The sequence below is a fragment of the Janthinobacterium sp. HH102 genome (assembly GCF_001758625.2).
GTDB lineage: Bacteria > Pseudomonadota > Gammaproteobacteria > Burkholderiales > Burkholderiaceae_D > Janthinobacterium.
The window spans coordinates 2,114,524-2,229,221 of sequence record NZ_CP062062.1; the positions used below are offsets into that span (position 1 = coordinate 2,114,524).

101 protein-coding genes, 5 tRNA genes, 1 other RNA gene and 1 riboswitch (2 of these 108 only partly in view) are annotated in these 114,698 nt (G+C 62.6%); of the genes, 58 read left to right on the forward strand and 49 right to left on the reverse strand.

From position 1 onward, the window contains the following. The 4 genes from JAB4_RS09630 to JAB4_RS09645 all read left to right on the forward strand — a co-directional run. Positions 1-2,946 carry the 3' portion of an efflux RND transporter permease subunit gene (locus JAB4_RS09630; RefSeq protein WP_070224700.1) on the forward strand. Its footprint begins 276 nt before the window's first position, so the window shows 2,946 of its 3,222 coding nt (coding positions 277-3,222); its start codon lies off the left edge, out of view; the stop codon is at positions 2,944-2,946. Positions 2,947-3,128: 182 nt separating this feature from the next. Further along, positions 3,129-4,607 carry an efflux transporter outer membrane subunit gene (locus JAB4_RS09635; protein WP_070224699.1) on the forward strand — a complete coding sequence of 493 codons (1,479 nt, stop codon included), beginning with the start codon at positions 3,129-3,131 and terminating at the stop codon, positions 4,605-4,607. A gap of 73 nt (positions 4,608-4,680) precedes the next feature. Next, positions 4,681-5,856 (forward strand): efflux RND transporter periplasmic adaptor subunit, encoded by a 1,176-nt coding sequence (locus tag JAB4_RS09640; RefSeq protein WP_070224698.1) that lies wholly within the window; start codon positions 4,681-4,683, stop codon positions 5,854-5,856. Between the two features lie 9 nt (positions 5,857-5,865). Then, positions 5,866-8,925 (forward strand): efflux RND transporter permease subunit, encoded by a 3,060-nt coding sequence (locus JAB4_RS09645; RefSeq protein ID WP_070224697.1) that lies wholly within the window; start codon positions 5,866-5,868, stop codon positions 8,923-8,925. 125 nt (positions 8,926-9,050) lie between these two features. Here JAB4_RS09645 and JAB4_RS09650 read toward each other — a convergent pair whose 3' ends face one another. From JAB4_RS09650 to JAB4_RS09675, 6 genes are all read right to left on the reverse strand, one after another. After that, positions 9,051-9,425, reverse strand: coding sequence for a hypothetical protein (locus JAB4_RS09650; RefSeq protein WP_175444823.1), 375 nt, complete (start codon positions 9,423-9,425; stop codon positions 9,051-9,053). 260 nt (positions 9,426-9,685) lie between these two features. Further along, on the reverse strand, positions 9,686-10,609 hold the full coding sequence (locus JAB4_RS09655; protein ID WP_139143833.1) for an S-adenosyl-l-methionine hydroxide adenosyltransferase family protein: 924 nt from the start codon (positions 10,607-10,609) through the stop codon (positions 9,686-9,688). A gap of 18 nt (positions 10,610-10,627) precedes the next feature. Then, positions 10,628-13,132: a TonB-dependent receptor gene (locus JAB4_RS09660; RefSeq protein ID WP_227742131.1), complete on the reverse strand. Its 2,505-nt coding sequence runs from the start codon at positions 13,130-13,132 to the stop codon at positions 10,628-10,630. A 104-nt stretch (positions 13,133-13,236) separates the two neighbouring features. Further along, complete coding sequence (locus JAB4_RS09665) at positions 13,237-14,115, reverse strand: NAD(P)H-hydrate dehydratase (RefSeq protein WP_070224695.1); 879 nt, start codon at positions 14,113-14,115, stop codon at positions 13,237-13,239. Between the two features lie 17 nt (positions 14,116-14,132). Then, a complete protein-coding gene (locus JAB4_RS09670) occupies positions 14,133-14,897 on the reverse strand; it encodes a histidine phosphatase family protein (RefSeq protein WP_070224694.1) in 765 nt (254 codons plus the stop codon). Positions 14,898-14,977: 80 nt separating this feature from the next. Beyond that, a complete protein-coding gene (locus JAB4_RS09675; protein WP_070224693.1) occupies positions 14,978-16,378 on the reverse strand; it encodes a cation:dicarboxylase symporter family transporter in 1,401 nt (466 codons plus the stop codon). A gap of 257 nt (positions 16,379-16,635) precedes the next feature. Between JAB4_RS09675 and JAB4_RS09680 the strand changes: the two genes are divergently transcribed. Beyond that, positions 16,636-17,013 (forward strand): nuclear transport factor 2 family protein, encoded by a 378-nt coding sequence (locus JAB4_RS09680; protein WP_070224692.1) that lies wholly within the window; start codon positions 16,636-16,638, stop codon positions 17,011-17,013. Positions 17,014-17,026: 13 nt separating this feature from the next. After that, complete coding sequence (locus JAB4_RS09685; RefSeq protein WP_070224691.1) at positions 17,027-17,416, forward strand: hypothetical protein; 390 nt, start codon at positions 17,027-17,029, stop codon at positions 17,414-17,416. 3 nt (positions 17,417-17,419) lie between these two features. Here the strand turns inward: JAB4_RS09685 and JAB4_RS09690 are convergent, their stop codons facing one another. Both JAB4_RS09690 and JAB4_RS09695 read right to left on the reverse strand, forming a co-directional pair. Continuing rightward, on the reverse strand, positions 17,420-18,025 hold the full coding sequence (locus JAB4_RS09690) for a YigZ family protein (protein WP_070224690.1): 606 nt from the start codon (positions 18,023-18,025) through the stop codon (positions 17,420-17,422). Positions 18,026-18,093: 68 nt separating this feature from the next. After that, positions 18,094-18,351, reverse strand: a complete 258-nt coding sequence (locus JAB4_RS09695) for a hypothetical protein (protein ID WP_070224689.1) — start codon at positions 18,349-18,351, stop codon at positions 18,094-18,096. A gap of 123 nt (positions 18,352-18,474) precedes the next feature. On the opposite strand from JAB4_RS09695, the gene JAB4_RS09700 reads away from it, so the two are divergent. Next, positions 18,475-19,218 carry a helix-turn-helix transcriptional regulator gene (locus JAB4_RS09700; protein ID WP_227742168.1) on the forward strand — a complete coding sequence of 248 codons (744 nt, stop codon included), beginning with the start codon at positions 18,475-18,477 and terminating at the stop codon, positions 19,216-19,218. A 151-nt stretch (positions 19,219-19,369) separates the two neighbouring features. Here JAB4_RS09700 and JAB4_RS09705 read toward each other — a convergent pair whose 3' ends face one another. From JAB4_RS09705 to JAB4_RS09720, 4 genes are all read right to left on the reverse strand, one after another. Further along, entirely contained in the window at positions 19,370-19,873 is a 504-nt protein-coding gene (locus tag JAB4_RS09705) for a hypothetical protein (RefSeq protein ID WP_070308536.1), read from the reverse strand. 144 nt (positions 19,874-20,017) lie between these two features. Next, positions 20,018-20,983, reverse strand: coding sequence for a restriction endonuclease (locus JAB4_RS09710; protein WP_227742132.1), 966 nt, complete (start codon positions 20,981-20,983; stop codon positions 20,018-20,020). Between the two features lie 374 nt (positions 20,984-21,357). Beyond that, a tRNA-Lys gene (locus tag JAB4_RS09715) sits at positions 21,358-21,433 on the reverse strand. A 72-nt stretch (positions 21,434-21,505) separates the two neighbouring features. Next, positions 21,506-21,581: transfer RNA gene (locus tag JAB4_RS09720), tRNA-Lys, on the reverse strand. 120 nt (positions 21,582-21,701) lie between these two features. On the opposite strand from JAB4_RS09720, the gene JAB4_RS09725 reads away from it, so the two are divergent. Further along, positions 21,702-22,160, forward strand: coding sequence for a MarR family transcriptional regulator (locus tag JAB4_RS09725; RefSeq protein WP_070224687.1), 459 nt, complete (start codon positions 21,702-21,704; stop codon positions 22,158-22,160). Continuing rightward, positions 22,157-23,659: an MDR family MFS transporter gene (locus tag JAB4_RS09730; RefSeq protein WP_227742133.1), complete on the forward strand. Its 1,503-nt coding sequence runs from the start codon at positions 22,157-22,159 to the stop codon at positions 23,657-23,659. Before JAB4_RS09725 ends, JAB4_RS09730 begins: the two co-directional genes overlap by 4 nt. Here the strand turns inward: JAB4_RS09730 and JAB4_RS09735 are convergent. Next, entirely contained in the window at positions 23,653-24,741 is a 1,089-nt protein-coding gene (locus tag JAB4_RS09735) for an NADH:flavin oxidoreductase/NADH oxidase (protein WP_070224686.1), read from the reverse strand. The two genes, JAB4_RS09730 and JAB4_RS09735, sit on opposite strands and share 7 nt — an antisense overlap. A 105-nt stretch (positions 24,742-24,846) precedes the next feature. Here JAB4_RS09735 and JAB4_RS09740 point away from each other — a divergent pair, with 105 nt between their 5' ends. From JAB4_RS09740 to JAB4_RS09750, 3 genes are all read left to right on the forward strand, one after another. Then, on the forward strand, positions 24,847-25,164 hold the full coding sequence (locus JAB4_RS09740; protein WP_070224713.1) for a helix-turn-helix domain-containing protein: 318 nt from the start codon (positions 24,847-24,849) through the stop codon (positions 25,162-25,164). An 88-nt stretch (positions 25,165-25,252) separates the two neighbouring features. Next, positions 25,253-26,641, forward strand: a complete 1,389-nt coding sequence (locus tag JAB4_RS09745; RefSeq protein WP_070224685.1) for a hypothetical protein — start codon at positions 25,253-25,255, stop codon at positions 26,639-26,641. A 129-nt stretch (positions 26,642-26,770) separates the two neighbouring features. Further along, positions 26,771-27,901 carry an acyltransferase gene (locus JAB4_RS09750; RefSeq protein WP_070224684.1) on the forward strand — a complete coding sequence of 377 codons (1,131 nt, stop codon included), beginning with the start codon at positions 26,771-26,773 and terminating at the stop codon, positions 27,899-27,901. 116 nt (positions 27,902-28,017) lie between these two features. Here JAB4_RS09750 and JAB4_RS09755 read toward each other — a convergent pair. The 9 genes from JAB4_RS09755 to ybgC form a co-directional block, all read right to left on the reverse strand. Continuing rightward, a tRNA-Lys gene (locus JAB4_RS09755) sits at positions 28,018-28,093 on the reverse strand. Positions 28,094-28,182: 89 nt separating this feature from the next. Then, positions 28,183-28,258, reverse strand: a tRNA-Lys gene (locus JAB4_RS09760). Positions 28,259-28,325: 67 nt separating this feature from the next. Continuing rightward, on the reverse strand, positions 28,326-29,084 hold the full coding sequence (ybgF, locus tag JAB4_RS09765; protein WP_070219558.1) for a tol-pal system protein YbgF: 759 nt from the start codon (positions 29,082-29,084) through the stop codon (positions 28,326-28,328). Positions 29,085-29,219: 135 nt separating this feature from the next. Continuing rightward, positions 29,220-29,741 carry a peptidoglycan-associated lipoprotein Pal gene (gene pal / locus JAB4_RS09770; RefSeq protein WP_034759187.1) on the reverse strand — a complete coding sequence of 174 codons (522 nt, stop codon included), beginning with the start codon at positions 29,739-29,741 and terminating at the stop codon, positions 29,220-29,222. Positions 29,742-29,784: 43 nt separating this feature from the next. After that, the gene (gene tolB / locus JAB4_RS09775) at positions 29,785-31,062 is read right to left on the reverse strand and encodes a Tol-Pal system beta propeller repeat protein TolB (RefSeq protein WP_083287380.1); all 1,278 of its coding nucleotides are present in this window, start codon (positions 31,060-31,062) and stop codon (positions 29,785-29,787) included. Continuing rightward, positions 31,059-32,078 carry a cell envelope integrity protein TolA gene (gene tolA, locus JAB4_RS09780; RefSeq protein ID WP_083287381.1) on the reverse strand — a complete coding sequence of 340 codons (1,020 nt, stop codon included), beginning with the start codon at positions 32,076-32,078 and terminating at the stop codon, positions 31,059-31,061. Before tolA ends, tolB begins: the two co-directional genes overlap by 4 nt. A 48-nt stretch (positions 32,079-32,126) precedes the next feature. After that, complete coding sequence (locus JAB4_RS09785; RefSeq protein ID WP_223278896.1) at positions 32,127-32,567, reverse strand: ExbD/TolR family protein; 441 nt, start codon at positions 32,565-32,567, stop codon at positions 32,127-32,129. Between the two features lie 15 nt (positions 32,568-32,582). Continuing rightward, on the reverse strand, positions 32,583-33,272 hold the full coding sequence (gene tolQ / locus JAB4_RS09790) for a protein TolQ (RefSeq protein WP_046682323.1): 690 nt from the start codon (positions 33,270-33,272) through the stop codon (positions 32,583-32,585). Positions 33,273-33,318: 46 nt separating this feature from the next. Further along, on the reverse strand, positions 33,319-33,720 hold the full coding sequence (gene ybgC / locus JAB4_RS09795) for a tol-pal system-associated acyl-CoA thioesterase (RefSeq protein ID WP_070219560.1): 402 nt from the start codon (positions 33,718-33,720) through the stop codon (positions 33,319-33,321). A 315-nt stretch (positions 33,721-34,035) separates the two neighbouring features. Continuing rightward, a riboswitch (ZMP/ZTP riboswitch) is annotated at positions 34,036-34,160 on the forward strand. Positions 34,161-34,271: 111 nt separating this feature from the next. Between ybgC and glyA the strand changes: the two genes are divergently transcribed. The 11 genes from glyA to JAB4_RS09850 all read left to right on the forward strand — a co-directional run bounded on the left by glyA (position 34,272) and on the right by JAB4_RS09850 (position 47,148). Next, entirely contained in the window at positions 34,272-35,519 is a 1,248-nt protein-coding gene (gene glyA / locus JAB4_RS09800) for a serine hydroxymethyltransferase (protein WP_070219562.1), read from the forward strand. Positions 35,520-35,662: 143 nt separating this feature from the next. Further along, entirely contained in the window at positions 35,663-36,124 is a 462-nt protein-coding gene (gene nrdR / locus JAB4_RS09805; RefSeq protein WP_034759169.1) for a transcriptional regulator NrdR, read from the forward strand. Positions 36,125-36,361: 237 nt separating this feature from the next. Then, complete coding sequence (gene pilV, locus JAB4_RS09810) at positions 36,362-36,946, forward strand: type IV pilus modification protein PilV (RefSeq protein ID WP_227742134.1); 585 nt, start codon at positions 36,362-36,364, stop codon at positions 36,944-36,946. After that, positions 36,943-37,920, forward strand: a complete 978-nt coding sequence (locus JAB4_RS09815; protein WP_083287382.1) for a PilW family protein — start codon at positions 36,943-36,945, stop codon at positions 37,918-37,920. Before pilV ends, JAB4_RS09815 begins: the two co-directional genes overlap by 4 nt. Before the next feature lie 51 nt (positions 37,921-37,971). Next, positions 37,972-38,598, forward strand: coding sequence for a PilX N-terminal domain-containing pilus assembly protein (locus JAB4_RS09820; RefSeq protein WP_070219567.1), 627 nt, complete (start codon positions 37,972-37,974; stop codon positions 38,596-38,598). Next, on the forward strand, positions 38,595-42,491 hold the full coding sequence (locus JAB4_RS09825) for a PilC/PilY family type IV pilus protein (protein ID WP_083287384.1): 3,897 nt from the start codon (positions 38,595-38,597) through the stop codon (positions 42,489-42,491). The genes JAB4_RS09820 and JAB4_RS09825 overlap by 4 nt, the downstream gene beginning before the upstream one ends. 9 nt (positions 42,492-42,500) lie before the next feature. Next, positions 42,501-43,082 (forward strand): type IV pilin protein, encoded by a 582-nt coding sequence (locus JAB4_RS09830; protein ID WP_343216310.1) that lies wholly within the window; start codon positions 42,501-42,503, stop codon positions 43,080-43,082. Positions 43,083-43,308: 226 nt separating this feature from the next. Beyond that, the gene (locus tag JAB4_RS09835) at positions 43,309-43,839 is read left to right on the forward strand and encodes a GspH/FimT family pseudopilin (protein WP_070219597.1); all 531 of its coding nucleotides are present in this window, start codon (positions 43,309-43,311) and stop codon (positions 43,837-43,839) included. Between the two features lie 35 nt (positions 43,840-43,874). Next, entirely contained in the window at positions 43,875-44,978 is a 1,104-nt protein-coding gene (ribD, locus tag JAB4_RS09840) for a bifunctional diaminohydroxyphosphoribosylaminopyrimidine deaminase/5-amino-6-(5-phosphoribosylamino)uracil reductase RibD (RefSeq protein ID WP_070219571.1), read from the forward strand. A gap of 25 nt (positions 44,979-45,003) precedes the next feature. After that, on the forward strand, positions 45,004-45,639 hold the full coding sequence (locus JAB4_RS09845) for a riboflavin synthase (RefSeq protein ID WP_070219574.1): 636 nt from the start codon (positions 45,004-45,006) through the stop codon (positions 45,637-45,639). A gap of 96 nt (positions 45,640-45,735) precedes the next feature. Continuing rightward, positions 45,736-47,148 (forward strand): hypothetical protein, encoded by a 1,413-nt coding sequence (locus JAB4_RS09850; protein WP_070219575.1) that lies wholly within the window; start codon positions 45,736-45,738, stop codon positions 47,146-47,148. Here the strand turns inward: JAB4_RS09850 and JAB4_RS09855 are convergent. Then, on the reverse strand, positions 47,145-47,570 hold the full coding sequence (locus tag JAB4_RS09855) for an OsmC family protein (protein WP_034759136.1): 426 nt from the start codon (positions 47,568-47,570) through the stop codon (positions 47,145-47,147). The genes JAB4_RS09850 and JAB4_RS09855 overlap by 4 nt on opposite strands. 355 nt (positions 47,571-47,925) lie before the next feature. Between JAB4_RS09855 and ribBA the strand changes: the two genes are divergently transcribed. The 3 genes from ribBA to nusB all read left to right on the forward strand — a co-directional run bounded on the left by ribBA (position 47,926) and on the right by nusB (position 50,262). Beyond that, the gene (gene ribBA, locus JAB4_RS09860; RefSeq protein ID WP_070219577.1) at positions 47,926-49,047 is read left to right on the forward strand and encodes a bifunctional 3,4-dihydroxy-2-butanone-4-phosphate synthase/GTP cyclohydrolase II; all 1,122 of its coding nucleotides are present in this window, start codon (positions 47,926-47,928) and stop codon (positions 49,045-49,047) included. 59 nt (positions 49,048-49,106) lie between these two features. Continuing rightward, positions 49,107-49,589 (forward strand): 6,7-dimethyl-8-ribityllumazine synthase, encoded by a 483-nt coding sequence (ribH, locus tag JAB4_RS09865; RefSeq protein ID WP_070219579.1) that lies wholly within the window; start codon positions 49,107-49,109, stop codon positions 49,587-49,589. 202 nt (positions 49,590-49,791) lie between these two features. After that, the gene (gene nusB / locus JAB4_RS09870) at positions 49,792-50,262 is read left to right on the forward strand and encodes a transcription antitermination factor NusB (protein WP_070219581.1); all 471 of its coding nucleotides are present in this window, start codon (positions 49,792-49,794) and stop codon (positions 50,260-50,262) included. A 120-nt stretch (positions 50,263-50,382) separates the two neighbouring features. On the opposite strand, the gene JAB4_RS09875 is transcribed toward nusB, so the two are convergent. After that, complete coding sequence (locus JAB4_RS09875) at positions 50,383-51,195, reverse strand: lytic transglycosylase domain-containing protein (RefSeq protein ID WP_070219583.1); 813 nt, start codon at positions 51,193-51,195, stop codon at positions 50,383-50,385. 586 nt (positions 51,196-51,781) lie between these two features. Between JAB4_RS09875 and ubiD the strand changes: the two genes are divergently transcribed. The 7 genes from ubiD to JAB4_RS09910 all read left to right on the forward strand — a co-directional run bounded on the left by ubiD (position 51,782) and on the right by JAB4_RS09910 (position 59,732). Further along, complete coding sequence (gene ubiD / locus JAB4_RS09880) at positions 51,782-53,266, forward strand: 4-hydroxy-3-polyprenylbenzoate decarboxylase (RefSeq protein WP_071650179.1); 1,485 nt, start codon at positions 51,782-51,784, stop codon at positions 53,264-53,266. 207 nt (positions 53,267-53,473) lie between these two features. Beyond that, positions 53,474-53,572, forward strand: an RNA gene (gene ffs / locus JAB4_RS09885) — signal recognition particle sRNA small type. A gap of 238 nt (positions 53,573-53,810) precedes the next feature. Beyond that, entirely contained in the window at positions 53,811-56,126 is a 2,316-nt protein-coding gene (dnaX, locus tag JAB4_RS09890; protein ID WP_070308516.1) for a DNA polymerase III subunit gamma/tau, read from the forward strand. A 40-nt stretch (positions 56,127-56,166) separates the two neighbouring features. Then, entirely contained in the window at positions 56,167-56,493 is a 327-nt protein-coding gene (locus JAB4_RS09895) for a YbaB/EbfC family nucleoid-associated protein (RefSeq protein WP_034759121.1), read from the forward strand. Between the two features lie 47 nt (positions 56,494-56,540). Further along, a complete protein-coding gene (gene recR / locus JAB4_RS09900) occupies positions 56,541-57,131 on the forward strand; it encodes a recombination mediator RecR (RefSeq protein ID WP_070224846.1) in 591 nt (196 codons plus the stop codon). Positions 57,132-57,138: 7 nt separating this feature from the next. After that, a complete protein-coding gene (locus JAB4_RS09905) occupies positions 57,139-58,359 on the forward strand; it encodes a CaiB/BaiF CoA-transferase family protein (protein ID WP_070224847.1) in 1,221 nt (406 codons plus the stop codon). A 239-nt stretch (positions 58,360-58,598) separates the two neighbouring features. Next, positions 58,599-59,732, forward strand: coding sequence for an esterase-like activity of phytase family protein (locus JAB4_RS09910; protein WP_070224848.1), 1,134 nt, complete (start codon positions 58,599-58,601; stop codon positions 59,730-59,732). Here the strand turns inward: JAB4_RS09910 and JAB4_RS09915 are convergent. The 4 genes from JAB4_RS09915 to JAB4_RS09930 all read right to left on the reverse strand — a co-directional run bounded on the left by JAB4_RS09915 (position 59,701) and on the right by JAB4_RS09930 (position 67,380). Further along, the gene (locus JAB4_RS09915; RefSeq protein WP_070224849.1) at positions 59,701-61,860 is read right to left on the reverse strand and encodes an EAL domain-containing protein; all 2,160 of its coding nucleotides are present in this window, start codon (positions 61,858-61,860) and stop codon (positions 59,701-59,703) included. The genes JAB4_RS09910 and JAB4_RS09915 overlap by 32 nt on opposite strands. Position 61,861: 1 nt before the next feature. Further along, a complete protein-coding gene (locus tag JAB4_RS09920; RefSeq protein ID WP_070224850.1) occupies positions 61,862-64,744 on the reverse strand; it encodes a response regulator in 2,883 nt (960 codons plus the stop codon). A gap of 375 nt (positions 64,745-65,119) precedes the next feature. Beyond that, complete coding sequence (locus tag JAB4_RS09925; protein ID WP_010396213.1) at positions 65,120-65,320, reverse strand: YbdD/YjiX family protein; 201 nt, start codon at positions 65,318-65,320, stop codon at positions 65,120-65,122. Continuing rightward, on the reverse strand, positions 65,320-67,380 hold the full coding sequence (locus JAB4_RS09930; RefSeq protein WP_070224851.1) for a carbon starvation CstA family protein: 2,061 nt from the start codon (positions 67,378-67,380) through the stop codon (positions 65,320-65,322). Before JAB4_RS09930 ends, JAB4_RS09925 begins: the two co-directional genes overlap by 1 nt. 246 nt (positions 67,381-67,626) lie before the next feature. Between JAB4_RS09930 and JAB4_RS09935 the strand changes: the two genes are divergently transcribed. The 5 genes from JAB4_RS09935 (at position 67,627) to JAB4_RS09955 (ending at position 73,251) form a co-directional block, all read left to right on the forward strand. Beyond that, entirely contained in the window at positions 67,627-68,997 is a 1,371-nt protein-coding gene (locus JAB4_RS09935) for a cache domain-containing protein (RefSeq protein WP_070224852.1), read from the forward strand. A gap of 16 nt (positions 68,998-69,013) precedes the next feature. After that, positions 69,014-69,643 (forward strand): response regulator transcription factor, encoded by a 630-nt coding sequence (locus tag JAB4_RS09940; RefSeq protein ID WP_070224853.1) that lies wholly within the window; start codon positions 69,014-69,016, stop codon positions 69,641-69,643. A gap of 205 nt (positions 69,644-69,848) precedes the next feature. Further along, the gene (locus tag JAB4_RS09945) at positions 69,849-71,021 is read left to right on the forward strand and encodes an HDOD domain-containing protein (protein WP_070224854.1); all 1,173 of its coding nucleotides are present in this window, start codon (positions 69,849-69,851) and stop codon (positions 71,019-71,021) included. Between the two features lies 1 nt (position 71,022). After that, positions 71,023-73,068 (forward strand): EAL domain-containing protein, encoded by a 2,046-nt coding sequence (locus JAB4_RS09950; RefSeq protein ID WP_070224855.1) that lies wholly within the window; start codon positions 71,023-71,025, stop codon positions 73,066-73,068. Between the two features lie 93 nt (positions 73,069-73,161). Beyond that, a tRNA-Ser gene (locus tag JAB4_RS09955) sits at positions 73,162-73,251 on the forward strand. A gap of 704 nt (positions 73,252-73,955) precedes the next feature. On the opposite strand, the gene JAB4_RS09960 is transcribed toward JAB4_RS09955, so the two are convergent. The 3 genes from JAB4_RS09960 to JAB4_RS09970 form a co-directional block, all read right to left on the reverse strand. Then, the gene (locus tag JAB4_RS09960) at positions 73,956-74,525 is read right to left on the reverse strand and encodes a hypothetical protein (protein WP_175444810.1); all 570 of its coding nucleotides are present in this window, start codon (positions 74,523-74,525) and stop codon (positions 73,956-73,958) included. A gap of 226 nt (positions 74,526-74,751) precedes the next feature. Next, positions 74,752-75,033, reverse strand: coding sequence for a hypothetical protein (locus JAB4_RS09965; RefSeq protein WP_139143786.1), 282 nt, complete (start codon positions 75,031-75,033; stop codon positions 74,752-74,754). Between the two features lie 499 nt (positions 75,034-75,532). Further along, positions 75,533-76,282 (reverse strand): hypothetical protein, encoded by a 750-nt coding sequence (locus JAB4_RS09970; protein ID WP_070224857.1) that lies wholly within the window; start codon positions 76,280-76,282, stop codon positions 75,533-75,535. A gap of 475 nt (positions 76,283-76,757) precedes the next feature. Here JAB4_RS09970 and JAB4_RS09975 point away from each other — a divergent pair, with 475 nt between their 5' ends. After that, the gene (locus JAB4_RS09975) at positions 76,758-77,030 is read left to right on the forward strand and encodes a DUF4242 domain-containing protein (protein ID WP_070224858.1); all 273 of its coding nucleotides are present in this window, start codon (positions 76,758-76,760) and stop codon (positions 77,028-77,030) included. A 263-nt stretch (positions 77,031-77,293) separates the two neighbouring features. Here the strand turns inward: JAB4_RS09975 and JAB4_RS09980 are convergent, their stop codons facing one another. Together JAB4_RS09980 and JAB4_RS09985 are read right to left on the reverse strand one after the other, a co-directional pair. Then, positions 77,294-77,677: a hypothetical protein gene (locus tag JAB4_RS09980; protein WP_070224859.1), complete on the reverse strand. Its 384-nt coding sequence runs from the start codon at positions 77,675-77,677 to the stop codon at positions 77,294-77,296. Between the two features lie 78 nt (positions 77,678-77,755). After that, positions 77,756-78,502: a hypothetical protein gene (locus tag JAB4_RS09985; RefSeq protein ID WP_070308517.1), complete on the reverse strand. Its 747-nt coding sequence runs from the start codon at positions 78,500-78,502 to the stop codon at positions 77,756-77,758. A gap of 263 nt (positions 78,503-78,765) precedes the next feature. On the opposite strand from JAB4_RS09985, the gene JAB4_RS09990 reads away from it, so the two are divergent. From JAB4_RS09990 to JAB4_RS10010, 5 genes are all read left to right on the forward strand, one after another. Then, complete coding sequence (locus JAB4_RS09990; protein ID WP_070224861.1) at positions 78,766-79,173, forward strand: GNAT family N-acetyltransferase; 408 nt, start codon at positions 78,766-78,768, stop codon at positions 79,171-79,173. Positions 79,174-79,203: 30 nt separating this feature from the next. After that, the gene (locus JAB4_RS09995; RefSeq protein ID WP_070224862.1) at positions 79,204-79,647 is read left to right on the forward strand and encodes a hypothetical protein; all 444 of its coding nucleotides are present in this window, start codon (positions 79,204-79,206) and stop codon (positions 79,645-79,647) included. A 108-nt stretch (positions 79,648-79,755) separates the two neighbouring features. After that, positions 79,756-80,319, forward strand: a complete 564-nt coding sequence (locus JAB4_RS10000; RefSeq protein WP_070224863.1) for a hypothetical protein — start codon at positions 79,756-79,758, stop codon at positions 80,317-80,319. 9 nt (positions 80,320-80,328) lie between these two features. Then, positions 80,329-80,637 carry a hypothetical protein gene (locus JAB4_RS10005; protein WP_071650301.1) on the forward strand — a complete coding sequence of 103 codons (309 nt, stop codon included), beginning with the start codon at positions 80,329-80,331 and terminating at the stop codon, positions 80,635-80,637. Between the two features lie 157 nt (positions 80,638-80,794). Next, on the forward strand, positions 80,795-80,992 hold the full coding sequence (locus JAB4_RS10010) for a DUF3079 domain-containing protein (RefSeq protein ID WP_070224865.1): 198 nt from the start codon (positions 80,795-80,797) through the stop codon (positions 80,990-80,992). 185 nt (positions 80,993-81,177) lie between these two features. On the opposite strand, the gene JAB4_RS10015 is transcribed toward JAB4_RS10010, so the two are convergent. The 3 genes from JAB4_RS10015 to JAB4_RS10025 all read right to left on the reverse strand — a co-directional run bounded on the left by JAB4_RS10015 (position 81,178) and on the right by JAB4_RS10025 (position 85,873). After that, positions 81,178-83,982 (reverse strand): TonB-dependent receptor, encoded by a 2,805-nt coding sequence (locus tag JAB4_RS10015; RefSeq protein WP_139143787.1) that lies wholly within the window; start codon positions 83,980-83,982, stop codon positions 81,178-81,180. A gap of 607 nt (positions 83,983-84,589) precedes the next feature. Further along, positions 84,590-85,057 carry a GNAT family N-acetyltransferase gene (locus JAB4_RS10020; RefSeq protein WP_070224867.1) on the reverse strand — a complete coding sequence of 156 codons (468 nt, stop codon included), beginning with the start codon at positions 85,055-85,057 and terminating at the stop codon, positions 84,590-84,592. A 33-nt stretch (positions 85,058-85,090) separates the two neighbouring features. Beyond that, positions 85,091-85,873: a hypothetical protein gene (locus JAB4_RS10025; protein WP_175444811.1), complete on the reverse strand. Its 783-nt coding sequence runs from the start codon at positions 85,871-85,873 to the stop codon at positions 85,091-85,093. A gap of 29 nt (positions 85,874-85,902) precedes the next feature. Here JAB4_RS10025 and JAB4_RS10030 point away from each other — a divergent pair, with 29 nt between their 5' ends. Next, positions 85,903-86,559, forward strand: a complete 657-nt coding sequence (locus tag JAB4_RS10030) for a tetratricopeptide repeat protein (RefSeq protein WP_175444812.1) — start codon at positions 85,903-85,905, stop codon at positions 86,557-86,559. Here the strand turns inward: JAB4_RS10030 and JAB4_RS10035 are convergent. The 7 genes from JAB4_RS10035 to JAB4_RS10065 form a co-directional block, all read right to left on the reverse strand. Further along, positions 86,546-87,526, reverse strand: a complete 981-nt coding sequence (locus JAB4_RS10035) for a ribonuclease Z (protein ID WP_070224870.1) — start codon at positions 87,524-87,526, stop codon at positions 86,546-86,548. The two genes, JAB4_RS10030 and JAB4_RS10035, sit on opposite strands and share 14 nt — an antisense overlap. 46 nt (positions 87,527-87,572) lie before the next feature. Then, positions 87,573-89,072, reverse strand: a complete 1,500-nt coding sequence (locus tag JAB4_RS10040; RefSeq protein WP_070224871.1) for an amidohydrolase family protein — start codon at positions 89,070-89,072, stop codon at positions 87,573-87,575. A 142-nt stretch (positions 89,073-89,214) separates the two neighbouring features. Continuing rightward, positions 89,215-90,009, reverse strand: coding sequence for a formate dehydrogenase accessory sulfurtransferase FdhD (gene fdhD, locus JAB4_RS10045; RefSeq protein WP_139143794.1), 795 nt, complete (start codon positions 90,007-90,009; stop codon positions 89,215-89,217). Between the two features lie 67 nt (positions 90,010-90,076). Continuing rightward, entirely contained in the window at positions 90,077-90,997 is a 921-nt protein-coding gene (locus JAB4_RS10050) for a bestrophin family ion channel (RefSeq protein WP_070224873.1), read from the reverse strand. Positions 90,998-91,010: 13 nt separating this feature from the next. After that, positions 91,011-91,991, reverse strand: a complete 981-nt coding sequence (locus tag JAB4_RS10055; protein WP_070224874.1) for a cytochrome d ubiquinol oxidase subunit II — start codon at positions 91,989-91,991, stop codon at positions 91,011-91,013. Positions 91,992-92,021: 30 nt separating this feature from the next. Then, a complete protein-coding gene (locus tag JAB4_RS10060; protein ID WP_070224875.1) occupies positions 92,022-93,401 on the reverse strand; it encodes a cytochrome ubiquinol oxidase subunit I in 1,380 nt (459 codons plus the stop codon). Between the two features lie 13 nt (positions 93,402-93,414). Then, positions 93,415-95,727, reverse strand: coding sequence for an FdhF/YdeP family oxidoreductase (locus tag JAB4_RS10065; protein ID WP_070224876.1), 2,313 nt, complete (start codon positions 95,725-95,727; stop codon positions 93,415-93,417). 197 nt (positions 95,728-95,924) lie between these two features. Between JAB4_RS10065 and JAB4_RS10070 the strand changes: the two genes are divergently transcribed. Both JAB4_RS10070 and moaA read left to right on the forward strand, forming a co-directional pair. Next, positions 95,925-96,200, forward strand: coding sequence for a helix-turn-helix domain-containing protein (locus JAB4_RS10070; RefSeq protein ID WP_070224877.1), 276 nt, complete (start codon positions 95,925-95,927; stop codon positions 96,198-96,200). 104 nt (positions 96,201-96,304) lie between these two features. Next, complete coding sequence (gene moaA, locus JAB4_RS10075) at positions 96,305-97,387, forward strand: GTP 3',8-cyclase MoaA (RefSeq protein WP_070224878.1); 1,083 nt, start codon at positions 96,305-96,307, stop codon at positions 97,385-97,387. Positions 97,388-97,517: 130 nt separating this feature from the next. On the opposite strand, the gene JAB4_RS10080 is transcribed toward moaA, so the two are convergent. Further along, complete coding sequence (locus tag JAB4_RS10080) at positions 97,518-98,942, reverse strand: PLP-dependent aminotransferase family protein (protein ID WP_070224879.1); 1,425 nt, start codon at positions 98,940-98,942, stop codon at positions 97,518-97,520. Positions 98,943-99,097: 155 nt separating this feature from the next. On the opposite strand from JAB4_RS10080, the gene JAB4_RS10085 reads away from it, so the two are divergent. From JAB4_RS10085 to JAB4_RS10110, 6 genes are all read left to right on the forward strand, one after another. Continuing rightward, positions 99,098-100,060: a Dyp-type peroxidase gene (locus JAB4_RS10085; protein ID WP_175444813.1), complete on the forward strand. Its 963-nt coding sequence runs from the start codon at positions 99,098-99,100 to the stop codon at positions 100,058-100,060. A gap of 45 nt (positions 100,061-100,105) precedes the next feature. Further along, positions 100,106-100,489 (forward strand): hypothetical protein, encoded by a 384-nt coding sequence (locus JAB4_RS10090; protein WP_070224881.1) that lies wholly within the window; start codon positions 100,106-100,108, stop codon positions 100,487-100,489. Between the two features lie 107 nt (positions 100,490-100,596). Then, positions 100,597-102,432, forward strand: a complete 1,836-nt coding sequence (gene msbA, locus JAB4_RS10095) for a lipid A export permease/ATP-binding protein MsbA (protein ID WP_070224882.1) — start codon at positions 100,597-100,599, stop codon at positions 102,430-102,432. Between the two features lie 159 nt (positions 102,433-102,591). After that, positions 102,592-103,719, forward strand: coding sequence for a toxin-antitoxin system YwqK family antitoxin (locus tag JAB4_RS10100; RefSeq protein WP_070224883.1), 1,128 nt, complete (start codon positions 102,592-102,594; stop codon positions 103,717-103,719). Positions 103,720-103,728: 9 nt separating this feature from the next. Continuing rightward, positions 103,729-104,547, forward strand: a complete 819-nt coding sequence (locus JAB4_RS10105; RefSeq protein ID WP_139143789.1) for a toxin-antitoxin system YwqK family antitoxin — start codon at positions 103,729-103,731, stop codon at positions 104,545-104,547. Positions 104,548-104,626: 79 nt separating this feature from the next. Continuing rightward, positions 104,627-105,121, forward strand: coding sequence for a MarR family winged helix-turn-helix transcriptional regulator (locus tag JAB4_RS10110; RefSeq protein ID WP_070224885.1), 495 nt, complete (start codon positions 104,627-104,629; stop codon positions 105,119-105,121). Here the strand turns inward: JAB4_RS10110 and JAB4_RS10115 are convergent. Together JAB4_RS10115 and nhaR are read right to left on the reverse strand one after the other, a co-directional pair. Then, positions 105,111-106,445, reverse strand: coding sequence for a chloride channel protein (locus JAB4_RS10115; protein ID WP_070224886.1), 1,335 nt, complete (start codon positions 106,443-106,445; stop codon positions 105,111-105,113). The two genes, JAB4_RS10110 and JAB4_RS10115, sit on opposite strands and share 11 nt — an antisense overlap. Positions 106,446-106,560: 115 nt before the next feature. Beyond that, entirely contained in the window at positions 106,561-107,460 is a 900-nt protein-coding gene (gene nhaR / locus JAB4_RS10120) for a transcriptional activator NhaR (RefSeq protein ID WP_070224887.1), read from the reverse strand. 160 nt (positions 107,461-107,620) lie between these two features. Between nhaR and JAB4_RS10125 the strand changes: the two genes are divergently transcribed. Together JAB4_RS10125 and JAB4_RS10130 are read left to right on the forward strand one after the other, a co-directional pair. Continuing rightward, positions 107,621-108,583, forward strand: a complete 963-nt coding sequence (locus JAB4_RS10125; protein ID WP_070224888.1) for a TerC family protein — start codon at positions 107,621-107,623, stop codon at positions 108,581-108,583. Between the two features lie 70 nt (positions 108,584-108,653). After that, positions 108,654-109,055, forward strand: a complete 402-nt coding sequence (locus tag JAB4_RS10130; RefSeq protein WP_070224889.1) for a TerB family tellurite resistance protein — start codon at positions 108,654-108,656, stop codon at positions 109,053-109,055. On the opposite strand, the gene JAB4_RS10135 is transcribed toward JAB4_RS10130, so the two are convergent. Next, positions 109,056-109,409 (reverse strand): YnfA family protein, encoded by a 354-nt coding sequence (locus JAB4_RS10135; protein WP_070224890.1) that lies wholly within the window; start codon positions 109,407-109,409, stop codon positions 109,056-109,058. It lies immediately after the preceding gene. Between the two features lie 90 nt (positions 109,410-109,499). On the opposite strand from JAB4_RS10135, the gene JAB4_RS10140 reads away from it, so the two are divergent. Further along, positions 109,500-110,768, forward strand: a complete 1,269-nt coding sequence (locus JAB4_RS10140) for a glycerate kinase (protein ID WP_070224891.1) — start codon at positions 109,500-109,502, stop codon at positions 110,766-110,768. Positions 110,769-110,770: 2 nt separating this feature from the next. Here JAB4_RS10140 and JAB4_RS10145 read toward each other — a convergent pair whose 3' ends face one another. After that, positions 110,771-111,784, reverse strand: coding sequence for a zinc-binding alcohol dehydrogenase family protein (locus JAB4_RS10145; protein WP_070224892.1), 1,014 nt, complete (start codon positions 111,782-111,784; stop codon positions 110,771-110,773). A 226-nt stretch (positions 111,785-112,010) separates the two neighbouring features. Here JAB4_RS10145 and JAB4_RS10150 point away from each other — a divergent pair, with 226 nt between their 5' ends. Then, the gene (locus JAB4_RS10150; protein ID WP_070224893.1) at positions 112,011-112,925 is read left to right on the forward strand and encodes a LysR family transcriptional regulator; all 915 of its coding nucleotides are present in this window, start codon (positions 112,011-112,013) and stop codon (positions 112,923-112,925) included. Between the two features lie 44 nt (positions 112,926-112,969). On the opposite strand, the gene JAB4_RS10155 is transcribed toward JAB4_RS10150, so the two are convergent. Beyond that, positions 112,970-113,347 (reverse strand): cytochrome c, encoded by a 378-nt coding sequence (locus JAB4_RS10155; RefSeq protein ID WP_070300305.1) that lies wholly within the window; start codon positions 113,345-113,347, stop codon positions 112,970-112,972. 250 nt (positions 113,348-113,597) lie between these two features. Between JAB4_RS10155 and JAB4_RS10160 the strand changes: the two genes are divergently transcribed. Next, positions 113,598-114,698 carry the 5' portion of a DUF1800 domain-containing protein gene (locus JAB4_RS10160; protein ID WP_070224894.1) on the forward strand. The gene runs 447 nt beyond the window's last position, so the window shows 1,101 of its 1,548 coding nt (coding positions 1-1,101); its start codon is at positions 113,598-113,600; its stop codon lies beyond the right edge, outside the window.

Genomic DNA, 114,698 nt, shown 5'->3' on the forward strand with positions numbered 1-114,698 from the left:
CTGAAGTTTTCCTTCAATACCAATTTGATCGAAGCGTCCGACAATATCCGCAATGCGATTGCCGCCGTGCGCTACAAGTTGCCGACGGAAATGCGCGAGCCTATCCTGCAGCGCATCGACCCGGCTGCCGAGCCGATCATGCAGCTGGCGCTGTCGTCGAACTCGCAAAGCCATGCGGAAATTTCGCGCCTGGCCGAGGACGTGCTGTCGGACCGCTTCCGCACCGTCGATGGCGTGGCGCTGGTCAACGTGGGTGGCTCGCTCAAGCGCGAACTGTCCGTGCTGTTGCGGGCGGAAAAATTGCGTGAATACAATGTGTCCGTCAGCGACGTCGTCACCGCCCTGCGCAACCAGAACACGAATGCCCCCGTCGGCAAGGTGCGCGGCACCCTGGACGAGAAAAGCATCCGCCTCGTGGGCCGCATCGAGTCGCCAAGCGACTTCGAGAAAGTGGTGATCAAGCGCCGCGGCGAGGAAATCGTGCGCCTGGCCCAAGTGGCCACCATCGAGGACGGCTTTGCCGAAGTCAACAGCCTGAGCATGCGCAGCGGCAAGCCCAACGTGGGCATTTCGATCACCCGCGTGCGCGACGCGTCCACCGTCAGCGTGGCCAACAAGATCCGCGACATGGTGGCGGACATCAACAAGACTTTGCCGAAAGGCACCTTGTTGCAAGTGACGCGCGATGGCGGCGAAAACGCCCAGCATAGCTTGAACAATGTGATCGAATCGCTGGTCCTGGGCGCCGTGCTGACGATTTTCGTCGTCTACGCCTTCCTGAACTCGTGGCGTTCGACCCTGATCACGGCGCTGAGCCTGCCCACGTCCGTGATTGCCGCCTTCATCGCCGTGTGGCTGTGCGGCTTTACCCTGAACTTCATGACCCTGCTGGGCCTGTCGCTGGCCATCGGCGTGCTGATCGATGACGCCATCGTCGTGCGTGAAAACATCGTGCGCCACATGCAGATGGGCAAGGACCGCCGCACGGCCGCGCTGGAAGGTACGGCCGAGATCGGCATGGCAGTGGCCGCCACGACCTTCTCGATCATTGCCGTCTTCATTCCCGTGGCCTTCATGCCGGGGATCTCGGGCGAATGGTTCCGTCCGTTTGCCTTGACGGTGACGTGCTCGGTGCTGGTCAGCCTGGGCATTTCGTTTACGCTCGACCCGATGCTGTCGGCCTACTGGGGCGATCCGGTCGAGGAACACTCGGCGCCGAAAAAAGGCATCGGCCGTGTGCTCGATAAATTCAACCACTGGTTCGACCATCAGGCCGACCGCTATGGCCGCGTGATCGCCTGGGCCCTGCACCACCGCCGCTGGATGGCCTTCATCGCCGTCATCAGCCTGGCGGGCGCCATCGCCCTGCACATCACGCACGGCGGCACGAGTTTCTTGCCTGCATCCGATTCGGGCAATCTGATGATCAATGTGCGCACGCCATCGTCGAGCAGCATCGAGTATTCGCGTCTGAAACTGGAAGCGGCGGCCGTGCTGGCGCGCACCTTGCCTGAAACCAAGGATACCAACAGCTCCATCAATGCGGGCGGCGGCCGTGTGTATGTCGATATCGGCAAGCGCAACACGCGCAAGCGTTCGGCCAAGGAAATCGCCGTCGAGCTGCGCGAGAAGATGTCGCGCCTGGTGGGCGCCGAATACGTGGTGCAGGACGACTTGAGCAACGGTTCGCAAAAGCCGATCCAGGTGGAATTCACCGGTCCCGATTCGCGTAAACTGATGGAAATTACCAACGCCTACATGGACAAGCTGCGCGCCATTCCCGGCGCCGTCGACGTGGGCTTGTCCGAGCAGGACCCGAAGAACGAGCTGCAGATCGAGCTCAACCGCGGTCTGGCCAACTCGATGGGCATTTCCGTCAATGATGCGGCGCAATCGTTGCGCGTGGCCTTTGCCGGCGTGGAAGTGGGCGACTGGGTCGATCCGACGGGCGAAACGCGCGACGTGGCCGTGCGCCTGCATCCCGACGACCGCGTGGCATCGGAAAACATCGAGCGCCTGCCGATCAGCGTGACGGGCACCTCGCAAATGGTGCCGCTCGACCAGATCGCCACCATTACCATGGGCAAGGGCCCGTCCGGTATCGAGCACAAGAATGGCAAGCGCACGATCACCGTGTCGGCCAATGCGCAGGGCCGTTCGAATGGCGAAGTGACGAGCGACGCCATGAAGCTGGCCAACTCCATCGACTTCCCGCCCGGCTACGGCCTGGCGCTGGGCGGCGCCGGCCAGGACCAGCAGGAGCTGTTCACGGAAATGCTGATCGCGCTGGTGATGGGTATCGGCCTGATGTATTTGATCCTGGTGATGCAGTTCGGTTCCTTCACGGCGCCGGTGGCCGTGATGATGTCCTTGCCGCTCAGTCTGATCGGCGTGGTGGTGGCGCTGGTGATCACGAACAACACCCTCAACCTGATGAGCTTTATCGGCATCATCATGCTGATGGGCCTGGTCGCCAAGAACGCCATCCTGCTGCTCGACGCGGCGCGCAAGCGCGAGGAAGAAGGCCATGGCCGCGAAGATGCGCTCATGTATGCGGGCCGCATGCGTCTGCGCCCCATCCTGATGACGACGTTCGCGCTGATCGCCGGCATGTTCCCCGTGGCGCTGGGCCTGGGCGAGGGTGGCGAGTTCTACCGTCCATTGGCGATCGCCATCATCGGCGGCACCATCACCTCGACGATTCTGACCCTGCTGGTCGTGCCGACCTTCTATGACAGCATCGAAATCGCCCGCGATGGCGCCGTGGCCAAGTTCCACCGCCGCGCCGCGCGCATGCCCGTGGTCGTGGCCATGATATTGACCCTGATCGAATGCGTGCTGACCCTGCTGATGGTGCGCTTCGTCTACCGCATGCTGAAGAAGGCCGTGCTGTTCCTGATGGGACGCCGCGCGCCGAAAGCGGCGTCGGTCAGCCTGCAAAAGTAAGTTAGGCAGCCTCGGCTGCGCAATCCTTGTGCCAGGTCAAAGAGCCTTCTTCGGAAGGCTCTTTTTACGTCCGGTGCTCTACAATCGTAGGACGGGTGGGCAGGATCGCCAGCCTGGTATCGCGATACTTTTGCGATATTTTTCAACGGCAATGTGGCACGGCAACGTAACGGACCAGCACCATGTTCTTCAGCATCCGGCAGCCCATACTCGGCATCCTCATGGCATGCCTGCTGGCCGCTTGCGCCGTCGGGCCGGACTTCCGGCCTCCCGCCGCCCCCGGCGGCGACCGCTACACGCCGGCACCGTTGCCGGCGCACACCGTGGCCGCCCCTGGTCCCGCCGGCCAGGCGCAGCGCTTCGTGCCGGGCCAGGATATTCCCGCGCAATGGTGGTCGCTGTTCCAGTCGCCGGCGCTGGACCAGCTCGTGCGCGGCGCCCTCGCGCGCAGTCCGGGCCTGGCGTCGGCCCAGGCGGCCCTGCGCCAGGCCGATGAAAACTACCGCACCCTGTCCGGCCGCCTGCTGTATCCCGAAGTGGGCGCCCGGCTGGGCGTCAGCCGCGAAAAAAACAGCAGCCTGGAAGGGGCAGGCGGCGTCCTCAATTTGTACAATGCCTCGGTGAATGTGTCGTATGCGCTGGATGTATTCGGCGGCAACAAGCGCCAGCTGGAGGGCTTGCGAGCGCTGGTCGACTATCGGCAGTATCAGCTCGAAGCCGTGTACCTGGCCCTGACGGCCAACCTGGTGACGGCGGCCATCCGCGAAGCGTCGTTGCGCGCCCAGCTGCAGGCCACCGGCGAAATACTCGACGCGCAGCAAAAGCAGCTGGACCTGATCGAGCAGCAATTGCGCTTCGGCGCCATCGGCCGCGCTACGGTGCTGGTCCAGCGCAACACGGTGGCGCAGACGCGGGCCAGCGTGCCGCCGCTGGAAAAGGCGCTGGCCCTGACGCGCCACCAGCTGTCCGTGTATGCGGGCCGCTTGCCCAGCGAGCCCGGCATGCCTGAATTCGATCTGGCGTCGCTGCGCCTGCCGCAGGACTTGCCCGTCTCCCTGCCGTCGGCCCTGGTGCGCCAGCGTCCCGACATCCGCGCCAGCGAAGCGCTGCTGCAGCAAGCCAGCGCGCAGATCGGCGTCGCCACGGCAGCCATGTATCCCCAGTTCACCCTGACGGGCAATGCCGGCGCGCTGGCCACCAGCGTTCCCGCGCTGCTGCACGCCAGTTCTGCCGTGTGGGGCGTGGCGGCCGGGCTGGCACAGCCTATTTTCAATGGGGGCGCATTGCGCGCCCAGCGGCGTGCCGCCATCGCCGCCTACGAGGGCGCGGCGGCCGATTACCGCGCCACCGTGCTGGCCGCCTTCCAGAATGTGGCGGACAGCTTGCGCGCCCTCGAGGCCGATGCCGCCGCCTTGCAGCAGCAAGCCGAGGTGGAGGCGCTGGCCAGCGAATCGCTGGCGCTGAGTACGCAGCAATTCAAGCTGGGCGCCATCAGCTACCTGAGCCTGCTGGACGCCCAGCGCACCTACCAGCAGGCCAGGGTGGGGCTGGTACAGGCGCAGGCGGCCCGCTATGCCGATAGCGCAGCGCTGTTCCAGGCGCTGGGCGGCGGCTGGTGGAACCGTCCTGCGTTGCAGGCCGTTTCCATGGCGGCAGACTGACGGGCTGGCAAGGCAAGGTCTTGCAACACGACACGCGCAATGGCAGCCGCAAGCAACAACAAGGAGCGTATCCATGACGAAACGCACGAAACGCATGCTCATCATGCTGGGGGCGGTGGTGCTGTTGATTGCCCTGCTGGCGCTGGGATTTTTCCTGCACATCCGCCAGCTCATGGCCAGTTCGCCCAAGCCCGCGCCGGAAACGGTGTCGGCGACCGTCATCCGCAAGGTCGAGTGGCAGCCGCACCTGGCGTCCGTGGGCACCCTGGTGGCCGTGCGCGGCGTCGACGTGACGAGCGAAATCGCCGGCCTCGTCAGATCCATCCATTTCAAGTCCGGCCAGGAAGTGAAGGCGGGGCAAGTGCTGCTGCAGCTGAATGCCGATGCCGACCTGGCGCAGCTGCGCGCCCTGGAGGCGGCGGCCGAACTGGCCGCGTCCGTGCTGGCGCGCGACCGCCAGCAATTTGCCGTGCAGGCGATCAGCCAGGCGCAGGTCGACAACGACGTGGCCGACCTGAAAAGCAAGCAGGCACTGGCGGCCCAGCAGGCGGCGCTGGTGGAGAAGAAGACCATCCGCGCGCCGTTCGCGGGCAAGCTCGGCATCACCACGGTCAACCCGGGCCAGTATTTGAATCCCGGCGACAAAATCGTCACCTTGCAAACCATCGATCCCATCTATGTGGACTTTTATATTCCGCAAAAGCAGCTGGGCGGGCTGCAGGTGGGACAGGTGCTGAACCTGTCCAGCGATGCGCATGCGAACACGGCGTTTGCGGGCAAGGTCAGCGCCATCAGTTCCAAGGTCGACCCGGCCACGCGCAATGTGCAGGTGGAGGCCACGGTGGCCAATCCCCAGCGGCAGTTGTTGCCGGGCATGTTTGCCAACGTCAAGGTGGAGGTGGGAGAAAAGAAACAGTACCTGACTTTGCCGCAGACGGCGATCACCTACAACCCGTATGGTTCCACCGTCTTCGTCGTGCAGCCGGCGCAGCAGGCGCCCAAGGCCGCCGCGCCGGGCGGCGCCGCTCCCGCCGCCTCACCGCCGAAGGCGGGCGAGCTGGTGGTGCGGCAAGTGTTCGTCACGACGGGCGAAACGCGCGGCGACCAGGTGGCCGTGCTGACGGGGCTCACCGAGGGGCAGCAAGTCGTCACCAGCGGGCAGATCAAGCTCAAGAACGGTAGTCCCGTGGTGATCAGCAACGTCGTCGAGCCGCGCAACAATCCGCAGCCCACGCCGCAAGAACATTGAGGCGCCGCCATGAACTTCACCGATCTCTTTATCCGCCGGCCCGTGCTGGCGATGGTGGTGAGCCTGCTGCTGGTGGTGCTGGGCTTGCGCTCCCTGTTCAGCCTGCCCATCAACCAGTATCCGAAGACGCAGAACGCCGTCGTGACGATCTCGACCACCTATTACGGCGCCGACGCGCAGACGGTGGCCGGTTTCATTACGCAGCCGCTGGAATCGGCCATCGCCCAGGCGCAGGGCATCGATTACCTGTCTTCGTCGAGCAGCAGCGGCGTGTCCACCATCACGGCCACCCTGCGCCTCAATTACGACGCGAACCGGGCTTTGACGGAAATTAACACCCAGGTCAGTTCCGTGAAGAACCAGCTGCCCGCCCAGGCGCAGACGCCCGTGCTGACGGTGCAGATGGGGCAGACGACGGACGCGATGTACCTGGGCTTTTACAGCAAGACCTTGCCGACGAATAATGTGACGGATTACCTGAGCCGCGTGGTCAAGCCCAAGCTCGATTCCATCAGCGGCGTGCAGACGGCGGAACTGCTGGGCGCGCGCCTGTTCGCGCTGCGCGCTTGGCTCGATGCGGACAAGATGGCCGCGTTCGGCGTGACGGCGGCCGAGGTCAGCACTGCCCTGGGCAATAACAATTATCTGGCCGCGCTGGGGTCCAGCAAGGGGCAGATGGTGACCGTTCCCCTGACGGCGGGCACGGACCTGCATTCGGTCGAGGAATTCAGGAAGCTTGTCGTCAAGCGCAGCGGCGACTCCATCGTGCGGCTGGAAGACTTGGCCACCGTCGTGCTGGGCTCGGAAAACTATGATTTCAACGTGGCCTTCAGCGGCGTGCGCTCCGTCTTCATCGGCATCAAGGTGGCGCCGGAAGCCAATATCCTCGACGTGGCCAAGCGCGTGCGCGCCAGCTTTCCCGATATCCAGTCCCAGCTGCCGGCCGGGCTGACGGGGGAGATCGTGTACGACTCGACGTTCTTCATCAATACCTCCATCAGGGAGGTCATCAAGACCCTGGTCGAGGCGCTGCTGATCGTCACCATCGTCATCTATCTGTTCCTGGGCAGCCTGCGGGCCGTGATCGTGCCCGTGATCGCCATGCCGCTATCGCTGATCGGCACGTTTACGGCCATGCTGGCGCTCGGCTATTCCATTAACTTGCTGACCTTGCTGGCCATCGTGCTGGCCATCGGCCTGGTGGTCGACGACGCCATCATCGTGGTGGAAAACGTGGACCGCCACATGAAGCAGGGCCAGCCGCCGCTGGAAGCGAGCCTGCTGGCGGCGCGCGAACTGGGCAGTCCGATTCTGGCCATGACGGTGGTGCTCATCGCCGTGTACGTGCCCATCGGATTCCAGGGCGGCCTGACGGGTGCGCTGTTCACGGAATTCGCCTTCACCCTGGCCGGCGCCGTGGCCGTGTCGGGCATCGTGGCCCTGACCCTGTCGCCCATGATGTGTTCGCGCTTTTTCCGTCCGGAACAGGATAGCGGCCGCTTCGTGCAAGCCATCGACCGCGTCTTCGGCAAGGTGCACGACACGTACCAGCGCCTGCTGCATGCGCTGCTCGACACCTGGGTGGTGCTCATCGTCATGGCGGCGCTATTGATGGTGGTGCTGGGGCTGATGTTCAAGATGTCGCAGTCCGAGCTGGCTCCCGAGGAAGACCAGGGCGTCGTGCTGTCGCAGGTGGTGGGCGACCCGACGGCCACGTCGGACCAGATGCAAGTGTATGCGGAGCAAATCTACCAGGTGGCCAAGGCCATGCCCGAATACAGCCAGATGTTCCAGATCACGGGCGTGCCGACGGTCAACTCGGGTTTTGGCGGCATGCTGATGACGCCGTGGAACGAGCGCACGCGCAGCGCCAAGGAAGTGCAGCAAGACTTGCAGGCGGGCTGGAACAAGATCGCCGGCGCCCGCGTGGCCGCCTTCCAGTTTCCCGCCTTGCCGGGCTCTTCGGGCTTGCCCGTGCAGTTCGTTATCTCTACCACGGAGCCGTTTGAAAATCTCGATGCCATTGCGCAGCAGGTGCTGGAGAAGGCGCGCTCATCGGGCAAGTTCTATTTCATCGATACGGACTTGAAAATCGACAAGCCGCAAGCGACAGTCGTGATCGACCGCGACAGTGTCGCCGCGCTCGGCATGACGCAGCAGGATGTGGGGCAGGCACTGGGCGCTGCTCTTGGCGGCAACTACGTCAATTACTTTTCCATCGCCGGGCGTTCGTATAAAGTGATCCCGCAGGTGCTGCAGGTGGACCGCCTGAACCCGTCGGCCGTGCTGGATTTCCACATCAAGACGCCCAGCGGCACGATGATACCGGCCAGTACCGTCGCGCATATCCAGTACGACGTCGTGCCCGAGTCGATCAACCGCTTCCAGCAACTCAATTCCGTGACGCTTTCCGGCGTGTCCGGCGCCTCGCAGGGCGAGGTGCTGGGCTTCATGCGCGACACACTGGCCCAGGTGGCGCCCAGCGGCTACACGGCTGATTATGCGGGCCAGTCGCGCCAGTTCGTGCAGGAATCGGGCGGCTTCATCGTCACCATGCTGTTTGCCGTGGTGATCGTCTTCCTGGCGCTGGCGGCGCAGTTCGAGAGTTTCCGCGACCCCGTCGTGATCCTCGTTTCCGTGCCGCTGGCCCTGTTTGGCGCCACCATGTTCATCTTCCTCGGCTTTGCGTCGATCAATATCTACACGGAGGTGGGCCTGGTGACCCTGATGGGCCTGATCAGCAAGCATGGCATCCTGATCGTGGAAGTGGCCAATCAGCTGCAAAAGACAGGCAAGAGCAAGCGCGAGGCCGTCGAGGAGGCGGCCGCCGTGCGCCTGCGCCCCATCCTGATGACGACGGCCGCCATGGTGTTTGGCGTGCTGCCCCTGGTGATCGCCTCGGGCGCGGGCGCGGCCGGGCGCCACGCGATGGGGCTGGTGATTTTCACGGGCCTGTCCATTGGCACCTTGTTTACCCTGTTCGTGGTGCCCGCCATGTATCTGTTCCTGGCGGCGGACCACCAGGCGCTGAGCGCACGGGGGGCTGGCAAGGCGGTTCCGGCCCACTGAGGCGCGGTGGCTGCGAGATTGTTGCGCTCTGCAATAAAAAGAGCCTTCATCGGAAGGCTCTTTGTTGCGTATTCTGCTACGGGCTTGCAGCCCGGCCGGCCGTCGGGGCGGAGCGCAGGCGGTATTTAGCTGCCGCGTGGTGGGGTGGTGCCGGTCCCTGTGCCCGTCCCGCCCCCTGTGCCAGTTCCTGTCCCTGTCCCGTTACCGGTGCCGGTACCCGGCGTCGTGTTGGGCGTGGTGGTCGGCGGCGTGGTCGTGCCGTCGGGATTGGTGGTCGTGCCCGGTGCAACGGATGGGGTAGCGGGCGTGGTGGTGTCCGGCGTGGTGGTGCCGCTGGTACCCGAGGTGCCGCTGCCGCCCGTGCCGGGCGTGGTGGCGGGCGTAGCTGGCGTGGCCGGGGCGGTGGTGGTTTCGTTATGCTTGTTGCAGCCGCCCAGCAGCGCGCAGACGATGGCGGTGCCGAGGACAAGCTTGCTGGTGCTAGGGAGTGGGGCCGTCATGATTGTTCCTTTCTCGTTGGAAAGCTGTCGTGGGTAGTCATACCTTGCCAACTGCCTGCCACGGTGCGGGCAGGCCGTCGTAGCAAGGCTGGCATCGCTTGCAAAAAATTAGAGTGGGCAGGTGCGCACAGGTTCACCGGATTTACAAATCAACGGCTATCGGCAGTAGGAGCGGCGATCCGTTTTGATATGGCGCAAACGCGCCACGTGAACGAGAAAGAAAGGGCCAGGACAGGACGTCCCGGCCGCGGGCGAGGGCTTTATTTGACGGCAGGGGCCTTGCTCACTTCCACTTCCCAATCTACGCCTGACTCGACGTGGTGTTTGGCGGCGAAGTCGCCCTGGCTGATGGCCACGGCCACGTCGAGCAGGCTGTTCAGGTAAACCAGCGGCTTGCCTTTGGCGACGCCGCCAAACGTGTGCTCGAACGGCGCCGTGACCTTGGCCACTTGCTTGCCCTTGTGCAGGATGCGTACTTGCAGCGGATCGTGCAGCTTCACCTGCAATTCGTCGAGCAGCGATTTCGGGATATTCGTCCAGACATTGCCATATTTCACATCGAGCACGGGCACGATGCCGCGGATGGTATTGCCGTCGCGTACGGGTTTTTGGTACGCGATCTTGACCACGGATGCGCTAGGCAATGACGGGCCCACCTGTTCGTAGGTGATGGCGCCCGAGGCCAGGCGCGCGCCCACGTACGCGTACACGTCGCGGCCATGGAAAGTGTAGGACTCGGCGGAGCCCGCCAGGCGGTTGACTTTTTCATCGATTTCACGCAGTTCGGCCACGCCGTCGCGCTCGGCGATCAACGTGAACAGGCCGTTGTCCGGCCCCACGAAGTAGCGGCCACCCTTGGTTTTCAGCACCACCGACTTGCGCGCCGTGCCCACGCCCGGGTCGATGACGGAAACAAACACCGTGCCTTGCGGCCAGTAATTGGCCGTCTGGTACAAACGGTAGGCGCCCAGCCAGATGTCGTAGTCGGGAATCTGGTGCGTCAGGTCCGAAATGGTGAGCTGGGGATCGACGCCATAGGCGACGCCATGCATGGCGGACACGGCGCCGTCGGCCGTGCCGAAGTCCGTCATCAGCACCAGCGGCGCGGCAGCCTGGGCACTGGACAGCAGGAGGGCGCTCAGGCAGGCACCGGCGACGAGATGGGAGATTCGTTTGATGATCATGATTTATCCTTGTCCGTGTCAGAACGTGTAGCTTAATTTAGCGTAAAAGTAGGCGCCATTGACGCCGATGGGGTTGATGAAATTGTAGGGCAGGGCGCCGCCATACGTGGCGTTGTTCGTTTCCCGCACGCGCTGCGGATAGCGGTCGAGGATATTGTTGCCGCCCACGCTCACCGTCAGTTGCTTGCTCAGTTTCAATTGCCCTTCCAGGTCCAGCGACCAGACGGCGCCGAAGCGCTGCGCGGGAATGCCGTCGATCAGGGGCGCATCGCTGTCGTACGAAAAATCTTTCAGTTCGCCAAAGCGCGTGGCGCGCGCCTGTACGCCCCAGCCTGCCGCCTGCCAGTCGGCACCGAGGATCACTTTGCTGGTGGGCGACGCATGTTTGATACGGAACAAACTCGTCTCCGTCAGCAGGGTCAGACTCGGATCGATGCTGCTCAATGCAGCGGAACTTTGGCGCACCTTGTCGAGACTGGTCTTGTTCAGGTTCAGGGCCGCATTCAGGTTCAGCTTGCCTGACGTGAAGGCCAGGTCGTGGTTCAGTACCACGTCCAGGCCTTTGGTACGCGTGTCGAGCAAGTTGGCCAGGTAGGCCACGGACTGGATATCGTCGCGGCCATTCGCGGCCAGGTAGGCCGTGACGGCGTCGCTTTGCAAGTCGCTCGAACGCGTGATGCGGTCGCGGATGCGGATCACGTAGGCATCCACCGTCACGCTGGTGGCGGTCGCCGGTTTCCAGGCCAGGCCCAGCGAGACGTTGGTCGATTTTTCCGGTTTCAGCTGTTGTGCGCCGAAGCTGCGCGCCAGCGGGTCGCTGGCCGGCAGCAGGGCCGCTGTTTGCAGGGCCGTGCCATCGGCGTTGAAGTTCAAGGTGGCGAAGCGGAAACCCGTCTGCACAAGGGCCGGTGCGCGGAAGCTGTTCGACAGCGAGCCGCGCACAAGAAAATTGTCCGCGACTTTATAGCGCGTGGACAACTTGCCCGTGCTGGCGCTGCCGAAGTCGCTGTAGTCGGAATAGCGGGCGGCGGCGCCCACCAGCAGGCGCGGCGTGAGGTCGCTTTCCACATCCGCATACACGGAGCGGATTTGCCGGCTGCCGTCGTAGGCGTCCGATGGACGCAGGCCCGGTCCCGCCTGCGCGCCCGGTGGCGCATCGGTGAAGCTGCCGGCCGCATACGAGGCAGCATCGCCGGCCGAGCTGGTGTAGGTTTCGCGCATCCACTCGGCGCCCACGGCCACGTTCAAGGGGGCGGGCAAGCCGATATCGATAGTCCGCGTGGCGTCCAGGTTCAGGGCATTCTGGCGGAAGTCGAAACCGGCCAGATTGAAACGCGTGGGGCTGGCCGCGCCCAGCGAAGCATTGACGGAGTGGCTCACGCCGTAGTCAAAGCGGTCGCTGCCGTGGCGCGCGCTGGCGTCCCAGTTCCACGCGCCCGCGCTGCCGCGCACGCCGGCAACGATGCTGAGGTCGCGCTTGTCGCCGTTGGTGACGGGGCGGTAGCCGTGCGGATACAGGGCCGGCACGTTCGACGGGTCGCCCGGATAGCGGAAGTAGGCGCTGCCGTCCGATGTGCGTTCGTTGAGGGTGGCAAACGAGTACAGGTCGAGGCCGCTGGCCAGGGTGAGCTGGGTGTTGTAGAACAAATAGTTGTTGCGCTGGCGCGAGTCGCCCGACTTGAACACCACCTTGCCGTCGAGCGCCTGGTCGGCCGGCGTGAAGTTGTAGGACGTCCAGCCCGCGTCGCTGGGGCCGGCCCGTTCCGTGGGCGAGCGGCGCCGCGTTTCCGCGCCGAAGCGGAAATAGCCCGTATCGCCCAGCGGCACGCCATAGTCGGCGTTGACGATGACGGTCTGGCCATCCGTCAGGGTTTGATCGGTGGGCTCGAAATGCGTGTGGTTGGCGCCGTAGCTGACGGAGGCGGCGCCGCCCGTGCGCGCCTTTTTCAGCACGATGTTGATGACGCCCGCCACGGCGTCGCTGCCGTACTGGGCGCCGGCGCCGTCGCGCAGGATTTCGATGTGGTCGATGGCGTTCGGTGGAATGGCGTTGATGTCGACCGGCACGGTGCCGGCAAAGCTGCTTTCCGTGTCCAGCACGGCGCTCGTGTGGCGGCGCTTGCCGTTGATCAGCACCAGCACCTGGTCGGGCGCGAGTCCCCGCAACTGGATGCCGCGCACGGAGTCCGACGCGCCGCTCGATTCAATGCGTGGGAAGTTGATCGACGGCGACAGGTTTTGCAGGGCCGCGCCCACGTCGCCCGAGGCCAGCGCATTGCTCACTTCACGCGCGCCGAAGCGGTCGATGGGCACGCTGCTGTCGAATACGGTGCGGTTGCGCGCGCGCGAACCGACGACGGTGACCTGGTCGATGCTGGCGCCGGCTGGCGTGGCGGCACCGGTGGCGGTGTCATCAGCCTGGGCCCAGGCGGGTGCGGCGCCCAGCATGGCGCAGGCCAGCACGATGGCGCGCAACTGCGTGGCGGGAATGGATGGGGAGGCGTATGAATGGCGCGGATGCAAGGCGGTGTCCTTTAAACTTAGTCATCTGGAAACAGTTGAATGAGCTTAAGGGAGACCGTTGCCCAGGCTAACGATTCTTTCTGGATATGCTTATGCTGTTGTTTTTATGCCGCCAGATTGCGCAGCAGGGCGGGAATCTCGGCCGGGATTTCGCGCGCCAGGTAGCCGAGGATGCCGAAGCGCAAGGCCAGTTGCTCGCCCGCCAGCGCATGCAGGGCGATGCCCCAGGCGCACGCTTGCTCCAACGGTGCGCCGCGCGCGGCCAGGCCCGTGATGATGCCGGCCAGGGTGTCGCCGGAACCGGAAATGGCCAGGCCGATATTGCCGCCCGCATGCGTCCAGGTGCTGCCATCGGGCATGGCGATGACGGTCAGCGCGCCTTTCAGCGCGACGATGGCATGCCAGCGCCGCGCCGCGTCCACGGCGCAGGCATGCGGGTCGGCCAGCACGGCATCCTTCGACAGGCCCATCAGCTGGGCCAGCTCGCCTGCGTGCGGCGTCAGCAGCACGGGCTGCTCAAAATGGAACTGCGGCGGCTGGCGCACGACCTGCATGGCGCAGGCGTCGAGGATCAGCCGGCTGCCGGAAAACAGGGGCAGCAGGTGGCGCATCAGCTCGCAGCTGGCGGCTGTGTCGCACATGCCGGGCCCGACGAGCACGGCATCGACCTTGCCGGCCAGCGGCGCCAGCTGGTGGCGCGCCTCGTGGCGGAAGCCGCCCTGCGCCGTTTCGTCCAGGCCGATGACCCGCGCTTCGGGCATGGCGACGGCCACTTGCGCCGCCACCGACGCGCCCGTCGCCAGGGTCAGTTTGCCCGCGCCCGCGCGCAGGGCGGCCGTGGCTGCCAGCACAATGGCGCCCGGCATTTCTTCCGAGCCGGCGACGATCAGCAGATGGCCGCGCACTTCCTTGTCGCCATCGGGCTGGGGCATGGGCAGGGGCCAGGAGCGCAGCAGGGAGGGCGTGATGTCGATGGCGTCCATGGATGAGCTCCGAAGGATCAGGATTTCGGCGCAGCCGGCATGTCGGGCTGCGCCGTGACGGGTGTGCCGGCCGCTTCCAGCGGCGCGACGAAGTTGCACAGGTCCAGCTGCAGCTTGCCGTGTCTGCCCAGGGCGGGATTGAAGGCATACGAGGTGACGCCGCAATTGGGCACGTCGGCCGCCTTGTCGATGGCCAGGATGGCGTGCTCGTCGCAGCGCTCGAGCAGGTAGCGGAAGCAATTGACGATGACCTGGTGGCCGACGATCAGCACCCGTTCGCCCCGGTATTCGCGGGTGATGGTGTCGAGCACGCTGCGCAGGCGCAGGATGACGTCGCACCAGCTTTCGCCGCCCGGCGGGCGGAAATAAAACTTGCCGACGTGCTGGCGCTGTTCGTGCAATTCCGGGTACTTGCTGGCGATGCCGTGCACGGTCAGGCGGTCGAGGATGCCGAATTCCTTTTCGCGCAGGCGCTCGTCGGCCACCACGGCGCCCAAGCTGTCGGCATCGATGCGCGCCAGCACGGCTTGCGCCGTCTGCTGGGCCCGCACGTAGGGCGAATACAGCACGACGGTCGGTTGTTGTTCAGGGGGGAGGGTGGCGAACCAGTCGCCGAGGGCTTGCGCCTGGCGCGCGCCAAGCTCGGAGAGGGGGACGTCGACATCGCGCTCGGCGATGGCGATTAATAACTGTTTTTCCGCTTCGGCGGCATCGCGCGCCACGTTGCCGGCACTTTGGCCGTGACGCACGATCCAGATTTGTTGCGGCCATTTCTGTTCCATCGCCTTGCGCCTTCCTCCGTATTGATTGCGATCCAATATAGACGAAAGCGGCAAGGCGCGGCGCGCAACTCGTTGGGCTTTTAGGCGGCGTGTTCCGCCTCATCCAGGTCCGGCGCGTCGTCGCTGTTGTAGACGGCCAGGTCGGTTTCGCCCATGACCCGGCTGGTGACGGTGCCGGCCGTGATCGAGCCGCTCACGTTCAGGGCCGTGCGGCCCATGTCGATCAGCGGTTCGACGGAGATCAGCAAGCCGGCCAGCGCGACGGGCAAGTCCATCGCCGACAGCACGATCAGGGCGGCAAACGTGGCGCCGCCGCCCACGCCGGCCACGCCGACGGAACCGATGGTGATGATGGCCAGCAAGGGCAGCAGGAAGCTGATGGTGAACGGATCGACGCCGACGGTGGGGGCGATCATGACGGCGAGCATGGCCGGATAGATGCCGGCGCAGCCATTCTGGCCGATGGTCGAGCCGAACGAGGCGGCGAAGTTGGCGATGCCTTCCGGCGTGCCCAGGCGCTGGGTTTGCGTCTGCACGCTCATCGGGATCGAACCGGCGCTGGTGCGCGAGGTAAAGGCGAAGGCCAGCACGGGGAAGACTTTTTTCACGAAGCGTAGCGGATTCAGGCCCACGCCGGCGATGATGGCCAGGTGCACGAGGAACATCAATATCAGCGCGCTGTACGAGGCGACGACGAAGTTGATCAATTTCAAGATGTCGGTGTAGCTCGACGATGCCACCACTTCAAACATCAGCGCGAACACGCCGTACGGCGTCAGGCGCAGCACCAGGGTGACCATGCGCATGACGATGGCGTGCGCCACTTTCATGAAGTGCTCGAAGGAGGCGAAAATTTCCGGCTTTTTCGCCGCGATGCCCGTGGCCGAGATGCCGATGAAGATCGAGAACACGACCACGGCGATGGTCGACGTCTTGCGCGCGCCCGTCATGTCGAGGAAGGGGTTGGTCGGCACGAAGCTGACCAGCAGTTTCGGCAAGGACAGGGCTTTCGCCGTTTCCAGCGAGCCTTGCAGCTGCACGCCGCGCGCCACTTCGGCCGCGCTCGAGGTCAGGCCTACTGCCGTCAGGCCGAACAGCTTGGCCATCAAAATGCCCAGCGCGGCGGCGATCGTGGTGGTAATGAGCAGGGTGCCGATGGTCAGCGCGCTGATCTTGCCCAGGGAACTCGCATCCTTGAGCTTTAAAATGGCGGAGATGATGGAGACCATGATCAGCGGCATGATGATCATCTGCAGCAGTTTGACGTAGCCGCTGCCGACGATGTCGATGTATTCATTGGTACCCGCGATGACGGGCGAGCCGGCGCCGTACAGCCACTGCACGGCCGCGCCCAGCAGCACGCCCAGGCCCAGGCCCGTGAAGACGCGCACGGTGAACGTCGCGTGTTTGCGTTGCTGGTGGAACATGAAGGCGAAGACGATCAGCGCAACGAGCAGGTTCAGAATGATGTTAATTGCCATGAAGGGGCCTTATCTTGGTTTTATTCGGGACTGCGGAGAGCACTTTACTACAAGTCATTGCTGCCCCAGCCTGGGGCGAAAGGGCAAGCACTGTACAGTACTATGGGGGTGTTTTACGCGATACTGCTGCGAATATTACGCTATATAAATATGCTCCACAGGCATAAGCCTTCAGGATGATTGTGAAATTGGCTATTTCGTGCCAGCATGGTTTTCCCGTTTGTTAATATGCGCGCGTGATTTTAATAAGGAAAAAAATGAATGCTTTAACGGAAGTACAAGTGCTGGATGCGGAAGAGCGCTTGCGCCTGGCCATGATGGCCTCCGACGTGGCCGCGCTGAATGTCTTGCTGGCCGACGAGCTACTGTTTACCAATCACCTGGGTCATCTGCTGAGCAAGCATGCGGACCTGGCCGCGCACGAGCAACGCCTGCTGGCCATCACGGACTTGCGCGCGTCCGAGCTCCATGTGCGCATCAACGGCAACGTGGCCGTGGTCTCCGTGCGCATGCAGCTGACGGGCAAGTATCACGACGTGGAAACGCATGGCGACTTCCGTTTTACGCGCGTGTGGGCGCAGGATGCGGCCGGCGCGCTGCAAGTGATCGCCGCCCATTCGGGCGTCGTGGCTTGAGGAGCACGGTTTAGTGGATCATCGTTCCAAAGGGCAGCTGTTTGAAGCTGTCATCGCCGCCGGCCCCGCCACGCTGGCCATCACGGCCGGCTATCCCCTGCTGCTGTACAACCTGGTGCGTACCTGGGCCGACGCCCCCGGCGCCAATGCGCTGGCCGCGCTGCTGCTGACGGGCGGCCTGTGGGCCTTGCTGGAATTCTGGCGCATCGCGCTGGCGACGGTGGCGCGCAAGGCCTATGCATTCAACTGGCGCTTCTGGCTGGCCATCGCCGGCTTCCTTGCCTGCTTCGTACGTTTCGTGCCGGACATGCCGGCCGGACTGATGCTGCTGTTGCTGGTGCTGCCGGCGCTGGCGTGGACGCATTTCATCTTGTTGCAGATCAAGCGGCCGCGCGACCTGTAGGGTTTATTCTTCCTCTTCGGCTTCTGCCTTCAGCCAGGCTATCCGCCCATTGCCCGCCTCATGCAGATGGGCGAGCAGGGCGGTGGCCGCCGTTTCAGGCAGGCTGAAGTCGAACAGCACGTCTTCCCCGTGCGCCACGTTCAGCAGGGTGGCGCCGGCGCCATCGAGTTCGCGGCGCAGCATGCCTTCCATCGCATACGGTACCGTGCAGCGCAGGGTGCGCTGGCGCACGATGGCCGTCTTTTCCGCCTGCAATAATGCTTGCGCCACGCTGTCCGTGTAGGCGCGCACCAGGCCGCCCGCACCGAGCTTGATGCCGCCAAAATAGCGCACGACAGTCGCCAGCACGCCTTCGAGGTCCTGATGGCGCAGCACGTCGAGCATGGGCCGCCCGGCCGTGCCGCTCGGTTCGCCATCGTCGACGGCCGCCGATTGCCCGCCCGCCAGCAGCGCCCAGCACACATGGCAGGCGCCCGGATGCTGCGCCCGCAACTCATTGACCACCTGCTGCGCGCTGGCGCGGTCCGTCATCGGCTGCACGCAACCGATGAAACGGCTTTTCTTGATGATCAGTTCGCTGTGGACGGGGGCGGCAATGGTAAACGGCATGGCGGGTGCGAAGGCGGGCAAAGCAGCATGATAGAGGAAATGCGCGCCGGGGACGAGCCGTTGGCCGCTTACTCCGTTGCGATGGACACCAGTTCGCGCAGCGCCGCATCGCGCACCTGCAGGATCTCGAACAGTCCCAGCGCGTGCAGGGCGGGCTGGGAGTCGACAATGTCGCGCTCGGCGATGGCCTTGTCCTCGATGCTGCTGGCGTCGTCCAGCCACAGTCGGGCATTGGCGAGAAAAGCGCCCACCGTGCCTTTGCGCACGGTGACGCCATTGAACTGGCCCTGGTTTTGTTGATCGGGTAAGACGTCTTCTGCACGCATGCTGAACTCCTGAAGGTTGGAAAGACTTCACTGTATGATGGCCGGATTGTCTTGCCTGCCTTGTTTATGTCATTCGATACGTCAAATCCGCCAATCTTGCCGCCAGCACCGCCGCTGCGCGCCATGCGCATTGTCCAGCCGCAGGAAAGGGTGACGGCGGCGCACCGCCATGCCAGCGGCCAGCTGTTCGGCGCCATGCGGGGCTTGCTCTCCGTTACGGCCGACAGCGGACATTGGGTGGTGCCGGCTAGCCACTGCGTGTGGGTGCCGCCCCATCACGTCCACGCGCTGCGTTCGCACGGCCCGTTTGCGGGCTGGAGCGTGTATGTGGACGAGGCCAGCTGCGCCGGCTTACCCGCCGCGCCGTGCGTGATGCGCGTCTCGGGCTTGCTGCGCGAGGCGGTGGGCCGCGCCAGCACTTGGGACGAGGGCGCGCTGGACGCACTGGATGCGCGGCAGGCCCGGGTGGCGGGCGTGATCCTCGACGAGATCGCCGCCGCGCCGCACGAATCCTTCGGCTTGCCCCTACCCACGGACCCACGCCTGCTGCGCGTGGCGCGCGCCGTGCTTGACGACCTGGCCGACGAGCGTGGCGTGGAAGCACTGGCCGCCTGGGCCGGCGTCTCGCCGCGCACCCTGGCGCGCCGATTCACGATCGAGACGGGCTTTACGCCCTCCGCCTGGCGCCAGCGCGCCCGCATCCTGCGCGCGCTGGAACTATTAGCCGCCGGCCAGCCCGTCACGACGATTGCGCTGGACTTGGGCTACGACAACGTCAGCGCCTTCATCGCCATGTTCAAGCGCGTGATGGGGGGGACGCCGGGGAGGTATGGGGATGGCAGTGAATCGAGCAATATCGGTATTTGATAAAGCGCAACTTGTTGCAGATAGAGATGGTCAAGGCTGAAATCATGTATGGGTGCCGGACTTGACCCTGACCCCATTTCAATGCTGGAAGAGCACCGCTGCTTTGCACGTCAGATTGAGATGATGAACGCTGGATACCCGTTCTGTTGAATTAGAAAGCGAGTGCCGTCAAGTGTTGGGGGCAAACAACCTTGTCGGATGGGGCGACGTCCTTTGCCAGCCTATGCATATCGGCTAGCGGAAGTACTTTCGTTCCTGTCCATCCCTCAGTGGGAAGCAGGGCTCGGATCGGGGCTTCAGGGCCGTTGTACACTACTGTGGCAGTGTTTGTCTCGAAGTCTATGGCGAAGAATATAAGATAGTCAGCGCGTCCTTTGCCCGGTGTAAATGCTGGTCCGGAGCTGGATTTCCCTGTTGCCTTTACCTGAACAGTCTTGCCGGTGCGGGTTAACGCGTCAACTCCTCCGGTACGCTTTTGAGGGAGTACCAGGTCGAAATGATGCAGAGCCAGCGCTTCGGCAATATCTCCAACAAGACGTCCATCCAGAGTGAACTTTAGCCCAGTGTCCGCATAGTGCGCTACGAGGGCCTGTTGTGCAATCCATAATTTATTGATAACTTCTGGCAGCTTAATGGTATTGACGATATTACGCATTTAAATACCTCTAGCTTGGGTGTTATGGACTGAAAGAGTCTGCGATAAAATGTCGAATGGAATAAATAAAATTCGATTCATTCACGCTGATGAGCGGCAAAGCCAGATAACTGTCGTGTGGATTAGTCAGGCTTGGCCGAGTAATCATTCTCCTTCGAAGTAGTCTGAGTCGATCTTCTTGAGCTCGTACATGCCGATGGTTGACACACCCACATTATGATCAATCATCATTGCTGCCAGTTGCTGGCCATCAATGAGAATAATCTTCGTATTTATTAGGCTGGCAAACTCCACAGCTTCCCGGGAATAGGTAGACGTAGTAATGAAGACTCCCTTACTTGCTCGCTGTCCCTGCAGCGCTCCAGCAAATTTCTGAATCTCTGGCCGGCCCACGGTCCCCTCCCACCGCTTAGCTTGGACATAAATAACGTCTAGGCCAAGCTTGTCTTCTTTGATAATTCCATCTATCCCGCCATCACCGCTTTTTCCTATTGCGCGGCCAGCGTCTTGCCGTGAGCCACCATAGCCCATTCCAACGAGAAGATCGATCACCAGACGCTCGAAAAACACCGGTGTAACCGATTTCACTTGCTCAAGCAAGTCTAGTTCGAGCTCGGATCGTAGCCGACCATAGGCAAAAGCGAGTTGATCCTCAGGGGTTTGGGTGGCAGACGATTCCTGTTCTGCTTGTCGCGGAACTACAGCATTATTCTCTGCCGTAGTGTCGCGTCGACGTGCACGGAAAGCGCGAAACTCATCGAACTGCTCTAAAGTCGCGACATTAATTTGTGCTGGCCCTTTTGCTAATAATGCCTTACCTCGTTCGGTTATTTGGAAAACGCCACGTTTTGGCGAGGTCAGCAACCCAGCCTGTTTCAGGTATGTTCTTGCCCATCCAACACGGTTGTCAAAAAGTGGTGCGGTCCCGCTCGGTAGCATCTCACTTCGCTCCTCATCCGTGAGGGCAAAGTCTTGGGTTAAGCATTCAATTGCGTCACGAGATCGATACTCCTTCCCGTCAGCCGCGAGACGAAGTAAGGGAAGCATAACAGTTTGATAATCGGGGATTGACATGAATTTTTTTGCCTTTAATACATAGATGCCGTTCACCAAGAGATACTAGCCTTAAAAGCAAGTAAAAGTGAATCAGTCATGTTACTTATCCGCAATGATTAATGCAACTAGCGGCATGTGATTCGCCCTGTGCAACGTGTCTCCAGTCGGTAGGAATTCAGCAGAAAATGAGAGCATGCGGCAAATGCGTTTTGGCTATTGGAGAGCGGAGAAGGCGGGGGCCGAACGGATCGCTGGGGATCGTTCGGAGCAACTGCTTAGCTCGTCAAAGCGACCTATTTTTTGCATGCATGGTCATCGCAGAAGACTCTGAAGCTGTGGGTCGGACGGGACCACATGTTTCCGAGGCGAGCGGAAACAAAGCAGAAACAAAAAAGCCAACCGCGAACGGTTGGCTTCTCTGAAGTATTTGGTAGGCCGTGCGGGATTCGAACCTGCGACCAACGGATTAAAAGTCCGCTGCTCTACCAGCTGAGCTAACGACCCAAAAACTTTTACAACTGCACTGCGGTAACGCTGTGCCGTATCAACATGCTTGCCATGATGACGGCTGAATCTTGGTAGGCCGTGCGGGATTCGAACCTGCGACCAACGGATTAAAAGTCCGCTGCTCTACCAGCTGAGCTAACGACCCAAGGGCGGCTATTATGACGGCCAACGGCGGTTTTGGGAAGGGCCGGGGTGGAAAAAAGCCTTGCGTGGCCCTCATGCTCGGTCTAATATAGGTAGATAGCCTACCTATTTAACTCATTCCATGCCCACTACCGAAGACCTTCCCATTCCCGAACGCGCGCTGGCGCTGTCCGATGACTTGCGCGTGGCGTTCAAACGCCTGTTGCGCTCCATGCAGCGCGAAGGGGGCGAGCTGGAGGGCAACGTGTCGATGATGCAATACATGCTGCTGGCGCTGATCCACGAGCAGCCCGGCATCGGCGTGGCCGCGCTGGCGCGGCTGCAGAACGTGCGCGGGCCCACCGTCAGCGCCCAGGTCAAGTCGCTCGAAGAGGCGGGGCTGGTCGAGCGCAGTGCGCCCGATCCGCAGGACCGCCGGCGTTCGGGCCTGCACGTGTCGGCGCAAGGCCTGGCCATGCTCGAAACCTTGCGCGCGCGGCGCCGCGATGCGCTGGCGCGCCGCATCGCCCGTCTGACGCCGCAGCAGGTCGATGCGCTGGAAGCCGCCATGCAGCCGCTGCTTGAGATCGGCCAGGCATGAGTGGCCACGATCACGCCGCAGGCGCAGACAAAGGCGCCGCGAAACCCGTCACCGAGCGCGAAGTGCGCGCCATCTACCTGGGCTTGATGGCCGTGCTGGGCCTCGGTGCGCTGGACCAGAGCATCGTCGCCACGGCCTTGCCGCGCATCGTCGACGACCTGGGCGGCATGGCGCATCTGTCGTGGGTGGTCACGGCCTACGTGCTGGCGTCGACGGCCACCATGCCTCTGTACGGCAAGCTGGCCGACCAGTACGGCCGCCGCCCCATGATCTTCACGGCCCTGCTGACCTTCTTGCTCGGTTCCGTGCTGTGCGGGCTGGCGCAGAACATGACGGAACTCATTATTTTCCGCGCCATCCAGGGCCTCGGCGCGGGCGGCTTCATGCCGCTGGCGCAAATCATCATCGGCGACATCGTGCCGCCGGCCGAGCGGGGCAAGCGGCAGGGCATGGTGCCCGTCGTGTTTGCCGTCACCAGCGTGCTGGGTCCCGTGCTGGGCGGCGTCATCACGGATGCCTTGTCGTGGCACTGGATTTTCTATGTCAACCTGCCGGTGGACATTGCGGCCTTTTATATCATCGCGCGCGCCGTGCGCAAGCCCGTGCGCACGCATGCGCACCGGATCGACTACCTGGGTTCCGCCTTGCTGACGGGCGCCGTCACGGCGGCCCTGCTGGTGCTGGCGCTGGGCGGCACGGAGTGGCCGTGGGACTCTCTCGCCATCAAGGTGTGCGGCGGCATTGCTGTGCTGCTGGGCGCCTGGCTGGCCTTCCACGTGGGCAGGGTGGACGAACCCGTGCTGCCGCCCGACCTGTTCGAGAACCGCACTTTCAATATCGCCAGCCTGGTGATGGCCATGACTTTCATGGGGCTGATGGGCGCCAGCGTCTTCTTCCCCCTGTTCTTCCAGCTGGTGATGGGCACGAGTCCCGCCGAATCGGGCGTGATGACGGTGGCGATGATGGTGGGGCTGGTGGCGTCGTCGATGTTCAACGGCCGGGTGCTGTCGCGCTCGGGCAAGTACAAGATGGTGCAGGTGGCGGGGCTGGCCGTGGCGCTGCTGGCGTTTGCCGTGCTGGCCTGGGCCATGGAAACGTCGCGCGGTTACTGGATCATCGAGCCGGCCATCTTCTTCCTCGGCACGGGATTAGGATTGGTGATGCCGAACATGACGATCGCCGTGCAAAATGCCTTGCCCCTGGCGCGCCGGGGCGTGGGCACGGCCATGCTGGCCTTTTTCCGCTCGCTGGGCGGCTTGCTCGGCGTGACGGCGTCCGGCGCCATCCTCGCGCACCAGCTGCACCAACATGGCGTGGAAGCCGTGTCGGCGCTCGGTGCGCATGCCGCGGTGCAGACGGTCGAGGTGTACCGCCATGCGATCGCCAGCGTGTTTGGCGCCGGCGCCGTGCTGCTGGTGGGACTGGTTTTTCTGCTGTTCTTGCCGGAACTGCCCCTGGAGGGGCATCCGGCTACGTTAAAGCCCAAGACCGATCAGTAGCGCTCGAGCCAGTGCGCGTACGGCGCCGGCAAGGTCCACGAGGCGCGCTCGACGCCGAGTTCTTTGGCGGCAAAGTATGCCCAGTGCGGATTGGCCAGGTGCGCCTTGCCGACCATCACCACGTCCAGCTGTTCGTCCTTGACGACGCGCTCGGCGATGGCCGGCGTGCCGAAGCCCCAGGCGGACGAGACGGGCACACCCGCTTCGCGGCGCACGCGCTCGGCGATCGGGCCCATGAAGGCCGGGCCCCACGGAATCGACACGTCGGGAATGGTAAAGCCCATGCTGACGCTGATCATGTCCATGCCCGCATCCTTGAACTGGCGCACGAGGCCGATGGATTCGAGCAGGGTTTGCTCGTCGCGGCCGTCGAATTCCAGCACGCCGAAGCGTATGGTCAGCGGCAGGTGCTCGGGCCATACTTCACGCACGGCTTTCAATGTTTCCAGCAGGAAGCGGCTGCGGTTTTCCACGCTGCCGCCATAGATGTCGTCGCGCTGGTTCGAATGGGCGGAAAAGAAGCTTTGCGCCAGGTAGCCGTGGGCGAAGTGCAGTTCCAGCCACTCGAAGCCTACTTCACGGGCGCGGATGGCCGCGTCGACGAAGTTCTGTTTCACGCGGGCGATATCGTCGAGGTCCATGGCGCGTGGCACTTTCGGCAGGCCGCCGCCGAAGGCGATGGAGGACGGGGCGATGGTTTGCCAGCCGCGCGCGTCGCCTTCAGCAATGTGGTCGTCGCCTTCCCATGGGCGGTTGGCGCTGGCCTTGCGGCCCGCGTGGGCGATCTGGATGCCGGGCACGGAGCCGGCGGCCTTGATGGCTTTCACGACAGGCACGAAGGCTTGCGCCAGATCATCGTTCCAGATCCCCGTGCAGCCGGGCGTGATGCGGCCTTCGGGCGCCACGGCCGTCGCCTCGACGATCACCAGCCCGGCGCCGCCACGGGCCATGCCCGCGTAATGCGACAGATGCCAGTCGTTGGCCCGGCCATCGACGGCCATGTACTGGCACATGGGCGGCACGGCGATGCGGTTGCGCAGGGTGACATTTTTGAGGGTGTAGGGCTGGAAGAGGGCGGACATGGTGGCCTTTGTGTTTGTTGGTAGGAAAGTGGGAGATGCTGATTCGGTAGTTCGTAAATATTCGAAGAATGGAATTAGTATAGCGCATGCTGTATGATTGTGCTCATGCGTCCACACAAACATCCTCCCGCCAGCGAATTCGTGCTCGAGCGCGTGCTCTACGCCTTGAGCGATTCCATTCGCCTCGACATCGTGCGCCACCTGGCCCGCGTGGATGCGGCCGCTTGCGGCGACCTCGACGGCGGGCGGCCGAAATCGACCGTCTCCCACCATTTCAAGGTCTTGCGCGAAGCGGGCCTCGTCTACACGGAAAACGCGGGCACGACGCACATGAACACCCTGCGCCGCGCCGATATCGAGAGCCGTTTCCCCGGCTTGCTCGACGCCATCCTCGCGCAGCAGCCGCAAACGAATCAGTCCTGAGCCAGTCCTGAATCTGCCGTAGAATGCCTGCAAGATTGCCGAGTTTGCAGTATGGACGGGCAGTCCTGACCTGAAGGGCTGACGACGCATGAAAATTTTCGCACTGTACCGCTGGTGGTGCGCCGCCGCTTTCGTATTGCTGACTGGCTGCTGGCCTTACACGGAGCCGGCCACGGGCGAATATGCCGCCGTGCTGCGGCGCGGCGAAAAGGTGACCAAGGCCGATACCTACGGGCGGTTTGCCGCCTTGTCGGTCGAGTACCGCCAGGGCGGCGGCTCCCTGATGTCCGCCGAGAATCACTCCATGCGGCTGATACATAACGACAAAATCGTCGTCAAGACCACCGATGGCATCGAACGCTGGACCGATTTCGCCCAGCCCGTGTATTTCGTCAAGCGGCAGGAAGACGACGGCATGCTGGCGCTGGTCCACGAGCAGGCGGGCAAGGCCGTGGTCGAGAAGATTGCGGCGTCGGAATACGGCTACCGTGGTAACGAGACGTACATGCATGGCTTCCCCCTGTCTCCCGGCGTGCGCTATTTTCCCGTCGACCAGCGTCCCGGTTTCCTGTTGCGTGGCTTGCCGCTGAAAACCACCGTGCTGCCCAGTCCGCCCGAAGGCGACGGCCACCTGCAAGCCTATGTTCTGGCGGCCATCTCGCCTGACGGGGCATCGTTTGCCTATGTCGACAGCGAATATGCGCCGTCCGTGGTGCTGGTGGTCGATGCGGGCGGCAAGCGGCGCGATCCCATTCCCTTGCCGAGAATCTACCTGGCGGACGCACCCAGCTATCAATTCAACCCATACGAGCGGCTGTGGGCCTGGTCGCGCACGGCGTTTGCATGGCACAGGAACGGCACGGGCAACTGGGAGGTCCGTCCGGACGGTATTGCGCCGGGCGCTGCCGGCGCGCGCAATGCGGTTGAGCAATTGTTTATCAGCGATCAAACCGGCTACCGGACCTGTTTTGCCGCCGCCAATGCCGCCTGTCTGCCGGGCTGGCGCAGGCCGGACGCCGCCGAGCTGCGCCGGACTTTGCCGGGCGATGGCGACGCGCCGCCGTTTGCCTACGTGCCATCAGCCCCAACGGCCGCTTTTGGCTCCGCGGTCGGTGTGCTGTTGCTGTCCAGGGAATGCTGCCGTGTGCCGTCCTACCATCTGTATCTGGATGGCGCGCCGGCAGCGGTGACGGCGCAATTGTCCGCGCGCTTGCGCGAGAGCAAGACGCCTTTCGTGCGCGTCGATGAGTGTCCGCGCCGCACTGGCAATGACGGCAAGTGCGCGGCGCAACTGGCGCAGCAGCTCAAGCGGCCGGAATCGCTGGGGCGCGAGCTGGAGCAGTTGCTCGATACCTGGGAGGAGCGGGATGGCGTGCTGTTCGTCATGCCGTCGATGGTGGTCGCGGTGCGCGCGAACGCGCAGGGCGGCAGCGTGATCCAGACCCTGTTGCGCGCCGATTTGTCGCGCAAGGACTGATGCCGCTCATCTGCCGCGCGTCACCAAAGTGCCAGGCTCGGCTATGATGTCGGCATTTCGGTAAATCCTCAGCCGCGCGCCTGTTGCGCGATGGGCTGGCGACACTACCTGGCACGGCAAGGATTGGGAATGACGGCAGCAGCAGTGGTATCACAGGCGGACCTGGCAAATCGTCCGCAGTTTGGCTGGATCAATGGTTTGAAGGCAGGCGCGGCGCAGTTGATCGTGTTGCACCATCTGGCGTTTTACGGGCCCATGTCCGACTACGTGCAGCCCCTGTGGCCCGAGTTGCTGGACTGGCTGGGCGGCAGCGCGCGCATCGCCGTGCAAGTGTTTCTCGTCATTGGCGGCTTCCTGGTCGCCAAGTCCCTCTCTCCCGCCGGCCGTCCCGGCATCGCCGCCCCCTTGCAGGCCGTCTGGCGCCGCTATGCCAAGCTGGCGCCGCCTTTCCTGGCCGCCACCTTGCTCGCCGCCGTGATCACCCCTGTGGCCGGCATCTGGATGATGCACGACTCCATGTCGGCCGCCGTCACCCTGGGCCAGCTGAGCGCCCATGCCTTGCTGCTGCACGGCGTGCTCGGCTATGAGTCGCTGTCGGCAGGCGCCTGGTACGTGGCCATCGATTTCCAGCTGTACCTGCTGACGGTATTGCTGCTGTGGCTGGGCGGCCGCCTGGCCGGCCAGCGGCGCGGGCACTGGCTGATGCCGCTGGCCATCACTGTGGGCATCACTTTTTCCCTGTTGTATTTCAACCTCGATGCGGGCTGGGATAACTGGGCGCCGTATTTCTTCGGCAGCTATGGCTTGGGGCTCATGGCCTGGTGGGCCAGCGACCCGGCCCGCAAGCCCGGCGCCATGACCGCGCTCATGGCCATGGCCGCCGTGCCCGTGCTGCTGGCTCTGGCCGTCGACTACCGCAGCCGGATCGCCCTGGCCCTGATCGTCGCCTGCGCCCTGTTCCTGTTCGGCCGCGCCCGCACCCCGTCGCAGGGCCGTGCCTGGAACATCGTCAACACTCTGGGCCGCATCTCGTATGCCGTCTTCCTCGTGCACTTCCCCGTCAGCCTGCTGGTGAATGCGCTGTTTATCAGCTATGTCCCGCTCGAACCGGAGTGGCAGGCGCTGGGCATGCTGACGGCATGGGGCGCCAGTCTGGCGGCCGGCGCCGCGTTTTACCGCTGGGTGGAGGTGCCGCTGGGGCGGGTCGTGGTCGCGGTGGTCGCGCATCTGGCTGGAAGGCCGGCGCTGGCGTCGCGTTAACGACTGGTTTTCGATATGCGGGGGAGGGAACTTTGAGTCAGCGATGGCATCCCGCGCAGGTGATGCTGCCGAAAACAAAAAAGCCAACCGCGAACGGTTGGCTTCTCTGTAGTATTTGGTAGGCCGTGCGGGATTCGAACCTGCGACCAACGGATTAAAAGTCCGCTGCTCTACCAGCTGAGCTAACGACCCAAAAACTTTTTACAACAACTTCGGTAACACTGTGCCGTAAAAAAATGCTTGCTATAACAACTCGCAAGCAGATCAGTACTGCGTATTCGTGGTAGGCCGTGCGGGATTCGAACCTGCGACCAACGGATTAAAAGTCCGCTGCTCTACCAGCTGAGCTAACGACCCGAAGAAGAAAGATTATAGGGGGTGCCCGGGATTCTGTCAAACCTAACGGGCAACTTTTTCCCCGCTTTTACTTTTTACCGGCCCGTTCCTTGGCGGCCTGGGCCGCGCTGGAGTCCGGGTAGCGCGAGATCAGGGCGTTCAGCGTCTTGGTCGCGTTCGGCTTGTCTTTCAGCTCCGTGTAGCAGCTGGCGATGTTGAGCATGGCGTCGGGCGCCTTCGGGCTGTCCGCGTAGTGTTTCAGCACTGCCTGCTGGGCCGTGATGGCGTTTTTGCAGTCGCGCTGGGCGTAATAGGCGTTGCCCAGCCAGTATTGCGCGTTGGCTGCGTACGCCGATTCCGGATAGCGCTTGACGAAGGCGTCCAGTGCCGTGACGGCGCCCTTGTAGTCGCCCGACTTGAACAGGCCGAACGCGGACTCGTACGCGCTTTGTTCGGACACGCCCACGGCCGCTTCCTGGCCGTCGATGGTGACCTGGCGCGGTTCGAGCTTGCGCAGGCGCGCGTCGATGTCGGTGTAGAAATCCTTCTGGCGCTTTTGCACATTCGCCAGGTCGTTGCCCAGCACTTCGATCTGGCCGCGCAGGCGGGCGATCTCCTGCATGGTCTGGTCGTGCTGGTTGAGCAGGCTCAGGGTGCTGGTCTTGTCCGCCTTGGCGTCGATGCGGCCGTTCAGGTCGCGCGCCATCGCGTCGACCTTGGCGCGCAGCTCGAGGATGGCTTTGCGTGCTTCGTCGTCGTCGAACAGGGCGGCGTTGGCGTGCAGGGGCAGGTAGGCAAACGCGGCCATCAAGGCGGCGGCGACGCCGGCTTTCGAGAATGTCATCATGGGTCGGGCTTTCTAAGGTTACGCAAAACATGCAAACGGGGCGCCGGGCGGTGAATCACCGCGCTGCGCCCCATTATTATGCCTATGACTGGCCAGTTAGGTAAGCGCCAATGCTGCCGCGCTCACCCGTCAACATCAATAAACGATGTCAGCGCGGCGGTTTTCAGCCCATGCTGCTTCGTTGCTGCCTTGTGCTTTAGGCTTTTCTTTGCCCAGCGACACGGCTTCCATTTGGCCTTCCGGCACGCCCAGGGCAGCCATCGACTTGCGCACGGCTTCAGCACGTTTCTGGCCCAGGGCCAGGTTGTACTCAGCGCCACCGCGTTCATCGGTGTTACCTTGGATCAGGATCTTGCGCGATGGGGTTTTCACCAGGTAAGCAGCGTGGTTTTGCACGACTGGGGTGTCCGCTTCGCGTACGACGTATTTGTCGAAGTCGAAGTAGATGCTGCGGTTAGCCAGCACGCCTTTTGGATCGTCCAGTGGATCGACCGATGCGGTCGTTACTGGCTGAACTTGACGGGTGTCAACTGGAGCTGCGACTTTTTCAGGAGCGCGCTCAACCACTGGGGTCTCTGCAACTTTGACTGGGGTGCTGCAGGCGGACAGCAGGGCTGCGGTAGCGGCGATGAAAGCCAAACTTTTAAAGTTACTCATTTTTATTCTCCGGGTCATGGTTAAAGGTGAAACTGTACAGCATTTACTTCATAAAAGGACCCCAGGTGGGCTCCTTGATATTGCCAGCTTGCGTAGTCAAACGCTGTTTGACGCGGCCATCCACCGATACCACTGCCAGCGACTTGCGTCGTCCGGATTCGGTCGCGTACATGATATATTTCCCGTTGGGCGAAAAGCTCGGTGATTCGTCGTTGGCGGTGTCCGACAGGCGCAGTTCCTGGCCACTAGCCAGGTCGAGCGCGTAGAGCTGGAAATTGCCGTCGCGACGGGAAATATAAGCGAGTGTCTTCCCGTCGGACGAAATCCGCGGGCTGATGTTGTAGGAGCCGCCAAACGTCACGCGCTTGGCTTCGCCACCGCTGGTCGACATGCGGTAGATTTGTGGTCCGCCGCTGCGATCGCTGGTGAAGTAAATACTTTGGCCATCGGCCGAGAATTGGGGTTCCGTATCGATGCCGCTGCTGGTGCTGACGCGGCGCAAGCCGCTGCCGTCGGCATTGACGGTGTAGACCTGGGTATGGCCGTCGCGCGACAGGGCCACGGCCAGGCGCGAGCCGTCCGGGCTCCAGCTCGGCGCGGAATTGCTGCCTTTTTCATTCGACACGATGGTGCGCTGGCGCGTCACCAGGTTTTGCACGTAGACGATGGGCTTTTTCTTTTCAAACGACACATACGCGACCTTGGTGCCGTCCGGCGACCACGATGGCGAAATGATCGGCTCGTTCGAGCGCAGGGCGACCTGAATGCCTTCGCCATCGGCGTCGGCGATTTCCAGGCGGTATTCGCGGCCCGATTGCGTGACGTAGGCGATGCGGGTGGCGAACGCGCCCTTGACGCCCGTCAGCTTTTCATAGATGTCGTCGGCGATCTTGTGCGCCAGCAGGCGGTTGAACTGCGGCGCGGCCGCATTGTTCATGCTGGAAATCTGCGCGCCCTTGATGGTGTCGAACAGTTTGTAGCGCACGTCCAGGCGGCCATCGGCCATGCTTTGCACGCTGCCGGCCGCCAGCGCGTCGGCGCCGCGCGATTTCCACTGCTCGTAGCTGACGGGCGCCGTTTCCGCCACGGGCGCATCGGCGTCGATCAGCTTGAACACGCCGCTGCGCGCCAGGTCGGCCTTGATAATGCCCGACAGCGATTGCGGCGCCGCCGATTCATTGACGAAGCTGGCCACAGCCACCGGGATCTGGTTGCTGCCGATCCCCGTAATCTCCACGCGCAGCTGCGCCTGGGCGCTTGACGCTCCCAGCATCAGGCTGGCGCAGAGCACGACATAGCTCATTTTTTTCATGGTCATCATTTAGGCAAATCCTTCATCTCGAATATGAGTTCAATCTCGCGTTCCACGGTGCCGTCTTTTTTCTTCGGCAGTGGCGACGATTTATTAATGGCGTTTTCCACCGAGCTGTCATACGCCGGCAGGCCGCTGCTTTTAATCTTTCGGACCGAAATAATTTCCCCAGTTGGCAGTTGCTCGATCTTGAACACGGCGCGCGGGTTGCCCGGCACCTCCGTGCTACCGCTGTACGCGATATTGCTCTTGATCTTGCTCGTCAGGGCAGCGACATAGCCGCTGTCCTTGCGTGGCGCGGTCGCTTTCGCGGCCGTGCCCGTCGTGCCGTTGCCTGCCTGCGCCATCAGGCGCTTCATATCATCGGCACGCAATTTGTCTGCCGCCGCTTTTTCCGCAGCTGCTTTTTTTGCCTTGGCGGCTTTTTCCGCCGCCGCTTTTTTCTCGGACAGTTCTTTCTCGGCTTTTTCTTCCGCCGCTTTTTCTTTCTCTTTGGCCAGCTTGGCTTTCTCCAGCTTGTCGGCCTTTTCTTTTTCCAGCTTTTCAGCCTTGTCTTTTTCTTTCTGCTTCTGTTTTTCCAGTTCGCGCTTTTCTTCCTCGCGTTCCTTCTGTTCCTGCTTGCGGCGTTCTTGCTCTGCCGCTTTCTCTTTTTCTTCCTTCAGCTTGGCCTTCTTGCGTTCCAGGGCGATCTCTGCCTCGCGCAGGTCGACCTTCGGCTCGGGCGCGGCCACGGGCGGTGGTGGCGGCGGGGCCGGCTGTTCCACTTGCGGTTCCGGCGGCGGGGCGGGTGTCGGCTCCGGTTCCGTCGCCACTTCGGGCGGCGGCGCGGCCGTCTGCACTTTCATGTCCCACACTTCCGCTTCGACGGCGACAGGTTCCGTATTTTGCCAGTGTACGCCCACCCACAGGAAAAACAGCAGGCCAAGGTGCATCGCCAGCGCCAGGCCCAGCGAGGGCCAGCGGCTGCGTTCGCGCGGCACGCTGTAGGGCTTGCCGAGTACATGGTCGATTTGTTTGTTCTGCAAAGTCTAGTCTATCTAAAAACGGTCAAGTCTGGAAACAGGATGCTGCGCTTACTTGGTGGCCAGGCCGACACGGGTAATGCCCATCTTTTTCGCTTCCGAAATGAGCTGGATCACATCGTCGTACTTGCTTTCCTTGTCGCCCGCGATCATCACGGGATAGTCGGGATTGCTTTCATGCAAACCGCGCAGCTTGCGCAGCAGCGCGTCGCGGTTCGGTTCCGTTTCCGGCGACAGCTGTTCCTTGCCGATGACGCCGATCGACAGCGAACCATTCGGTTTCAGCACGATCTGAATATAGTCATCGGGCGGTTTCGCCGACTTTTCCGCGTTGGGCAGGTTCACCACGCTGGGATTGTTCGACGACGGCATCACCATGAAAATGATCAGCAGCACCAGCATCACGTCGATGTACGGCACGACGTTGATCTCGGACTTGAACTTGCGGCCGCGGCCGCCGCGCATGCCGCCGCTATTGAATGAGGAACCCATGGACGCTGCTCCCTCTTAGCGCGACTGGCGCTGCAAGATGTTGGAGAATTCCTCGACGAAGCTCTCGAAGCGGATCGCCAGGCGGTCGATGTCATGCGAAAAACGGTTGTAGGCGACGACGGCGGGAATGGCCGCGAACAGGCCGATGGCCGTGGCGATCAGCGCTTCGGCAATGCCGGGCGCGACGGCGGCCAGGGTTGCTTGCTGCACGTTGGCCAGGCCGCGGAAGGCGTTCATGATGCCCCAGACGGTACCGAGCAGGCCGATGTACGGCGAGACGGAGCCGACGGACGCGAGGAAGGCCAGGTGCGATTCGAGCACGTCCATTTCACGCTGGAAGGCGGCGCGCATGGCGCGGCGTGCGCCGTCGAGCACGGCGCCCACGTCCAGCGCTTCGCGCGAACCGTAGGAAGCCTTGCCCTTGATGAATTCGCCCATGCCGGCGTCGAAGATACGGGCCAGCGCGCCGCTCTGGTCGCGGTTGCCGCTGGCGTTCTGGTGCAGCGCATGCAGGTTGCCGCCGGCCCAGAAGCTGCGTTCGAATTCGATGGTTTGCTTGCGCGCCTGGCGCACGGCAAACATCTTGCGGAAAATGTAGGTCCAGCTGGTCAGGGAAATCAGCAGCAGCAGGGCCATGATCAGTTGCACGATCAGGTGGGCATTGGTGATGAGCGCGAGGAAAGAAAGATCTTGTGTAACGTTCATTGGCAGGCAGTCTGTTGGGTGAATTATCCGGGGGTGGCGGTAGGGCTCAGGTGGCGCGCATGCGGGCCGCGACTGCATCAGGCACGGCGCGCGGGCGCATGCTTGAGTCGACGCAGCCGATCTTGACGCGGGCCGTGTTGAGCAGGCGGTCGCCGCACCAGGCTTGTTGCAGGAAAACGATGGAGGCGCGCCCCATTTTTTCTATACTTAAGGTTAATCTTACCGTGTCATCGAGCCTGGCTGGCGCATGATAGTCGGCGTTGACGCTTTTGACAACGAACATCGCGTCATGCTGTTCCAGCAATTCCTGCTGGCCCACGTCGATGGCGCGCAGCCATTCCGTGCGTGCGCGCTCGAAGAATTTGAGGTAGTTAGCGTAATAGACGATGCCGCCGGCGTCGGTGTCTTCATAGTAGACACGTACGTTCCAGGTAAAGACTGAAGGCATGTTTATTGCGCCAGTAGTGAGATTGAGCAACATTTTACGCGATTTTTCTTCTTGTGACTGTGGGCGCTTGCTGGAAAGCCATGCAAAAGCTGCATATAAGTTGCACCGCAGCATTGTAAATCCGGGGCGGGCAATGGCAAGCTTCGTAACATACGCTTACATGCCATGGCCAGGTTTAAGTCCAGCTTAAGAGCGGCAGCCATGCCCCGGGGCGGCCCGCGGCCCTGTCCGGGCTGCGGCGGCGCGCGGCGATTATAGCCGCACGGTTGCATTCCTTGCTCAATTTGGGCACTTAACTTACAATTTGACTTCCATTACGTCTCACGTGACTGGCGAAAAGTCGGGCGATCTCCCTGAGTGGCGATCGGCAAACCGGCGAAAGGTGGGCACCCACCGGGAAACGTGAGATTTTTCATCAGCCGTTCGCCTGGGTAGCCACTATGGAAAAGCACGAAGAGGCTGCCCGTCCAATGTTGTTATTCACTTAACGCCGGCTCCCCTCATTCGATCCAACCTGCCAGTACAAGCACCCTCATACTTGGAGTTTTTACATGTTTGCAAAAGATCACACCCTCGCCAACGTCGATCCTGAATTGTTCGCCGTCATTCAAAAAGAAAACACGCGCCAGCACGATCATATCGAACTGATCGCGTCGGAGAACTACACGTCGCCAGCCGTAATGGAAGCGCAAGGCTCGCAGCTGACGAACAAGTACGCCGAAGGCTACCCGGGCAAGCGCTACTACGGCGGCTGCGAATACGTCGACGTGGCCGAGCAACTGGCCATCGACCGCGTCAAGAAACTGTTCGGCGCCGAATGCGCGAACGTGCAGCCGAATTCCGGCTCGCAGGCGAACCAGGGCGTGTTCTTCGCCATGCTGAAACCAGGCGACCTGATCATGGGCATGTCGCTGGCCGAAGGCGGTCACCTGACCCACGGCATGCCGCTGAACATGTCCGGCAAATGGTTTGACGTCGTGTCGTATGGCTTGACGGCGGAAGAAGACATCGACTACGAGGCGATGGAGCGCCTGGCCCGCGAACGCAAGCCAAAACTGATCATCGCCGGCGCGTCCGCGTTCTCGAAAAAGATCGACTTCGAACGCTTCGGCAAGATCGCCAAGGAAGTGGGCGCCTACTTCATGGTCGACATGGCCCACTACGCGGGCCTGATCGCCGCCGGCCTGTACCCGAATCCGGTGCCGTTCGCCGACTTCGTCACCTCGACCACGCACAAATCGCTGCGCGGTCCGCGCGGCGGCATCATCCTGATGAAGGCCGAGCACGAAAAAGCCATCAACTCGGCCATCTTCCCTGGTATCCAGGGCGGCCCGCTGATGCACGTGATCGCCGGCAAGGCCGTTGCCTTCAAGGAAGCGCTGAGCCCTGAATTCGTCGAATACCAGAAGCAAGTGATCAAGAACGCCGACGTGCTGGCGAAAACCCTGATCAAGCGCGGCCTGCGCATCGTGTCCGGCGGCACCGAATCGCACGTCATGCTGGTCGACCTGCGCGCCAAGAACCTGACGGGCAAGGAAGCCGAAGCCATCCTCGGTTCCGCGCACATCACCTGCAACAAGAACGGCATCCCGAACGACCCGCAAAAACCCTTCGTCACCTCGGGCATCCGCCTGGGCAGCCCGGCAATGACGACGCGCGGTTTCAAGGAAGCGCAAGCGGAAGAAGTGGGCAACCTGATCGCCGACGTGCTGGACAACCCGCATGACGCCGCCACCATCGAGCGCGTCAAAGCGGCCGTGAAAGTGCTGGCCGACGCGCACCCTGTGTACGCCTCATAATTATTTGTCCAGAATGTGTCATACGGAGTAAGATTCCGTATGACACATTCCTTCGTGCCCAAGGGCGCCCGGAGTGATTCGGGCGCCCTTTGTACAAGGGCGGCGATTTCCCGTAATTATTACTATAAAGTTGTAACCAGCCCATGAAATGTCCATTTTGCCAGCACGGCGACACCCAGGTTCTCGATACGCGCGTATCGGAGGAAGGGGATGCCATTCGGCGCCGCCGCCGCTGCGGCAAATGCGACAAGCGGTTTACCACGTACGAGCGCATTGAACTTATCATGCCGGCCGTCGTCAAAAAGAATGGCAGCCGGACGGAGTTCGCTGCGGATAAGTTGCGCGGCAGTTTGATGCTGGCCTTGCGCAAGCGTCCCGTCGCGGCCGCCTCGGTGGATACGGCCATCGCGTCCATCCAGGAAAAACTGCTGACCAGCGGCTTGCGCGAAGTCGATTCCGGCTATATCGGTGAACTCGTCATGCAGGAACTCAAGCGCCTCGACAAGATCGCCTACATCCGCTTCGCTTCCGTCTACAAGAATTTCGAAGACCTGGCCGAGTTCCAGGATGCGATCGCCGAAGTGGGGCAGGCGCGCAAGCCCTGACGCCTGCTCGAAGCCTCTCGTTCGACGACGGGGCTGCTCATGTGCCCCGTTTTGCGCCCCGTGTTCACCATGCCAGCGTTCGCCTGGCAAGCGGCCTGATCAATAACTACACCGTTCTTCTCCCTTTATCGCTGCGCTGTTTGCGCTAGCGCAGATCCTGGTTTTTGCGCGCGCCTATCGTGTAGCTGGGCCGCCTGTTCTTGCGACTCTTTCTGCGGAAGGGAGCAAGGCATGCACATGAGCGGTCGCACTATGTTTCCAGCGGGTGGCAGCAGCCTCGTCGAGGTGCTCGTGTCGCTGCTGCTGTTGGCGCTGGGCCTGCTCGGTGCCAGCATTTTGCAACTGCACTCCCTGCGCGCGCGCCATGAGTCGGCGCTGTTGTCGGCGGGCGCGCAGCTGGCGGCCGGCATGGCCGAGCGCATGCGCGCAAACGGCGTGCTCATGAATGGACCCGATGCGGGCAATCCCTACTTGAACGTGGCCTACGCGGCGGCGGACGACGCCGAAGCAGGCGGCACTGCGCCGGACTGCTTTGGCGCTAGCGCCTGCAGCGCGGCCGAACTGGCGCAATTCGACATCGCTGAATGGAAGCAATCGTTGCATGCGGCCTTGCCCGGCGCGCGCCTGCATATCTGCCGCGATGCCTCTGTTTGGGATGCCGCCGCGCAAGGCTTGCACTGGGCGTGCAGCGGCGGCAAGGGCGCGCCCATCGTCATCAAGCTGGGCTGGCGCGGCCGCTTGCCCGATGGCTCGCCCGCCGTGAATGCGGCAGGCGAGTCGCTGCCCAGGCTGGTATTCCAGCTGGGCGGAGGCGGCGCATGAACGGCGTGCATGCCGCGTGGCGCTGGCGGCGCGGCATGAGCCTCGTCGAATTGCTGGTGGCGCTGTCGCTGGGCGCGCTGCTGATGCTGGCCGCCAGTAGCGTGCTGGTGGCGGCCAGCGGCAGCTATGGCGACCAGTCCGCCAGCGCGCGGCTGGACGATAACGGCCGCTATGCGCTCGACACCATCGCCCGCGCCGTGCGCCAGACGGCGTATGTAAACTGGGATAGCAGCGCCGCGCCCGTCGCCCATGCCGATGACGACAGCGCCAATGTCGCCGGGCTCGACGCGCGCAGCCTGGGCAAGAACAGCGAAGGTATCAGCGGCGCCTTGCCCGATGTCCTGCATGGCAGCGACGTGCTGGCCTTGCGCTATTACGGTGCCGGCAAGGAGGAGGGGGGCGACGGGTCCGTGCTCAATTGCGCCGGCTTTGGCGTGGGTGCCGCGCAAACGGAGGCGCAGCGGGGCTGGAGCATTTTCTATGTGGCGCAGGGCGCCGATGGCGAAGGCGAGCTGCGCTGCAAATACCGTGGCGCGAACGGCTGGGGCGCGGATGCCGTCATTCGCGGCGTCGACGGTTTCCAGGTGCTGTATGGCCTCGACACGGATACGCCGCCCGACGGCGTGGCGAACCGCTATGTCAACGCCAGTGCGCTCGACGCCTACGATGCGGCGCTGGTGCTGGTGGGCGCCGATGCGGCCGCGCGCCAGCGCGATTTGCGCCGCCGCACGCATTGGAAGCGCGTGGCCAGCGTGCGCGTGGCCTTGCTGCTCCATGGCGAGGCGGAGCAGGCGGACAAGATGGCGGAACTGGGGCCGGCGCAGTTCGACCTGTTCGGCAAGGCATATGCCGAGGCGCACGGCGCCGGCGACACGGGCGTGCGCATCGCGCGCGCGTCCTTGCCCGCCGCGACGCGCTCCCGGCTGCGGCAACTGCTGCAGACGAGCATCATGCTGCGCAACGGGCCGGCCTAGGCGGGCGGCACGATGGCTGGCGCGGGCGTCCGCTGCTGCCTACCTCGTTGTGTGCCTTGTTCACCTTGCGCGCGCCACAGTGGCGCCACCCTCGTGTATGTGCTGTGCCTGTTGGTGATCATCTTGCTGCTGGGCATATCGGCGGCGCAGATGGCCTTGCAGGGCGAAAAGGCGGCACGCGGCGAGCGCGACCGGCAGATCGCGTTTCAGGCGGCGGAGGAAGCATTGATGGATGCGCAGAACGATATCGAAGGCTTGCCCGGCGCGCCGGGGCGTAGCAGCCTCTTTGCACCAGGCAGTGCGGCCGGGTTCGCGGACGGCTGCGGCGAGGCAGGCGCACTGGGCCTGTGCCTGCCCGCAGCCCCGGAGGCGCCGGCGCTCTGGCTGAGCATGGACCTCGACGGTCCTGAAGGCAGCAGCCACACCGTGCCGTATGGCCAGTTTACGGGCGCCGTCATGCACACGGGGCAGGGTTTCCTGCCGTCGCGCCGGCCCCGTTACCTGATCGAATTGCTGGCGTTTCACCCGCCCGGCGCGCAGGCGGCGGCAGTGGCCGGCGGCCTGGCCACGGAAAGTTATGTGTACCGCATCACGGCCATCGGTTTTGGCGCGCAGGAAAGCACGCAAGTCGTGTTGCAAAGTTATTACCGCAAGCAGGCGGCGGGAGCGGGACCATGAGGGCTTGGTCGTTTGCTTTGCCATCGGCTTGGTGGTCCGCATGGCTGCTGCTGATCAGCCTGGTTTGCCTGGTTTGCGGTGTCGCTGTTGCGGCCGCACCTCCCGTGGCGCTGGCGCGGGCCGACGCGGGTTTGCACGGCGCCAGAGTGCCGCCGAACCTGCTGCTCAATCTGTCGCTCACGCATGCGGCGGCCGCCGCCGCGCATGGCGGCGAGTATGCGCCGCAGCGCGAGTACCTCGGTTACTTCCATGCGCGCATGTGCTACAGCTATCCGTACCGCAGCAAGGACGGCGTCATGCTGCCGGACTTGCGCGTAGCGACCGCTTACTTCTCCGTACTGAAACCGGCGGATGCGCTGCACGGCTGCGGCGGCGATAGTTTTAGCGGCAACTTTCTGAACTGGGCCAGCGCCAGCATGCTCGACATCGTCCGCTATGCCCTGACGGGCGGCGACCGCGTCATCGACGAAGTGCGCAAGACGGTGCTGCAGCGCGCCTGGCTGCCCGATGCCGACGGTCCCGTCGATTTCTATGCCCACCCCGTTTTTTTCCCGCGCAAGGTCTTGCACACCGGCGTGGCGGCGGCGACGCCGTTTGCGCTGGCGCAACTGGCCATCGTTTCCTGCCGTAATCGCCTGCTGTTCGGCGACGCCAGCGTGCCTCCGGGCGGCAGTTGCGACGCGCCCGGCATCGCCGCCACGCACGGCGTGTTCCTCGCGCGCGTGCGCGTCTGCGACGCCGATGAGGGGCCGCTGCGCGACGACCTGTGCCTCGCATATGGCAAGAACTACAAGCCGGTGGGCGCCGTGCAGCGCCTTGGCGGCAGGGTACGCGTGGGCGTGTTTGGCCATTTGAACGGCGTCTCTGCCAGTGCCGGCCCCGTGTATGGCGGCGTGCTGCGCGCGCCGCTGGCCCACGTGGGCAGGCAACGCTGGACGGCGCCCGACTTTTTGCCGCAAGACAATACCGGCGCTGAGTGGAATCCCGTCAATGGCGTGTTTGCCGTCCAAGGCGCTGACCAGGGCGCAGGCCCTGGCGGCGGGGTGACCGCTTACATCAACGGCCTGGGCCGCAGCAATGCCGGGCATCCCGGCGCGTACGCGAGGGCCGCGCCGCTGGCTGAATTGCTGTACGAATCGCTGCGCTACCTGCAGGGGCGGCAAGCGAGCGCCGCCGTGCCGCCCGCCACGGCTCCGCCTGCCATTGACGACGGCTTGCCGGTCGTGACCCCATGGAGCGACCCGCAAACGGCCAATTGCCAGCGCCACGTCGTCGTCAGCCTCGGCGATGCGGGCATGGCGGGGGACCGCTACGTGCCCGGCAACGTCCCTGTTGTGCCTGCCTCGGCCGGTGACCGCGCACGCGCCGCCGATGGTTTTGCGCCGCCGCCGTTCGATGCGATGGCCTGGACGCATGCGGTGGGCAGCCTGGAAAGCGGCGGCGCGCAGGGCAATCCAGCGCCACGGCCCGACCTGGCGGGACTGGAATTGCTGGCCGACGGCGCGGGCGGCGCCAGCTACCATGCGGCAGGGCTGGCCTACTGGTCGCATGTGCAGGCGCTGCGTCCTGGCGGCAAGAACGACGGCCTTGCCAAGGTCGAGCATTACGCGGGCGACTTGCGCCAGGGCGACCCGGCCGGCGAATCTGCAGCCATTCCCGCCGCTACTCCCTTGCTGCTGGCGGCCAAGTATGGCGGTTTTCTTGATGCGAACGGCGACGCCAACCCATTCAAGAGCGCAACGGGCAGCGCGTTCGATGAATGGAGCCTGGACGGCCGCTGGCCCACCCATTACTTGCCCGGCAGCGATCCGGCCGCCCTGATCGCGGGACTGCGCGCGGCCTTTGTCTCCGCCGACAAGGGCACGCTGGCGGCGACGCTGCCGGGGCCTGCCCTGATGGCGCTGGCCAGCGGCACGGAGGATGCATACTGGTTCCAGACGCAGCTGCGCCTGGCCGATGGGTCCATGACCTTGTCGCGCAGCGCGTTTGCCGTGGGCGCCGATGGGGCACTGCTTCCCGGCAAGCCATTGTGGACTGCTGGCGGACAGACCAAGACCATGCCGGATGGGCCATCCACGGCCTTGCGTCCCGTCTACACGCTTGACGCCAAGGGCGCCCTGATGCCGCTGGCCTGGAAGGCGCTCGATGCAGCACAGCGCGGCGCATTCGACGGCGGCGATGGCAGAGGCGAGGCGCGTCTGGCATATCTGCTGGGCCAGCGTACGCACGAGGTGGGCCAGCCCGGCGGCTTCCTGCGGCGCAGGTCCGGCAGCCTGGGCGCGGCGCCGCACGGCAACCTGCTGTACGTGGGCGCGCCGGGTCTGGGCATGCCGGGGGCCGGCTATGGCGTGCATCGCCAAGCGCTGCTGCAGCGCCGGAAAATGCTGTACCTGGGCGCCAACGACGGTTTGCTGCATGCGTTCGATGCGCGCACGGGCAGCGAATTGTTTGCCTATCTGCCGCAGGCGCTGCTGCGCGCGGCGCCAGCCGCTGCGAGCACTCACTACAGCGCCGGCCCGCTGCTCGATGGCGCGGCGGCCACGGCGGAAGTGCTGGCGCTGGGACATTGGAAGACGGTGCTGGTGTCGGGCATGGGCGGCGGGGCGCAAGGCGTGTTTGCGCTCGACATCACCGACCCGGCGCGCTTCGCACAGGATGGGGCGTTGTGGGAATTCACGGACCGCGACGACAGGCTCATGGGCAATGTGCGCGCGCCGCCCGCCTTTGCCCGCATCAACATGGGCGGCAAGGAGGGCACGCCGGCCTACCGTGATTTTGCCATCGTCGCCAGCGGCTACAACAACCATGTGAATGACGGTAAGGACACGACGGCGCCCGCATCGGCCGCCGCCATCTTCCTGCTGGCCCTGGACAAGGCGCCTGGCACGCCATGGGTGATAGGAAGTAATTACTTCCGGTTCAAGGTGCCTGTGGCCGACGCCAACGGTGGTGGCGATGGCGGCCATGACGCTGATGCGGTCATTGACGCCATGTCCCACGCGCTGGGTCCGCCCGCCGTGGTGCCTGGCGGCGACGGCGCGCTCGCGTATATCTATGCGGGCGATTTGCAGGGCAATATCTGGCGCCTCGACATGGCCGGCGGGCCGCCGTGGAAGGAGGGCCAGGGGCGCAAGCTCGTGTTTGTCGCGCGCGATGCACAGGGCCGGCGCCAGCCCGTGACGCAGCAGCTGAGCGTGGCGTATGCGCCCGGTGGCGGCTATCTGCTGCTGTTCGGCACGGGCAAGCTGGTCGAAGCGGGCGATACCTGGCCATCCGCCTTTCTGTCGCAGTCGTTTTATGCCGTGCACGACGATGTGCGGGAAACATCCCCTACGCGCAGCCGGGCCGACCTGGAACAGCGCAGTCTGGGCGAGACGACGGGCGGCGTGCGCGTCGACGGCGCCGAACTGCGCTACACGGGCAGCGACGCCATGCGCGGCTGGTATCTCGACTTTCTCGATACCGCGCAGACGGGCGAGCGCAGCATCAGCATTCCCGTACTGGCCGCCGGCAAGGTACTGTTCAATACCGTCCTGCCGGGGCGCGACGCTTGCGCCAAGCCGGTCACGCGCCTGTACGTGCTCGATGTGCTGAGCGGCTTTGCCGCCGATGGCGCCGGTGTGGTGCAGGCGGGCGAGCAGACGGGACGCTTGTTCGACGGCCTGGCGCGCGCGCCGCCGCTGGCGCTGGAATTGAACAGCACGGTGGGCGCAGCAACGGCGACAGGGCGGGCCGAGGGCCGCAAGGAGCTGGCCGTGCTGCAACCGGGCTTGCCCGGCGCGGCCAGCGTGGCGGGACTCAAGGTCGTCAGCGCGCCGCTGCCCGCACGGCGCCTCAGCTGGCGCGAAGTGGCGAACTGGCGCGAATTGCACGAGGCGGCCAAGAAGAAATAAGAGAGGGGCATGGCTGGCGTGTCGCAAGTGACCGGCGTGCAGACCGGCGCCGCGCATCGGCTGGCGGTTTTTGAGAAGAAGGGAGGTCAGATGGAAATGCTGGCAAGCCGGAACTGGGCCGCTGCAAACGGTCGCGCCCCTGCCGCCATCCCGGGCTTCAGCCTGATCGAACTGCTGGCCGCGCTGGCGATCATGAGCCTGCTGCTGGCGCTGGCCGTGCCCGCTTATCACGGCCATGTCGTGCGCGCCAAGCGGGTGCAGGGGCAGGCGGCCCTGCTGCGGCTGATGCAGCAGCAGGAGCGCTATTACTCGCAAAACAATCATTATCTGGCGTTTTCCTCGGCCTCGCCGGCGCCGCAGGCGCAAGCGTTTCCATGGTGGTCGGGCGAAGGGGGCGCGGCCGGCAGTGCGTATGAAATCGAGGCGCTGGCCTGTCCCGGCCTGGCGATCGGGCAATGCGTGCTGTTGCGCGCCGCGCCGGGCACGTCCAAGGTTGATGCGCAGTTCCAGGATGCCGATTGCGGCGTGCTGTCCTTGAGCAGTACGGGCCAGCGCGGCAGCAGCGGCCCCGCCAGCCATTGCTGGCGCTAAGTAACCCCCAATAAATTATTGTGATTTCTGACTTCCATAACCGGCCCTCTGCGGCGTTGCCCGATGCTAGCAGTGCTCGCACTGCGTCGCAGCGGGCGCCTTGCATAGCATCCGGTTCTGTTCGTCATAAATTCACAATAATTTCCTGAGGATTACTTAGGCCATGGCCACGCGCAAGCGGCCACCGCGGACCGGGCGCACCTTTGGGCGGGCCTTCGGGCACACCATGCTCGAATTGCTTGCCGTGCTGACGATTGCCGCGCTGCTTGCGGCCGCCGCCATGCCCAGCTTGCAGCAGGTGCTGGCGCGTCAGCAGGTGCGCGCGGCGGCCACGGACTTGTTCTCGGCCATCGAATTGACGCGGGCGCAGGCGATGGCGCGCGGACAGCGCGTGCTGTTGATGCCGGCCGGGCCTGGCGGCACGGATTGGCGCACGGGCTGGCTGGTGTTTATCGACCGTAATGCCAACCTGGCGTTTGACGACGGCGACGAATTGCTGTTCCGCCAGGGGCCGCTGCCACCGGGCATCACGGCCCAGTTTGCGTTTTCGTCTGCCACGGCGCCGTTTTATATCGCCTACAATGGCGCAGGACGCAGTTGCAGCGCGACCAATAGCCTGGCGGCGCGCTGGGGAACCTTGTCCCTGGCTTTGGGAAAGCAGGTGCGCCATATTAAAATCAATATGCTGGGCAGGGTGCGCGTGTGCGACCCGCAGCAGCAGGCGGCCAACTGCAGCGGCGTGGCCGACAGTTCGTAACCCGACTTATCTATTACTCACTCTCAAAGAAGCCCGTGGAAATACTCAACGATATCGATGGCATGCGCCTGGCGCTGGAATGGGCGGCGCGCGGTTTATACACGACCTCGCCCAATCCCCGCATCGGCTGCGTGATAGTCCGGGATGGCCAGGTGATCGGTGCCGGCGTGACACAGGCGGCCGGGCAGGATCATGCCGAGGTGCAAGCGCTGGCCAAGGCGGCAGCGCGCGGCAACGACGTGCGCGGCGCCACCGCCTATGTCACCCTGGAACCGTGCAACCACCATGGCCGCACGCCGCCGTGCTCCGATGCGCTCGTGCGCGCGGGGCTGGGGCGCGTCGTGGCCGCCATGACGGACCCGAATCCGCTGGTGGCGGGGCAGGGGCTGGCCAAGCTGGAAGCGGCAGGCATCGCCGTCACCACGGGCGTGCTGGCTGACGAGGCGTATGAAATGAATATCGGCTTCTTTTCGCGCATGCAGCGCGGCAAGCCGTGGGTGCGCCTGAAAACGGCGGCCAGCCTGGATGGCATGACGGCCCTGCACAATGGCCAGAGCCAGTGGATCACGGGGCCGCAGGCGCGCGCCGACGGCCATGCGTGGCGCGCGCGCGCCTGCGCCATCCTGACGGGCATCGGCACCGTCAAGGCCGACGACCCGCAATTGAACGTGCGCGCCGTCGAGACGCCGCGCCAGCCGCGCCGCATCGTCGTCGACAGCCGGCTCGACATCAGCCTTGACGCGCGCATCTTGCAGGGCGGCGGCACGTGGATCGTGGCGGCCGTGGCCAACCCGGAAAAGGAAGCGCAGCTGCGCGCCCTGGGCGCGGAAGTCATCATGTTGCCGAACGCGGCCGGCAAGGTCGACCTGGCCGCGCTGATGCTGGAACTGGGGCGCCGGCAAATCAATGAAGTCCACGTCGAGGCCGGCTCCAAGCTGAACGGCTCGCTGATCCGCGAAGGCTGCGTCGACGAGTTGCTGGTCTACCTGGCGCCCACCTTGCTGGGCGACGCGCAAGGGATGTTTGCCTTGCCCGCATTGACGGATATCAAACAGCAGCGCACCTTGCAATTTCACCAGGTTCAGCAAGTGGGCGAAGATTTGCGTATCCTTGCAAGATTCGCCCAGCGCAATAATTAATACTCACATTTTATAGGGTTAGTTCATGTTTACAGGAATTGTTGCCGCCATCGGCAAGATTGAAACCGTGCAAGCACTCGAAGGCGGCCTCGACGCAGGCGTGCGCCTGACCATCCACGCGGGCGGCTTGCCGCTGGCCGATGTGGCCCTCGGCGATTCGATCGCCATCAATGGCGCCTGCATGACGGTGGTGGAAAAGTCGGATACGGGTTTTGCCGTCGATGTCTCACGCGAAAGCCTCAATTGCACCGTGGGCCTCGATACGACGACGGAAGTGAACCTGGAAAAAGCCCTAACCCTGGCCGAGCGCCTGGGCGGCCATCTGGTCTCCGGCCACGTCGATGGCCTGGGCATCGTGCGCAAGTTCGAAGCCGTGGGCGAATCGTGGGAACTGGTGATCGAAGCGCCGCACGAACTGGCGAAATACCTGGCCTTCAAAGGTTCCGTCGTCGTCAATGGCGTGTCGCTGACCGTCAACAGAGTGGAAGACCTGGGCGCGGGCGCCGTCAACGGCTGCCGTTTCTCGATTAATTTGATTCCCCATACGATCGCCATGACGACCCTGAAACACTTGACGGTCGATGGCAAGGTCAACCTGGAAATCGACCTGATCGCCCGCTATGTCGAGCGCATGTTGTCGCTGGACAAGGCTGCCGCCTGATACAAGAACACCGCAACACATTCTCGCCTTGCCAAGCGTGTGTTGCTTTTCTTTCAGACGCGCATACTATGAAGCTTTCCGCAGTGGAGGCTAGCCATGGACCCGATTTCGCGCGCAACCGTGCCCAACACCATTCCGGCCACGTCCCGCGTGGATCAGACGGCGCCGCTGACGCCCGCGCTGCCCGTGCCGCCGTCCAGCGCGGCGGCGGCCCTTGCCGCTTTGTCATCGACCCAGGTCGACATCTCTCCGCTGGGCCAGTTCCTGTCCGGCGTGGCCTTGTCGCGCCGGCAACTGCTGGCCTTGCAGGGCGCCACGGACGAGGCCAGGGCGGCAAATACCCCGGTGAATGTCAATGACGACTTGCTGGCGCTGGCGCGGCAGTTGACGGAATCGTTCGCCCAGCTGCAAACGAGCGGCATCGACGCGAGCCAGCTGGCGACGGCCGGCGACACCCCGGGCAGCCTGGCGCAGCGTTACGATTTGCTGTCGGGCGACGGTACGACGGATGCTGCGACCGCACTGGCGCAGGACGGCAGCCTGCTCACCCAAGCGCAACTGGCCCGCATCGGCATCGACTTGCGCAATGAAGATGTCGATCCCATCACTTTGCAGGCCGCGTATGCGGCCGACAGCAACGCCACCCTGGATGCCCTGCAACAGGGAACGGACGTGCTGGCGCAGGTGGGCGCCGTGCTGGCCCAGCAGCAGGGCGCGCCGCTGGCTGCTGCTGTCGAGGCGGATTTGACGGGCGACGCACTGCCGGCCAGCGCTGCACAGGACTCGCAGGCCGCGCAGCCGCAAGCCATCGACGAGGCGCCGCCGCAAACGGCCGCGCTTGCACAGCGACAGCTGGAATTGCAGCAGCAACTAGAAGCGCAAGAGCTGAACGTGGATTTGCAGGAATTGCGGCCCCCGTCGACGGCGCAACAAGCCGACAATACCGCGGACTTGCTGCAGGTGCAGCGCACGGACAGCCAGCGCGTGGATGCCCAGCGTGTTGACGACGAACGCCTCGACAGCGAACGTATTAATACCAGTCAGCAGACACAGCAGCAGGAAACCGCGCGGTTGGACGAGCTGCGCCAGGGGCAAGTACAGCAGCAGGGCTTGCAGCAGCAGGTGCAAGCGGCGGCGGACGATGCGGCGCGGGCGCAGCTGGCCGCCAGCGATGCGCAAATGGCGGCCCAGGCGGCCAGCGAGCGGGCGCAATTGCTGGCGCGCGCCGCGCAGGGCCAAGCCGACGCGGGCCTGGCGACGGCGCAAGCCCAACTGGCCCAGCAAAATGCGCAGGCGCAAGAGATGGCCGCGCAAGCGGCGGGCCAGGCCGTGCCGCCACCGTCATCGCAAGACCCGTCCGTGGCGGCCGCCATCGCCGCGTATAACCTGAACAATGCGGCCCTGAATCCCGGCTTGATGAACCGGCCATTGCCGGCCAGCGACTCGCGCCTGCCGCTGGTGGCGCCGGTGGCCCCCGTGGAACCCGTCAAGCCCGTGACGAAAATCTAGGGCAGCAAGGTGGCGTCGAGGGTAATGTTGGCTTTAAGCAGCTTCGACACGGGACAGCCGGCCTTGGCCTTGCCCGTCAATTCCTCGAATTTCGCCTGGTCGGCGCCGGGAATTTTCGCTTTCAGGATCAGGTGGACGGCCGTGATGGCAAAGCCGTCGTCCACCTTGTCCAGGGTCACTTCGGCCGTCGTTTCCATCTTTTCCGCCGTCAGGCCCGCTTCGCCGAGGATCAGCGACAGGGCCATGGTGAAGCAGCCCGCGTGGGCGGCGCCGATCAGTTCCTCTGGGTTGGTGCCGGGCTTGCCTTCGAAGCGGCTGGCAAAGCCGTAGGGATATTCCTGCAAGGCGCCGCTGCGCGTGCTGATGGCGCCCTTGCCGTCCTTGATGCCGCCTGACCAGATGGCCGATCCGTTGGTTTTCATGTTGCCGCTCCTGTGTGGGGTGTCGCTGCGAATGGGTGTCAGCGCCGTGGCGGTGACTGGCTGATCTTATGCTCTTTGCAAGGCCGGCGGCGCGCGCCATGCCGCCGCCGTGTGTGCTGGATCGCGGAATCGGCGCTTTGCGGGGCAGGCTGCGGCACCCATGCCGCAAACCTGTCTTATTTCAGGTCTGCAAGCGCTAAATCCTTTAAAATAGCGGGTTATAAGAAAATTCCCGGAAATCTGAGGAATATTCGCGCTCGAGGTTCAGTTTTAGTTTCAGTTTTTAGTTACATTAACAACGCCCGGCAAAACCGACGCGCAGCAGGTTTTGACTGGCGTCATACGAGGATGAATAATGTCTATATCGAGCACCGAAGAGATCGTCGCTGAATTGCGCGCCGGCCGCATGGTGATACTGGTCGATGAAGAAGACCGGGAAAATGAGGGCGATCTGGTGCTTGCCGCCGATTTCGTGACGCCTGAAGCCATCAATTTCATGATCACGCATGCGCGTGGCCTGGTCTGCCTGACCCTGACGGAAGAGCGTTGCGACGAGCTGAACCTGTCGATGATGACGTCGCGCAACGGCACCGCGTATGGCACCAACTTCACCGTGTCGATCGAAGCGGCCGAAGGCGTGACGACGGGCATTTCCGCTGCCGACCGCGCCAAGACCATCCAGGTGGCCGTGGCCAAGGGCACGCAGCCCAGCGATATCGTCCAGCCTGGCCATATCTTCCCCCTGAAAGCGCAAAAAGGCGGCGTGCTGATGCGCGCAGGCCATACGGAAGCCGGTTGCGACCTGACGGCCATGGCCGGCCTGACGCCCGCGTCCGTGATTTGCGAAATCATGAAGGACGACGGCACCATGGCGCGCCTGCCGGACTTGCTGGTGTTTGCCGAGCAGCATGGCCTGAAGATCGGCACGATTGCCGACCTGATCCATTACCGCAGCCAGACGGAGTCCCTGGTCGAGCGCGTTGCGGAGCGTACCCTGCACACGGCGCATGGCGAATTCCGCCTGATCGCCTTCCGCGACAAGCCTAGCGCGTCGGCCCACCTGGCCCTCGTGCATGGCGACCTGGCGCCCGGCCTGGAAGCGCTGGTGCGCGTGCACCAGCCCGTTTCCCTGCTGGACGTGCTGGAAAGCGAAGCGACCACCCACTCGTGGACGGTGGCTGCCTCGATGGCCGCCATCAAGCAGTCCGAGCGGGGCGTGATGGTCTTGCTGAACTGCGGCGAGACCTCGAGCGAGCTGTTTGCCCAGTTCGCCGCGCTCGATACGCCGCAAGCCAAGCCGAAAGGCCGCGCCGCCAGCATGGACTTGCGCAGCTACGGTATCGGCGCGCAAATCCTGCGCGACCTGGGCGTGAGCAAGATGCAATTGCTGGCCAGCCCCCGCAAGATGCCGTCGATGGTCGGTTTCGACCTGGAAGTCACAGGTTTCCAGTGCCATCCTGGCCAGACGTCGATGTGAGAGTAAACGATGGCGGCATGTGCATGCCGCCCTGAACCACCAGATTAAAGAGGCATATGATGACCGTAGGAACGTATGAAACCAATTTTGCCGGCGAAGGTTTGCGCGTCGGTATCGTCCAGGCACGATTCAATGAAATCGTCGGCGGTGGCTTGCTGTCGGCATGCCTGGAAGAGTTGAGCAAGCTGGGCGTGGCCGATGAAGATATCCTGCACGTGACCGTGCCGGGCGCCCTGGAAATCCCGCTGATTCTGCAAAAAATGGCAGAAACCGAGCAATTCGACGCCCTGATCGCATTGGGCGCCGTGATTCGCGGTGAAACCTACCACTTCGAGCTGGTATCGAACGAATCGGGCGCGGGCATCACGCGCGTCGGTCTCGATTACGGCATCCCCATCGCCAACGCAGTGTTGACGACGGAAAACGACGAGCAGGCGGAAGTGCGCATGCTGGTCAAGGGAGCCGAAGCGGCACGCGTGGCAGTGGAAATGGCTAATTTAGCGCAAGCGCTAGAAGAGTTGCAAGAATCCGAGGAGGACTAGCCGTGTAGTGAACGTCCGATAAAACGCCCATAGCTGCGTTGCAAGCCCTCGCCGTACATTCGTACTGTCTTCGGGCTCGCGCCTTGCTCTGAGCATTTTCTCGAACGTTCTGACACGCGGTTGGCTGCGGCGCGTTGAAAAGCGCGCCGTGCTGTCTCGCCGGAATTTGTAGTGAACACGTACTTAAGAACAGGTAACAATCATGACTGAGAAAAATTTGCTCGCCAACCCCAGCAAAAACCGCACGCCGCGTCACCGCGCGCGCGAGTTCGCGCTGCAGGGCTTGTACCAGTGGCTGCTGAACAATGAAGACGCGACCACCGTCGTGAACAATATTCGCGCGGCCCACGGCTTCGACAAGGCCGATGGCGATCATTTCACGGTGCTGCTGTACGGCGCCATCAAGGATTCGCTGGCGCTGCGCGACAGCATGGCACCCTTGATCGACCGCAATATCGCGGAACTGTCGCCCATCGAACACGGCATCCTGCTGATCGGCGCGTTCGAGCTGAAGAACAACATGGAAATTCCGTACCGCGTCGTCATCAACGAAGCGGTCGAGCTGGCCAAGTCGTTTGGCGGCATCGACGGCCACAAGTATGTGAACGGCGTGCTGGATAAATTGGCAGTGAAATTCCGCGAGGAAGAAGTCAACGCCAACAAGCGCAAGTAATAGCGTAGGAGATCCTGCGGCTGCTGCCGCAGGGCAATAAAAAAGCCACCGGCACTTGCGTGCGGTGGCTTTTTCATTGGATGCTGCTTTTCGGATGCCCCTGTGAGGGCTTTTAAAGGGTCACAGGCCGGCGATCTCGTTATGCGGTGCAATCTTGATGGTAATGTTGCCGCTTTCCGCTGCAGGCGCCTTGGCTGGCGCCGGCGTGTTCGATGCCATCACCGGCGTCGTGGTCGGCACGCGCTGGCCGGCCGATACTTGTTTCAGGCGGCGGTATTCGGCCAGCACGCGCGAGCCGTAGCCCGAGTCGGTGGCGAAGTTGGCGGCGCCCACATAGGTTTTCAAACCCGCTTCGACGGAACCGCCACGCGTGACGTAGTCTTTCAGGATCAGGGAGCCGACGCGGATGTTGGCGACGGGATTCAGGGCTGCCTGCACGCCGCCCATTTCCTGGAAGCGCTCATGGTGCACTTTCGACATGACTTGCATCAAGCCTTGCGCGCCGACGGGGCTTTCCGCGAACGGGTTCAAGCCCGATTCGATGGCCATCACGGCCAGGATCAGCAGCGGGTCCAGCTTGATTTCGCGGGCCGTCAGGTAGGCCGTCGAGACGAGCATATTGGTCGCATCGTTGGCCACGCGGTAGCGCTTGGAGAGCCAGTTGGTGACCCATTGCTGCTGCTTTTGCGTGCCCAGCAAGGCTTTTTCTTCCTTGGTCAAAGGTGCTTCGCTGGCGGCGGCCGTTTGCACGGATGCCGGCGCTTCCATCAGGGCCGACAGGGCCGGCGCTTCAACGGCTTGCGCCTCTGCCATCGGCAGCGGGAACAGGCTGTGCGTCAGTTGCTTGCCCAGGTCTGGGCGGAACATCAGCAGGGCGATCAGTGCCAGGGCGGAAATCCCGAAGACTGTCAGTGTGTGTTGCGCGGTGGTCAAAACACCACGTGCCGAAATGGCTTGTGCGCGGGCGCGCAAACGCGCCAACGCTGGCTGGCCAGCCACGGTTGAAGCAGGCAATGCTGCTTCAGTGCTACGATGAGTCATAGAGTTCCCCGAAATGTCGCGTCAACAGGCGGTCCCTCCGCGGTGTCGCGGTGTTGTGGGTACTGCCAATGCCGTGCATCAGAAATATCATCGTTTCCGCCGCGTATGGATGCGTGCGAGAAACGCCGTCATTGCTTGCTTGAGCTGATCGGTCCCATGCTGGTATTGGATCAGTCGCAATACAACTTTTACCGGGGGTAAGGCAGACGCCTTTTGAAAACACTCCTTAAAATGTCATGTGGAGCCCCGACTCCGTGAATGAAAGAGAAACGCTAAAATCAAGCTCTGGGCCGGCGTGCTCTTTCAAGTTGGGCGAATTGTAGAAGCCGTTTTATATCAAGTCAATACTAACGAATCGTTTCTTTATTACTTTTATGTCTTACTTTTTGACTTGCATTGTGCCAAAAGCCAATAAAATCAATTACTTGGCATAGATCCTTCAGCAACGGCGTCCGACGTCAAAAAAAATTAAAAACACATGAAATATTCAGATTTACGAGATTTTATTTCTCAACTGCAACAAATGGGTGAACTTAAGCCCATTTCGACCCCCATTTCACCGATTTTAGAGATGACGGAAGTGTGCGACCGCACCCTGCGCGCGGGCGGACCGGCCTTGCTGTTCAACAATCCGACGGGATACGACATGCCGGTGCTGGGCAATCTGTTCGGCACCACGCGCCGCGTGGCGCTGGGCATGGGCGCGGAAGACGTCAGCGAATTGCGCAAGATCGGCCATGTGCTGGCGCGCCTGAAGGAACCGGAGCCGCCGAAGGATTTCAAGGATCTGCTGGGCCTGGGTTCCTTGGTGAAATCCGTGTGGGACATGTCGCCGAAAGAGTTGCGCGGCGCCAAATGCCAGGAAATCGTCTGGGAGGGCAATGACGTGGACCTGGCGCGCCTGCCGATCCAGCATTGCTGGCCCGGCGACGTCGCTCCCCTGATCACCTGGGGCCTGGTGATCACCAAGGGTCCGAACAAGAAGCGGCAAAACCTGGGCATCTACCGCCAGCAAGTGCTGGGACGTAACAAGGTCATCATGCGCTGGCTGGCGCACCGGGGCGGGGCGCTGGACTTCCGCGAACATGCGATCCAGAGCAAGGGCAAGCCGTATCCGATCGCCGTCGCCCTCGGTGCCGATCCCGCTACTATATTAGGGGCCGTCACGCCGGTGCCGGACAGCCTGTCCGAATACCAGTTCGCCGGCTTGCTGCGCGGCAGCCGCACGGAGCTGGTGAAAGCCATCGGCAGCGAGCTGCGCGTGCCCGCCTCGGCCGAAATCGTGCTCGAAGGCCATATCTACCCGGACGAAAACCATCCGAGCGGCTACGAGCACGCGCTGGAAGGGCCGTATGGCGACCACACGGGCTACTATAATGAGCAGGACAGTTTCCCCGTGTTTACCATCGACCGCATCACCATGCGCCGCGACCCGATCTACCACTCCACGTACACGGGCAAACCGCCGGACGAACCGGCCGTGCTGGGCCTGGCCCTGAACGAAGTGTTCGTGCCGCTGCTGCAAAAGCAGTTCAGCGAAATCACCGATTTCTATCTGCCGCCCGAAGGCTGCAGCTACCGCATGGCCGTGGTGCAGATCAAGAAACAGTACGCGGGCCACGCCAAGCGCGTGATGTTCGGTGTATGGAGCTTTTTGCGCCAGTTCATGTATACCAAGTTCATCGTCGTCGTCGACGAAGACGTGAATATCCGCGACTGGAAAGAAGTCATCTGGGCCATCACCACGCGGGTCGACCCGATTCGCGACACCACCCTGGTCGACAACACGCCTATCGACTACCTGGATTTTGCCTCGCCCGTCAGTGGCCTGGGCAGCAAGATGGGCATCGATGCGACAAATAAATGGCCGGGCGAAACGACGCGCGAGTGGGGCACGACGATCGCCATGACGCCGGAAGTGAAGGCCAAGGTGGATGGGATATGGCAAGAGCTGGGGCTGTAGTTGCTGCGTAGGTCGGGTTAGCGCTGGCGCGTAACCCGACGTTGCGGCTCGGCAGTGTCGGCCGCGTACGCAGGAGTGTTGGCCGCGTACTTAGCAGTGTCGGCTTACGGCCTGCGGCCTAAGCCGACCTACGCCGACCTGCGCCGACGCACACAGCATTGAGACGGCAATTTCCCAATCTGGCGCAGACCGGTTATAATTGTCCCCGGCGGGCCCCTGCGCATCGTGGCATGGCTAACCTGGTCAGGTCGGGAACGAAGCAGCCACGGCTATTAACCATGAGTGCCGCAGATCAGGCTCGCCTCCTTCGGGAATGTTTTATCAGGATCAACAATCAAGCTGCCATGGGCAGCTTTTTTGCTTTTACGGCGCCATTTTCCTGCGACGCCGCAGCATTGCCGGGCTTGCCGTGTTTTCCATATTTCCAGCTGGCCATGTTATACAATTGCTGCTTTGCCGCGTTTGCCAGGTTTGCCTGGCCCGGCCATGAGGCTTGCGCCCGCCGCGCAGGATCACCCGCAAAATCGCATGGTAAAATCTCAGCATGTCCTATCAAGTCCTCGCCCGTAAATACCGCCCCAAGAATTTCGAGACGCTCGTCGGCCAGGAGCACGTCGTGCGCGCGCTCACGCATGCCTTGCACAGCGGCCGATTGCATCACGCCTACCTGTTCACGGGCACGCGCGGCGTCGGCAAGACGACCCTGTCGCGCATCCTGGCCAAATCGCTCAATTGCATCGGCCCCGACGGCACGGGCGGCATCACGGCCCAGCCTTGCGGCGTGTGCGAAGCGTGCACGGCGATCGACGCGGGACGCTTTGTCGACTATATAGAGATGGATGCGGCGTCGAACCGTGGCGTCGATGAAATGGCGCAGCTGCTCGAGCAGGCCGTCTACGCGCCCAGCAATGCGCGCTTCAAGGTCTATATGATCGATGAGGTGCACATGCTGACGAATCACGCGTTCAATTCCATGCTGAAGACGCTGGAAGAGCCGCCCGAGCACGTCAAGTTCATCCTGGCCACGACGGACCCGCAAAAGATTCCCGTGACCGTGCTGTCGCGCTGCCTGCAGTTCAACCTCAAGCAGATGCCGCCCGGCCACATCATCAGCCACCTGGACAATATCCTGGGGCAGGAAGGCATCGCCTTCGAACAGCCGGCCTTGCGCCTGCTGGCCCAGGGCGCCCACGGTTCCATGCGCGATGCGCTGTCCCTGACGGACCAGGCCATCGCGTATGCGGCCGGCGAAGTCACGCTCGATGCCGTGCAAGGCATGCTGGGCGCGCTCGACCAATCCTACCTCGTGCGCCTGCTCGACGCGCTGGCGCAGCAGGATGGCGCCGACTTGCTGGCCGTGGCCGACGAGATGGCCTCGCGCAGCCTGTCGTATAACGGCGCTCTGCAAGACCTGGGCACCTTGCTGCACCGCATTGCGCTGGCGCAAACCGTGCCCGCCGCCTTGCCGCAGGATTTGCCCGAATACGCGGACATCGTGCGTTTGGCCGCCGCGTTTGACGCGGAAGAAGTGCAGCTGTTTTACCAGATCGCCGTGCATGGCCGCAATGAACTGGGCCTGGCGCCCGACGAATACGCGGGCTTTACCATGACCTTGCTGCGCATGCTGGCCTTTCGGCCCGGCATAGGCGGCGCTGAAGGCGTGCCGGCTGCCGCACCAGCGTCTGCTCCGGGCAGCCGTCCCGCCGCCGTGGCCGCCGCGCGCGCCGCCGCTGGCGCATCCGCACCGGCCGCCCGCGCCGCCACGAACAGCGTGGCCAGCCATGCCGCCGTGACACCGCCCGCCGTTGTGGCCGCAGCCGCCGCGAGCATGGCCCGCAGCGAAGCGCCGCCGCCACGCGCGGCCGCACCCGCGCCTGCACCCGCGCCTGCAGCAGCCCCGACACCCGCACCAGCGGCGCCGCCGCCCGCCGCCGCGCCAGCTGCGGCTGCCCCGGCAGCATCGGGCGCCCCGATCAGTTCCGCCCGCGCCGCCATCAATGCGGCGCTGGAAGCGGCCCGCGCCGCCTCGAAAGGCCGTCCGGGCAGCGCGCCGTCGGCGCCAACGTCGGCACCCAAGCCGGCCGCACCGGCACCGGCCGCCGCGGTCGCCGCGCCAGCCCCGGCAGCGCCCGTCCAGGCCGCACCGCCGCCACCGGCCGCCGCGCAAGCGCCGGCGCCGTGGGACGATGCGCCGCCCGTGGCCGTGATGGAAGCGCCCGCGCTTGCGCCCGTGCAGCAGGCGCGTCCCGCCGCCCCGCCGCCACAGCAGCAAGCAGATGACGACTTGCCGCCGTGGGTCACCGAATTTTCCGACGACAGCGCCTCGGCCGCCGTGTCGGCGCCCGCCGCGCAGAGCAGCGAGCAGCCCGCCGTCGTCATGCCGCAGCGTGCCGCCAAGCAAGCCGCGCCCAGCGGGCCGTATGTGATCACGCCCGTTCCGAGCCTGGACTGGGACGGCAACTGGCCGGCCGTGGCCGCCGTGCTGCCCTTGCGCGGCGTGGCCCAGCAGCTGGCCGTGCAGGCCGAGTTGATCGAATGCCTGCACGATGGCCACAGCACCACGTTCCGCCTGCGCGTGCCGATCGATACGTGGCGCAGCCCGGCCAACGTGGAAAAACTGGCGGCCGCGCTGACCGAACGCTTCGGCCGCAAGGTCAATGTCGACACGGAACTGGGCGCCGTCTGGTACACGGCCAGCGCGGAGGCGCAGGCCCACCGCGAGGCGTGCCAGCTTGCCGCGGAAGCAACCATCGCCAGCGATCCCTTCGTGCTCGACATGAAGCGTGCATTCGACGCTTTTGTCGTGCCGGGAACGATTACCCCTGCACCGGCCGGCTCCGCCGCGCCGACCCTGCATTGATGATTAACACACTCACAAACTGAATTAACGGAGCATTCTTATGATGAAAAATCAACTGGCTGGCCTGATGAAGCAGGCGCAAGCAATGCAAGACAACATGAAAAAGGCCCAGGAACAACTGGCGCTGGTGGAAGTGGAAGGCCAGTCCGGCGCCGGCCTCGTGAAAATCGTCATGACGTGCAAGAACGACGTCAAGCGCGTCTCCATCGACCCGTCCTTGCTGGCCGACGACAAGGACATGCTGGAAGACCTGGTGGCTGCCGCCTTCAACGATGCCGTGCGCAAGGCGGAAGCGACGTCCGCGGAAAAAATGGCAGGCTTGACCGGCGGCATGAACTTGCCAGCCGGCTTCAAAATGCCATTCTGATGCACAGCCGCATGCGCTCGATCTGTGGCACGGGGCAGGGTTGATCCATGTCCAAGTCGCTTGAATTTTTGACCGAGGCGCTGCGGCGCCTGCCCGGCGTCGGCCCCAAGTCGGCGCAGCGTATGGCGTTTCATTTGTTGCAGCACGATAGGGAAGGCGCGGCCATGCTGTCGCGCGCCTTGTTCCAGGCCGTCGATGCCGTGCATCACTGCGGCCTGTGCAATACTTTTACCGAACATGAAGTGTGCGAGACCTGTCTCGACGACGAGCGCGACAAGCGCTTGCTGTGCGTGGTGGAAACGCCTGCCGACCAGCTGATGATCGAGCAGACGCTCACCTACAAGGGCCTGTATTTCGTCCTCATGGGGCGGCTCTCTCCGCTGGACGGCATCGGCCCGAAAGATATCCACCTCGAAAAATTGCTGAACCGCGCCAACGATGGCGTAGTGAATGAAGTGGTGCTGGCCACCAATTTCACGAATGAAGGCGAAGCGACGGCCCATTACATCAGCGAAATGCTGAAGGCGCGGGGCTTGCGCGTGAGCCGCCTGGCCCGCGGCGTGCCCGTGGGTGGCGAACTGGAATACGTCGACGCGGGCACGATTGCCCGCGCGATGCTCGACCGCAGGGCAACCTGAGCACAACATGACAGAATCCTCCGCGACCACTGGTCCATTGCAAGGCATTAAAGTGCTGGAACTGGGCACCCTGATCGCGGGGCCGTTCTGCGCCCGCATGCTGGCCGAATTCGGCGCCGACGTGATCAAGATTGAGTCGCCCGATGGCGGCGACCCCATCCGTACCTGGCGCGTGCTGAAGGACGGCACCTCGCTGTGGTGGTCGGTGCAGGCGCGCAACAAGAAAAGTTTAACGCTGAACCTGAAGACGCCCGAGGGCCGGGCCATCGCGCGCCAGCTGGCCCTGGAAGCGGACATCATCATTGAGAACTACCGCCCCGGCGTGCTGGAAAAGTGGGACTTGGGATACGAACAACTGAAGAAAGACAAGCCTTCGCTCATTATGGTGCGCCTGTCCGGCTTTGGCCAGACGGGACCGATGAAGGATTTGCCCGGTTTCGGCGCCATCGGCGAATCGATGGGCGGCTTGCGCTATGTGTCCGGCTTTGCCGACCGTCCGCCCGTACGGGTCGGCGTGTCGATCGGCGACTCGGTGGCGGCCCTGCACGGCGTGATCGGCGCCATGATGGCCTTGCGCCACCGCGACGTGACGGGCGGGCGGGACGGCGGGGAAGGGCAGATGGTCGACGTGGCCCTATATGAATCCGTGTTCAACCTGATGGAGTCGCTGGTGCCCGAATACGACCAGGCGGGCGTGGTGCGCGAGCGCACGGGCGGCTCGCTGCCCGGCATCGTGCCCTCGAATACCTACACGACGGGCGACGGCGAAAACATCGTCATCGCCGGCAATGGCGACGCCATCTTCAAGCGCTTGATGCTGGCCATGGGCCGCATCGACATGGCGGGCGACCCGCAACTGGCGCGCAACGACGGCCGGGTGGCGCGCACGCAGGAAATCGACGACGCCATCGGCGCCTGGTGCGCCACGCACACGATAGCCAGCGCGCTGGCCGTGCTGAAGGCCGCCGACGTACCGGCCGGGAAGATTTACTCGGTGCGCGACATGATGAGCGATCCGCAATTTCTCGCCCGCGACATGTTCGAACAGCACCATTTCGCCGACGGCACGCCCGTCAAATTGCCCGCCATCAGCCCGAAACTGTCCGCCACGCCGGGCAAGACGCAATGGCTGGGTCCGGCCCTGGGCCAGCACAACGACGAGGTGCTGGCGTCGCTCGGCTATGACGCCGCCGCCATCGCGCAACTGAGGGCCGATGGGGTGGTGTGATTCATTCTTAGCCGACAGAATTAAAGCTGGGGTCAGACCCGGCGGGTCTGACCCCTGAATTTCGAAGTGGGGTAGGTCGGGTAGGTCGGATTAGCGGCGTAGCCGCGTAATCCGACAACCACCACGTCACGTTATCGACACCACCACGCCACGTTACCGACACCACCAGCCAAGCCAACAATGTTGTCGGCTTACGCGCTTCGCGCTAAGCCGACCTACGCAACTCACTGATACCTGTCATGCATCGAATTTTCCGTACCGCGCTTGTCCTGGCATCCAGCACTATCCTCCTCTCCGCCTGCGCCAGCTTTCCCCACGACGCGCCGATTACCGGCCTGCGCCTGATCGGCGAGCAGCGCATCGCGCTTAAGTACGCGTTCGAGGGCACCACGGTGGGCGGCTTGTCCGGCATCGACTACGATGCGGCGAGCAATACTTGGGTGATGGAAAGCGATGACCGCTCGGAAATCAATCCGGCCCGCTTCTACCGTGCTGCCTTGAATTACGACAGCAAGGCGTTCTCCGGCGTGACCTTGAGCAGCGTGCATTTCTTCACGCAGCCCGATGGCAGCCGCTACCCGAACCTGGCCCATGCAAAACTGGACCGGGGCGACCAGGTGCCCGACATCGAAACCATCCGCGTCGATCCGCAGGACGGCAGCCTGTGGTACGGCAGCGAAGGCAACCGCAAGGTAGGCTTGCATCCGTTCGTGCGCCATGCGGACCGCGATGGAAAATTCCTGGCCACCTTGCCCACGCCCGCCATGTTCAATGTCTCGAAGGAAGAAATCGGCTCGCGCAACAACATGACGTTTGAAGCGCTGTCGTTTGCCAGCGATGGCAAGAGCTTGTGGCTGGGCATGGAAGCGGCCCTGTACCAGGACGGCCCGTTGGCCACGCCCGACAACGGCTCCGTGGTGCGCATCACGCGCCTGGACCGCGCGGGCAAGGTGCTGGGCCAGTATGCGTATCCGATTGAGCCCGTGGCGTCGCGGCCCGCACCGGGGCGCGAGGCGGACAATGGCGTGTCGGAAATCCTCGCCGTGAACGGCCATCAGGTGCTCGTGGTGGAGCGGGCCGGCGTGGCCAACGCGAACGGCCTGTACACGAATCACGTGCGCATCTACGAAATGGAGACGGATGGCGCCACCGATATCCGGGATATCCCGGCCCTGGCGGGCGCGGCTTATGTGCCGGCGCGCAAGCGATTGCTGCTGGACCTGGAAAAGACCGGCTTGCCCAAGGTCGACAATATCGAAGGCATCAGCTGGGGGCCGCGCCTGGAAAACGGCCGCCGCAGCCTGGTGGTGATTTCCGACGACAATTTCAATCCGCAGCAAGTCACGCAAATCCTTGCCTTCGAAGTGCTCTAGTTTCCATGCTGGCCAGTTGGCCCGCCTGCCTGGCCAGCATGGCCGTGATCGTGTCGTGCGGCGACGGGTGGCCTAAAAAGTATCCCTGGGCCATGTCGCAGCCGTATTCTTCCAGCATCAGCAGTTGCTCGTCCGTTTCCACGCCCTCGGCCACCACCACCATTTTCAAGCCGTGCGCCATGGCGATGATGGCGCGCGTGATGGCCGCATTTTCCGTATCCTGCGGCAAGCCGGCGATAAAACTCTTGTCGATTTTTAAAGCCCGCACGTCGAAGCGCTTCAGATAATTCATCGACGAATATCCCGTGCCGAAGTCGTCGATGGACAGGTAGACGCCGATGCCGCGCAATTGCTCCAGGGTCACCATGGTGGCGCGCGCATCGTCCATCAGGGTACCTTCCGTCAATTCCAGTTCCAGCAGGCGCGCATCGAGGCCCGTGTCGGCCAGTGCCGAGAGCACGATCTGCATCAGGTTTTCATCCTTGAATTGTTTGGCCGACAGGTTGACGGCCATGCGGATGGCGCGCCCGCCATGGCTTTGCCAGGCCTTGGCCTGGTTGCAGGCCGTGCGCAGCACCCATTCGCCGATGGGCACGATCAGCCCCGTCTCTTCGGCCAGCGGGATGAATTCCGTGGGCGAAATGATGCCCCGCTCCGGATGGCGCCACCGCACCAGCGCTTCCACGCCCACGATCTGCGTGCTGGGCACGTCGATCTGCGGCTGGTACAGCAAATACAGTTCGTTGTTTTGCAAGGCTTTGCGCAAGCCCACTTCCATCTTGACGTGGCTCATGATTTCCATCGTCAGCGAGGAGCTGTACAGCTTGGCGTTGTTCTTGCCGCAGTTCTTCGCGTGATACATGGCCGTGTCCGCATATTTGAGCAGCGAGTTGCAGTCCTCGCCATCTTCCGGATACAGCGAGATGCCGATGCTGGCCGTGACGAAAATCTCGTGCCCCTCGATCATGAAGGGCCGGCGCATGGCTTCCTTGACCCGGTGCGCCACGTTCAGCGCGTCTTCCACCCGCTCCAGGTCGGGGATCAGGATCGTGAATTCGTCGCCGCCCAGGCGCGCCAGGTTGCTGCCGCCGGAGGACGCCTCGAACTCGTGCTCGGCGCGCAGCACCAGGTCGCTGGGGCGGATGGTTTCGCGCAGGCGCTCGGACACCACCTTGAGCAAATGGTCGCCCACGTCGTGGCCCAGGGTGTCGTTGATGCGCTTGAAGGCGTCCAGGTCCATGAACAGCACGGCGAATTTCTTGTCGTGCTCTTTCGAACGCAGCAGTTCCCGTTCCAGGGTTTCCAGGAAGGCCTGGCGGTTGGGGATGCCCGTCAGACTGTCGCAATAGGCGAGGCGGCGGATCTGCTCTTCCGTGCGCTTGCGCTCGCTGATGTCGCGCACCAGGCCCAGCACCTCGTCGGCCCCCGTCGCCACCAGGCGCGCCTCGAAATGGCGCGTGCTGTCCTCGTGCGTGAGCGTGTAGTCGACCGAGCCGATGTGCTGCGTGGTCAGCACGGCGTGCGCCTTGTCGAGCAGGCGCGCGGCGATTTCGGGCGGCAGCACGTCGCGGATATGGCTGCCCACGCAGTTGCTGATGGAAAAGCCGGCGCTGGCGTCGTGGCCCTGTTCGTAGTCGAGATAAAAGCCTTCGCGGTTGAGACGGAAGAAGGTATCGGGGATGGCGGCCAGCACGGCGCGGTTGTGCGCGTCGGCGATGCGCAGGCGGGCGATGGCGTCGCTGGCGCGCAGCACGTACAGCACGCGGTGGCCCAGGATGGGCCAGTTGATGGGTTTGGAAATGAAATCGGTGGCGCCCACCTCGTAGGCGCGCGTGACGGCTTCCAGTTCGTCGCCGCCCGTGACCATGATGACGGGCACCGTGCCGCCCACTTCCTGGTGGCGGATTTCGCGGCACACGGCAAAGCCGTCCATGGCCGGCATGTCGACGTCGAGCATGACGAGGTCCGGCCCGCTGTGCTTGTAGCTGGCCAGCGCCTGCACGCCGTCTTCGGCCTCGATCACGTCCAGGCCCACTTGCGTGAGCATTTGCCGCATCAGCAAGCGCATCACGGGATCGTCGTCGGCCACCAGCACCAGGCCGCGGGGAGGGGAGAGGGGCGCTGTCATGTCAGTGTTCCTTCACGAGGATGGCGTTCAGCGATTCGCGTACGGTCAGGAAGGCTTGCTGCATCTGCAGCAGCAGGGGAGCCGCGCCCTCGGTGCTGCCGGCGCGGCCCAGTTTTTCCATCTCCTTGCACAGCTGCGCCAGGCCGTCGGCGCCCACGTTGGCGCTGCCTGATTTGAGGCTGTGCGCCACCTTGCGCAGCGCTTCCGCGTCCGCGCCGGCGATCGCTTCGCGCATGGCGCTCAACTGGCGCGGCGTCTCGCCGGTAAAGGCCTGGATGACCCGTTCCAGCAGCGCATCGCCGTCGGCGTGCGACAGGGCGCGGATGTTTTCCAGCGCTTGCCGGTTCAGCGGCTGGACCGATGCCGTGGCGGCGGATGGCGGCGTCACCTCGGGCGGCGGCCCGGGCGGCGCTTCCTGCGGCGCTTCTTGCGGCGTCTGCGGCTCCGGCGCTTCGCTGTGGTGCACGGTGGCCGCGCGCGGCAGGGTGATCCAGCGCGCAATCGTGTGGCCCAGGTCCAGCTGCGTGAACGGTTTGCTCAGGTAATCGTCCATGCCGGCCGCCAGGCATGCTTCGCGGTCGCCCTGCAGCGCATTGGCCGTGATGGCGACGATGGGCAGCACGCGCGCGTGGCCGCACTGCTGTTCGTGGCGGCGGATTTCCGCCGTGGCGGCAAAGCCGTCCATCACGGGCATCTGGCAATCCATCAGGATCAGATCGAAATCCTCGGCCTGCGCCGCCTGCAGGGCTTCTTCGCCGTTGCGCGCGCAGACCACGTCCAGACCCAGGCTGTCGAGCATGGCCAGCGCCACTTCCACGTTGACGGGGTTATCTTCGGCCAGCAGCACGCGGCGGCGCTGGCGCCGGCCCACCTGCCGCGCCGCATGCGGCGGATGGATGCGCATGCCCTCGCTGGCGCGCGGCGGCGTGACGATGCAGTCGAACAAATCGCATTCGCGGGCCGGCTTGATCAGCTGGAAGGCCACGCCCGCCTCGCGCCGCTGCACGGGGTCGGCCGCCGCCTGTTCCGTGCTCAGCAGCAGTAATTTGAGGTCGGCCAGCAGCGGGTCGCTCTTGATGGTGGCGGCCAGGGCCAGGCCGCTGGTGCGCGGCAATTCCATGTCGAGCAGCGCCACGCCATATGGCGTGCCCGCCTGGGCCGCCGCGTGCAGCTTGGTCAGGCAGTCGCTGGCCGTGCCGGCGCTGTCGCTGACGATGTGCCAGCTGGCCAGTTGCCGCTCCAGCACGGCGCGCGTGGCGGGTGTGTGGTCGACGATCAAGGCGCGTAACCCTCGCGTGGTTTTCAGGTTGAAGGAGGGGTCGTCGCTGTCGACTCGCCGCTTATCGAAATTTACTTCGAACCAGAAGATCGAGCCTTGCGTTAAAGCATTATCAACGCCGATAGTGCCGCCCATCAGTTCCACCAGCTGTTTCGAGATCGTCAACCCCAGGCCCGTGCCGCCGTGCTTGCGCGTGGTCGAGCCGTCCGCCTGCGAGAACGATTCGAAGATGCGCGTCTGCGCCTCGTTTGATACGCCGATGCCCGTGTCGTGTACCTCGAAGCGCAAGCCCACGCTGGGCGCGTCTTCGCTGCACACGGTCACCTTCACGGTGACCTTGCCCGTTTCCGTAAACTTGATGGCGTTGCCCAGCAGATTGACGATGATCTGGCGCAAGCGGTTCGGGTCGCCGCAGATGGCGATCGGAATGTCGTAGGCGATGTCGAATTCCAGGCTGATATTCTTCGCTTCCGCCTGCGGCGCGAACACGTGTTCTATGTCGTCGAGCAATTCGCGGAAATTGAAGCGGATGTATTCCACGCTCAGCTTGCCTGCCTCGATCTTGGAAAAGTCGAGGATGTCGTTGATGATCACCAGCAGATTCTGCCCCGAGCGCTGCACCATGCTCGTGTAGTGGCGCTGCTGCGGGCTCAAAGGGCTGGCCAGCAGCAATTCCGTCATGCCCAGCACGCCGTTCATCGGCGTGCGGATTTCATGGCTCATGGTGGCGAGAAACGCGCTCTTCGCCTGGCTGGCCGCCTCGGCCGCATCCTTGGCCTTTTCCAGCTGCGCCGTGCGCACGCCCACCTGACGCTCGAGCTGGTCGCGGTAATTGGCCAGGGTGCTGTCGCGGCTGTCGATCTGCGCCAGCATGTCGTTGAAACTGTCGATCAGCACGCCCAGCTCGTCGCTGCGCTGGTGCGCGATGCGGTGGCTGTAGGTCTGGCTGCTCGATACTTTTTGCGCCGTATCGATCAGTTTGGTGATCGGTTCGGCGATCACGCTCTTGAAACGCCGCGCGAGGAACACGGCGATCAGGAAGGACAGCACGGTGGCGCCGCCGATGGCGCCCACGTGGCGGCCGATGTCGCGCCACATGTGGTTCAGGTCCGCCTCGATCAGCACGGCGCCGATGATCTGTTGCGGCTCGCCTGGCCGGTAGACGGGGCGGTACAAGCGCATGGCGGGCGCCAGGGTCGTGCCCGAGCCTTGCGTGACGGGCTGCACGGCCATGTCGGCCAGCAGGGCCGGGTCCATGTCTTCCGGCGCCGCCAGGCCGTCCGCATGCTGCGGCGCGCGGTACAGGGCAAACAGGCGCCCGCCCTTGTCGAACAGGGCCGCCTGGGCGACCTCGTCGCGCGCGGACAGTGCCGCCAGCACCTGTTCCGCCTGCGCCTGCGCCGGCTTGCCCAGCAGCATGGGCGCCGCGCTGGCCGCGCCGATCACGCCCGCCAGCGACAGCAGTTGCTTGCCTTCATCGTTCTTGTGGTTGAGCACGGAAGTCAGCGCAAACGCCACGAACACCAGCAGCAGCGCGCAGCCCGACGACAATACCGAAATCATGGTCAGCTTCTGGCTGATGCTGGAGCGTTGGAAATTGAACATGGTTGTGGCGCTTCTCCGGTCGGCCTGTTGACTGTTTTTTAATTTCCTATTGGAAAAATATAGACGCGAAGACACATCCCGATATTGATGTGGGTCTAATGGAGGAGAGGGGAGGGGAACTTATAAGAGATGAAACAACGGAGGGCAGCACATAGGTCGGATTAGCGCGGCAAAGCCGCGCGTATCCGACACCACCACCGGCCGCGCCAACGATGTTGTCGGATTACGCTCTACGAGCTAATCCGACCTACGCAACTGAGCCCGGTATTTGCTTTTGGGGATGCAATTAAACCCCTGAAAGGCCGGGGTCAGACCCCGGAGGGGGAATGTGTCCCAATGGGGCACATGCCGATCCCGAAGGGACTGACCATACTATTAACAACAACCCCCACGTTTTCCCGCCCCGCCGTAACGGGCTTCCTGCCGCTCGCGGAAAAACTCTTCATACGTCATCATCGGCTCGCCGGGATGGGTCACTTCCCGGTGCGCCACATAGGTGTCGTACTCGGGCAAGCCGCACATGAGCCGCATGCTTTGCCCCAGATACCGTCCAGCCTTGATGATTTCATCGATCATCATTGCACCGTGGGCATGGCCTGGAACGGCGTTTCCTTGGTGCTCGGTTTGCTGTCGGCGCGCGCCTTCATGATGGTGCGGATGCCGAAGAACAGCACGCTGATCACGACGATGACGAAGAAGGCGGCCAGGCCGGCGTCGAGGTAATCGTTGAAGATGATCTGCTGCATCTGCGCCACCGACTTGGCCGGCGCCAGCAGGGTGCCTTCATCGAGCGCCGCCGAGTATTTCTTCGCATGCGCGAGGAAACCGACGCGCGGGTTGGCGTCGAAGATCTTTTGCCAGCCCGCCGTCAAGGTGCACAGCAGCAGCCAGATCGTTGGCGTGATGGTGACCCATGCGTACTGGCCACGCTTCATCTTGAACAGCACGCAGGTGCCGAGGATCAGTGCAATCGCCGCCAGCATCTGGTTGGCGATGCCGAACAGCGGCCACAGGGTATTGATGCCGCCCAATGGATCGACCACGCCCTGGTACAGGAAATAGCCCCAGGCCGCCACGCACAGGCCCGTGGCCAGCAGGTTGGCGATGACGTTTTCCGTTTGTTTCAGCGCTGGCACGAAGCTGCCCAGCAAGTCTTGCAGCATGAAGCGGCCGGCACGTGTGCCCGCATCGACGGCCGTCAGGATGAACAGCGCTTCGAACAGGATGGCGAAGTGGTACCAGAAGGCCATCATGGCCTTGCCGCCGATGGCGCCGGACAGGATCTGCGCCATGCCCACGGCCAGGGTCGGTGCGCCGCCCGCGCGTGAAATGATGCTGTGCTCGCCAACGTCCTTGGCCGTTTGCGTCAGCATTTCCGGCGTCACATAGAAGCCCCACTGCGAAATCGCCTGGGCGGCCGATTCCGCCGTGGTGCCGATCAGGGCGGCCGGGCTGTTCATGGCGAAATAGATGCCCGGCTCGATGGTCGAGGCGGCCACCAGGGCCATGATGGCCACGAACGATTCCATCAGCATGGCGCCGTAGCCGATGAAGCGGGCGTGGCTTTCGTTTTCAATCATCTTCGGCGTGGTGCCCGAGGAAATCAGCGCGTGGAAGCCGGAAACGGCGCCGCAGGCGATCGTGATGAACAGGAAGGGGAACAGATTGCCCGACCAGACGGGGCCGGAGCCGTCGATGAACTTGGTCATGGCCGGCATTTTCAGGTAAGGCGCGACGACGATGATGCCGATGGCCAGGCCCAGAATCGTGCCGATTTTCAGGAAAGTCGACAGGTAGTCGCGCGGCGCCAGCAGCAGCCACACGGGCAGGACGGAAGCGATGAAGCCGTAGCCGATCAGCATCCACGTCAGTTCCGTGCCCGTGAACGTGAACATCGGGCCGAGAACGGCATGTTCCTGCACGTATTGGCCGCCGATGATGGCCAGCATCAGCAGAACAAAGCCGATGATGGAGATTTCGCCGATGCGGCCCACGCGGATGAAGCGCGAGTACACGCCCATGAACAGGGCGATGGGAATCGTCGCCATCACGGTGAAGCTGCCCCAAGGCGAGCCCGTCAGAGCCTTGACGACGATCAGTGCCAGCACGGCCAGGATGATGACCATGATCATGAAGCAGCCGAGCAGAGCGATCATGCCGGGAATTTCGCCCAGTTCAGCCTTGATCAGGTCGCCCAAGGAACGGCCATCGCGGCGCATGGAAATGAACAGCACGATGAAATCCTGCACGGCGCCGGCAAACACGACGCCCGCCAAAATCCACAGCATGCCGGGCAGATAGCCCATCTGCGCGGCCAGCACGGGGCCGACCAGGGGGCCGGCGCCGGCAATCGCCGCGAAATGGTGGCCGAACAGCACATATTTGTTGGTCGGCACGTGGTCCAGGCCATCGTTGTGCTTGAAGGCGGGCGTCATGCGGCGTGCATCGAGGCCCAGCACCTTGTCGGCGATGAACAGGCTGTAGAAACGGTAGGCGATCAGGTAGACGCAGACGGCGGCGATGACGATCCAGATCGCGCTGATCGGTTCGCCACGTTGCAGGGCGACAACGCCCAGGGACCCGGCGCCTGCCAGCGCAAGCGCTGCCCAGCCGAGTTGTTTGAAAATGCGGTTCATGCTTCCTCCAGAGATTGACGGGCGCTGTGCCGTGCGATGATGTGTGCTGCCGAGCCTGGTCGTCGCCAGTTTGGATGTTACTTTTGGTGTATCTGCAGCTTATGGCGAGTATTCAGGAATCGTATAATTGCCGCAAGCGCAGCACTACGCAGTAACGCTCAGTATTACTACGCAGGCCGATCGCCGCGCCGCGACGTAAAATCACCCATTCCCACCAGCATCGACGCCGCCGGAGCGCGCAAGGCCATGAAACTCAGACAGAAAGTCATCTTCCTGGCCATCACGCCGCTCATCCTCGCCCTGTGCGCCATTGCGTTTGCCGTGCGGCACCAGGCGATCACCCTGGCCGAGCAGCAGCGCGCCACCATCCAGCAAGCGTACCTGGCCAGCAAGGAAGCCGAGCTCAAGCATTACGTGACCCTGGCCAGCCATTCCATCGCCTCGTTATATGGTTCTGGCCGCAAGGATGACGCCACGCAAGAGGAGGCCAAGCGCATCCTGTCCGCCCTCAGCTATGGCGACGACGGCTATTTCTTCATCTACGATTTGCAGGGCAAGTCGCTGATGCATCCGCGCCAGCCCGAGCTGGTGGGGCAGAATCTGTGGGAGCTGCGCGACGCCGAGGGCAATCTGACCATCCAGCGCCTGATGCAGCGGGCGAAGAGCGGCGGTGGTTTCGAGCGCTACAACTGGATCAAGCCGTCGACCAACAAGTCCGCGCCCAAGCTCGGCTATGTGATCCTGATGCCGGAATGGGGCTGGATGATGGGTACCGGCATCTACATGGATGACGTGGATCAGGCGCTGGCCAAGGTCGACGCCCAGCAGTCGCGCAATATCCGCTCGACCATGGAACTGATCGCCGCCATCGCCATCCTCGGCTCCCTGCTGGTGGCCGCCTGCGGCCTCGTGCTGAACTTGCGCGAACTGCGCGTGGCCGATGCCAAGCTGAAAGTGCTGGCGCAGAGGGTGGTCGAATCGCAGGAAGAAGAACGGGCGCGGCTGTCGCGCGACTTGCATGATGGCATCAGCCAGTGGCTGGTGTCGATCAAGCTGCAGATCGAGGCGGGTATCGCGCGTCTGGCCGGCAATGCGGAACAGAAAGACAAGGCGCCGGCCACGTTCGAGCGGGCCGCCGAGCAGCTGAACAAGGTGCTGGGCGAGGTGCGGCGCATTTCGCACAACCTGCGCCCGGCCATCCTCGACGACCTGGGCCTGGCCGCCGCGCTCGACCACCTGGTGCATGAATTTAACGACAGCAGCAGCGCGCAAGCCAGTTTCACGGCCAGTCCGGCGGCGGCGGGCGAGGGCTTGCCCGACATGGTCAATACCGTGCTGTTCCGTATCGCTCAGGAAGCGCTGACCAATTGCGAGCGCCATGCCCACGCCCGCGGCGTGGAAGTGAGCCTGCGCGAGGCGGGCAAGGCCGTGGAATTGCGCATCCAGGATAACGGCGGCGGCTTCGACTTTGACGGCATCGCCCTGCATCCGCAGCGCGGCATCGGCCTGCGCAACATGACGGAACGCATGGAAGCCATCGGCGGCAGCCTGCACATCACCTCGTCCCCGGCCGGCACCGTGGTGCTGGCGCGGCTCGCCCTTTCATCCACCCACTAAGAACAGATACGCAACCATGACCGAGAAGATCAACATCCTGCTGGTGGACGACCACCCCCTCGTGCGCGACGGCTTGCGCGCGCGCCTGGAAGCGGTGGCACATTTCGACGTGGTGGCCGAGGCGGGCGGCGCCGACGAAGCGCTGGCCCAGGCGCGCGCGCACCAGGTGGACCTCGTGTTGATGGATATTAATATGCGCGGCACGAACGGCATCGAGGCGACGGCGCTGTTCAAGCAGGCGTTCCCGCAGATTGCCGTGCTGATCCTGTCCATGCACGACAAGCTCGAATACGTGTCGCAAGCCATCGCCGCAGGCGCGCGCGGCTATGTACTCAAAGATGCCCCAGGGAAAGATATCGTGTTTGCCATCGAGACGGTGATGTCCGGCGGCATTTATTACAGTGCGGCGCTGGCGCGGCAGCTGTCGCGCCCGCAAGTCCACGATTCCTTCCTCACCACGCGCGAGCAGCAAGTGCTGCAGCACATCGCGGCGGGCCAGTCGAACAAGCAGATCGCCCGCGTGCTGGACCTGAGCGTGCGCACGGTGGAGACGCACCGGCTGAACATCAAGCGCAAGCTCGGCATCGAAGGGCAGGCCGAATTGATCAAATATGCGGTCGAGCATGCACAGGGCGGCAGCGCCTGAGAAGGCGCGCGCGGCGGCACCCGCATGCCAGGCGGGTCTCGCGGGGGAATGTTCTTTTTGAATATTTATTGCCAAAATTAAACTGTTTCATGGGTGAGATTCGGATAGAATGAATCTCGCTGTCGAAATGGCATCCCTGTCGGGCCAGGGTTGCCAATGCTGGTCAGTTTATTTACTATGGCGCCCTACCCACACTGAGATACCGATGTCAGCGTCTGAATCAAACCTGTTTCCGTTGGTGGGATTACAAGCAGTAGCCAATGCTCATAACGAGTGGGTCGCTGTTACCCTGCATGTACCGCAGGCCTCGACGGCGTCGCTGCTGGCGGCGCTGGCCGCCGCCGATGCGTATGCCTTCCTGGCGCCGCTCGACTGCATCATTCCCCTGGCCGACCCGCATGGCGTGGACGAGGCCGTGCTGGCGCAACTGGCGCCGCAACGCACTATCTTCCGTTTGCCTGCCCATCTTGCCGGCGATAAAGCGCTGCAGAAAAAATGTCGGCAATGGCGCGACGCCGGCTACCGCATCCTGCTCGATGGCGCCGAGACCGGTCCCGTGACGGCGGCGCAGGTCGAGGCGCGTGCGCTGAGCTTTGACGCGGCCGGCGCCCGCCCGGCCCTGCATCAGCTGCTGCCCTTGCCGGGGCCGCACCTGGCCTACAACATCGCCGACGCGGGGCAGATTGCCGAATTGCAAGAACTCGGCGTGAGCTGGTTTGCCGGCGATTACGCCCTTCACCATGCGCGCCAGCAAAGCGAGCCGGAAGACGCCACGTCGCGCCGCCGCGTGCTGGCGCTGCTGGGCCTGCTGGCCCGCGATGCCGACGCGCACGAGCTGGAAGTGCCGCTCAAGCAAGACCCATCGCTCAGCTATCATCTATTAAAACTGGTCAATTCCGCCGCCTTCGGTTTCACGGCGCCGATTAGCAGCTTCAGCCAGGCCATCACCCTGCTGGGCCGGCGCCAGCTGCAGCGCTGGCTGCAACTGCTGCTGTATGCGCGCCAGCAAGATGACGGCAAGATCCACGCGCTGCTGCCGCTGGCGGCCGTGCGCGCGGCGCAGATGGAAGCGCTGTGCCAGCTGCGCGGCGGAGACCGCGACGCGCAAGACCTGGCCTTCATGGCAGGCGTGTTTTCCCTGCTCGACGTCCTGCTGGGCATGCCGATGGAAGACATCATCGCCACCCTGAACCTGGCGCCCGAAGTGAGCACGGCCTTGCTCGAGCGTAATGGCGAGCTGGGCACCTTGCTGGCGCTGGTCGAAAGCGCCACGCCGCCGCCCGAAGGCTTGCGCCGCGCCGGCATCGATGGAGAAACCTATTGGCGCAGCCTGCTGCAGGCCTACCAATGGGCCATCCAGGTCAGCCGGAACCTCTAGCATGACCCTGTTTCCGGTGTCGGATTTCCTCGCTGACAGCGCCGCCCTGTGCGACGCCGTCGTGCGTTTGCGCGGCTCTGCGCTGGTAGCTGAGCTGGGCCGTATCGCCAGCACCGTGATGGCCAGCCCGCATGGCCAGTTCCTGCCCGCGGCCAGTACGGACGCCGCTGCGCCAGCCGTGCCGTTTCCCCGCGATACGCCTGCCTTGTTGCAGGAAGTCAGCTTCGACGGCCATTGCTTCGGCCATTACAGCGTGGCCGGCCGCCCGCTGTATAACGATGCCGACCGCCGCCACCTGGCCAGCCTGGCATCGTTGACGGCCGGCGTCTTGCAGGTGCATTCGCTGGCGCAACGCTCGACCCATGCCTACGCGCAAGTCGAAGCCTTGCTGGCGCAGCAGACGCAAATCCTCGACCAGTTGCACGAATCCGTGCTGACGATGGACTTGACGGGCTACATCACCAGCTGGAACAAGGGCGCCGAACGCCTGTTCGGCTACACCTCGGTGGAAGCCGTGGGGCGCAACATCCTGTTCCTGTACGACGACGAAGACACGGGTTTCCACGACGCCTTCCTGGAGCAGGGAGGGCGCCTGATGGAGGTGCGCCGGCGAAAGAAGTCGGGCGAGGTCTTCTGGGCCAGCCTGTCCTTGTCGCCGCTGCAAGACCTGGACGACAAGCCCATCGGACTCATCGCCTACCTGACGGACATCACGGAACGCAAGCTGGCCGAAGAGCGGCTGCACCACCTGGCCTACTACGACCCGTTGACCAGCCTGCCCAACCGTACCTTGCTGGCCAAACTGGTCGACCAGGCTCTCAGCGTGGCGCAGCGCAGCAAGATGCTCGGTTGCGTGCTGTTCATCGACCTGAACCGTTTTAAGCTGATCAACGACACCCTGGGCCGGCGCATCGGCGACGAACTGCTGCGCCAGGTCTCCTTGCGTTTCCGCCAGGTATTGCGCGACCAGGACCTGGTGGCCCGCCTGGGCGGCGACGAGTTCGCCGTCGGCCTGTTCGACATCGGCCAGCATTTCGAAGCGAGCATGGTGGCGCAAAAGCTCCTCGCCTCGCTGGTGGAACCGTTCCTGATCGAGGACCACGACCTGCGCGTGGGCGCCAGCATCGGCATCAGCGTGTATCCGCAGGACGGGCAGGATGCGGAAACCCTGCTGCGCCTGGCCGACATCGCCATGTACCGCGCCAAGCAGGACAGCGGCGGCGAAGCGGAAAGCGTGGCCTTCTACAGCCAGGACATGAACCAGGGCATGCAGGCGCGCATGCGCCTGGAAACGGGCTTGCGCCAGGCCCTGTCGGAGCAGCAACTGCTGCTGCACTACCAGCCGAAGTATGCGCTCGGCAGCGGGCGCATCATCGGCGCCGAAGCACTGGTGCGCTGGCATCACCCGCAGCACGGCATGATCCCGCCCGCCGAATTCATCCCGCTGGCCGAATCGACGGGCCTGGTGGTGCAGGTGGGCGAATGGGTGCTGGAAGCGGCCTGCGCCCAGGCGCAAGCATGGAAGCTGGCTGGCCTGCCGCCGATCCGCCTGGCCGTCAACGTTTCCGCGCGCGAATTCACGGCAGCCTTGCCCGCCAGGGTGGCGGCGACCTTGGCCCGCTACGGCCTGGAAGCGGCCTGGCTGGAACTGGAAATCACGGAAAGCACCCTGATGCACAACATCGAGAGGGTCATCGCCATCATGGACCGCATCACGGCCCTGGGCGTGGCCCTGTCGCTGGACGACTTCGGCACCGGCTATTCGAGTCTGTCCTATTTGAAGCGCTTTCCCATCGATACCCTGAAAATCGACCGTTCGTTCACCACCGGCATCCCCACCGACGCCAGCGACTGCGCCATCGCCAGCACCATCATCAGCATCGCCCAGCAGCTGCACCACAAGGTGATCGCGGAAGGCGTGGAGACGGCCGAGCAGCTGGCCTTCCTGAAGAGTTCCGGCTGCGACGAAGTGCAGGGCTACCTGTTCTCGCGCCCGCTGCCGGCGAGAGAGTTCGAGCGGGCGCTGCGGGAAAACTGGGGCGTGTAGGTGCCTGCCCCAGCCCTTGCCGTTGGGGGAGTAAGGCCACGACAGTACTAGCCATTGGTAAGCCAGTGACCTTTATGTATAATGCTGCCATCTGGAAGCGTGGCCGAGTGGTTGAAGGCACTAGTCTTGAAAACTAGCGACGGGTTAAACTGTTCGTGAGTTCGAATCTCACCGCTTCCGCCAGGAAATAAAGAAACCGCCTTCGGGCGGTTTTTTATTGCCTGGCGGAAGCGAGCAGGGCGCCTGCGCGCCCTGCGTGTGAGATTCGAAGGGCTGGGCCTACCGGCCCAGCCCGCTCCGAATCCTCCAACCGCTGCCGCTGCGCGGCAGCTCCGCGCGCCGCAGGCGCGCGTTCGTGGTTCTAATTAGGTTTTCGACTGAGCAAGCTTTCACAGAACCCGACGCATCAGTCCGTGTCTGAATTGCGGACCTGACCCTGGCGCCCAATCGGCGGCGGGAGAGACTTCATCCTTCCGCCATTGTATGACGCTGCCATAGTGTGGGTGGGGGATGGGCAGTTGCGGGTCCGTGGATTTGAAATCAACCCTATGACCAAGGCTCATGTGGCAATGGCCTGGAGCGCGGAGATTGTGGCAGATCAACGGCCTGGACGAGTATTGGTGCCTCTTGAAGGAGAAACAGAAATTTCAGTGATTACCACTCAAGCGGATCTGGAAAAAGTGGTCGCGGCCGGAACTGGCCCTGGGCAGTGGAAGCGCTGAAATTAAATCGCGTTGGAAAATTTTAAAAACCGTTGGAAGATGCAAAAAAAAGGTTACAAGCCGAAGCATGTAACCCTTTGATTTTCCTACTCATTCTGTGGGGTGGCTGATGGGGCTCGAACCCACGACAACAGGAATCACAATCTTGCACTCTTAACAGCTATCTCACTTAGTCACTGGCGCTGTTGTTGTACGTTGAGATGCTTTTTTCAGCCTTGCAATATATGTGTCCCAAGACTCATTTGCAGCAGAAAAGTCCGTCGCCTGAGCCTCGGCTACGTGCTGAGCTTGTTCAATGCTTTTCTTTAAACTCCCAAGTAAAAAAGCGGTCGACATCTGAAATTTATTTCTTTCCGGGGCATCTGGATAAATTGACAGCTTGAGGTGCTCACACATGCTTTTTATTTTTTTGGTGGAAAAACTTGTATCGTCGAACGAATGGCCAAACTCATTTCTAATTTTTCTTATTAAATGTAGTTCGTGATGCTCTTCGATGGAAAGAATGCCCAGTAAATATGCTACATCAATCCGTGAGCTAAAAGACGACAAGGGACGGGATGTTTCAAATATCTCTTTTGCAATCTTCTTATTGTCCACTACCGTTTTTCTCAACAGCTGCCCGAGATCAAAATCAAGTGCTGATGCTGCTATTAGAGCTAAACCACGGTCGGATTCATCATAAAGTGCCCGCGTGAATTGATCAAAACCATCTTCTGTGCTGCTTTTGTAGGTCATTCCGAATCCGTTTTTTAGTCTGATACATACGAAAAACATATGATATCTGTGCTGGCGCCGTTCTAGGTGTTTTTTGGTATCTTTGCCGCAGTTTCATTGTGGTACCTGAAACTGACGTATGACTTTATGGCCAACCATACTGGCCAATTCGAAAATATTCAGTTTCGTGGCAAGTCTAGTGATGGCTTCGCGGTTGAGCCGTGCATGGTGGGGGCCTCGAAGCCGTTTAGATAATCTGCAGACCTTCCCAGCTACGTTTGACTGCCTCGGATACAAAGACGGCCCAATTTCTGTTAGTTTGAGTCGCAGCAGCTTTTGCAGCTAGTCCCACTTGCTCAATTGTGGCGGTGCCTTCGAAATTGTATTCGCCAGGAGACATTTTAAAGCGTACGCCGTTATCACCGACGATAGTGTCGGTGAATCCCATTGCTTCCATTTTTTCGTGCAGCAACGTGTAGTCAGCAGCACTAGCGCCGTGTAACTCCACCCGAGTTGTAAAATATGCCATATCATCGTCCCCTTGGTGCGTGAGTATCAATTTTTACATTTTTGCTAACTGGATGCAATATTTAATGACATGGGTTGCATAACCAAGCCCTCGAATAGGCGTCACTTTTAGCGTAGTTTTTAACAAGCTATCCTATTTATCATAGGTAGAAGTACTGTTGCATCATCAGCGTATCGGCACGGAGCCATGATGGAAGTGCTGTGCGCCAGACTATGGCGTGACGGCTACGCAAAGAAAAAAAGGCTGTCATTTTGTTGTCATTCCTAGGCTAGAATAGCCCAAAAACAACCCAAATAATGACAGCCTTCTTCTTGCTAACTACTTGATTCTAAAGAATTCAGTGGTGGAGACGGCGGGAATCGAACCCGCCGCGCACGAAGTCCACTTTGGACCAGTCCAGGGCTACCGGTTCGGAAGTGTGCAAGCCGGTTCGGAATGCAAGCGGCACCAGGTTGCGGCCCTTACCGGTTGCGTGCGTGAGGATGCGTGCTCATGGGGGTTAATGGTCGATCAAGGAACCCAGCATGGCGTGCGCTTGCAAGTCGCTACGGGCCGCCGTCTGTTCCTCGCCGCTTAAAAACCAGTGCGTCCTGCCGTCTTGCGTACTACTGCTGCCATATGCCTGCATCGCCTTGCGCAATGCCTGTTGACGCTCCGGCGGTAGCGCGTCGAGCCTGGACTGGCTGAAAATATTGATGGGATACACGTCGCGTATATGCTCATACTGCAGCCCGTTGCGCTTGATGGCGCCCCAGTTATTGCCAGGATCGGAACTGGCCGGTACCCACGGATGGGCTTCATCGATTATCCGGTAGCCGCGTGCGTAACCTGTACCATAGCCCAGCGTTTCGCTGTAGCCGTACACATAATCGCAATGATCGAGCAATCCGGGTATATTCTCTGCGCCTTGAAACAGCTGCGCCAGCGGCAGCTTGCTGGCGTGGACAGCCAGCATCAGCGAACAGCTTTGTGAATACAGGGCAAGAGCGTCGCAGTTCGCCCACTCATCTATATCATCGGGTGGTACGACTCGAGGCGAATACAGGCTGATGCTGTCGGCATCAGGTGCGAACAGGGTTTTCTCGTAGTTTTTCTGCGAAAACTTGACGACCTTGCCGGTCTTGCTGCCGTAGCGATCGACGCGCTCGCCCACCTGCTCAAACCAGGCAAACAGCTGCGCGCTGGCGGCGGCAGGAATAAATGGGCTATTCTTTTTGAATTCGCCTGCCAGGAAATGAAATTGCTCCATGTGTCACCATAGTTAATGTTCTGCGCGCATGATGCCATGCGCGCGGCCATGCGGCTAGCGTGTGCGAGAGCATGCGGCTGCGCGCCATTTCAGCTTGCATTTGATTTGCATAGCAAAATCGCCAGGGGTGCAGGCACACAAAGACTTTTTGTGGCGATTTTTATCGGTAGGTAGCGTGGTAGGTACGGTTGGCGTATAGCGGCTTGAGAGCCGCATAAAACCTGGATATTTGCATTACACCGCTGCCTCCGCGCCCCAGCCGCGCATTCGTCGTTCCAATCAGCCGAACCAGCTCTCACAGCACGCCACACATCAGCCCGTGTCTGAATGGCAGACCAGACTCCAGTACGTTTCATGGCAATTCCAACAATACCACCCCACCAGCATGGTATATAACGAATACATGTCACTGCATGTGTGACGCACAGAACCGGCGAGCGTTGTGCTCGCTCGGAAACCTCATAAGGAGACCGCTATGCCAAAATACGTTATTGAGCGTGATATTCCCGGGGCCGGGAAGTTGTCTGAGCAAGAACTTCAAGCCATTTCGCGGAAGTCCTGCAGTGTCTTAAACAAGATGGGGCCACAAATTCAATGGCTGCAAAGCTATGTTACTGGCGATAAAATCTATTGTGTTTACATCGCTGAAAATGAAGCGCAGGTTCGCGAACATGCCCAGCAAGGTGGCTTTCCTGCAAACCGCGTGTCGGAAGTCATCTCAGTCATTGATCCGACTACGGCAGAGTAGTTCCGCCGCCAATGTACTTGAGTCTCGTCCCTGGCGGAGCTTGACTCGGGCAGGGACGAGTTGTGCGTTACATGACCGTTTGGGAAGACGTTGACCGAGCGGAATGGGGCGAGAGTAACCATCAGTCCGCGTCATCACCGTATCGACTGTATCGAGCCTCTGACGAGTCGGCCTGCGTAGCTTTTGCGCCGAGCCGGCTTCTACGACGCCCAACGCATCCGTTCGTGTCCAAATGACGGAACTGCCCGTCGCGTTGGTGAATCTCAGGAGTTTGCCGGCATACCCGCGGCGCGTTGTGGCCTCTTGTCGACCGGCACAAACACTTCCCATTTATGTTGTATTGTCGGCTTTACGGTCCTGGCGCAACTCACAGCAACATTCGGTCCAGACAGGCCATGGCTCTTCGGCACCCATGTCACATGCAAAGGTAGCGCGCATTTCGTCACCAGAATCTTCCGGTTCGGCTCCAACACCTGCCACCGTGTGCCGTTTTTGGCATTTTCTGCTGCCATGAACTTGACTGCGGCCTCCCTGATCTCAAACAAGCCATGTATGTCACCGCGGGTTCTATCTTCGTCAAGAGTGGCGGCGATTGCCGAGGCGATGCCAGCGGCAAGAAAAAGAGAGCAAGCAAGGGCGGCACACATGCGTTGATTCCATCGTAACGGTAGCTGCATCTTTACAATCCTTGCCGAGGCTGTTTGATATCCCCCGCCATCACAAAATCAAGCCACTTCATCGCGCCTGAACACGAATTGTTGACGCTGAATGCCTTGCGTGACGAAGTCCGCATCGGGCGGGATTGTTTCCCAGAAAAAAACATGTTTGAAAATGGGGATTTTGTTGAATTTTTTCGAACGAAATATCCATCTGTTTTTCGTGAAATCGCTGTAACGGTCGCCCTTGAACTGTTTATGTACAGTGGTAAAAGGAAGCAACTTTTCCGCAATATCCGGGAAAGAATAATCTGGGTGGTTATCCTTGAATTTCTCAAAAATCGCAAATTGATCTCTGCAGATGACTTGAATGGCCGTTTCTGGCATGCGATAGCGCGGGGACCACAGGACATTCCAGCCTGATTCGATCTCGTTGATGAAATTAACCAGGCGCGGCGTCATGATATAGGCGTCCGACTCGATATGGATGATTTTATCCACGCCTAATTCATTGGCCACCTTGACCGAGTGCAGAAAGCTGCGCCACCAGCCGGGGTAGTCAGCCCCGCTTTGCCTTCCCAGGTTGTTGTCGAAGCGAATGATGAGATTTTTATCGTCATTCGAAGCCAGAGGAGCGCTATGGGAAACTGTCTTGATAATGTCGGAAGCTGGAAGAAATGGCGACCCATCGTCAATCATTATCTTCTTTACTGCATCGATTGGAATGTCTTTATAGTAATCGAGCCACCGTTGATACCGGCTTTCCCATGATGGTGCATCTTTTATAAAGCTGGTGCAGAATATAATGGCTTTCATTTGCTAAACACATTCCTTGTGTCGGAAAAAATACAGGTTATTCACGGATTATTAAAATTTTCAACTATTTTAGCAGATCGGAGGCGGTTTAATCACTGAACGGGCATGCCGGCAATGTGGCCGCTGGCAGCATGGCGCCTCTGGCGCGCACTCCTGGCGCCCCGTCACCGGTGCCGTATCATCCACATGCCGCGATCATCGCTGCTTATACTAGGTGCATGGCAGAGGTTTCCCATGCGCCATCTCCTTACACCCGTGAACCAATGAAAAACACCACTGTCGAATATCGTCATAACTTTCCTCTTGATCCGCTGGACGTTGTTCGCGTCTTCGATCAGTCCGGCATCAAGCGGCCCACCAGCAACCTCCCGCGAATCGCGCGCATGTTTGCCGCGCCTTGTCTGGTGCTGTCGGCATGGGTGGATGGCCAGCTTGTGGGGCTGGCCCGGTCGCTGACCGACCATGCGTATTGCTGTTATCTCTCGGATCTGGCGGTAGACAAGCAATACCAGGGCCTGGGTATCGGCAAAGCGCTTGTCCAGCGCACCCAGGCCGTCATCGGCGACGAAGTGTCCCTGATATTGCTTTCCGCCCCTGATGCCATGTCCTACTATCCGACGCTCGGTTTTGAACCTGCCGCCAATGCTTTTATCATTCGGCGCAAACATTAAGTGAGCGCTTCCAGGAACGCTTGTGCCCGTATGAAACCCGTCTATACCCTCGCCGAAGCCCTGGCGCAAGACCCCGCTCGCGGGGCCAAGACCCAGGCTCTTACCCTCGACAGCTCCCGGCCCCACATGGGCCTGAAAGGCAGGCACGGCCTGTTCGCTTCCGTAGCATGGTGGGAAAGCATCAAAGCCGGCCGCATCCAGACGCAAACGTTGACGGGCTGTATCGAGCGCACGTATTTCGCGGGCCAGGATAGCCGGCGCGGCGATCAAGTCAACAGCTTCACTTTGCGCCTGACCGATGGCTCGACAGTCGACGAGAGCATCTACACGCATCGGAAGCAGGACATCAAGCTGTTCGTGCCCGGCGCCACGGTGACGATGGTGTATGCGCTGGACGAGATGAAGGCGCAGGCGGCTGACGGTGGTGCCTGCTACGCGCGGATCGTGCTGGAAGTGTCCGTTTCTGCGTCATAAGGCGCTTATATCCACTTGATACCGCTGCCATAAGCCTCCTGTTCTCTGTCAACAACATCCCTCCAGGTTTGCATTAAATTAAGGGTATTTGATGATGATGGAGGCGAGATGAACGACGAACTCAGTGGTGAGAAATGGGGGCGAAAATTTCCAGGCAGCACCAACACCAGGGATTTGTCAGGAAATTTTCGTTTGGCAGTAGAAGATTTTCTATATGCAATGAAAGAGGCGGGGATCAGGGTTGCAATCAATGCCACCTACAGACCGTCGCAGCGCTCCTACCTGATGCATTATGCGTGGAGAATCGCAAGAAAACAGCTTGATCCCCAACACATCCCGAAAATGGCGGGTGTGCATATAGAATGGGATCACGGCGAAATTGACGCATCTGTCAAGGCTGCAAAGGCAATGTTGATTGTCTTGCAGATTAATCATTTACCCATCAAACCCGCACTGCGCTCGCAACACAATTCTGGTCTGGCGATTGATATGGATTTGCTGTGGAGCGGAGCGGTTGAGGTGAAAGATGCGAGCGGCAATCTGGTGAGGATTGCCACTTTGCCTAGGACGGGCATGAACAGGCAACTTATTGCGGTCGCTGCAACATATGGGGTAAAGAAATACAGCGGGCCTGGAAGCGACCGGCCACACTGGTCCAATAATGGCTATTAAAGGAAAGTCATGCGAAAATTTCTTCTGATAGTGCCTATTTGCTTTGTTCTTCCTTTTGCCTTTTCAGCCGAGCCACTCCCTAAGGATGTCAGCAGATTTATCTATAACGCCGAAGCATGTGAGCACCTGGCGGGAGAATTTGATGGAGAGCTACCTAAGCGGCAGCAGGATGATCTCCTCAAGAACATACATCAATACTGCAAGGTGGCGCAAAATCAGCAGAGAGTTCTTGAGGTGAAATATAAAGGCAATGCCAAAATAATGAAGGTCATCAAGAGTCATGCCAATGATGCGGTAAGCAGTTATGAGGGGGAATGACATACGCTGGTCTTCTGGGGGCACGCAGGGTGCAAGCTGCCGCCGCAGTAATCTTCGCAAAATTGACTTAAGCAAATTCCCAACCGAAATTCGTTTGACCGTCCTCCGCGCCAGGTCTAGAGTCGTCAACGAGACCTCAACCGACCCCATCGCCCCCATGGCCAAGCCCTTTCCCTTGAACCCCAAGAACCCCGAGCGCATCTGCTGGGGTTGCGACAAGTATTGTCCGCCGGACGCCATGCGCTGCGGCAATGGTTCCGAGCGTACGCAGCATCCGGTCGAGCTGTTTGGCGAAGGCTGGAATGACTGGGGGCTGGCGGCGGCCGACAAGGAAGAGGATACGAAGACGCCTTGAGCCGGCGGTGGCCGGGCAGCACACTGCTTGTCAGCGGCTGAAACCTGGCGGAAACTGTCGATTCCGGGCTTGGTGCATGGGCTGACCTTCGGCATTCCCCATCTGAAACTAAAAAGGGCTGAGTCCTGTGCAGCACAGGACTCAGCCCTTGGCTATTGGCGCACCATCACGCCGGCAGCAGAGGATTACATGAAGTGGTAGTTGGCGCTGATGCGGAAGTAGCGGCCTTGACCATTGTGCAACTGCGGATTGAAGCCTTCCACTGGGTAACGTGGATCATATGGCGCCTTGATATCAAACAGGTTCTTGATATTGAACGACAGGGTCAGATCCTTGAAGCCCGTGTAGGAGTACGCCATATTGGTCGTCGTCCAGCTCTTCACGTCGCAGCTGCTGATGTAGTTGCTGTACTTCGGCAGACCACCGAGCCCATATGCCGACTTCGGCTGACCCACGCCGTACTGGCAGTATGGTTTCTCGTAGACCACATTGTTGTCGCTACGGCGCAGCAACGATACGGGACCGACGAAATCTACCGATGTCGTCAGCGAGTGGTCGCCACGGGTCCAGTTGACCGACAGGTTGCCGCGGTTCTTGGGATTGTCGCCGACCGAGGTGGCATAGTCGGACAGGCCGCCGTTCGCACCGGAGGTATCGGTTGCCACTTCGCCAGGACGTTCGGCGCGCTTGAAGCTCATCAGATAGCTCCAGTTCAGGTTGGCGGTCAGACGGCCCAGATCGCCCAGCGATTTGCGGTACGCCACTTCGAAATCGATGCCCTGCACTTCGGTGCTGCCCTGGTTCACATACGAACGGTTGACCTGGGAAATCGGACCCGAGTTAGGCACCACGTTGCCATTGGCATCGGTCACCAGATTGGCCGGATTGTTATCGCGTATCACGCTGCCAGGATAGCGTTCTTGACGATCCACCATGTACTGCGCGCTGAACAAAGCGGTTTCATCCACTTTCTTGATGCGGTAGTAATCGACCAGCACGTCGATTTCCTTGGTCGGCGCCAGAATCAGGCCCAGCGAGTAGCTCTTCGATGTTTCAGGGCGCAGATCAGGCGTGGCTGCGGATAGGCTGGAAATGCCTTTCTTGCAATCAGTTTTATCCGCGCCGGTGGTCGGATTGACGCCGTCCGGGCAGCGCAGCGGGTCAACCACGTTGCTGAACGATTGCACGCCGCCAGGCGAAACCTGGGTCAGCGCTGGTGCACGGAAACCTTCGGCATAGGTGCTGCGAACGGCTACGCGGTCGCTGATGGTCCACTTGGCGCCGACTTTCGGCACGAAGTTGCCCTTCAGGTTAGGGTATTTATCGTAACGGCCGGCAAAGTCCATTTCAAAGTATTTCGCAAACGGCGTGCGTACTTCGATGAATGTCGAGCTGACATTGCGTTGGCCATCGGCCGACGAGTTGGCCAGGCCGATGATGTCGCCGCGCTGCGTCGCCATGTCTGGCGTCAGGCCGATTTTTTCTTGACGGAATTCGGCGCCGAACGCCACGCCGACCTGGCCGCCGGCCAACTGGCCAAATGCGGTACTCGCCTTGGCGTCGACTTGCGTTACCTGGGCAAAGCCGCGGTTTTCCAGGTCACGCGTGACGCTAGGGTCGGCATTGACCTGCGCCAGGGTCCAGTTCTGCGTCATCACTTTTTCGAGGGTCGGACGATACAGCATGCCGTTCCAGTTTTCGGTGCGTTCGGCTCGGTTCCACAGTACGGCCGTTTCCCAATCCCACGCACCTGTCGTGCCGCGCACGCCAGCGAGCAAGCGATAGCTTTCGTTCAGATTGGAGGCGCCGCCCGGGGCGCTGACGCGGTAGCCGACAGCGGCGCGCTGCGTCGGGAATGGATTGTCAGGATGACCTACCGGCAAGATCATCTGGAACTGCTGCGGTGCGCCGTTGAGTTGATACACGGTAGTCGAAGCCGTGCTGCGGAAGGCCGTCGGCACGCGCAGATAGGTGCGCTCCGAACGGCTGTAGCCGGCTTCGGCAAAGGCGGTCACGTCGTCATTGATCTCGAACGTGGCGCGCGACAGCACGTTGGCATCCTTGCCGGCGCTTTGCACTTCGGCGTAATCGTCGATGTTGAAGTTGCAGAAGGTGCGGCCTACCAGCGGGTCGCTTGCCAGCATGTTATGCGCCGCCATGTTGCCGGTGATTTGCTGCGACGCCGGGCAGTCCAGGCGGTTGATGATTTGCGCGCGCTGGGCGTAGGTGGTGGCGAAGTTCTTCGTGCCAGGCTTCGTTTCAGCGTAGAAGAAAGGCGACGTGGTCAGGCTGCTGGAGAAAGGGTTCAGGCGGCCGTTGATGTCGGCATACATGCCTTTCTCGACGTCATTTTCGTTCTTGATGATGGTGCTGTCGCGCTTGGCTACGTCAAAGCTGACGAAGGCATTGAAGCGGTCCTTGCCAAAGCCGAAGATACCGCTGGCGCTCTTGCGGGCAAATTCGCCGTCGTCGTTGGCGCTGATGCTGGCGCTCATTTCGGCGCCAGTGTACTTGGTTTTCGTAATGAAGTTGACGACGCCGGCGATGGCGTCGGAACCGTACACGGCCGATGCGCCATCCTTGAATACTTCGACGCGTTCGATGGCCGAAACGGGAATGCTGTTCAAGTCATAGACGGCCGATTTTCCCTGATTCGGGTCGGCATAGGCGGATGCGGTGATACGGCGGCCATTGAGCAAAATCAGCGTGGAAGACGAACCGAGGCCACGCATGGAGGCGGTTGCCGCACCGCGGGCAAAGCCGCCGTCGGTCACGTCCACCGACGAGCCCGAGCCGAAGGCAGGAATCGAGTGCAACAGTTCGGCCACAGTATTGGCGCCGGTAGCGGCAATCTGCTTGGCATTCAAGGTCTGGATAGGCGAGGAGCCTTCTTTTTCAGTGCGCTTGATGTTCGAACCGGTCACCAGGACTTTTTGCAATGCCGGTTCTGCCGGTGCTTCCTGGGCAAACGCCATATGGGATGAGGACAATGTCAATGCGACAGCGACGACGCTGCGCTTCAAAACAAACTTCTTAGTCAATTCACTTCTCCGTACGAGTCATTCTCAGGACCCGTTATATGTGAAAAACTGTTGAAACAAGCACCTTGCGATAGGCACGCGCCTGCCAACTCGATCTAGTTTGACCGTTCAATTGCAGTCATTTTTTTGTAAAATGTGATATTCATTTTACCTAGAAGACACATAAAAACATTTCCATATGGGAAATGTCAATTTTATCTATCACTGTTGCTCTTATTTACAACAGTAAAGATTTTCTTTACAAGTGGATGCTGCTGAAAGTTCCGTGTTTTCGGAAGATGATGATCGGAAGGAAACGCGCGCAGCGTGAGGCAGCGAGGCGGTGGGCATGAGAGAACATGCCGCTCCAGACGGGAATGCCATGCTTCAAGGCGATTGCCTTGTGGGTAATTCATGCATGGAGGAAATTGTCAACAGGCGTTTTTTTGATAACGGTGGCGTGGCTGTCGCCAATACGCGAAATCGTCATGCTCGACAGCACGGGTGGCGGCGGGAAATACGATGGAGCTGCGCATGACAGGGGACGACGAAAGCGCTGCGACGGCGTCCCTTGCTGTCAGTTGAGCACGAATTCCAGCACGTCGTCGCCATACTTGTCCGTTTCGCCCGTCGCCGTCCAGCCCAGGTAGCGGTAAAAGCCGTAGGAGCGCGAGGCGGGGTCGCTGGAGCAGCCGAGGAACAGCCGCTGGTGGCCCTGCGCGCGCAGCTCGGCCATCACCAGTTTCAGCAAGGTCTTGCCGATGCCCAGGCCTTCGAATTCCGGCAGCAGCGCCAGGACGATGATTTCGCCCGTGTCGCGCTCGCCGAAGCAGTAGCCGGCCAGCTGGCCATCGTGATGGCAGACCTGGCCGGGCAGGCTGCCCGAGCGCATCATCTCGGCCCAGGTGTCGGCCGTGATGCCCACTTCCGCCAGGCGTTCTTTGGAAACGGCGTTTTGCCGCGTTTTGCCGCGCAAGGCGATGAAGGCCGCGGTATCTTCCGCCCTGGCTGCATGGAAAGTAATTGATGCTGAATGTGTCGTCATGTGTAAGTGAATTATTCGATGGTAGTGAAGGATTTATTCCCAGGATTTGCGCATGATCTGCGCGTGGCGCTGCCAGTCATAGGCTTGGGTATGTTCGATGGCTTGCTGGCCGGGATTGCCGCTATCGATCTTTTCATCCTTGACGATGACCAGGTCGTTTTTATCGTTCAATCCATATTCCCGGTAGCGCTCGCAATCCTGTGCGCGCCGGGCGACGGTGATTAATTTGTTAGCCTGCCACTTATAGCTGTCTTCATAAAAGCATTGCGCCGCGCAGCCGCAATTGGCGATGCCGCCTTCGATTCTTTGCTCGGCGATGCTGATATCGAGATTCGGAATGGCCGATAAGGGTTTGTTGAAACTGTATTGTTTTGCTTGCGCATCCCACAGCCACACGTCGGAACAGCGGATGCGTCCCTGGCTATCCGTATAGCCGGTGACCCACAGGTCGGCATGGCCGTCGAAATTCATGTCGGCCAGCAGCGCGTGCAAATTGCCCGTGCCGCTGGTGCTGCAACTGCCAGCCATCCACTGCTTGCCGATTTTCAGCTGGTAGGTCTGTTTTTCATCGTGATTCGCATAGCGGATATCGGCCGCTTGCCGTACTTTCCCTGTCGCGGCTTTATCCAGATGCAGCGTACCGCCATAAGCGGAGGTGGAAAGCAGGGATAAAAGCAGAACAATCAATTTCATGGCGTTATTCTTCGGGCACAATGCCCCGATTGCATCAGGTGGAGAATGATCATAACGCAGGATATGGGCAATGCGCCACACGGTTTCTATTGTGCATTCTGCCAGTAACAGTGCTGTGTACAATGCCAAAAATCCCCGAACAAGGAATCTTCATGACTGTTTCCAGTGCATCTTTTAATGAAGCGGGCATCCTCGCTTATAACGACGGCAATTACGCCGAGGCCTTTAAACAATTCGATGCCGCCGCGCGCACCGCCGATCCCGCCGGCCAGCATTTATTGGCCAGCCTGTATTACCAGGGCCATGGCGTGACGCAAGACTTGCCGAAAGCGGTGGAATTGTTCACGGCGGCCGCGCAGGCGGGCTTTCCGCCGTCGCTGGCCAACCTGGCCCTGATGTATGCAAGCGGCGACGGCGTCGCGCAAGACATGGCGCAATCGCTCGCGTACGGACGCCAGGCGGCCGAGGCGGGCGATGGCCAGTCGCAATTCAACCTGGCGCAGGCCTACCGCAAGGGTGATGGCGTACCGCAAGACTACGCCGAGGCGGCCTTCTGGTACAAGCAGGCGGCCGAAGCCGGTTCCCTGTCGGCGCAGAACGAATACGGCTTGCTGTATGCGCAAGGGCAGGGCGTGGAGCTCGATTACGTGCAGGCGTACGCGTGGATCGCCATGCCGGCCGAGGCGGGCAGCACGCAATCGATCAAGAACCGCGACCAGTTGCTGGAGATACTCACGCCGTCACAGCAGCAGGCGGCGCGCGCGCTGGCCGCTGAATATGCGGCGCAGTACGGCGTCAATCCCCACTGAACGAGGATTTCGCCGGCACCTTGGTCAGCACGCCCGCCGCATCGAGTTCATAGCTGTCGAAATCGCGCGCCAGGAACAGTTCACCCGAGTAATGCAGCCGGGCTTCCGCTTCCAGCTCGGCCATGCCTTCCGCATTGTGATAGCGGGCGCTGAAGTGGGTGAGGATCAGATTTGGCAAGCGGACCGCTTCGGCAAACTGCGCCACGCGCTGCACGGAACTGTGCGTGGGGCCGGGTCCCACTTTTTGCAGCATGGCTTCCGTGTAGGTGGCTTCATGCACGAGTAGTTGCGCATCGGCACAGGCGTCCGTCAGCAAGGACGGCGTGTCGTTGTCGCCGCCGATCACCACGGTGGCGCGCTGCGTTTCCGTCTGGCGGAAAGCGGCGGCGCGCAAGACCGTGCCATCGTCGAGCAGCGCATCCTGGCCCGCCTGCAATAGCCCCCAGGCGGGGCCGGGCGGCGCGCCGGCCGCCTGCAGGGCCGTCTTGTCCAGTTTCCATCTGCTCGTTTCCAGCGCGAAGCGATACGCGACGCTCGGTGCGCGGTGCGACAGCGCGTGGCGCGAGACGGTCAAGCCCGCTGCTGCATGCACGACTGGCGCGCTGTCTACGTCGATGTGGATCAACGGGTACGTCAAAAACAGTTCCGTGTGCAGCAGGGTCGCGTCGATCCAGGCCTTGATGGCGGCCGGGGCGATCAGCAGCAAGGGCTTCTTGCGCCCCGTCATCGAGGCGCTGGCCAGCAGGCCCGGCAGCCCATAGCTGTGGTCGCCATGCACGTGGGTGATGCAGATGCCCACCAGGTCGTGCACGGACAAGGGCAGGCGCTGCAGCCGGTGCTGCGTGGCTTCGCCGCAATCGATCATCCACCAGTCGCGGTTGTGCGTGGTTTGCAGGGCCAGCGACGTGACGTTGCGGTGGCGCGTGGGCACGCCGGAAGACGTGCCGAGAAAAGTCAGTTTGAACATGGGCGCATTATGCGGCAAGCCACCGCCGTTGCCAACGCGCCCGCCTTCAGCCTGCCAGCGGCGCGCCCAGTTTGTCCTTGTAGATGCGGCCGTTCTTCATGATCAGCAGCAGGTTTTCTTCCGGCTGGGCGAGGAAATCGAGATTCTTCGCGGGGTCGCCCTCGGCCACCAGCAAGTCGGCCAGCGCGCCTGGCGCCAGCTTGCCCAAGGCGCCCGGGTAGGGCGCGCGCTGGCCGGACAGGGCCAGCAATTGTCCATTCTGCCCCGTCGCCTGCGCCAGCAGGGTCAGGGGATCGTAAAAGCGCGTGAGCTTGGCCAGCTGGCGGCCCTGGGTCGGCGTGTTTTTCGCGTTGAACAGGATATCCGTGCCCCAGCCCGTTTTGATGCCGTACTTTTGCGCCAGCGCATACGCCTTCACCGTGCCTTCCGAGACGATGGCCTGGCTGGCCTTGCGCGCCGCGTCGGGATACACGTTTGCATCCGCATCTTGCAGGAACGGTTGCAAGCTCCACCACGTGCCCGTGTCGCGCATCATGCGCGCGGATTCGTCGTCGGCCAGCTGGCCGTGCTCGATGCTGCGCACGCCCGCGCGGATGGCGCGCTGGATGCCTTTCGGCGTGTAGACGTGGGTCATCACATACGTGCCCCAGTCGGCGGCCGCTTCCACGCCGGCGCGCAGTTCGCGTTCCGAATACTGGGTGCTGTCGAGCGGATCGTACATCGAGGCGACGCCGCCGCCGGCCATCATCTTGATCTGCGTCGCGCCCAGCATCAGCTGCTCGCGCACGCGGCGCAGCACTTCCGCTTCGCCGTCGGCGATCATGGCCATGCCCGCCGTTTCCGCCATGCCCAGCGGCGCGTTGGCCGCGCGGGGGATATCGGAACGCATGCGGAAGTCGCCATGGCCCGAGGTTTGCGAAATCATGGCGCCCGACGGGAAGATGCGCGGACCGTCGACGATGCCTTCATCGATGGCGCGTTGCAATGCAAACGCGGGGCCGCCAGGATCGCGCACGGACGTGAACCCCCGCAGCAGGGTGCGCCGCGCTTCCTGCGCCGCCACCAGATATAAATAGCCGACGTCGGACGTCATGGCCGTCACCTGGCTGATGGCGGCCAGCATGGTGTGCCAGTGGGCGTCGATCAGGCCCGGCATCACCAGCTTGCCCTGGCAATCGATCACTTGCGCGCCCTCGACTTTCTCGCCGGCCGGCAGCAGGGCGGTAATCGTCGCCCCCGTCACCAGCACGTGGATGCCTGCGCGCGGCGCCTTGCCCGTGCCATCGAACAGGCGCAGATTGGTCAGCAATAGGGGGCGGTTGGCTGCTTGCGGCTGCTGGGCGATGGCGTTGCCGCTGGACAGGCCGAGGCCGATGAACGGCGCCAGCATGGCGGCCGTGCCGCCGAGAAATTGCCGGCGCCGCATGTCCGCCATCACGCGCTGGTGCAGGATGGTGAAGACGGTGCCACCGCAGTCGCAGGCGCGCGGCTTCAAGCCGCCCGTTTGCCACGTGTCCATCAGATGCTGCTCTTGTGCCAAGGCCATCGCGCCATCCTTTCATCGCTGCCGCGCCAGGAGCGTGGCAGCAGGCAAAGTTAATGATTAGAAACTATTGCCATTGAAAGCCGCCAGCGGGGGCAAGTCAAGCGTGCACTTGCTTTACGGCAAAGAATGTAGCATCGGCTGTTCAAGGTGCATGCTGGCCGCTATTTTCCCCTTCGCCCGCCGTGTAATCGACAAAACCGTCGCGGCGGCAAAAGCTGGCCAGCTGCATGCCGGCCTGGCGCGCGATGCGGATGGCCAGCGAGGTGGGCGCCGAGATGGTGGCGACGAGCCCGATATGCATGCGCGCCGACTTGCGCACCAGTTCATAGCTGGCGCGGCTCGACAGGAAGACGAAGCCGTCGTGCATGGCGATGCGGTGCAGCGCCAGGTAGCCGATCAATTTGTCCAGGCCGTTATGCCGGCCCACGTCCTCGAACACTTTTACCACCGCGCCCTCGGCCGTGCACCAGGCGGCCGCATGCACGCCGCCCGTCTTGTGCATCAACTCCTGGTAGGGCAGCAGTTCGCGCGCGGCCCGGCCGAGGATGGCGCTGCTGGCCACCAGCGGCGGCAGGGGGCGCGTAATTTTTTCCGGCACCAGGTCCAGCAGGGCCAGGCTTTCGATGCCGCACACGCCGCAACCCGTGCGCCCCGTCAGCGCGCGGCGGCGGGCCTTGAGCTTGATCAAATCGGGCTGGGCGATGGTCAGCCGCACTTCCGCGCTGTCCGCGCCGCAGCACACGTCGAGGTCGTAGATGTCGCGCACGCTGCCGACGATGCCCTCCGTCAAGGTGAAACCGACGGCGAATTCCTCGAGGTCGCGCGGCGTGGCCATCATCACGGCATGCGCGATGCCGTTGTAGACGAGGGCCACCGGATACTCCTCGGCCACCATGTCGCGGCCCGCCGTGGCCACGCTCGCCTGGTGGCGCACCATGGGCACTTCCAGGAAACCGTCGCGTTCGATGGTGGTGATGTCGCATTCCATGATATATGTCCTCCAGTTAATCGATCTGATAGCGCGGGCAGGGCCGTATCGAGGGCGGCAGCGGGTCGCCGTTCAATTCCAGCAGCGAGCGTTCCGTTTCGCGCGTCATGGCGTTCAGGGCCAGGCAGTTGGGCGCCAGGCCGAACGGTTCGGCGATCTGCTGCGCGATGGCTTCCAGCGCGAACAGGGTGTAGGCAACGAAGACGGAAATGAGGGGCGTGGCCACGCCGATGGCGTCCACCAGGCCCAACGGCAGTAAAAAACAATACATATAGACGGTGCGGTGCACGAGCACGCCATACGGATACGGAATCGGCGTGTTCTTGATGCGCTCGCAGCCGGCCACGGTGGCGGCCAGGTCGTTGAGCTGGGTGTCGAGCATCCACAGCAGTTGCGTCTGGCCCGGCTGGCGCTGCACGGCGTCGTGCAGCATGGCGCGCACCGCATGTAGTATGGCGACGGGCTTGAAGTTGACGCCCTGCAAGCGCTGCACGTCCTCGGCCGGCAGGTAGCGCGCCAGGTCTTGCTGCGGGTCGGTCTGGCGCAGCTGATGCTTGAGCGCGTAGACGAAGGCGATCAGGCGGCGCAGCAGCAACTGGTGGTCCAGGCCGCTCGTTTCCTGCGGCAAATACGTGAGCGCCTGCGAAGCGAGGGCGCGCGCGGCGATCAGCAATTGCCCCCAGATATGCCGCGCCTCGACGAAGCGGGCATAGCTGGCGTTGTTGCGAAAGCCGAGAAAGATCGCCAGGCTGATGCCGACCATGGGAAACGGCGCCGTATCGAGCGGAATCTTGACGCCGAAGATGCGGCCGTCCGTCAGCAGGGCCAGCGAACTGACGAGCAGCATCAGCAGCAATTGCGGGATGATGGCTTGCAGCACCGAGCCATCCCAGACGAACAGCATGCGGAACCAGTTGGTGGTAGGCCGAATGATCATGATCTGATGCCGATCAATGCTTGCGGGGCACGACTTTGCCCTCGAAGACGTAGTATTGGAACAGGTTGTAGCCGACCATGATCGGCAGCATGGAACCCATGCCGATCAGCATGAAGATCAGGGTCGGCTCATCGGATGCGGCCGCCGCGATGCTCAGCTTGCCCGGCACCAGATCGGGGAAGAAGCTGATGGCCAAGCCCGCGAACGACGCCAAAAACAGCACGATGGCGCCGCGGAACGGTCCGCGCACGCCGTTCACGTGCACGGCCCACAGGATGTAAATAAAAGCGCTGGCGGCGATGGCGGCCAGGGCCAGCAGCACGCCGAACACGCCCGGCTGCGCCCAGCGGTCGTGGCCGATGGCGCTGAAGACCATGGTGCCGGCCGACAGCACGATGGCGGCCGCGACTGTTGCCAGCACGCTGGTGGTGGCGTAGCGGCGCGCCGCCGCTTCCAGCTGGCCGCCCGTCTTCTTGATCAGATAAGTGCTGCCGAGCAGGCAGTAGCCGGCCACCACGCCCAGCGCCGTGCAGGCCGTGAAGACCGCACTCAGCGGGCCCGGCTGCAAGCCCGTGATGACCTTACCCAGCACCACTCCCTGCGCCACGGCGGCCAGCAGGCTGCCCACGCCGAAGATCAGGTCCCACAGGCGCTTGTTGCCGGCCGCATGGCGGAACTCGATCGAGGCGCCGCGCATGATCAGGCTGGCGATCAGCAGCATGATGGGAATGTACAATTGTTCCAGCAGGGTGGCGTAGGCGCTGGGAAAGGCGCCGAACAGGGCGCCGCCCACCACCACCAGCCAGGTTTCATTGGCGTCCCACACGTGGGCGATCGACTGGAAGATCAGGTTGCGTTCCTGCTCGCGGCGCGTGAACAGGCTGAGGATGCCCACGCCCAGGTCAAAGCCGTCCGTGACCACGTAAAACACCAGCATCAGGCCGATCAGGCCGAACCAGGCATTGCCCAGCATGGCATGCGAATTGATATCCATTACATACTCCTTGATTGATGGGGGCGCATTTCAATACCCCGCGGCATGGGCGGCGTCCGGCAGGGGCAGCGTCACGTCCGGGCCTTGTTGCAGCCATTTCCTGGCAAATACAAAGAAAGTGACGAACAGCACGATGTAAAACACATAGAACATCAGCATGCTGCCGGCCACAGCGTGAGCCGCCACATCGGAGACGGCGTCGCGCGTGCGCAGCAGGCCGTACACGACCCATGGCTGGCGTCCCACTTCGCGCACGATCCAGCCGCACTCGACGGCGATGTAGGGCAGCGGTATCGTCAGCACCCAGGCCAGCAGCAGCTTGCGGTTGCGCACGAACTCCTGCACCCGGCCGCCTGCCTTGCGCCAGGCGACGAAGGTCCAGAACGCCAGCAGCACGAACCATATGCCGATGCCGGCCATGGCACGGAACGCGTAGTACAGCAGCGGCAGCATGGGCGGCTGGTCTGCGCGGGCGATGTCGGCCAGGCCCGTGATCTTGCCCGTGGCGCTATGCGTGGCGATCACGCTGAGCATGCCGGGTACTTCCAGCGACCAGTCATTCTTTTGTTCCGTCTGGTTGGGCCAGGCCAGCAGGGACCAGGCGGCACCCTCGCCATCGCGATTCGTGTGCCAGTGGCCTTCGATGGCCGCGCCCTTGGCGGGCTGGGTCTTGAAGACATCGACGCCGCTGGAGTCGCCCAGCCACACTTGCAACGGTGCGATGACCAGCAGCAGCATCAGCGCCAGCTTGAACGAGCGGGCGAAGAAGGCCGGCTCGCGGCGCTTGAACATATACCAGGCGGAAATGCCGGCGATGACGATCAAGCCCGTTTCCACGGCGGCCACCCACATGTGGCCCACGGCCCAGGCCATGTCGGGATTGAAGATGGCGGCCACGTAATCGGTGACGATGATCTTGCCATCAAGCACGCGCACGCCGGCCGGCGTCTGCATCCAGGAATTGGCGACCATGATCCAGAACGAGGAAATGCTGGAACCGAGCGCCACCATGCCGGTGGCAAACAGGTGCACGCCTTTCGGTACGCGGCCCCAGCCGAACATCATGACGCCGATGAAACCCGCTTCCAGCATGAAGGCCATGGCGCCCTCGAAGCCGAGGATGTTGCCGATGAACTGGCCCGAATGGTGCGAGAACGGCGCCCAGTTGGTGCCGAACTGGAATTCCAGGGGAATCCCGCTGACGACGCCGACGGCGAAGTTGAGCACCAGCAGCTTGCTCCAGAAGCGCGCGTGGCGGTAGTAGACGGGGTCGCTGGTGCGCAGCCACAGCGCCTCGACGACGAACAGGAACAGCGACAGGCTGATCGTCAAGATGGGCCACAGGATGTGAAAGATGGCCGTCATCGCAAATTGTGCGCGCGACAGGTCCAGGGTATCGAAACCGAACATGGCGTTCTCCTGTTCAGCTGGCGGCGGCCGAAGGCGCCAGCAGCACGGGGATGGATTTGAAGGTCGGCGTGCGCGAGCCTTCGCCCACGCTGTCGAGCGGCACCAGCGGATTGGTTTCCGGGTAGTAGGCGCCGATGCAGCCGCGCGGAATGTCGTACTCGACCAGCAGAAAGCGGTCGGCGCGGCGTTCGATGCCGTCATGCCACACGCCGATCAGGTCGACCCAATCGCCGGCCGCAAAACCCAGCATGGCCAGGTCGTCCTTGTTGATGAAGACGACGCGGCGCTGGCCGAACACGCCGCGGTAGCGGTCGTCCATGGCGTAGATCGTCGTGTTGTACTGGTCGTGCGAACGCGTCGTCATCAGCACCATCAATCGTTCGCCGTATTGCTGGCGCGCACGATGGATGGGCGTATCGCGTTCCACGGCGTTGACGAGGAATTGCGCCTTGCCGCTGGCCGTCTTCCACACCCTTTCGCGCGAGGCGATTTCCAGGTGGAAGCCGCCGGGCTTGGCTATGCGCAAGTTGTAGTCGAAAAAGTCGTCGAATACTTGTTCGATGGAATCGCGCAGCAGCGCATAGTTGCCGGAATAGCGCAGCCAGTCGATCTTCTCGCTGCCCAGTGTCGCCTGCGCCATGCCGGCCACGATGGCGATTTCCGAGCGCAGATTGGGCGAGGCGGGCTGGTTCATGCCGAACGAGATGTGCACCATGCTCATCGAGTCTTCCACCGTCACGCCTTGTGCCACGCCGCCCTGCACGTCGATTTCCGTGCGGCCCAGCGTAGGCAAGATCAGCGCATCCTTGCCGTGCACGAGGTGGCTGCGGTTGAGCTTGGTGGCGATGTGCACCGTCAGGTCGCACGAACGCAGCGCGTCCCAGGTGCGCGGCGTGTCCGGCGTGGCCATCGAGAAATTGCCACCGAGCGCGACAAACACTTTCACCTTTTTCTCCAGCATGGCCTCGATCGTGCCGACGGCGTCGTAGCCGTGGTGGCGCGGCGGTTCAAAACCGAACACCAGGCCCAGGCGGTCGAGGAATTCCTTGGTCGGCTGTTCCTCGATGCCCATGGTGCGGTCGCCCTGCACGTTCGAGTGGCCGCGCACGGGGCACAGACCCGCGCCGCGCTTGCCGATATTGCCGCGCATCATCATCAAGTTCGACAGGATTTGCACGGTGGCCAGCGAATTCTTGTGCTGCGTCACGCCCATGCCCCAGGTGGCGATGACGGCCTTGCCCTTCACGTAGATCTGCGTCAATTCTTCGATCTTGTCGCGCGCCACGCCCGATTCGGCCAGCAGCAAGTCCCAGCTTTCCGCGCGCAGGTCGGCGGCGAAGGCGTCGAAGCCGCTCGTGTGTTCGGCGATGAAGGCACAGTCGAGCACGCGCTCCTGGCCGTGGGCGATGGCGTCATCATCGAGCTCGACGACGCGCTTGGCCATGGCCTTGATCAGAGCGAAGTCGCCGCCCAGGGTGGGGCAGATGAACAGCGAGCAGATGTTCGTGCTGCCGCCCGTCAGCATTTCCAGCGGATGCTGGGGGCTGGTGAAACGCTCGAGGCCCCGCTCGTGCAGCGGGTTGATGGAGACGATGGTGGCGCCGCGGCGCGACGCTTCGCGCAATTCACCGAGCATGCGCGGGTGGTTGGTGGCCGGGTTCTGGCCGAACAGCAGCAGGGTGTCCGCATGTTCGAAGTCATCGAGCAGCACCGTGCCCTTGCCGATACCGACGGTTTCCGGCAATCCACGGCTCGTCGCTTCGTGGCACAGGTTCGAGCAGTCGGGGAAGTTGTTGGTGCCGTAGGCGCGCACGAACAGCTGATACAAAAAGGCCGCTTCGTTGCTGGCGCGGCCCGACGTGTAGAAGGCGGCCTGGTTCGGGTCGTCCAACGCGTGCAAGTGGTGCGCCACGAGGGCGAACGCGTCGTCCCAGGCTATCGCCTGGTATTTGTCGCTGGCCGCGTCGTACACCATGGGGTCCGTCAAGCGGCCATGTTGTTCCAGTTCATAGTCCGACTGCTCCATCAATTCCGTGACCGTGTGCTCCTGGAAAAATTCGGGACGCACGCGCTTGCTCGTCGATTCGGCGGCCACGGCCTTGACGCCGTTTTCGCAGAATTCGAACGTCGACGCGTGTTCGCGGTCGGGCCAGGCGCAGCCGGGGCAGTCGAAGCCGTCGGGCTGGTTTTGCTCGAACAGCGAACGGTAATTGCCTGCGCTGACTTTTTCCTTGAACAGGTTGATGGCCACGTACTTGAGGGCACCCCAACCGGCCGCGGCATGGGTGTAGGGCGCGATGCGCGCGTCGGACTTTGGTTTGCTCATGATGACTCTCCTGGTGATATGCGATGGGACAATCACATGGTAGGGGCGGCGGACTGCCCCGTAGGCGCACAGTTCCGGACAAAAAAACAGAGTACAGATGGGCATGCGCCGATTTGCATCGCACCCGCCATGCCGCTGACTTATGATGCAAACGAGGGAAGTGCATTGCGCATTTCCAGCCTTCAACGAGGAACACTATGCAACAGGAAGAAGGAGTCGACGCGGCGCTGATAGCGCTGCTGGCGCTGCTGTGGGAGGCGCGCCAGGAGGCGCCCGAGAAACCGTGGTCGCTGGCCAAGTTGGCCAAGCGGGCAGGGATACAGATGAGCACTTTGTTGCGCCAGCTCAATGCGCTGTCCAGCGCGCAACTGGTGAACGTGACGACGGCGGAGAGCGGTGGCGGCAGTGCGCTGCTCAGCGAAGCGGGCGCGCAGCTGTGCGCCAGCGTGTTCGCGCCGCCGCCGGCAGAGTAAAGCTGCATCTGTACTCTATCGCCCGGCGCCGGACTGTACCTCCTGGCCTGGCCCCATTCGCCCTATGCTACGTCCTGACGAATGCACATCAAGGGGGAAGCACAATGAACACCATCCTGTCTCCGCAGCCGGCGCTCCGGCAGCCAGACCATATCGCGCCCTGCGTGGACATGCTGGGCCGTCCCCTGACGGACTTGCGCATTTCCGTCATCGACCAGTGCAACTTCCGCTGCACCTATTGCATGCCGGCCGAACTGTACCCCAGCGATTACCCGTTCCTGCCATCGAGCGAGCGCCTGTCTTTCGACCAGATCGAAACGATGGCGCGCGCCTTCGTGCGCCTGGGCGTCGATAAAATCCGCATCACGGGCGGCGAGCCGCTGCTGCGCAAGAACCTGGAACAGCTGATCGAGATGCTGGCGAGACTCACCACGCCGGACGGGCGCGCCGTGAGCATCGCGCTGACGACGAATGGCAGCTTGCTGGCGGCCAAGGCGCGCTCGCTGAAGGAGGCGGGCCTGGGCCGGGTCACCGTCAGCCTCGACAGTCTGGATAATGGCATTTTCCAGCGCATGAACGGCGTCGACTTTCCCGTCGAAAAAGTGCTGCACGGGATTGAGGTAGCGCAGGCCGTCGGCTTGCATCCCGTGAAGGTCAACATGGTCGTGCAGAAAGGCGTCAACGACAGCCAGATCGTGCCGCTGGCGCGCCATTTCCGCCACACGGGCGTGATCCTGCGCCTGATCGAATTCATGGACGTGGGCGGCATCGGCGCCTGGTCGCGCACGCACGTCGTCACGTCGGACGCGGCGCGCGCGCTGATCGCGGCAGAATTTCCCCTCGTGCCGCTGGGCGAAGGCAAGCCGATCCTGCACGAGACGGCCAGCCGCTACAGTTACCTCGATGGCGGCGGCGAAGTGGGTTTCATTTCCAGCGTGTCGCAGCCGTTCTGCGGCGACTGCAGCCGCGTGCGCGTGTCGTCCGATGGCAAGCTGTTTACTTGTTTGTTCGCCCACGACGGCCTCGACCTGCGGCCCCATCTGGATACCGAGCAAGGGCTGGAAACCGTGCTGCGCCGGCACTGGCAACGCCGTGGCGACCGCTACTCGGAAGTGCGCGGCGCACTGGCCCAGGTGGGCGGACGCAAGCAGTATCCCACCGTGCGCATGTCGCTGGTGGGCGGATAACTGGTTTAGAACGCCTAGCAAAACCGTAGCGAGCGGAAGTAAGTTGTGGTTGAGAAGCGCAACTGTACGAAGGTACAGTGAGCATCGCAGACCGCAAATTACGACGCGCAGTAGGTTTTGATCGGTGTTATTACAAGAATTCGGTGATGAGTTTACCGAGCAGAATAATGGCTTGCTCGACCTCCACGCTCCACGGATAGCTGTAGTTGAGGCGGATGCAATGCTTGTAAGCCTGGCTGACGGAAAACATGCGCCCCGGGCCCACCGTGATCCGGCATTCCAGCGCGCGCCGGTACAGCTGCATCGAATCCACGTTGCCGGGCAACTCCACCCACAGCACGTAGCCGCCCTGCGGTTGCGAGACTTTGGTGCCAGCAGGAAAGAAGCGCAGCACGGCGGCCGCCATGATGCGCGCCTGCTGGGCGTAGGCCTTGCGGGTGCGGCGCAGATGCTGTTCGTAGCCATCGTTTTGCAGGTATTCGGCGATGGCCAGTTGCGGAAACGAGGACGTGGCCAGGGTGTTGAGGAATTTGAGTTCCTCCACCTTGCCCCGGTAGCGCCCGGCCAGCGCCCAGCCCACACGCTGGGCCGAGCTGAGGCTCTTGGAAAACGAGGAACAGTGCAGCACCAGGCCCTTGCGGTCGTAGGACTTGAGCGAGGACGGGTGGGCGTCGCCGTAATACAGTTCGTTGTAGACCCCGTTTTCGATGGCGGGCACGTCGTGCTGTTCCAGCAGCTGATACAGCGCGCGCTTGCGCTGGTCGGACATCTGGAAGCCCAGGGGATTCTGGAAGTTCGGCATCACCATGACGGCGGCGATCGGTTGCCGGGCCATGATGTCGGCCAGCGCTTCGATGCTGATGCCGTCGTACGGATCGGTGGAGATTTCCACCACCTTCATGCCCAGCCGTTCGACGGCCATCAGCATGGCATAGAAGGTGGGCGACTCGACGGCGATGGTGTCGCCCGGCCGGGCCACGGCTTGCAGGCACAGGTTGATCGCTTCCGTGGCGCCCACGGTGACGATGATTTCGTCGGGATCGACGGCCAGGCCGTTTTCCATGTAGCGGCGGGCGATTTCGCGGATCAGCTGCGGGTTGCCCGGCGGCAGGTCGTCCGTCATGTTCCACTCGCGGTTGCGGCGCGCCACGGCGCCCGCATACTGATTGATGCGTTCCCAGGGAAACAGCGAAGGGTCGGGGTAGGGCGAGCCCAGCGGGATGGCGTCGTGCAAGCCGATCGAGCGCAGGGTCGACAGCACCAGGCGGCTGACGTGCACTTCGGCAGGCACGGTGCTCGGCTGGGAGGCTTGCATGCACAGGTCGGCCGGCTGTGCATCGCCGTCGGCGCGAGGCCGCACGAAGTAGCCGGACTGGGGCCGGCTTTCGATCACGCCCATGCTTTCCAGCTTGACGTAGGCGCGCAGCACCGTGGTGATGCTCAGCTTGTGCTGCTGGCTGGTCTGGCGCACGGAGGGTATGCGTTCGCCGGGCAAGAGCACGCCCTTGGTCACCAGTTGCTCGATGTCGCTGACGAGCTTTTCATACAATTTCATTGGTATCCATTCTTGAATCTTGCTCTACGTCATTGCATTATCGTTCAATTTATGACGACCTATAGTTACAGTTATCGCATGTTGCCTAAATGAAACTACCAGGCTGCACTTCTGGTTTAATATCCATAGAGAAAACTAAAAGAGGAACATCTGTCATGGCAATTCCACAAAGCATGCTGTCTGTCGTCGCGCGCGACGAAGTGCATTTGCAGTTCAATGTGAAGGCCGGCGTTGAACCGGAGCAGCTGTTCAGGGTGTTGGGAAAACTGTGGGAATCCGAGGTCACGGGCATCCTGGATCCAACCCTGAACCGCCACCATCAGTTAACAGGCGGCACGGCCAATGTGGTGCTGGGATTCAAGCCCGAGCTGTGGCGCGCCGCTTGCCCCGGCTGCGTGCCCGACAACATGGCATCGTTCGCGCAAGACCTGGTGGGCGCCAATGGCAAGACGGCGCCGGCCACCCAGCACGATTTCTGGGTCTGGATCACGCAGTCGAACGCGGCCACCCTGTACGACAGCATGCGCACGACGCTCACCTTGCTGAGCCCTTACGCCGAGCTGGCCAGCGAGCAGGTGTGTTTTCCGTATCACAATAACGTGACCTTCGACGGCTTTGCCGACGGCGTCGCGAATCCGAATCCGTTCCGCGCCAACGGCGTGGCCATCATCCCGGACGGTGAGGCGGGCGCGGGCGGCTCCACCGTGTTGCTGCAGAAATGGCGCATGGACGTGGAGCGCCTGCGCGCCTTGCCCGTGCACGCGGCGGAGCAGGTGTGGGGCCGCACCAAGGCCGGCAGCCATGAATTGTCGCCGCTGCCCGTCGATTCCCACGTGGGCCGCAACCAGTTTATCCGCGATGGCGAGGAAGTCGACATCGTGCGCCGCAATGCCAATTACGCCAATGCGACCGAGGCGGGCGTCATGTTTGTCGGTTTCTGCAAGGACATCACGGTGACCATGGGCATGCTGCGGCAAATGTACGGCGTAGGCTATGATGGCGTCACCAAGACGGACAGGCTGCTGGATTTTTCCACGGCGCTGTCGTCGGCGATCTATTTCGTGCCCAGCATCGACGCCTTGCTGGCCGTGGGTGTTTCGCCGGCGGATCCCGGCTAAGGGCCGCCCCGGCGGTCCCTATTTTTACTTAACTAGGAGTTTTCCATGCGTATTCGTCCCGCCACACTGCTGTCCACCTTGATACTGGGCAGCGCCGTCTTCAGCGCTTCCGCTTCCGCCGTCGGCCTGGGTTTCCTGGCCGATACGCCGATGGCTTACCTGAACAAGAACGACAAGCCCGTCTTCGTGAAAGCCGTCACCGACGTGCTCAACGACAAGAAGGATGGCGAAACCGTGCAATGGAGCAATGAAGGCTTGCGCAATTCCGTGCGCATCGCCGCCGACATCACGGCCAGCGATACGGAAAAGACGGATGCGCAAACCTGCCGCAAGGTGCAGGTGGGCTTGAACGCCAAGGGCCAGGAACAGACCCTCAAGCTGAAAGTCTGCAAGGCTGGCACAGCCGCGTGGAAAGTGGCGAAGAGCTGATCGTCCGTGTTTTCCTTGCCGGTCCTGCGCCGGCAAGGTGACGACTTTCTCATAGGTGAGTCTGGCAGCGGTTAGAATCACGTTTTACCCTTACTTTTCTCTCCTGCATGCAGCAAAGTCGCCTCCTGTTCTTCCGCCTGGCCGGCCAGTTTCGCCGCTATGGCGCCATCGTTGCCGCCACTTTGCTGGCCGTGGGCGTGGCGTCCGCCACCGATGTGTTGTTAATCCGCCAGTTGCAAAACGTCGTCGACGCCATGCGCACGACGGCCAGCACGCAGGTCGCGCCCGCGTCCGGCGTGATGGGCATGCTGCAGGGCTGGGTCGACCGTTTCTTGCCGGCACAGGCGGGACAGGTGGATCTGTGGGTGATTCCCGCCACCATCCTGGGCCTGGCCGTGCTGCGCATGGTGTCGAGCTTTGCCGGCGATTACGGTTCCGTCTGGCTATCGAGCCGGGTGCAGGCCGATTTGCGCGAAAAGATGTTCGCCACCATCATGCGCCTGCCCAGCCGCTTCTTCGATACCACCACCACCAGCCTGACGCAGTCGCGCGTGGCCTTCGACGCCAGCCAGGTGTCGCAGGCGGGCTTGAACGTGCTCAACGTGATGGTGCGCGATTCCGTCGCCACCGTCGGCTACCTGATTTTATTGTTCAGCATCGACGTGAAACTGGCCCTGTTCTGCATGGCCTCGATGCCCATCGTCGCCATCGTCGTGACCTTGGCGGGACGGCGCATGCGCCACCTGAGCAAGAGTTCGCAGCAAGCCGTGGGCGAGCTGACATCCGTGCTCGATGAAAGCATCGGCGGCCAGCGCGTGGTGAAAATCTTCGGCGGGCAGGACTATGAACAGGCGCGCTTCGGCAACGTCGTCAAGCGCAACCGCCAGCTGGCCGTCAAGCACGCGGCCACCTCGGCCATGAATTCCGGCTTCATCATGATGCTCGTCGGCATTACCCTGTCGTCCGTGATTTATTTCGCCATGCTGCGAGCGCAAAGCGGCGCCATCACGCCGGGCGCTTTTGTTGCCTTCATGGGCGCGCTGATGGCCATGCAGTCGCCGATCAAGAACCTGACCAAGATCAATGAGCCGCTGCAGCGGGGCCTGGCTGCGGCCGAGTCCGTCTTCGGTTTGATCGACACGCCGCTGGAACCGGACCCGGGCACCATCGCCCCGGCCACCGTGCAAGGCAATCTGTCTCTGCAGAACGTGCACTTCCGCTACAACAGCGACGATCCCGATGCGCCCACGGCCTTGAGCGATATCACGCTCGACATCCGCGCCGGCGAAACGGTGGCCCTGGTGGGCGGCTCGGGCGGCGGCAAGACGACCTTGCTGGGCTTGCTGCCGCGCTTCTATGACGTCAGCGGCGGCCGGATACTGCTCGACGGCGTCGACGTGCGCGACTACGCCTTGCTGGCCCTGCGGCGCCAGTTCGCTCTCGTCAGCCAGGACGTGATCCTTTTCAACGACACGATGGCGGCGAATATCGCGTATGGCGACCCGGCGCCGGACATGGCCCGCATCGAAGCGTCGGCGCGCGCCGCGTATGCGCACGACTTCATCATGCAGCTGCCGCAAGGCTACGCGACCCAGGCGGGCCAGAACGGTTCGCGCCTGTCGGGCGGGCAACGCCAGCGCCTGGCCATCGCCCGCGCCCTGTACAAGGATGCGCCGATCCTGCTGCTCGATGAAGCGACCAGCGCGCTGGACACGGAGTCGGAGCGCTCCGTGCAGGCGGCGCTGGAAGTGCTGATGCGCAACCGCACCACCATCGTCATCGCCCACCGCTTATCCACCATCGAAAGCGCCGACCGCATCGTCGTCATGCAGGGCGGCCGCCTGGTCGAGTCGGGCAGCCATGCCGCCTTGCTGCAGCAGGGCGGCGCGTATGCACGGCTGCATGCGAGCCAGTTGTCGCCTGTCAAGGATGGCATGGGCTGATGTGTGGCACGCTTGCCGCGCCAGCGCATGTCCCCGGACCGGGGCCGGACCAGCAGGTCTGGTCCCGGTTTTTTATTGTTGGGGCGGCAATCGTGCCCATGGCGAACGGCGCTTGCCTTTATGATAGTGGCCGCAAAGCAACATGAACAATGGAGCAACATGAAGAATCAACAGACGATGCGCTGGCTGCTGGCCGCCGCGCTGGGCATGGGCGCAGCCCTGCCATTGGCGGCTCAGGAACAGCCCGAAGGGCAAATGCCAACGCCAACCTTGCAGGAGGAAGACCACACCATGTATCTGGATGAAAATTTCATGCCCAGCAACCAGCGCCGCGCCGTGTATGCGCTGCGCACGCCGCCCGTGCGCGACGAGGCGTTGGGCGCCTGGCATGTGCGGCTCGAATTTCCCGACACGCCGGGCGTGCTGGCCTTTGAAACCTATGCCACGGATCTGGACCTGAGTCAGATCAGGTTCGTAAAGTTTCGCAAGTATTACTACGAGAATGGCCAGCTGTTACGGGAAACCTATTTCAATGCCCAGGGCGAGGAGCTGCTGGGCGGCTGCGTGTACTTCGAGAATGGCCAGATCCAGCAGAAGGTCACGCCGCTGCCGAACGGGCGCGACAGCATCTCGGAAACGTATCACAAGAACGGCCAATTGATGAGCCGCACGCTGTACCACGGCGACGAGATGGCCGATGGCGAGCACGTGTCGTATGGCGCGAATGGCGCCGTCAGCAACCGCTCGTATCGCCGCAATGGCCAGATGGATGGCGTGGAGGAATCGTTTTATCCGGATGGCAAGCTGTTCCGAAGGGGACGGCACGTCGATGGCCAGCGCGAGGGCGAGTTTGTCATGCTTGCCGAGGACGGCAAGGTGCTGGCCCGGACCGTCTGGGTGCACGGCCAGCCCGACGGCTGGTCGTTTGAAAGCCATGGCAATGGCGTCGTGTCGAACAAGACGCTGTACCATAAAGGTGCCGTGCTCAGCTTGCAAACGTGGGCCCCGAATGGCCGGCCCGTGTTTGCGTGGCAAAAAGACGCGCAGGGGCGCGACCATGGCGACACGACCGACTGGCATGCCAACGGCGTGCGCGCCAGCGTGACGCCGTTTGTCGAAGGCCAGCGCCACGGCTTGCTGCAGACCTGGTACAGCGACGGCAGCCTGCGGCAGATCGTGCCGTACGAACACGGCAAGAAGCACGGCATCGAGCGCCAGTGGGACAAGACGGGCAAGCTGGTGCTGGAGCAGGCGTGGCACGATGGCCAGCCGGTGGCCGCGCAGTAGGGGGGCGGCATGCGGTATGCACAGAAAATGCGCCTGGCGCTGCTGGCAGCGCTCATGACGGTGCTGCCGCTGGCGGCGCAGGCGCAGGCGCCGGCTCGCGGCACGTCGTTCTATGACAACGGCCAGCTCAAGCAAAAGGTGACCCGGCTGCCGAACGGACGCGACCGTATTGTCGAGTCTTACCATGAGAATGGCCAGCTGATGAACCGCATCCGCTACCACGGCCAGCAAATGGCCGATGGCGAGTATGTGTCGTATGGCCCGAATGGCAAGGTGAGCAGCCGCGCCTTCCTGAAGGGCGGCAGGATGCATGGGCTGCAGCAAGTGTTTTACGCCGACGGCAAGCTGTTCCAGCGCAGCCATTTCATCCATGACGAGCAGGATGGCGAGGCCGTCACCTTGGCGCCCGACGGCAAGGTACTCGCCAGCACGACGTGGCGCCATGGTGAGCCCGACGGCTGGTCGTTCGATAGCCATGACAATGGTCAGCTGGCGCAGAGAGCGCTGTACCGCAAGGGCAAGCTGCTGAGCATGCAGAAGTGGGGCAGCAATGGCCAGCCGACTATTGCCTGGCAGCAGGATGCCCAAGGGCGCGAGCAGGGCGACGTGACGCAATGGCATGACAACGGCGTGCGCGCCAGTGTCACGCCCATGCGCGACGGCCAGCGCCATGGCTTGCTGCAGACCTGGTACGCGGACGGCAGCCCGCAGCAGGTCGTGCCGTATGAACATGACAAGAAACAGGGCATCGAGCGCCAGTGGGACCAGGCTGGCAAGCTGGTGCTGGAGCAGGCTTGGCAAGCTGGAGAGCCAGTCCCCATGCGCTAGGAATCCCCCCGCCTTTGCAGGTATCATGCAGGGATTCCGGCCCGCCAGCAGGCGCGCAGCCGGTACGATAACGGAGGCAATGGTGGTGGAAGCGGACATTTCGGCGGTGGCCCGGGCGCAGGGCATGGCCTTGCAAAACATGCGCGTCGTCATGCGCGCGGCGCAGCGGCACTCGGCGCAGATCGAGAAGCAATGCGGCGTGTCTGGCGCGCAACTGTGGGTGATGCAGGAATTGCTGGAGCGGCCGGGCCTGCGCATGGGCGAGCTGGCCGGCAAGATGTCGATACACCAGACGACGGCCAGCAACCTGGTCGAGGCGCTGGTGAAAAAAACCTATGTGCGCAAGGCGCGCGACCAGCCCGACCAGCGCGTCGTTACGCTCACCCTGACGGCGGAAGGGCAAGCCGTGATCGCCGGCGCGCCGCAGCCGGCGCGCGGCTTGCTGCCCAGTGCGCTGGCCCAGCTGGACCCCGACAGCCTGGCGCACCTGAACCAGGGCTTGAACGCCTTGCTGGCCGTCGTCGCCCCCGATGACAGGCAGGCGGGCATGCAGCCGTTTCCGTTTACGATGTAGTGTCCCGGCTGGCCTGCGGCAGCCGTTGCAGCTGCAGCTGCGCCAGCGCCCCGTACAGCGGTTCGCTGAGCACGCGCGAGACGGTGCTGGCCACCACGGCGCAGGCCATCAGGCTCAGCACCATGCCGTGGCCGTCGACCATTTCCATGACGATGATGAACGCCGTCAGCGGCGCCTGCGTGGCGGCGGCCAGGAATCCCACCATGCCCAGCGCGATCAGCGCGGGCGCATGCGGGTAGTGCAGCAATTGCGCAATGTCATGCCCGATCCCGGCGCCGATGGCCAAGGATGGTGCAAAGATGCCGGCCGGCACGCCCGACCACACGGTCAGCCACGTCGCCACATATTTGAAGGCAACAAAGGCGGGCGCCACGTCGGACGCGCCTTCGAGCATGGCGCGCGTGGCCACGGTGCCGCTGCCGAACGTGGCGCCGTGGCTGGCGATGCCGATGGCCGCCACCAGCAAACCGCAGACGGCGGCAAACAGCACTGGCCGGCTGGTTCTCCACGCCGATAATTTTCCCAGCGGATTGCCCCGGGCGGACGCCAGCAGTAGCCGCGCAAACAGGCCGCCGGCCACGCCCGCCACGAGGGTGACGAGTAAACCTGGCAGGGCCAGCGCCAGGCCGATGGGGCCGGGGTGGATGATGCCGAAATGGGTGGCGTTGCCGTGGATCGAGACGGCCATCATGCCGGCCAGCACGATGCCGGCGACGATGAGGCCGCTGTTGCGCTGCTCGGGCGAGCGTGACAATTCCTCGATGGCAAACATGACGCCCGCCAGCGGCGTGTTGAAGGCGGCCGCGATGCCGGCCGCGCCGCCCGCCACCAGCAGCGAATGGGCGCTCACCTGCGAATGGCGCGGCAGCCAGCGGCGCGCGGCCAGCATCACGCCGGCGGCGATCTGCACGGACGGCCCTTCGCGCCCCAGCGACAAGCCGCCCAGCAAGCCGCCCGCCGTCAGGACTATCTTCGCGGCACTGAGTTTCAGGGACACGAACAGCGAGCGCTGCTCCGGTGCCACGGCCGGATCCAGCGTGGCCATCACTTGCGGGATGCCGGAGCCGGCCGCGCCCATGGCGTAGCGGCGCGTCAGCCAGACGAGCAGGGCGGCGCAGGCCGGTGTCCACAGCAGGGCGAACCACCAGGCCTTGCCGTTAAAAAAGAGAAAACAATCGAGCGCTGTTTCCGCCAGCCACGTAAAGCCCACGACGACGAGGCCCGCGACGGCGGCCATGCCGACGACGACGGCACGCGACCACCACAGGCGCGGGTTGGCAAATTCATGCTTGAAGGCAGAGGGGATGTCGTGCAAGTGCTTCATTGCGGCAAGTCCTGGAAGGGGCGCGCAGGGCGTCGGGGAGGCTTGCCATTATATAGATGTATTTGCTCAAATGTATTTACGGGGTTTTAATTGTGGAACTTCAGTTGTGGAACTACTACACGAACAGTTCGCGCCGCGCGCTCTGGCTGATGGCGACGGTGGCCGGGTGGCTCAGGCGGCGTTCCGTGGTGATCGCATACACCTGCTCGACGAGGCTGTCGACCCGGCCCAGCGCCACCACGCCATGCTGTTCGCATACCTGGGGCGCGATCACGGTGGGGGCGAAGAACAGGCCGGCGCCGGACTGGCCGAAGGCTTGCATCATGGCGCTGTCGTCGAACTCGCCCACGATGCGCGGGTGCAGGTGGTTGTCGCCCAGCCATTGCAGCAGGCGGCCATAGATGGCGAAATCCTCGCCCGGCAGCAGCAGCGGCGCGCGGTTCAGGCATAGCGGAAAGCCGCCTTCCAGCGTGGCGGCCAGCGCCGGCGTGCCGAACAGGGTCATGCCGCTTTCGCCCAGCAGGTGGTTGTAGCCGCGCACGCTCAAGTGGGACGGCATGGGGCGGTCGGCGATGATCAGGTCCAGCCGGTGCACGGCCAGATCCGCCAGCAGGCTGGCCAGCCGGCCTTCGCGGCAGATCATGCGCAGCGGTTCGGCCAGGCCCAGCGCCGGTTCGACCAGGCGGCAGGCGATCAGTTTCGATACGGAATCGGCGCAGCCCACGCGAAACGTGGTCGTCGCCGTGCGCGACTGGTCGCGCACGATTTCCAGCAATTCGTCGCCCGTGCTGAAAATCTCTTCCGCATGGCTGAGGATGCGCCGGCCCGTCTCCGTCAATTCCAGCTTGCGCCCGCTGCGGCGGAACAGTTCCACGCCCAGGGTGTCGGCAAAGTCGCTGAGCTGGCCGGAAATCGATTGCGGCGTCAGGTGCAGCTGCTCGGCCGCGCGCGCGATGCTGCCCGTCTTGGCCACCATCCAGAAATAGCGCAAGTGCTTGAAGTTGAGTGTGGACATGTTTGTTCCCGGCAAAATTAATGCATCGAATTTTTCGATGTATTCGTAAATTATATTCGATTTGTTCGATGTTTATATTCAGCCTATGATGACTGCTCAATTCATGCAAGGAGAGTGCCATGGGCATCAGGATAGACACAGACAGTTGCGGAGGCCGCCGATGAACGGCCTGGAGAGTATTGCAACGGCACCCATGTGGGCCGGCTTCATCGTATTCGTCCTGCTGATGCTGGCGCTGGACCTGTTCGTCTTCGGCGGCAACAAGGCGCACAAGGTCAGTGTCAAGGAAGCGGCGACGTGGTCGCTCGTGTGGGTCAGCCTGGCCCTGCTGTTCAACGGCGGCCTGTGGTGGTATCTGAACGGCACGGCCGGTCCCGAGATCGCCAACCAGAAGGCGCTGGAGTTTTTCTCCGGCTACCTGATCGAGAAAGCCCTGTCGGTCGATAACGTCTTCGTCTTCCTGCTGATCTTCAGCGCCTTCCAGGTGCCGATCCAGTACCAGCGCCGCGTGCTGATCTACGGCGTGCTGGGCGCGATCGTGATGCGCGCCGTGATGATCATGGCCGGCGCCTGGGTGGTGAGCGAGTTCAGCTGGGTGCTGTACCTGTTCGGCGCCTTCCTGTTGATTACCGGTATGCGCATGCTGGTGGCGGCCGATGCGGAACCGGACGTGGCGAACAATCCTGTGCTGCGCTTTGCCCGCCGCCACTTGCGGGTAGCGGACGGCGACCACGGCGAACGTTTCTTCGTGGCCAAGGGCGGTTTGCGCTATGTCACGCCGCTGTTCCTCGTGCTGATCCTGATCGAGGTGACGGACCTGGTGTTCGCGGTCGACTCGATCCCGGCGATCTTCGCCATCACGACGGACCCGTTCATCGTCTTCACGTCGAACCTGTTCGCCATCATGGGCTTGCGCGCCTTGTACTTCCTGCTGGTGGACGTGGCTGACCGCTTCCACATGCTCAAGTATGGCCTGGCGATGGTACTCGTGTTTATCGGCGCCAAGATGCTGATCATGCCGTGGTACCACGTGCCGGTGGAAGCGTCGCTGCTGGTGGTGGCGGTGCTGATCGTGTCGAGCTGCGTGGCGAGCGTATTCATCACCCGCAGCGACAAAAAGTAACACAGCAGTACGGCGCGCCCCGCAAGGCGGTGGCGCGTCTTTTGATCAATCACAATGAAAGAATGAAATCATGCGTACCTATGAAGCGAACAGTCCCCAGGCAGCGGGACGTATCCTGGCCCTGATGATGGTGGTCGACGGCAACCTAGCCAGCGCCGAGCTGCAAGCCATGCACCGCAGCAAGATCCTCGAACATATCGACCTGGCGCCGGCCGCTTTTCAACAGCTGTTGCAAGACTTGTGCGACGACATGCTGACGTCGACCGTGCATGGCGCTGTGCAGCTGGCCCATGGCGTGATCGACAGCCTGCTCGATGAAATCACGGACCCGGACTTGCGCCGCAAGCTGCTGCAAGCCATGTGGAAGATTGCCGACGCGGACGACTGGCTGGCCGATGGCGAAGCCGTACTGCTGGCCCGCGCCAGCGCGGCGTGGTCTGCGGAAACGAATTTCCGCCAGCACGCGGCGTAATTACGTCGCCTTGTGCCCCATGGCAATCACGGCGGCGCCGGCCAGGGCCAGGCCCACGCCCGTCACATCCGTCCAGGCGGGCGTGACGCCGTCCACCAGCCACAGCCATCCCAGCGCCGTGGCGATGTAGACGGCTCCATACGTGGCGTAGACCCTGCCGCTGGCGGCCGGATGCAGGGTCAGCAGCCACACGAAGACCAGCAGGCTGAGGGCGGCCGGCAACAGCAGCCAGGCGCTGCCCTTGTTGCTCAACCACAGCATGGGCAGGTAGCAGCCCAGCAGTTCGGCCACGGCCGTGACGGTAAACAGCCCGAAAGTGCGGGCAAGACTGGTCCATTCGATGGCGTCGTTCATTGCATTCCTGTTCGTGATCAAGCCGCCATTGTAGTCTCCGGGCAGCGCCGTCCCTGCTATGATCGGGTTCGGATACCCGAGGAGAACACCATGACGACGCCCCCCGCGCCGCGCGCCTTGCTGCAAGCCATGTTCCACGCCGCCGTCGAGGCGGCGCAGCCATCGCACTGCATACCGCCCCATCTGCCGCCCGCGCCCAGGGGACGCTTGATCGTCATCGGCGCCGGCAAGGCGTCGGCCGCCATGGCGCAAGCTGTGGAGCGGCACTGGCCGGGGCCGCTGTCGGGCCTCGTCGTCACGCGCTACGGCTATGCCGTGCCCTGTGAACGCATCGAGATCGTGGAAGCGTCGCATCCTGTGCCGGATGCGGCCGGCATGGCGGCCGCGCGGCGCATGCTGGACCTGGTGGGCAATCTGCAGGCGGACGACACGGTGCTGTGCCTGATCTCGGGCGGCGGCTCGTCGCTGCTGGCCTTGCCCCTGGACGGCATCACCCTGGAAGACAAGCAAGCCTTGAACCGCGCGCTGCTGGCGTCGGGCGCCACCATCGGCGAAATGAATTGCGTGCGCCGCCATTTGTCCGCCATCAAGGGCGGCCGGCTGGCGGCCGCCTGCCATCCGGCGCAAGTCATCACTCTGGCCATCTCCGACGTGCCTGGCGATAAGCTCGGCGATATCGCGTCCGGCCCCACGGTGGGCGACGCGACGACGTGCGAGGACGCGCTGGCCATCGTGCGCCGCTATGGCATGGACTTGCCGGACAGCATAAGAAAAACGCTGGAAAGCGGGCGCGGCGAATCCGTGAAACCCGGTGACCCACGGCTGACGCGCACGCGCACGACCCTGGTCGCCACGCCGCAGATGGCGCTCGAGGCGGCGGCCGCCGTGGCGCGCGCGGCCGGCGTCACGCCGTATATATTGGGCGACAGCCTGGAAGGCGAGGCGCGCGACGTGGGCAAAGTCATGGCCGGCATCGCGCTGCAAACGGCGATGCGGGGCCAGCCGTTTCCCGCCCCGTGCGTGCTGCTGTCGGGGGGCGAAACGACGGTCACCGTGCGCGGCAAGGGCCGCGGCGGACGCAACGTGGAATTTTTGCTGGCGCTGGGCATCGCGCTGGACGGACACGAGGGCATCCACGCGCTGGCGGGCGACACGGATGGCGTCGACGGCCAGGAAGACATCGCCGGCGCTTATCTCGCGCCCGACACCCTGCAGCGTGCCTGGGCGCAGGGCATCAAGCCCCGCGATAGCCTCGACAACAACGATGGACACGGCTTCTTCCAGGCGCTGGGAGATAGTGTGATCACGGGCCCGACATTGACGAATGTCAATGATTTCCGGGCCATTCTGATTACCTGAGTTTAGAACCCTTCAAGGACGATCTTGCCTTTGGCCGTATTGCTTTCCAGCAGGGCATGCGCGCGCTTCAAATTTGCCGCGTTGATCGTGCCGAAGCGCTCGGCCACGGTGGTCTTGATAATACCGGCGTCCACCAGCTGCGCCAGTTCCTCGAGCAAGGCGTGCTGCTGGACCATGTCCGGCGTCTGGAACAGCGAACGGGTAAACATCAGTTCCCAGTGCAAGGACACGCTCTTGCCCTTGAACTTGCGCACGTCGATGTGCTCGGGGTCGTCGATCAGGGCGAATTTGCCCTGCGGCGCGATCAGTTCGACGATCTGCTCGAAATGCTTGTCGGTCTGGTTCAGGCTGATCACGTAATCGACGGGCGGTAAACCGAGGCGCGTGATTTCGGCGGCCAGCGGCAGGCTGTGGTCGATCACGTGGTGGGCGCCCAGTTGCTTGACCCAGTCGGCCGTTTCCGCGCGCGAGGCCGTGCCGATGATGGTGACGCCCGTCAACTGCCGCGCCAGTTGCACCAGCACGGAGCCGACGCCGCCCGCTGCGCCGATCACGAGCAGCGACTTGCCGGTCAGGCTCTTGTCGCGGCTGAGCTGCAGGCGGTCGAACAGCAATTCCCACGCCGTAATCGCCGTGAGCGGCAGGGCGGCGGCCGGGGCGAAATCGAGGCTGGCCGGCATGTGGCCGACGATGCGCTCGTCGACGAGCTGGAATTCGCTGTTGCTGCCGGCGCGGTTGATGGCGCCCGCGTACCAGACCTTGTCGCCCACCTGGAACAGGGTGACGTCGGGGCCGACGGCCGTGACGACGCCGGCCGCATCCCAGCCCAGCACTTCCGGCTGGCCGTCTTTCGGCGCGCGGTTCTGGCGCACCTTGGTGTCGACGGGATTGACGGAAATGGCCTTGACGGCGACGAGCAGGTCGCGTCCGGTGGCGGCGGGCACGGGCAGCTCGATGTCGAGCAGGGCGTCGGCATCCGTGATGGGCAGGCTGTGGTGGTAGGCGATGGCTTTCATATTCTTCCTTTGGTAAAACAGTGATGGAGTCGGGTAGGTCGGATTAGCGCGGCTGTACCGCGCGTAATCCGACACCACCATCGGCCACGCCAACAATGTTGTCGGATTACGGTCCTTTGGACCTCATCCGACCTACGCCATACAGGCTTGATGACGTATCATGGCCATTTTCTCGCCAGCGAAAAAGAGGGCGCGTACCGAAACACTTTCAAAGGAATGCTGAAAATTGTTGCGACTCGATGACTTGCAGGTGTTTGTCCGCACGGCTGATCGGGGCAGTTTGTCGGCGGCCGCGCGCGAGATCGGCATCTCGCCCGCGCTGGCCAGCGCCGCCGTCAAGCGCCTGGAAGGGGAATTGGGCTTGCGCCTGCTGGCCCGCACGACCCGTTCGCTGAGCCTGACGCCGGAAGGCACGCAATACCTGGAGCATGCGCGTGAAGCCCTGCGCCTGCTGCGCGCGGGCCACGACGCACTGCTGACCGGCAAGGACAGTTTCGGCGGAACCTTGAAAATTGCCATGCCTTCCGACCTGGGCCGCAACCTGATGCTGGGCTGGCTGGACGCATTCCAGGCGCGCCATCCGAAACTGCACTACCAGCTCAGCGTCAGCGACCGGGTGGCCGACATGGTGCGTCAGCAAGTCGACATTGCCCTGCGCTATGGCCAGCAGGATGATTCGAGCATGGTCGCCATGCCCATCGCGCCCGCCAACGACAGAGTGCTGGTGGCCTCGCCCGGCTACCTGCGCGAGCATGGCCCCTTGCTGGCGCTGCAAGACTTGTCGCAGCGCAATTGCCTGCGCTTCGCACTGGAAGACGGCTTGCACGACCGCTGGACTTTTTACCGCCTGCCCCAGCGCGAGCAGGTGACGATTGCCGTCAGCGGCAACCGCAGCGCCGACGACGCCGACCTCGTGCGCCGCTGGGCCGTGGCGGGCCTGGGCATCGCCTACAAATCGCGGCTCGACGTGGCTGGCGACCTGGCCACCGGCCGCCTGCAAGCGCTGTTGCCCGACGTGGCGGGCGAGGCCACGCCCCTGCACCTGGTCTGCATGCACCGGGCGCAGGTGACGCCGCTGGTGCTGCAGCTGCGCGATTTCCTGCGCGACAAGTGTGCGGAGTTATTGAAACAGCATGATTAATTGCGGATGATTCCTGCGCGAGGTGTACTCCGCGGATTTCAAGATCAGCGGTTTTTGAAAATCACATCACTCATGTATTGATTCAAATCGCGAAAATCCTTTACCCGCCAGGCGTATGGCGCGATCTTGACGCCATTCTCTTTCAAGGTCTTTGGAATTAAATCGCCATTCGGGCGCAGTATGACCGACGATACGATCACACCCGGATAATCCTTCAGGCGTTTTTTAAAAGCGGCCGTTGTCAGATCCGGTGTAGGGGGATTGCTTTTATTCGCCAATGGCCCGGTTCCCTTGATCTCTGCTCCGTGGCACACGGCACATCGCTGCACATACAGGGTTTTTCCATTCAGATTCTCGGCGAAGGATAAGGGCGTTTGAATGAACGATAAGATTCCCAATGCGGAGATAAATAATATTTTCATTTCTTTTTAATGTGGACGTATTGTATGGATAATGTCTGGTTTAAGAGAAAATACGGAGCTGCCATTGCAGTACGCCATTCTCTCGATAACATTTTATCCGAGATTGTTCATTGCTCACGTGCCCGCGCCCGCGCGCGATCGGCTGGCGAACACGCCCGCTTGATTACAACTCGTTGCAAATGGCAATCATGCGCGGGTCAACCTGGGCGTACCCTCAGGCATTCTGGTTGAAACCGCTTGAAAGATTGCCATGAGCCCGAACCGATTATTGCCGACGACCTTGATATCCCTGCTGTTGCTGGCCGGCTGTGCCGCGACGGCGCCGCCGGCCGCGCAGCATGCCGTCGCCGCGCCCGACAATGCCGCGCAAGGCATCGCGATGCTCGAGCGCGTCAGCTGGGGTGTGAACGGCGGCAGCGTGCGCCAGGTGCAAAAGGAAGGCTGGAACGCTTACCTGCAGGCGCAGTTACACCCAGGCAAAGCCAGGCTGCCGCCCGCCGTGCAGGCGCAGATCGACGCCATGACCATCAGCCAGATGCCGCTCGACCAGCTCGTCATGTCCGTGGAGCAAAAGCGCAAGGAGTCGGCCGGCGTCATGGACGACATGGCGAAGCAGCAAGCGCAAAAGGAGTACCAGCAGGAACTGAACCGCCTGGCGCGCGAGGCGGCCACGCGCTCGCTGTTGCTCGACGTGTATTCGCCGAACCAGCTGCAGCAGCAGCTGAGCTGGTTCTGGCTCAACCATTTCAGCGTGCACCAGGGCAAGCACAACTTGCGCGCCATGGTCGGCGATTACGAGGCGAACGCCATCGCGCCGCATGCCCTGGGGAAATTCCGCGACTTGCTGGGCGCGACCGTCCACCACCCGGCCATGCTGCGCTACCTCGATAATGAAGCCAATGCCGTCAAGCGCATCAATGAAAACTATGCGCGCGAGCTGATGGAGCTGCACACCCTGGGCGTGAACGGCGGCTATAGCCAGACCGACGTGCAGGAACTGGCGCGTATCCTCACCGGCGTGGGCGTCAACCTGGGCACGGATATGCCGAAGGTGAAACCGGCGCTGCAATCGCAATACGTGCGCCGGGGCCTGTTCGAATTCAATCCGAACCGCCACGATTACGGCGATAAACAATTCCTCGGGCAAACGGTGAAGGGGCGGGGACTGGCCGAACTCGATGAAGCGCTGGACCGCCTGAGCCGCAGTCCCGCCACCGCGCGCTTTATCAGCGGCAAGCTGGCCCAGTATTTCGTGGGAGATAACCCTCCCGAAGCGCTGGTGGCGCGCATGGCGGCCACCTTCCAGCACAGCGACGGCATGATCGCCGACGTGTTGCAGACCATGTTCAGC

Coding starts and splice junctions, on each gene's coding strand:
- JAB4_RS10035 (WP_070224870.1), bottom strand. CDS start 87,526: ATGTTCAAACTGACTTTTCTCGGCACGTCTTCCGGCGTGCCCACGCGC.
- JAB4_RS09920 (WP_070224850.1), bottom strand. CDS start 64,744: ATGTTCAATTTCCAACGCTCCAGCATCAGCCAGAAGCTGACCATGATT.
- JAB4_RS09725 (WP_070224687.1), top strand. CDS start 21,702: ATGCCCACTACCGAAGACCTTCCCATTCCCGAACGCGCGCTGGCGCTG.
- JAB4_RS09730 (WP_227742133.1), top strand. CDS start 22,157: ATGAGTGGCCACGATCACGCCGCAGGCGCAGACAAAGGCGCCGCGAAA.
- JAB4_RS10040 (WP_070224871.1), bottom strand. CDS start 89,072: ATGGCCTTGGCACAAGAGCAGCATCTGATGGACACGTGGCAAACGGGC.
- nrdR (WP_034759169.1), top strand. CDS start 35,663: ATGAAATGTCCATTTTGCCAGCACGGCGACACCCAGGTTCTCGATACG.
- JAB4_RS09655 (WP_139143833.1), bottom strand. CDS start 10,609: ATGATCATCAAACGAATCTCCCATCTCGTCGCCGGTGCCTGCCTGAGC.
- msbA (WP_070224882.1), top strand. CDS start 100,597: ATGCAGCAAAGTCGCCTCCTGTTCTTCCGCCTGGCCGGCCAGTTTCGC.
- JAB4_RS10070 (WP_070224877.1), top strand. CDS start 95,925: ATGCAACAGGAAGAAGGAGTCGACGCGGCGCTGATAGCGCTGCTGGCG.
- JAB4_RS10145 (WP_070224892.1), bottom strand. CDS start 111,784: ATGAAAGCCATCGCCTACCACCACAGCCTGCCCATCACGGATGCCGAC.
- JAB4_RS09835 (WP_070219597.1), top strand. CDS start 43,309: ATGCTCGAATTGCTTGCCGTGCTGACGATTGCCGCGCTGCTTGCGGCC.
- fdhD (WP_139143794.1), bottom strand. CDS start 90,009: ATGGTGCGCCACCAGGCGAGCGTGGCCACGGCGGGCCGCGACATGGTG.
- JAB4_RS10155 (WP_070300305.1), bottom strand. CDS start 113,347: ATGAAAATATTATTTATCTCCGCATTGGGAATCTTATCGTTCATTCAA.
- JAB4_RS09650 (WP_175444823.1), bottom strand. CDS start 9,425: ATGACGGCCCCACTCCCTAGCACCAGCAAGCTTGTCCTCGGCACCGCC.
- JAB4_RS10130 (WP_070224889.1), top strand. CDS start 108,654: ATGCGTACCTATGAAGCGAACAGTCCCCAGGCAGCGGGACGTATCCTG.
- JAB4_RS09970 (WP_070224857.1), bottom strand. CDS start 76,282: ATGGAGCAATTTCATTTCCTGGCAGGCGAATTCAAAAAGAATAGCCCA.
- JAB4_RS10105 (WP_139143789.1), top strand. CDS start 103,729: ATGCGGTATGCACAGAAAATGCGCCTGGCGCTGCTGGCAGCGCTCATG.
- JAB4_RS10135 (WP_070224890.1), bottom strand. CDS start 109,409: ATGAACGACGCCATCGAATGGACCAGTCTTGCCCGCACTTTCGGGCTG.
- JAB4_RS09640 (WP_070224698.1), top strand. CDS start 4,681: ATGACGAAACGCACGAAACGCATGCTCATCATGCTGGGGGCGGTGGTG.
- JAB4_RS09670 (WP_070224694.1), bottom strand. CDS start 14,897: ATGGAACAGAAATGGCCGCAACAAATCTGGATCGTGCGTCACGGCCAA.
- JAB4_RS10000 (WP_070224863.1), top strand. CDS start 79,756: ATGAACGACGAACTCAGTGGTGAGAAATGGGGGCGAAAATTTCCAGGC.
- JAB4_RS09925 (WP_010396213.1), bottom strand. CDS start 65,320: ATGATCGATGAAATCATCAAGGCTGGACGGTATCTGGGGCAAAGCATG.
- JAB4_RS09945 (WP_070224854.1), top strand. CDS start 69,849: ATGTCAGCGTCTGAATCAAACCTGTTTCCGTTGGTGGGATTACAAGCA.
- JAB4_RS10030 (WP_175444812.1), top strand. CDS start 85,903: ATGACTGTTTCCAGTGCATCTTTTAATGAAGCGGGCATCCTCGCTTAT.
- JAB4_RS10010 (WP_070224865.1), top strand. CDS start 80,795: ATGGCCAAGCCCTTTCCCTTGAACCCCAAGAACCCCGAGCGCATCTGC.
- tolB (WP_083287380.1), bottom strand. CDS start 31,062: ATGATGACCATGAAAAAAATGAGCTATGTCGTGCTCTGCGCCAGCCTG.
- JAB4_RS09985 (WP_070308517.1), bottom strand. CDS start 78,502: ATGAAAGCCATTATATTCTGCACCAGCTTTATAAAAGATGCACCATCA.
- JAB4_RS09895 (WP_034759121.1), top strand. CDS start 56,167: ATGATGAAAAATCAACTGGCTGGCCTGATGAAGCAGGCGCAAGCAATG.
- JAB4_RS09830 (WP_343216310.1), top strand. CDS start 42,501: ATGGCTGGCGTGTCGCAAGTGACCGGCGTGCAGACCGGCGCCGCGCAT.
- JAB4_RS10085 (WP_175444813.1), top strand. CDS start 99,098: ATGGCAATTCCACAAAGCATGCTGTCTGTCGTCGCGCGCGACGAAGTG.
- JAB4_RS10140 (WP_070224891.1), top strand. CDS start 109,500: ATGACGACGCCCCCCGCGCCGCGCGCCTTGCTGCAAGCCATGTTCCAC.
- tolQ (WP_046682323.1), bottom strand. CDS start 33,272: ATGAACGTTACACAAGATCTTTCTTTCCTCGCGCTCATCACCAATGCC.
- JAB4_RS10115 (WP_070224886.1), bottom strand. CDS start 106,445: ATGAAGCACTTGCACGACATCCCCTCTGCCTTCAAGCATGAATTTGCC.
- JAB4_RS09935 (WP_070224852.1), top strand. CDS start 67,627: ATGAAACTCAGACAGAAAGTCATCTTCCTGGCCATCACGCCGCTCATC.
- JAB4_RS09845 (WP_070219574.1), top strand. CDS start 45,004: ATGTTTACAGGAATTGTTGCCGCCATCGGCAAGATTGAAACCGTGCAA.
- JAB4_RS09745 (WP_070224685.1), top strand. CDS start 25,253: ATGAAAATTTTCGCACTGTACCGCTGGTGGTGCGCCGCCGCTTTCGTA.
- ubiD (WP_071650179.1), top strand. CDS start 51,782: ATGAAATATTCAGATTTACGAGATTTTATTTCTCAACTGCAACAAATG.
- JAB4_RS09905 (WP_070224847.1), top strand. CDS start 57,139: ATGACAGAATCCTCCGCGACCACTGGTCCATTGCAAGGCATTAAAGTG.
- ribBA (WP_070219577.1), top strand. CDS start 47,926: ATGTCTATATCGAGCACCGAAGAGATCGTCGCTGAATTGCGCGCCGGC.
- JAB4_RS09975 (WP_070224858.1), top strand. CDS start 76,758: ATGCCAAAATACGTTATTGAGCGTGATATTCCCGGGGCCGGGAAGTTG.
- JAB4_RS10125 (WP_070224888.1), top strand. CDS start 107,621: ATGAACGGCCTGGAGAGTATTGCAACGGCACCCATGTGGGCCGGCTTC.
- nusB (WP_070219581.1), top strand. CDS start 49,792: ATGACTGAGAAAAATTTGCTCGCCAACCCCAGCAAAAACCGCACGCCG.
- JAB4_RS09940 (WP_070224853.1), top strand. CDS start 69,014: ATGACCGAGAAGATCAACATCCTGCTGGTGGACGACCACCCCCTCGTG.
- pal (WP_034759187.1), bottom strand. CDS start 29,741: ATGAGTAACTTTAAAAGTTTGGCTTTCATCGCCGCTACCGCAGCCCTG.
- JAB4_RS09990 (WP_070224861.1), top strand. CDS start 78,766: ATGAAAAACACCACTGTCGAATATCGTCATAACTTTCCTCTTGATCCG.
- JAB4_RS09675 (WP_070224693.1), bottom strand. CDS start 16,378: ATGGCAATTAACATCATTCTGAACCTGCTCGTTGCGCTGATCGTCTTC.
- JAB4_RS10055 (WP_070224874.1), bottom strand. CDS start 91,991: ATGGATATCAATTCGCATGCCATGCTGGGCAATGCCTGGTTCGGCCTG.
- JAB4_RS09740 (WP_070224713.1), top strand. CDS start 24,847: ATGCGTCCACACAAACATCCTCCCGCCAGCGAATTCGTGCTCGAGCGC.
- JAB4_RS09645 (WP_070224697.1), top strand. CDS start 5,866: ATGAACTTCACCGATCTCTTTATCCGCCGGCCCGTGCTGGCGATGGTG.
- JAB4_RS09635 (WP_070224699.1), top strand. CDS start 3,129: ATGTTCTTCAGCATCCGGCAGCCCATACTCGGCATCCTCATGGCATGC.
- JAB4_RS09915 (WP_070224849.1), bottom strand. CDS start 61,860: ATGACAGCGCCCCTCTCCCCTCCCCGCGGCCTGGTGCTGGTGGCCGAC.
- JAB4_RS09980 (WP_070224859.1), bottom strand. CDS start 77,677: ATGTGTGCCGCCCTTGCTTGCTCTCTTTTTCTTGCCGCTGGCATCGCC.
- JAB4_RS09750 (WP_070224684.1), top strand. CDS start 26,771: ATGACGGCAGCAGCAGTGGTATCACAGGCGGACCTGGCAAATCGTCCG.
- dnaX (WP_070308516.1), top strand. CDS start 53,811: ATGTCCTATCAAGTCCTCGCCCGTAAATACCGCCCCAAGAATTTCGAG.
- JAB4_RS09950 (WP_070224855.1), top strand. CDS start 71,023: ATGACCCTGTTTCCGGTGTCGGATTTCCTCGCTGACAGCGCCGCCCTG.
- ybgF (WP_070219558.1), bottom strand. CDS start 29,084: ATGATGACATTCTCGAAAGCCGGCGTCGCCGCCGCCTTGATGGCCGCG.
- pilV (WP_227742134.1), top strand. CDS start 36,362: ATGAGCGGTCGCACTATGTTTCCAGCGGGTGGCAGCAGCCTCGTCGAG.
- JAB4_RS09735 (WP_070224686.1), bottom strand. CDS start 24,741: ATGTCCGCCCTCTTCCAGCCCTACACCCTCAAAAATGTCACCCTGCGC.
- JAB4_RS10050 (WP_070224873.1), bottom strand. CDS start 90,997: ATGATCATTCGGCCTACCACCAACTGGTTCCGCATGCTGTTCGTCTGG.
- JAB4_RS10065 (WP_070224876.1), bottom strand. CDS start 95,727: ATGAGCAAACCAAAGTCCGACGCGCGCATCGCGCCCTACACCCATGCC.
- JAB4_RS09665 (WP_070224695.1), bottom strand. CDS start 14,115: ATGGACGCCATCGACATCACGCCCTCCCTGCTGCGCTCCTGGCCCCTG.
- JAB4_RS09695 (WP_070224689.1), bottom strand. CDS start 18,351: ATGCGTGCAGAAGACGTCTTACCCGATCAACAAAACCAGGGCCAGTTC.
- JAB4_RS10060 (WP_070224875.1), bottom strand. CDS start 93,401: ATGTTCGGTTTCGATACCCTGGACCTGTCGCGCGCACAATTTGCGATG.
- JAB4_RS09930 (WP_070224851.1), bottom strand. CDS start 67,380: ATGAACCGCATTTTCAAACAACTCGGCTGGGCAGCGCTTGCGCTGGCA.
- JAB4_RS09815 (WP_083287382.1), top strand. CDS start 36,943: ATGAACGGCGTGCATGCCGCGTGGCGCTGGCGGCGCGGCATGAGCCTC.
- JAB4_RS09825 (WP_083287384.1), top strand. CDS start 38,595: ATGAGGGCTTGGTCGTTTGCTTTGCCATCGGCTTGGTGGTCCGCATGG.
- JAB4_RS09850 (WP_070219575.1), top strand. CDS start 45,736: ATGGACCCGATTTCGCGCGCAACCGTGCCCAACACCATTCCGGCCACG.
- JAB4_RS09960 (WP_175444810.1), bottom strand. CDS start 74,525: ATGACCTACAAAAGCAGCACAGAAGATGGTTTTGATCAATTCACGCGG.
- glyA (WP_070219562.1), top strand. CDS start 34,272: ATGTTTGCAAAAGATCACACCCTCGCCAACGTCGATCCTGAATTGTTC.
- moaA (WP_070224878.1), top strand. CDS start 96,305: ATGAACACCATCCTGTCTCCGCAGCCGGCGCTCCGGCAGCCAGACCAT.
- JAB4_RS09700 (WP_227742168.1), top strand. CDS start 18,475: ATGCGCATTGTCCAGCCGCAGGAAAGGGTGACGGCGGCGCACCGCCAT.
- JAB4_RS09855 (WP_034759136.1), bottom strand. CDS start 47,570: ATGAAAACCAACGGATCGGCCATCTGGTCAGGCGGCATCAAGGACGGC.
- JAB4_RS09705 (WP_070308536.1), bottom strand. CDS start 19,873: ATGCGTAATATCGTCAATACCATTAAGCTGCCAGAAGTTATCAATAAA.
- JAB4_RS10090 (WP_070224881.1), top strand. CDS start 100,106: ATGCGTATTCGTCCCGCCACACTGCTGTCCACCTTGATACTGGGCAGC.
- JAB4_RS10100 (WP_070224883.1), top strand. CDS start 102,592: ATGAAGAATCAACAGACGATGCGCTGGCTGCTGGCCGCCGCGCTGGGC.
- recR (WP_070224846.1), top strand. CDS start 56,541: ATGTCCAAGTCGCTTGAATTTTTGACCGAGGCGCTGCGGCGCCTGCCC.
- JAB4_RS10080 (WP_070224879.1), bottom strand. CDS start 98,942: ATGAAATTGTATGAAAAGCTCGTCAGCGACATCGAGCAACTGGTGACC.
- ribH (WP_070219579.1), top strand. CDS start 49,107: ATGACCGTAGGAACGTATGAAACCAATTTTGCCGGCGAAGGTTTGCGC.
- JAB4_RS09680 (WP_070224692.1), top strand. CDS start 16,636: ATGAATGCTTTAACGGAAGTACAAGTGCTGGATGCGGAAGAGCGCTTG.
- JAB4_RS10005 (WP_071650301.1), top strand. CDS start 80,329: ATGCGAAAATTTCTTCTGATAGTGCCTATTTGCTTTGTTCTTCCTTTT.
- nhaR (WP_070224887.1), bottom strand. CDS start 107,460: ATGTCCACACTCAACTTCAAGCACTTGCGCTATTTCTGGATGGTGGCC.
- JAB4_RS10020 (WP_070224867.1), bottom strand. CDS start 85,057: ATGACGACACATTCAGCATCAATTACTTTCCATGCAGCCAGGGCGGAA.
- JAB4_RS09785 (WP_223278896.1), bottom strand. CDS start 32,567: ATGGGTTCCTCATTCAATAGCGGCGGCATGCGCGGCGGCCGCGGCCGC.
- JAB4_RS09995 (WP_070224862.1), top strand. CDS start 79,204: ATGAAACCCGTCTATACCCTCGCCGAAGCCCTGGCGCAAGACCCCGCT.
- JAB4_RS09910 (WP_070224848.1), top strand. CDS start 58,599: ATGCATCGAATTTTCCGTACCGCGCTTGTCCTGGCATCCAGCACTATC.
- JAB4_RS09965 (WP_139143786.1), bottom strand. CDS start 75,033: ATGGCATATTTTACAACTCGGGTGGAGTTACACGGCGCTAGTGCTGCT.
- ybgC (WP_070219560.1), bottom strand. CDS start 33,720: ATGCCTTCAGTCTTTACCTGGAACGTACGTGTCTACTATGAAGACACC.
- JAB4_RS10110 (WP_070224885.1), top strand. CDS start 104,627: ATGGTGGTGGAAGCGGACATTTCGGCGGTGGCCCGGGCGCAGGGCATG.
- JAB4_RS09690 (WP_070224690.1), bottom strand. CDS start 18,025: ATGCCGTTTACCATTGCCGCCCCCGTCCACAGCGAACTGATCATCAAG.